This is a genomic window from Colwellia hornerae (assembly GCF_007954355.1).
GTDB classification, from domain to species: domain Bacteria; phylum Pseudomonadota; class Gammaproteobacteria; order Enterobacterales; family Alteromonadaceae; genus Colwellia_A; species Colwellia_A hornerae.
In genome coordinates, this window is sequence record NZ_VOLR01000012.1 from 57,672 (window position 1) to 152,661 (window position 94,990).

A 94,990-nucleotide genomic window follows, 5' to 3' on the forward strand; every position below is an offset into this window, starting at 1 on the left:
AAAACTGAATATATTGCCGCACAATTGATTGAAAACGAAAAGAACTATGTGTTCAGTTATACCATTAGTATTACCAATAATAGCAATAAGTCTGTTAAATTATTATCGCGTTATTGGTTGATTACCGATGGTGACAATAATACCTCTACCGTTGCTGGCGAAGGCGTTATTGGTAAACAACCGATCATCGCGCCAGAAAACACTTACACTTATACCAGCGGTTGTATCCTAAAAACGCCGGTTGGTACTATGCAGGGTCATTATCAAATGCTAAGCGACGATAGAGACTTGCAACAAGTTGAGATACCTGTTTTTGGCTTAGCCCAGCCGAATATTTTAAACTAAGCGCGAAAGTTAGCTTTATGGCGATTTATTTTGTTGGAGATATTCAAGGTTGTTACCATGAATTACGCGCTTTACTTGCCCAAGTTGCCTTTTCTCCTGAAACTGACCAGCTTTGGTTAGCGGGTGATCTGGTTGCCAGAGGTCCTGACTCCTTAAAAACGCTAAGATATATAAAAGCACTGGGTAATAGTGCTCGAGTGGTTTTAGGTAATCACGACCTGCACTTATTAGCGATTTACGGCGGATTAAAAAAAGCAAAAGCTAGTGATTTTTTTGATGAATTATTAGCGGCTGCAGACGTTGATGAGCTAATGGATTGGCTCGCAAAGCAACCCCTGATCCAAAAACTACCCAATGAAAATGTTTATATGAGTCATGCTGGTTTGCCACCCTTTTGGACACCGGCAGAAGCTATGGCACAAGCAAACGATGTGAATAGCAAGTTAGCTTCAGCGCTAAGAAATGATTGGTTAGCCATAATGTACGGTGAAGAGCCCAACCTGTGGTCTTTGGCCAAATCAGCCGATGAAAAGTTTCGAGTGACAGTTAACTCACTGACTAGAATGCGTTATTGCCAACTCGATTATGGCTTAGAGTTTTCATGCAAGCTTTCCGTTGAACAAGCACCTGCCCATATAAAGCCTTGGTTTGAGTTTGCAGAAAAGGAAAAAAATTATAGTTGGATATTTGGTCATTGGGCTTCATTAATGGGGCACTGTCCAGTTGAACATATTTATGCACTGGATACCGGTTGTGTCTGGGGCGGACATTTAACGCTGTTACGATGGTCTGACAAGCAGTTATTTACCGAACATTGCCACAGTGTAAAACAAAGATAAAAAAACTTATGATAAAGCAATAACTAAAGATGAAAAATAGCTTAAGCTTGTTATAATAAAATTAATGGTTAAGTGTTTACAATATTAACCGATAATCTAATCGACAATAATGATAAATAAACTATGATTATAGGCTTTGAAAATATAGGACCGCATTCAAGGAAGTCGCAATTAATATAGTTTACACTCTTACTCAATACTATCTATTTACACGGTGACATTTATGAATTTAACGGTAGCAATGAAAATAATGGGTGGTTTTACCATTATTGCAGTTTTACTAGTAATAACTAGTGCTATATCTTTATGGAATTTAAATATAATTAAAGGCTCTACAGTTCAACAAAGTGAGCTGGCGATCCCTACTTTAAAAGGCAGTAATAAGCTTGCTAATACCTTAACGCAAATAGGTAACCTTACGTTACGTGCTTACTATCAAACCGAATTAACGCCACTTAATAATAATCTTATGGCGTATAATCAAGATAAAGACGATTTCTCTACTGAGCTAAAAAAATTAAAGCAAGTGCTTCAAAATGAAAATTCATTATTGTCTAATCTTAGTGAAGTCGATGCAGTTTATGCAGAACTAGAACAACAGATAGGATTGGTTTTTAGCAATCGACAAACCAGCATTAATCAAGCGCTTACTTTAAGAGAAAAAATCGCTAACCTCGAAGACAAAGCCGATGATGCTGCAACGATGTTATTAGATCTTGCCGACCATGACTTAGCTGATACTTCACTTCAGCGAGCTGTGAGCTTAGGTGAGAGCATCGAAACGTTACTTAATGGGCTAGTAAGTTCAGCACTTGAATACCGAGGTTTAATCGATAAGTCATCAACGGATTTAGTGGGTAACCAAATATCGAACAGCTTTGTCGATGTAAATAAATCATTTACCGATATCATTTCCGAGTTATCTAATCGTGGTGGCGAAGATGTAGCCGATGATTTGACGTTTGCTTTAAATGAATTAACCGACTTAATTAACTCAAATAATGATATATTTTTTCATAAAAACAAACAATTACTTGCCCTTAAAACTGCAACTGAAAACCTAGATGCTGCAGAAAGTAACATTAAAAAAGCTAATGCTATTTTGGAAAAGCAAGTGAATCTGGCTAATGAAACTGCGTTAGCTGCTGGCAAACTTGTACAAGAAAAAGTGGCCGATGGTAATTCACAAACCATAGGTATTATGATTTTTTCAATTGTTGCCGCAATCGGTATTGCTTGGTTCACACTACTTAGCATCACCCGACCATTAAGTTTGGTTAATAAAATGCTTAACATCGTTGCTTCGGGTGATTTATCGCATAAGTTAGATGAAAGTGGTAAAGATGAATTTGCTGAACTTTCACGTAACTGTAATTTATTAATTGATAGTTTGCGTAATCTTATTCAGGGTATTGTTAGTCGTTCTACTCAACTAGCAACTGCTGCAGAAGAAACTTCAGCGGTAACTGCACAAGGGACTATTGCTATTGCAGAACAACGTTCACAAGTTGAACAAGCTGCTTCAGCAACAACGCAAATGAGCAGTACTTCTCAAAGTGTTTTATCAAGTGCTAACGATACATTAGGCGAAATAAAGCAAGCCGATGATGAAGCTAAACGTATTAAAATTATTTCTGAACGCAATCGCCAAACTATCGGCTTACTTGCTGACGAAGTTGAAGAAGCTGCACAGGTTATCAATAAACTACAGCAAGATAGTGCTTCTATTGGCGGTATTCTTGACGTTATTCGTGGCATTGCCGAGCAGACTAATTTACTGGCATTAAACGCCGCTATTGAAGCCGCTCGTGCCGGAGAACAAGGTCGTGGTTTTGCCGTTGTTGCTGATGAAGTAAGAACGCTTGCAAGTAGAACGCAAGTGTCTACGCAAGAAATACAAAACATGATTGAGGTACTGCAAACAGGTGCTCAACGAGCTGTTGGCGTTATGGACACCGGTAAAAAACAAGCAGCAAATTGTGTAGAGCAAAGCGAAGAAGCAGAGAAAGCGCTACAAACTATTACTCATTCAGTTCATGAAGCGTTTGACAAAAGTACACAAATTGCCGCTGCTGCTGAAGAGCAAAGTGTTGTCGCTCATGAGATTAGCGTCAATTTAGAGTCTATTGTTGCGATAGCCGAGCAAACAACGGCGGGTGCACAACAAACTGCGCAATCAAGTAATGAAGTCGCTAAATTAGCTGAAGAATTACAACAATCAGTGCAAGAGTTTAAGCTATAAGTGCTATTTACTCTGCTGATGATCGTTAGGCAATGAATTAACTTTTATTGACCATTAAAAAGCCCCCGCTGAGGATAACGTCAGCGGGGGCTTTTTGTTGATTGCAGCTAACGTGGAAATAATCTATTGAGAGCAGCGCTTGAGCTTATGGCGGATGTTACCAGCCAATAGACTTAAGCCAGCCATTTATCGACCTTAATAGCGCTTTTTCAGGGTAATAACCAATTTGATTGTTGTGTAGTTGAGTTTGTCGGTAATACACTTTCATTTCTTTAGTTGCTTGTGCTTTACGAATTAAGGCGGCAGACGTTGCTAATTGCTGTTCTTTTGACAGGTAAATATCTAAAACAGGAAACTCACTGCTCGCCAGTATTTTAGCAAATGAGAGACTCTCTGCTGCGGTATTCATATATCCACTGAGCATTACCATGGCACTAGGTGATTTGAGTTTGCCGGTACTGTATAAATTGGCCAGTAATATGGCATGACTGCCTTGCGATACCACAACAAATATTCCCGGATAATCTTTAGCTTTATTCATCACTGCCGTCATCATAGCCGTCAGATATTCTTGGTGTGCAAGTAAGGTTTTATCATCCTCTTCGAGTTGCATTGATAGTTTTAATGCTCTTGAAGGATAACCTAAGGGTCTACTTGGCGGTTGAATAGTGATTGTTGTCCAACCTTGGGTCGGTAGGATTGTTTGTAAATAATTTAAGGCGTTACTACTTATTGCGGTCATTCCCCAATCAGGCAGCAGTATCATCACCCCTTTTTGATTACTGGCGGTATTTTCATTAATAAGGGTAATAAAGTCTTGTGCGCCCGCTAACATCGGTGTTATTTCGTCAGCGGTTAAGTAATGTGTCAGGTCTTGTTCTTGTTGCTGTAGGGAGTTAATTGGGGCAAGAATTTCTGGACGCTTTTTAATGACTATCTTGGTGGTATCACCGGGTTTATCTTCTGCTTTTGTGGTGTCTTTCTGCTCTGGCTCTTGTTGCTTTTTGGTTGTATTTTCTTCTTGGTAGGGCAACGCATAACTATTAACAGTACTGCTGCTAAAAAGACAAAAAATGATGAGTGAAACTAAAACACGGAAAGACATAAGTTCCTTAGATAATTGCAGCGGCAAGCACTTACCGAAAATTGTTTTATAGACTAGTGATCAATTATCGGCAAATACTTTATTTTCTTAACAAAAAAAATTCATTAAAGAAACGGACAAGGAACTTTGAACGTGAGCGTCTTCTCGGTACAAGGATGCGCTAGCTCTAACATCTGCGCATGTAATAATAACCGTGAACTTGCAGTAACCGCTGACTCATGTGAATATAATCTATCACCCAAGATAGGATGGCCTAAAAATAACATATGGACACGCAGTTGATGAGAACGCCCGGTAATCGGGGTTAACTCCACTAGGGTACTGGGCACCGAGTTAGCATCAGTGTCTCGAGATAATACCTGGTAATGGGTCAGCGATTGTTTACCGCGTTCATGGTCAACCATTTGTCGTGGACGATTTGGCCAGTCACAGATAAGCGGCTGATCTACCGAACCCTTATCATCTTTCATATGGCCATAGACACGGGCAATATAGCTTTTTTTTGTTTCACGTTGTTGAAACATTCGGCTAATCGCAACATGTGCAGGTTTGTGCAACGCCATGATCAAGATACCTGATGTTGCCATATCAAGTCGGTGAACCACAGTTGCCGTTGGTAGCACTTTATTGACTCGACTTTGTAAACAGTCTTTATGAGCGGGTAAACGGCCTGAAACCGTTAGTAAACCACTTTGTTTATTAAGCACAACAATATCATTATCGCGATAAATTATCTCAAGATAAGGCGACATAGGTGGGCAATAAACAAATTCAGGGTTTGGTGCCATTGGCACCACCTCTTGTAATGGTTGTTGTTCATTTGGCTTTTCTTGCTGGCTTGACATAATTAGTTACTCACCACAATTAAACGTATCGCTTCAAATTTTAACTGTGCTTTGCCTATATAGTGACTTAATTCATTTTGCTGTACTTTGATAAAGTCGAGTTCTTGCTGGCGAACACTTGGGTTAATGGTTTTTAGTGCCGTTAAACGTTGAAACTCTGCATCTAAGGTTTTATGCATATTGGCTAGAGCTTTTTCTTGAATACTCATCACTTGGGGTTTTGCATGTGCTTCAGCTTTTGCGACTAACGGTGTTACTTGATCTTTTAAAGCTTTAACAAGTTGTAAAGCCACTTGTTTTTTAACTGGCGCAAGCTGTTGATCTAGAACGTTTTCACCGACCTTGTCGGCTAAGTCAGTACCATTTTTATCAACCAAGACACGTATTGGCGTAGTCGGTAAATAACGCCCCAGTTGTAAGTGACTCGGCGCTGTTGCTTCAATCGTAAAAATACATTCGATAAAAAATGTGCCGGCGGGCAAAGCTGGGTTTTTCAATAAACCTATGCTCGAGTTACCCGTTTGATCACTAAGCACTAAATCCATTGCGCCTCGCACCATAGGGTGGTCCCAAGTTAACAAGTGATAATCTTCACAAGCTAGCGCAGTATCTCGATCAAAGGTAATAGTGGTGCCATCATCAGGCAAGCAAGGAAAATTACCGCAAAGCATATGCTCACTAGGCTGTAAAGCTATGGCATTATCGGACTTGTCGTCTTGAGTAATACCAAAGACATCAAGTACTTGAAACATAAATTGTGGTAATTCAATTTGTTGATCCAGTGCTGAAATTTCTTTAACTAGCTGATGAGAACGACCTTGACCAGAAGAACGTAATTCTAATAACTTATCCCGTCCTGACTCTAATTCAGTTTTAAGCGCTAAGTGCTGATTATGGCTTTCATTAATTAATTTTTCAGCAGCGGTCGATTGCCACTGCGCTGTTAAGGCTAAATCAAACAGTTTTTCACCAAACTTATCAAAAATAGCTCGGCCAGTGATACAAGTATGTTCAAAAGCATTTAAACCCTTTTGATACCAGTCAAAGAGTAACCCTTGCGCGGAATCGGTAAAATAGGGCACATGTAAACGAATGGTTTGTGTCTGTCCGATACGGTCTAAACGACCAATACGCTGTTCTAAAAGATCGGGGTTGCTAGGTAAGTCAAATAACACTAGATGATGTGCAAATTGAAAATTTCGACCCTCACTGCCTATTTCAGAACAAAGCAAACATTGTGCACTGTCTTCGTCTTGGGCAAAATAAGCCGCGGCTTTATCGCGTTCAAATATACTCAAACCTTCATGGAAGACCGCCGCGCGAATACCTTCTTTTACGCGTAACGCCGCTTCTAAGTCAATCGCTGTTTGTGCGTGTGCACAAATGACCAATAACTTTTCTTTTTTCAGTGTTTGTAATAATTCGATTAAATAGTCAACTCGGGGGTCGATATCAGTCCAATTTTCATGGCTGTTTAATGAGAAGAGAATTTCAGGGGTAAAAATTTGTTTAGCTTGAGCCAAGGTTTTTAAATTGTCGCTAGTGTCCGACAATAAAAACTCATTGATTTGCTCTTGATAAGCCTCTGGTAACGCTAAAGGTGTTGAATGCAATTCACGTTCTGGGAAACCTTTGATGGTATTTCTGCTGTTTCTAAAAAGAATACGGCCAGTGCCATGACGATCGAGAAGTTGTGTCAGTACTTGTTCGCGTGATGCGTTTTGCGTAAGGATTTCGGTATCGTTAGGCGTTTTTATGTTGATATTGGTTAAGTGTTGACTGATATCAGTTTCTTTTAATAGCTTAGTCAATGTTGCTTGTTGTGCGGCAGATAAAGCATCTTTAGCAACCAAGGCATTGGCGGCATTAGCGACTTCAGTATAATGGCTTTCTTCTTCTGTAAACTTTTGATAATCAAAAAAACGGTCAGGGTCAAGTAAGCGTAAACGCGCAAAATGGCTTTCATGGCCGAGTTGATCAGGCGTTGCCGTTAATAATAAAACTCCTGGAATAGTTTGGGCTAATTGCTCAATACATAAATACTCAAGGCTAGGGGTGTCTTGATGCCAATTTAAGTGGTGAGCTTCATCAACCACCATTAAATCCCAGTCTTCTGCAATTAGCTCTTCATACCACTGTGGATTTTTGGTGACAAAGTCTAAATTAACCAGCACCAGTTGTTCGCTACTGAATGGATTTTCTTGTTCACCTGAGTTTTTTATTTCTTGGCAACGTTCACTATCAAAAATACTAAAATGTAAGTTAAAGCGGCGTAACATTTCTACCAACCACTGATGCATGAGTGATTCAGGAACAATAATTAAAATACGCTGGGCACGACCGGTGACAAGCTGTTGATGAATAATTAAACCCGCCTCAATGGTTTTACCTAAACCGACTTCATCGGCAAGTAATACGCGAGGTGCAAATCTACAGCCAACTTCTTCAGCAATATATAACTGATGAGGTATTAAACTGACTCTGCCGCCACTTAAGCCCATTAATGGCGATTGCTGCTGGGTATGCTGGTGCTTTAAGCTATCTTTGCGTAACCGGAACCAGTCGAGACGGTCAACTTGACCGTTGAGTAGTCGATCGTGCGGTTTATTAAATTTGATAAAGTGGTCGATCATCACTTCTTTTAGCGAGGTTTCTTCACCGGTATCTTGGCGGTTACCGTGATAAGTCAAAAGATTGTCAATATCTTCAACCCGTTCAACCTTTAGCATCCAGCCTTCATGGCTAGGAATACTGTCACCTTGGTTGAAAATAACACGTGTTAATGGTGCATTTGCTATGGCATATTGGCGCGATTCACCGGTAGCGGTAAATAAAATAGAAACAAAACGGTGTTCAACCGTTAATACCGTGCCTAATCCTTGATCCGACTCTCCGTCACTTATCCATCGTTGACCAGGGTAAAAAACCATATAAAAACTCCAAAAATTAAAACCTTGCACGATTTCTAAAAGCTTGTGCAACAGAACACGCCAATACGGCATTAAAAAAGGGCGCTATAGTAACGTTAATCATAGCTAGGATCACCAAAAAATGCCGAGAATTTACAAAAGGGGCTAATAAAGTTTGTCTAAGGACAAATAATCTTTCGATGTCACTTGCCAGTGATAAATTTAGCTGGCAAAGTAAATTATCATTCACGTAATAAGGTGATCGGTAAAGGTATAGTTACTGTTTTTGGTTTTTTAGTCGCAGTTGAAGACTAAGTGATTAAGCTTACTTAACGATTCTTCTGTGTCACGTTAACTTAGATAGGAGATCTTCGTATGAATGATGAAAAAATTATTTACGTATTAGACACAAATATTTTATTACACGAACCTTTCGCTTTCCTCTCTTTTAAAGAGCATGACGTGGTTGTTCCCATGACAGTGCTTGAAGAATTAGACTCCATTAAAGACCGCCGCAAAGATGTTAGTCGAGATGCCCGTGTTGCGATACGTGCACTTGAAGATACGCTTGTTGATGCCACACCTGAAGAAGTTCTTGCCGGTGTTAAATTACCTCAAAATGATGAAGAACATCCCAGTGGTCGTTTATCGATCTTTAATGATTATACTTTAGAGCAAAAAGCAGGCTGCTTATCTTTTAATGAAAATGACAACCGGATAATTAACGCCGCTTTACATCTGCAGAAAAAAAAGGCTCCCAACAAAGTTGTGCTGGTGACAAAAGATATTAATATGCGCTTAAAAGCTAAAGGAGCCGGTTTAGCTTATGTTGAGGATTACCGAACAGATCAGCTCATTGATGATATTAAATTTTTAACTAAAGGCTATCACAAGTTTGAAGGCGATTTTTGGCAACATGTTAATGAGTGTGAAAGTGAAACTGAAGGTCGAAATACCACCCACTACATTAAGCGCGATGTCCTTCCTAATACCTACATGAACGAATACCTTATTGATGATAGTGACAATTTTGCTGGTAAAGTTACCGGTTGGGATGATGAAAAATTGGCGATAATGGATTTAAGTCGAGACCGTTTAATGGCAAAACAAGCATGGGGAATTCATCCTAAAAATATTTATCAGGGTATGGCACTAGATGCTTTGCTTGACCCGAGTATAGATTTAGTGATTCTTACTGGGCCAGCAGGTTGTGGGAAAACGGGTGTCAATAGGCGAAAAACAGTAAAATACGTTAAGACCATGATCAGTAGTCGTAATGAGAGACATCAGTATGTTTACAACCCAAATATTATCTCTATCAAAAATTTACCTTTATCTATAACTTCGACAATCGATGAATTAAATATACATAGAGAATATTTAATTCATGAATCAATATTAGATTCTATTGAAAAAGTTAAAGAGTTTACTTATTTGGAGGCAGTGTAATGAAAAACCCCAATGAGAATCGTAACCCTCGCGTACTTGATACCTCAGCACTAGTTCACGATCCAAAAAGCCTATTAGCATATCGTGATGACGTATATATCTGTTTAACCGTGCTAGAAGAGTTAGACAATTTAAAAGAGCGGTTGGATAAAAGTGTTAGTCAAGATGCTCGTCTTGTTATTAGAATGCTTGAAGACATTATAAATGGTCATTCCAGCGAGGATATGGAAAAAGGTATTCAGTTGCCATCTACGGAAACAGCAAAGCGAGGTAAGCTATTTATTGGTATAGATACTCAGCTAGATTTTGCAAAAGAATTGAAATATGCAGTTGGTAGTGATGCGGATAATCGTATTATTAATTACGCGCTTCATATGCAAAATGAATTAGGCCAAGCTGTAACTATTGTCAGTCGTGATATAAATATGCGCCTAAAAGCAAGAACGATTGGCGTAGATGCGGAAGATGTTTTAGTTGATAATCAAATTTCGGATATTGATTTACTATACACAGGGGTACAGTCATTTACAGGTGATTTATTTGACCGTTGTGAAGAAGAAAAAGATTTCGCTATGTCAGGGAAATTATATCGGTTTAATCGTGATATTTTCAACGATGAAGCGCAACCTAACATGTATTGGTATGATGAAGTTGGTCATATAGGAAAAATTAAAGAAGTTAATGAAGAGCATGTATTTACGACATTACTTCAACGAAAGCAGGATAAAATTTGGGGAATACTTCCTAAAAACCCACGACAAGCGGTGGCTTTAGACCAACTTATCGATCCTGATTTGGACTTAAATATCCTTCTCGGCCCCGCCGGTTCAGGTAAAACATTTTTAGCAATTGCGGCAGGATTGCACCAAGTGATCGAAACAAAACAATATAAAAAAATAGTGGTTGTGAGAAGCCGTGATTTTATGGATGATGACCCAGGTTTTTTACCGGGAGATCTGAAAGAAAAATCTTTGCCGTTACTAGCAGGAGTTACGGATGCTTTGATTTCAATGCATTCAGGTGACGATGATGATGAAAAGAGCACTAGTGCGACAGTAGAACATATTATTGATAGAGCTAATATAGAATTCACGTCAATGGCGTACTTTAGAGGTAGATCTATTGATGATGCAGTTTTAATCATTGATGAAGCCCAGAATATGACTAGAGCGCAAATGAAAGGAATGCTCAGTCGAGGAGGGAAAAATTGCCGTACTATTGTGCTTGGTAACCTTGCTCAAATCGATGATCGGTTCGTGACTGCAACTAGCTCTGGTGCAAGTGCCGCTGTCAACATCTACCGTGACTATGAGAAGTGTAGTATTTTGATATTTGATGAAGTTGAACGAAGTTCTCTGGCTGAATTCACTGAAAAGAATTTTTAATCCCACCATAATAAAGGCTGCTTTTGCAGCCTTTAAATACCAATAACTTCTTTTGTTTGGGGCAATAGATCGGGTAAAAGCGGACGGTTATAATGCATAATCTTTACAGCCATATATCAAGATATTATCGTAGTGGCTTTTCTTTTCTTACATATGGATAATTACACCAGCTTCGCCACTCAATTACATCTTTTTTTGCAGTAAATAACATTTGTTTTACCAAACCAATAACCGTTAAATTGACCTCCGAGAAATCAATGGTAAATCATCACTATGATACGATAGATGACGTGTGACTGCCATAGTTACTGAGTGCAAAGAAACTGGTAAGCTATTACTTTCTTCACAACATAATTAATATGACAGATGGATAATGAAAATATTGTACGTTTAGGTCAAGAGCTGCAAAGGTTGCTGCCTTTTGGGATAGAGGGAATAACTTCTAAAAAACAATATGTGCAAGTAATTGAGCTTATTGATCAGCTTACTAATGATAGAAATTGGGAGTTGCTTGATATACTTGTACCTGCTATCACTACCTATGATGATGCACATTAAAGTTTAATACTTCATTTACATTGGATCTAAACAATTAGCGATCAATTGTCGTTAAGATCCTAGGGCATGTCAATTAATATACGATAGCTGCACCTTAAATTTTCAATGTAGGGCTTGCTCAGCGAAGGTTTGACGTAAGACATTGATATAGTTAAAGTCTATGTGAGGTGGCTGGAGACATTACCCCACTCGACCAAATTTGACTGACACCTGACCAACCTTCTGTGATGTATTCAGTCTATATAGCTATACTTGAATTATTTAAAACTTCACAATGGCTAAGGAATCATGATGAAAAATTTTAAAAATATCATCATAAAAGAAGTCTCGAAACTCACTTGTGACGGCTGTGGTGAGCAAGCAACTCCAAGTGATTATGCATTTCATGAATTTATTAGTATAAACCAGCGTTGCGGCTATGGCTCTATTCATGGGGATGGTAATCAGTTTAGCATTGATTTATGCCAGCAATGCTTTGCCAATATGTGTGGTGATAGCTTAAGAGTTACAGAGCCTAATAATGAAAAGCATAAAGACAAAGAACTATTAGAATATCACAATATTTTTGAGGGAATTACGCAATCAATAAAAGAAGCAAGTAGTTTGAAGCATGACAGTGATTTACGAATGGCAGCACAAGATATGTTATCAGCGAATAAAATATCCAATCAAGGTGAACTTACTGTTGCATTAAAACGTGTAGAACAGCTTTGGGATGCTCAATACCATAGCGTTGAAGGAAGTGAGCTTCACCAGCTTGCCAATTTAATATGTGATTATGAGGGTAAAGCTGGGACTCATATTTTAACGAAGTAGATGTTGCATCCGATGATTTTATGGCAGAGCGTGAAATCATAATTGAACAAAAAGGTGATCCAAAAGTGCTACTCAAAGATTCTGAAGCCAATAAGTTTTTCACTGAAGAAGGAGCACCTGAGTCTACTATGGATGAAGACATTGAACTGAAAAAATAGTCGGTCAACGTGAAATTGAAGTCGATATTGATGACTTGTGAGGCGTTTGGATCAATTGGAAAACCTCTACTATCAGTGCCACCTAATTGCATTTAGCTAAGCCACTCAATTACATTTAACTGTGCCACAAGATATTTTGATCTTATTGAGTATATTCAATACTGCTAAGTCAAACTTTGCCACATTCCTGACCAAAATTAGTCCTCAAAATAAGGCAGATTTATGTTCCCTTAGATACGAAACCAGACGTAAGCCCTGGCTTATCTAGCGATGAGTAATCTGACGCAAAACAGCCCTGCGTTAGATAATAAAATTGTTCTAAGTTTCATCAGAAATCTATAAAGTCAAAAATTCAAATTTGATTAAAAACACCAAAAGCGGACGTTCGATTAATATTATTTTAGCGATTAAAAATTTATGATTCTATGGCGCTACGGGGCACTTAGTGAGATAGAGTATATTTATTGAGCCATTGTAAATGTACCGAAATTTACAATGGCTCTATTGCTGAAGAACACATAGCTTGAATACTTTACTTATTAATAAAATTAATTGGTTTTTTCTAGCCATTGTTTAGGTGACAACCCTATTTTTTTTCTAAAAACCCGCGCTAGTGCTGAGCCATTCTCATAACCAACGGCATTAGCAACTAATGCCACAGGCTTATTTTTTTGCAATAAATCTTTCGCTACCGCAATACGCCAATCAATTAAATAATCGCCAGGACTTTGATTCACTATACGTTTGAAAAACTCTGCAAATTTAGACCTAGACATTAAGGCAAGCTCAGCCATTGACTCTAGCCCCCATTGGCTCTCTGGCGCGTTATGAATGGCGAGTAATACTTTAGACAATTGAGGATGCGCTAAGCCAGCGAGCAGACCATGTTGAATAATATTGTTATTAACGACATGACGAAGCACATGAATAAGAAATATGTTGGTCAGTAAATTAATCATGGGGAGTCGCCCGTATTGATCTTGAAATGCTTCATCAAATAAACAGAGAGCGTTTTGTTTGAGTTTTTGGCAATCACTAAGCTTAAAGCACAGCAGCGCTGGTAAAGCATTGGCAATAGGGTTAGATGTACTTTCCTTATAATTAATGTTGGCGCATACCAATACGGGAGGGTTTTCTTCATTGCCAATAAGACGATGCGCATGTGGTGTTGGAAAAAACAACACTGTAGGCTCATTAATCAATTGAGATTGACCTTTTTCATCAATAACCGTTAACTCACCACTGCGCAATAAGTGCAAATGTCCTTGATTAGGCTCTCGATTAAAATTACTGATCCCACAGAGATCACCGGTAAAGAATACTTCCGTATTCATCGAAAAGCGTTGCAAGATGACTGAAAGTTGATCCATTTTTCTCTCCTTTATGCTCATTTTGGACGATTGGGTTCAAAGTTAGGACTATGTCATTCCTTTTGGTTAATTGAAAGCCCTATATTATCAACCAAGGAAAACATCCTTATTCAATAACAAACTTTGAACATTTGAGATTAAGCATTTCAACTTGAACATAAATACTGGAGCAACAAAATGAAATTTTCAACACTCATAAAATCTACCTTAGTAACTTCTGCAATCTTGGTAAGCAGCCTGAGTTTTGCTGCAAACATTGAAGTGAATGGAAACGACAATGATTTAGCCATTAAAGGCTACGATTCTGTTTCTTACTTTACTAAAGGTGCACCAACTAAAGGTTCTAATAAATTTACTTCGGCTTATAACGGTGCCATTTATCAATTTTCAAGTGCTGATAACCGCGACTTATTTAAAGCTGATCCAAGTAGGTATGCACCACAATACGGTGGTTACTGTGCCTTTGGTGTAACGATGAATAAAAAATTCGATACTGATCCTATGGCTTGGCATATACGTGGCGACAAATTATACCTAAACCTCAATAAAAACGTACAAAAAAAATGGGTAACTGATATTCCGGGTTACATCGAAACTGCTCAAGAAAACTGGGGCGGCATAAAAGGCTTAACCGTTGAGCAAATAGAAAAAGTTTTCGATTAATTCTAAATTATCCATACAGCATGAGGTTTTAATAATGAAACAACTAACATCAGCTGACTCACTTGACAAGTTACTAGTGCAGCATGAATTTTCACTGTTATATTTTAGTGCCTCGTGGTGTGGGCCTTGTAAGTCAATGACACCGATTGTTGAAGGGGTGTCTGGCATGATGAAAGATCGATTTAATACCTTTCAAGTTGATGTCGACCAATTACCCACTTTCGCAGCAGATTATGGCATACGCAGTGTGCCTACACTGATGTTGGTGAAAAATGATGAAATTATCGATCAACGAGTTGGTGGATTACCACCACAACAATTAATGCAATGGTTAGAGCAACAAACATAGTTGCTCACTTTTAAAAGATAAGGATCAATGATGAACAATAAATTATTAGTAAGCGCAGCATTAGCCGCAGTAATTTCTACAGGGGGGATTGCCCCAGCAGAAGCAGCAGGTAAGAAAGAAAAATGCTATGGCGTAGCAAAAGCTGCTCAAAACGATTGTGCTAATTTAGCGGGAACGCATTCATGTGCTGGCCAGTCAAAAGTCGATAATGACAAAGGCGAATGGAAACTTGTTAAAAAGGGCACATGTTCGACTTTAGGCGGTTTATCAAAAGCAGAAGCGAAGAAACTTTATAAAGCAAAAAAAGGCGCTTAAGAATGACTATGTCGGTAACACATAACGATGTAATGGTAGGTGTTGGTTTAAGACATCCGAATTTTACCGACATATTAACCCAGACTAAGCAGGTTGATTTTGTAGAAGTGCATTCGGAAAATTTTTTCGGTAAAGGAGGCGCAGCATTATCGGTGCTCACTCAAGTGAGAGAAATGTATCCGGTGAGTTTGCATTCAACTTCAATGGGGCTTGGCTCAAAGCAAAATATCCCTATGCATTACTTAGCATGTTTAAAGGCGCTCACGGAAAAAATAAATCCGTTTTTGATGTCAGAACATGCCTGCTTTACTTGGGGACAACAGCAAGGGCAACTTATTCATAGTGGTGATTTATTACCCATTGCCCATACCCAGCAAACATTGGCAAAAATGTCTGAACAAGTGGATAAAGTGCAAAACTTTTTAGGGCGACAACTGATCATTGAAAATGTTTCAGCTTATATAAAATTTGATGAAAGTTACCTGAGCGAAGCGGATTTTTTAGCTCAGCTTTGTCAACGAACTGGGGCAAAAGTGCTGTTAGATATTAATAATATTGCCGTTAATAGCGTTAACTTTGAAGGCGGCAATATTCAACAATCAGTGGCTGATTATATCAATGAACTACCTATAGAAAGTGTCGCGCAAATACACTTAGCAGGTTGCACTGAGCCTTTAGCGGGAGAGATGACTATTGACGATCATGCCTGCCCTGTTTCTGATGATGTTTGGCAAGGTTACAAACAAGCCATAGCGCGTTTTGGCCCAGTGCCAACGTTAATTGAATGGGACAGTGATTTGCCCAAATGGTCTGTACTGGTTGATGAAGCGCAAAAAGCACGTGACATAGCACATGCTGTTTTAGCGAGGAAAAGTAAATGAATGACTTAAGTAATAATGAAATAGCTAAAAATGAACAACATTTGTTGTTAGAAGCTATTTGGAATGATGAGTCGTCAGCCTTAGCGCAGTGCGGTTTTAATACTCAAGGCATTAATATTTATCGACGAAATTTATTGGCTAATGCTCAGCGGGCATTAAACATTAGCTTTCCAACCGTGTTTGAATTACTTGATAGTGACATTAGCGAAAGCCTTGTTTATCAATTTTTACGATTATCGCCACCTAACCTTGGAGATTGGACGCAATGGGGGGGAAATTTTTCTCGCTTTTTAAGTACTACCGAAGTGGGAGCTGACTATCCGTATCTTGCTGACTGTGCAGCGCTAGATTGGCATATGCATTGCGCATTACATGGCATTGATCAAACTTTAGCATCATCGACATTACAACTGTTTAGTGAGAGCGAACCAGAGCAACTTTTTATCGCTTTTAATCAAAATGTCAAAGTATTTAAAACCGCCTATCCATTAACAGAAATTTTTCAGGCTCATCATCATAGTAACGAACTTAAAAGAGAAGCTGCGATGAATGATGCGAAAAAAGCACTATCAAGAGATTCATTCGAACAAATCGTGATGGTTTATCGTCCTGAGTTTCAGCCAAAAGTTACAACATTATCCGCCAGTGAAGGAAAGTTTATGCTTGCTTTATTGGCTGGAAAATCGCTATCGCAGTCACTTGATACAGTGAAATGTGACAACGAATTTTCATTTGAGCAATGGCTGTTTACCGCCATTGAACGTAATTTAATTAATATTATTAAAGAGAAATAAACATGCATACTCTAAACAATCTAGTGTTATCTACCAATAATTTATATCGTAACCTTGCCAGTAAAATTAGCCTGTTAGAGCCTGTCGGGTTATTAGCAGCGCGTTGCTATGTTGCTTGGGCATTTTTCGCTTCAGGGCTAACTAAATTAAGAGACTGGGACAGTACATTAATGCTTTTTGAATATGAATATCAAGTGCCAGTATTGCCGTTTGAATTAGCTGCTTATTTAGGCACTGCTGCGGAACTGGTTTTACCAGTGTTATTAATTGCCGGTTTAGCGAGTCGTTTTTCAGCGCTAGGATTATTTTTTGTCAATATTGTAGCGGTAATAAGCCTAGAAGAAATAGCCCCTGCAGCTTATATGGAACACGTATTATGGGGAACGCTTTTGTTACAAGTTGTTATATTTAGTGGCGGACGTTTCGCGTTAGACCGCATAGTAGAATCGCGGTTATTTGATAGAAAGGCTACGAATTCTGATACTTCAAATAAACATGTTGTGAATTAAAAGTTTGCTCAACTTAACTACTTTATTTTGGAGATATACAGATGTTTGATTCAATAATACTTACTATTTTACTATGGGCCGCTACCATTTTTATTGGCGCGATAGGCATTGGCGTACTTTACGTGCTCTTTTTATACATTGCGGATATCACGCAAACTAAACAAACAATAAGGAGAAACTTTCCTGTTATCGGTAGGTTTCGATACTCTTTTGAACATATGGGAGAATTTTTCCGTCAATACTTTTTTTCTATGGATAGAGAGGAAATGCCGTTTAATCGTGCTGAGCGATCTTGGGTATATCGTGCAGCAAAAAATGTAGATTCAACTATTGCCTTTGGTTCAACACGTTCACTTGCAAACGCTGGAGAGGTGATGTTTCTCAGTTGCCCGTTTCCAACATTAACGGAAGATGCCGCCTTACCAAAAACAATTACCATAGGTGACGGCTATGCTAAGAAACCGTACCAAACAAATTCTTTATTTAATGTCTCAGGTATGAGTTTTGGTGCAATATCGAAACAGGCAGTACTTGCATTATCAACAGGGGCAAAAGAATCTGGTGCATGGATGAACACGGGTGAAGGCGGTTTATCTCCTTACCATCTTGAAGGTGGAGCAGATATCGTTTTTCAGATTGGCACCGCTAAATATGGTGTAAGGGATAAAGATGGAAATTTATCTGATGACAAGCTGAGAGAAATTGCTGCTCATGAGCAAGTAAAAATGTTCGAAATAAAAATGAGTCAAGGCGCAAAACCTGGTAAGGGTGGAATTCTACCTGGCATAAAGGTCTCAGCTGAAATAGCACAAATACGGGGCATAAAAGTAGGCCAAGATTCTATTAGCCCAAATGGACATACAGATATATCTAGCAGTTATGAACTTTTAGATATGATAGCCAGAGTACGCCGTGTTACGGGTAAACCGGTAGGTTTCAAGGCTGTTGTTGGGCGACAAGATTTTTATGACTCATTGTTTAGTAAAATAAACGAAAGAGGTATCGCGTCAGCACCTGACTTTATCACCATTGACAGTGCTGATGGCGGCACTGGAGCAGCGCCACAAAGCTTGATGGATTATATGGGCTTACCTCTAAAAGAAAGTTTGCCATTTGTTGTCGACAAATTAATTGAGCATAAACTTAGAAATAGAATAAAAGTGATCAGTTCAGGCAAGTTGGTAACACCGTCTAACGTTGCATGGGCACTTGCGATGGGAGCTGACTTTGTTACGTCTGCCCGAGGATTCATGTTTTCATTAGGTTGTATACAAGCATTGCAATGTAATAAAAACACCTGCCCTACAGGCATAGCAACACAAGATGCTAAGTTTCAAAAAGGCTTGAACCCAGCTGATAAATCTGTGCGTGTCGCTTCGTATATTAAAAATATGGTTTATGAAGTCGGTACCATTGCCCATTCATGTGGTGTAAAAGAGCCTCGTGCGCTAAAGAGACACCATGCTAAGGTGGTTACAGAAAATGGGCGAAGTGTTTTACTGTCAGATATTTACCCAATCGCGGACCCGAAAGGCTCACCTCATGCTGACACTGACGCATTAAGGGTCTTATAAAATCATGAACATTCACACTATTGTTTCTATTGCTATGCTACTCCTTGGCTTAGGTGTATTGGCAATCGTTCTTGAACGTTTTATACGTATTCCCTATACCTTATTATTAGTTGTATTGGGGTTTATTCTATCCTTTTTTACGGTAGCGTTTGGTATAGAAACAGGTGTGCGTGCGAGCAATTTTCAAGACTTAATGTTATTTATACTGTTACCAGTATTAATATTTGAAGCGGCATTTGTTTTAGACAGCAAGCTTCTGTTCAAATATTTACCCAATGTACTAACGCTGGCAACTTTAGGTTTACTTATTTCAACCACGGTTATTGCTGTTTTTCTTTATTTTGGTATTAATCATCCAGGCTTTCCTTTTATCGCCGCATTATTAACAGGTGTTGTAATTTCGGCTACAGATCCCGTAGCCGTTGTCGCTCAGCTGAAGCAATTGAAAGCGCCTGCTGACTTAAATGTTTTGATTGAAGGTGAAAGCCTATTTAATGACGCAACTGCCATTGTTTTATTCGGCATTATTCTCAGTATTGCTTTAGGAGAAAGCGAGCCTGATCTTACGTCGGCAATGTTCACATTTATTAGCGTGTTTTTTGGCGGGATTATTGTCGGCAGTATGCTGGGGTATTTTGCCGCGATTTTTGTAAGATTAATTAATATCTCGGTACCACATATTGTGGCTATTACACTGCTGCTTGCTTATGGAACTTTTTACGTTGCTGAGCACTTACTGCACGTATCGGGAATTGTTGCCGTTATGTTTGCTGCTTTACTTTTTAAGAAATCAGCAAAGAGCCAACTAGCCAATGTTTATAGTGGTTTGCACAGTGTATGGGAGTCACTTAGCTTTGTCGCTAATATATTTGTTTTTGTATTACTTGGCTTGGTTGTTAGCCTGAATATGTTTACCGAAATGTGGCTGGCAATCATCTTGGCGATTGTGGGCGCGTTTATTGCGCGTGTCGTCGCAGTATATATATCCGTATGGTTAAATCGTTTTACATTAGGGAAAACTATTAACCCAAAATATCCGCCTATAATGATTTGGGGTGGATTACGTGGCGCGGTCACTATTGCCTTAGTATTGTCATTACCTACAGAATTACCTTATTGGTGGACAATTCAATCAATAGGCTTTGGCATTGTACTTTTCACACTTATCGTTCAAGCAACAACAAACTCTATGCTAGTTAGAAAATTAAAAATTTAGATAAATAAAGGGAACACTTCATATGACTATACCCATGCCACGTCGCCCAAGCGGATTTTTGCTCGGCGATGCTGCCGCTCAAATTACGATTGATGCGTTTATTGATATTCAATGTCCGCATTCTCGTACCATTTGGCCTACGTTACTGGAAGTTTCAGAATATTATAAAGGTAAACCTGTGAGCCTAAAGGTTCATTTGATAACCCTTAGTAATCATCGACAAGCTTGGGATATGAGTTTAGGCCTATTTGCATTAGCAGAAGGCGATGCAAATAAATTTTATGATTTTGCGACATTCGTCTATGAACGCCAATCAGAATTTTATAACGGTTGCTTTTTGCATAAAACTCACTATGACCTGATGCAGTTAGTAGCTGATTTTGCTAATGAACATTCGGGCTTAGAGCGTGATAGTTTCCTGCAGAGAATGAGTGATAGCGATATCTATATTCAAGCACGTACACCCATTCGTTATGCGGCAACAAAAGCTGTGTGGGCAACACCAACTTTGTTTATTAATAATGCGGGGAATGTGCCTGTTGATCACAATTCAAGTTTGGCGGATTGGCAAACGGTTATTGAGCCATTATTACTAGCTTAACGGCCTGTGATTTTAGGCAGAACAATAGATAAAGAACATTTTTATATTAAGCAATTAAACATTGAGCAAACTTGGTATACGAGGTGTTTATTACCAACAAAAGGTGAAAACAATGAGAACAAAAATAGAATTTTCTAGCCAAGGACAAAGCCTTGCTGGCTTACTTGAAACGCCTGACACAAAAATTAGAGCCTATGTTTTATTTGCCCACTGTTTTACCTGCGGTAAAGATGTTGCAGCGGCTTCGAGAATTAGTCGTTTTCTTGTACAACATGGCTTTGCCGTTTTTCGATTTGATTTCACCGGCTTAGGCAATAGTGACGGTGACTTTGCTAATACTAATTTTTCATCTAATACTGAAGATTTGCTTTCTGCGGCCAAATTTCTAGAGCAGCATTATCAAGCGCCGCAATTATTAATTGGGCATAGCCTTGGTGGAGCAGCAGTTTTAGCAATGGCGGCACAACTGCCAGAAGTTAAAGCGGTGGTAACTATAGGCGCTCCGTTTGAAGCAAGTCATGTTATACATAACTTTGATGCTCATCTCGACACAATAGAACAAACAGGACTAGCAAAAGTTAGTTTGGGTCCACGTGAATTCACTATTAAAAAACAATTTTTGGATGATTTACGTAACCAAACAACAGAACATATTAAGCATCTAAATAAAGCCTTATTAGTATTACATTCTCCTATCGACCTAACCGTAGATATTGCCGATGCAGAGCAAATTTACAAAGCCGCTAAGCATCCTAAAAGTTTTGTTAGCCTAGATACGGCAGATCATCTTTTATCAAAATCAGTAGATAGTGAATATGTAGCGCAAACGATTTCAGGCTGGGCAAGTCGATATATTCCAGTGCCAGAAACATCCCGCCCTAGTCTCACTAAAGGGCATGTTTTGGTAGCCGAAATTGACCATAAATTTCAACAAGATATTTTTAGTGATCATCATCACTGGAATGCAGATGAACCAGTACAGTTAGGCGGTAAAAATTCAGGCCCCGATCCTTACGAGCATCTACTCGCTGCTTTAGGCGCTTGTACAGCAATGACCATTCGTATGTACGCTACTCGAAAGGAAATTCCACTCGAGCATGTGGAAGTGTCATTGTCGCACGAGCGTAACTATTTAGAAGATGCGGGTAACGTTACAGAACAAAACAAAAGCATGGAGGTATTAATTCGGAAGGTTCAGTTATTAGGGCCGTTATCCGATTCAGAAAGGGCTCGGCTAATGGAAATTGCTGATCGCTGTCCGGTGCATAAAACGCTGCATAATAATCCACACGTGTTGACCACATTGGTTAAGTAGTAGATAAATTGGATATCATTAAGTGTTAGAAGCGTCAATTTGTATTAGCTAAGTTATTTCGTCAGTAAAGCAGGTTTAATTGAAGAATATGTATTATTCAGTACATATTAATTATTGAACGAATCATGATAATAATAAAGTTCATTGAGCATTGCTTAGTTGTTAATCGACTTTATAGTAATTTTATCAATAATAATCAGTTTGAGGATATTAAATGAAAAACAATCAGAACACTCACGTAGAAGTCGCCATTATTGGCACCGGCACTGCTGGTATGGGAGCCTATCGCGAAGTTCGTAAACATACCGACAGCATTGCATTAATTGAAGGTGGGCAGTACGGGACGACTTGTGCAAGAGTCGGTTGTATGCCTTCCAAACTATTAATTGCGCCTGGCGAGTTACGTCATAACACAGAAAAATTTGCAGATTTTGGTTTGCAAGGAAAAATACCAAGTGTTGATGGCAAGGCAGTGATGAAACGCGTTAAAGATGAACGCGACCGTTTTGTAGGTTTTGTAAATGAAGATATAGATAGTTTTGACGAAAAACATCGCATTCAGGCTTACGCTAGTTTTGTCGATGACCATACTTTGAGTCTATCAACAGGCGGCACTCTTACTGCAGACAAGATAATTATTGCTACGGGATCTCGCCCCAATATTCCAGGCTTCTTTGAACAAGCAAAAGATCGTCTTATTACCAATGACGATGTTTTCTATTGGGATGACTTACCCAAATCGATCGCGGTTTTTGGCGCAGGAGTAATTGGTTTAGAATTAGGCCAAGCACTGCATCGTTTAGGTGTTCATACCCATTTATTTGGTGTGGGCGACGCGGTTGGCCCCCTTTCTGACCCTGAGGTTATCGCCACTTCCCTTGAAATTTTTAAAGGTGAATTTCCGTTTCATAGCAATGGCCAAGTTAAATCTATAGAGCGCAACGACAAGGGCGTACAAATAACGTTTAAGCCGACACCTGATAGCGAAGAAGTTACAGAAACATTTGATTACCTACTAGCCGCAACGGGTCGTAAAACGAATATTGATAATATTGGAATAGAAAATACGTCCCTTGAATTAGATGGTCGCGGCGTGCCTATTTATAATCCTATGTCAATGCAATGTGGTAACAGCCATGTATTTATTGCTGGTGATGTTAATGGTGATATTCCACTATTGCACGAAGCGGCAGACGAAGGACGATTAGCAGGCGAGAATGCCTCAACCTTCCCCCAAGTATTTAAAAAAGCCCGTAAAACCAGTTTAGGCGTAGTCTTTTCCGATCCACAAATAGCCACCGTGGGCATGTCATTCAGAGCACTTACTAAAAAATTAGGCTGTCATTTTGCAAGTGGTAGCGTGAGCTTTACCGGACAAGGTCGCTCAAGAGTTATGCTGGTCAATAAAGGTTTATTGAAAGTATATGGTGACAAAGAGACTGGTGTATTACTTGGCGCAGAGATGATAGGCCCACACAATGAACACATTGCACATTTGTTAGCATGGGTTATTCAGCTTAGAATGACCGTAAGTGAGGTATTGCAAATGCCATTTTATCACCCGGTTATTGAAGAGGGTTTGCGTAGTGCTCTTCGTGACTTATTGTTTAACTTAGACATGGGCGCGCACCCACCGCTTCGTTGCATTGATTGTGGTCCAGGCGCGTAATTTTATTCGTTCGAGTTCACTTTCTTTCCTTTTTATCATTTACAGTACTGCAGGATTTTTTATAGCCTGCAGTTAGAAAGTTAACGAGAGAAAGTTAACGAGAGAAAGTTAACGAGGACAGTCGCTCGAAAGTTCTAAAGGGCATGTTTTGGTGGCCGAAATTGACCATAAATTTCAACAAGATGTTTTTAGTGATCATCATCACTGGAATGCAGATGAACCAGTACAGTTAGGCGGTAAAAATTCAGGCCCCGATCCTTACGAGCATCTACTCGCTGCTTTAGGCGCTTGTACAGCAATGACCATTCGTATGTACGCTACTCGAAAGGAAATTCCACTCGAGCATGTGGAAGTGTCATTGTCGCACGAGCGTAACTATTTAGAAGATGCGGGTAACGTTACAGAACAAAACAAAAGCATGGAGGTATTAATTCGGAAGGTTCAGTTATTAGGGCCGTTATCCGATTCAGAAAGGGCTCGGCTAATGGAAATTGCTGATCGCTGTCCGGTGCATAAAACGCTGCATAATAATCCACACGTGTTGACCACATTGGTTAAGTAGTAGATAAATTGGATATCATTAAGTGTTAGAAGCGTCAATTAACCTGATAAATATAAGTAGGCGATCATACAGTTCCAAGAGCTTTATGGTATAAAATAATGTTTAACTAAAGTAATTGAGGGGCACTTTAGTTAAACATTTAACTCTGTATCTTTTGTTTTTATTATCAAAAACGTTGTTATGAGGAGGATCGTTCAAAATATTATTTGCTAATTATTAGTTATCGTCGATTATTAATTTTTTAAGATCACACCCGAACTAGCCAATTTCTCACTATTAACAAATGGCTTGAAGCGAGTAAGCAAAAGACTCAATTTTGGATGAATATAAGTTTTACAAAAGGGTTTATTCGGTGAATTATATAAGTAATTGAGAAACTCCCCCTTATTTTCCTTAAATGACTCAAATGGCAGTACTTTCGTGATAATTGGTTTATCAAAATTACTCTGTAAAGAGTCTAAAATATTGCTAGCTTCTTGGTTTTGATCATCGTTATAGGTATATATTGCCGAGCGGTATTTTTGCCGCATGGAATGGTTAGATGTGGATGCATGAGTATGTAAATGAATTTCGATTAATGTCTGCAAACTAATCAGAGCTTGATCAAAATATACTTCAATGGCTTCAGAAAATTCATTATCAATGCCAATTGAAGAAATCCAGCCTTGCTTCACCGTTTTAATGCCAATTAGGGATTCGAAAACCCCTTCTGTACACCAATGGCAACCACCTCCTAAACCAACCTTGCTGAAGTTTTCATTATGCATTGTGCTCTCTCTAGTCACTATTGAAAATAGCACGTTCAATCGTTATTTTGATCTACTCTCTACTTGAGCTACGTATTCACCAAAGCCATTGTTTACCATCTCATCAATAGGGATAAAACGAAGAGAAGCGGAATTAATACAGTAACGTAATCCACCTTTATTTGTTGGACCATCATTAAATACATGTCCTAAATGACTGTCTCCGCTATCAGAACGTACTTCGGTACGAACCATACCATGGCTTTTATCCTTAATTTCTTGGACATTTTTTGACTCTATTGGTTTAGTAAAGCTTGGCCAGCCGCAGCCAGATTCATATTTATCCGATGAAGCAAATAGCGGTTCACCTGAAACGATATCCACATAAATACCAGGCGAAGTATTATTAAGATGCTCTCCACTACCCGCTCGCTCTGTGCCACTTTCTTGTGTTACACGATATTGTTCTTTGGTTAGTGCTGAAATTGCATCGGCGGATTTTTGATATGTTGTCATGACTTTCTGTCCTCGGCGTTTTGTCACCTTTAAGTGTGACACTATAATATTCATTGTATGTATTAACGGAACTCGCTAACTTATTTTATTTTTTGATGCATTATTGCCGCACCTATATGACCAATAAGCAATATTGGCAGTATGATATCTGACGCTATATCTCGATGATAATTGGCAAAAGGTTCTATAAAGGTGATCATTAACATATCAAAATTTTGTTGTAACAACTGTTCAATGAATTCAGACCTAAAAAAACCAGGCAAGCTAATAACACCTGCTATTGGAATATCAAAGCCAGTGCCAATTAAGGCGCTGACGGGTAGTGAAATAAGCATAAAGTACAAAGTGTAATGCATTATTTTTGCTGATAATTTTAGCCATACGTTGTTGGGCGATAAAGTCTTAGCCACTATTTTAGATGAACGGTAACGTGAAACGAACATAATGAGACTAAGTATCAATATTAATAGACCAAAGTTAAGATGAATAACGAGTAAGTACCAATTCGCTACTTCAGTTTGTGTGGTATACCAATATCGATAGTAAGCAGTTAAGTAGGCCACAACAATACTAAAGACAATACTCCAGTGTAATATCCTTACCATAGTGTGGTGTGCCCATATTAGTTGATAACTAGTTATTTAGAGCTACCGTTTAATACTTCTCTGTCTTTACCTCCAAGTGGGGTATGGCAGCCTAAGCACATTTGTGAACGACCTGATAAATCTACGCCTTGATAGTTAATGATTCTACCATCAGGATAATACTCAGCCCAAAACCAATCACTATTAGTTGAGTCGTAGCCTTTTTCACGTTGAAACATAATCGTAAGCGCTACATAATTATCGGCTTGATCATCGCTATAGACTTTATGCGGTGTAAGTTCTTCTTTAGCGCCATAGTTATGCTTAACGATCAGTTTTCCTTTTTGACCCTCTATTTCAGCGTTAGTTGAGATAACTTCTTGGATACTGCCATGTGGTCGGTTTCCTACAAAGGGGTAACTGCGTGTACGCCCATCACCTACCAGTTTATTTTTAACCATGTATTGCCACACTTTAGCTGCATATGCATTATCGACCGCTTTTCCTGATGATGTTTCGGCTTTTTCGGCCATGGTATGAAAAGGCAGTAGGAAGAGCATGATGACAGGAATTTTTAATCGAATTAAGGTGTTGGTTGAAAATGTAAGCATATTTGTCTCCGATAGGCGTTACTTATAAAGCTATAAAAATGAACCGATTTATCATTTGACCTTAATAGAAAATCAAATGATAAAACGGCGAGCTAACTTATGTTTTTCTTATTTAATTGGCTTAAGACTGTCTGAATAACCACCACCAGCTTTCATTTTCATTCCCTTACCCTGACTTAACACAGGATAATATTGAGTAAAAACAAAGTCATCAGCCGCAGCATTTGCATGACATGAGTTACAAGACGTTGATGGGAATGCTTTTGCTGTTTTGGACAACGTTTTATGATCCGCACTTGAAAAACTAAAATATGCCCAGTTACCCGGCTCATCTTTAAAGTGTTTCTTGCTTTTTATTGTGGCTTCAAGGCCAATGAAATCGCCCATAAAATAGCCTTTACCGCTAACGGCAGATTTTGAACCAACTGACACTAGTTCTTTAATAATAATAGTACCATCACGGAATTCACCTTTATTTTTCCAGTGTTCCCAGCTTTTAGGATCTATGTAAACATTATGAAGTTCAGGAAATGCGGCTTTGCCATCATTCATGTCATTGGGTGTAACGGGTGTTCCAACGTAGATCCACTCTCGATACCCAGTAGGACGTTCAAGCTCACCATTTTTCATTAAAAATGCTTCACTTGCATGAGTGGCCCCTGAAAAAATGACTTGCACAAACAGGAACGATATTGCTATTAATAGTTTATTCATTTTAATAATATACTCTTTTTTATTTCTTAAAATATCACTATAACAGTAACTACAATTAACCCTTGGTATCTGAAATGCTCAATAATGTCGCTCATCAACTCAAATGTCCAACATCAGAATTTAATGTACTTGATGATGTCATTGATACTCTTCGCTTTCGTGGCAGTATATTCTTTCATTCAAGCCTTGCTGCACCTTGGGGAATGTCGTTATCATCAATCGTAATGCCAAGATTTCATATTGCATTGGAAGGTGGCTTTTATGTGGGAGCAGAAGGTAGCAATATTAATGTAGAGCCAATGGACATCGTCATGATTCCAGGTGGAGATATGCATTGGATAGCGGATCAATTGGATCGTGAATTAGTACCTAGTGCGCAAGCAGGAGACGCTTGTGCTTTAGGTATGCCACTTTTTCAACAAGGTGAAATCACCAATAAGATTATGTGTGGAATAGTTGAATATGACGAGGCTATTGAACATCCTATTCTCAGTGCATTACCCTCAATAATTCAACTTTCCAATATTCAATCGAGTGATAATGTTTGGATGACAGTAAAATTAATTGACGCGGAAATAAACAGAACAAATAGTAAAAAAAACAGCATAATAGATCGTTTAACTGAAGTCTTATTTATTCAGCTACTCAATAACTTCATCAAGAAAAATGAGCATCTAACTGGCTTCTTATCTGCACTTAAAGAACCGCGTTTAAATAAAATATTACAGCTCATTCATCAGAATCCTGAAAGACAATGGACTCTAGATATTATTAGTGATGTCGTCGGCATGTCTCGTGCGACATTACAGCGTAAATTCAAAGCTGCCATCGGTGTTTCGCCAATGGTTTATATAAGCCGTTGGCGTATGGCAAAAGCTTATCAGTTATTAAAACATTCAAATTTATCACTTGAAGGAATTGCTGATGGTATTGGGTTTTCAGACGCGCGTACACTTTCGCATGCATTTAAAGAATATTATGGGGATACACCGAGTAAATTTCGTAAGAAATTAGAGAGGTCAATATAATTATTAATACAGAATTTCTTTAATAAAGGACAAAGGGACTGACCCTTTTAAGGAATGCAAAGCTATCATTTTCAAATCTTAATAATAGATCGTTTTTGGATATAATCATTGTTATCTCTATCTCGTTATGGGGGCGAAACCGCCTTAGATTTATTACTCTAAATTTATTTAAAACTTAAACAATTCCAATGTCCGCTTTGGAGATTTGAGATCTAATTCCGTGCAAAGGTTTTAGGCATAATTTTAGTTTTGAATAAATGTGATTTTTTATATAAAAACGACAACTTTAGGATCTCTGAACTGCCGTTAGTACTCAAAAGCTAATGTCAGGTAATGGCTAGAAGCCGAAGTATTAATTTAGTCACTTGAAGCTCCCGCTAGCGCACAAAGTGGTATTATTTCTTAGTGGCAAACCTAATATTTTCAGTGGTCACAGTAAATGTCATTAGGTGGCCGTTTTGGATGATAATGACTGGTAATTCTGATGTAATTGGGTGGCACAACTAAAGTAATTATCCAGTCTCTAATGTTCCATAGCTAATGTTAACAATATGTCTTAATTAATAGTAGCAAACCTAATGTAATTCAATGGTCAAAGTAAGTGACTTTTAATGGTAATGTGAGTCATGATAATGACTGACCGTTCTTATGTTATTTGGTGGCTAAACTGAGATGTAGTTGTCCTGAACTGAACACTTAATTTACTTGCTTAATAAAACATTCATAGATGGACAATAGTATTATGGAACAGAACTTTAAGTTAATTGACTAAAATAAAATGAGAGTATAGTTACCTCAATTCAGTTAACCCAAGCTCAATTGATTCTTGCTGAAATCGACCAAAAATATTAACCACTTTTTCATATGAGCTTGTCAAAAAGTGTTTGTCAGATGTTTCCTTAACTTGCTCAAAAGGTACCGCATCAACAAAGTGTTCAGTATCACCTAGCTTTATTTCTGATTGGATCAATTTAGTCTTTTTATTATCGAACTTTAGTGTGGTAGATATTTTATTATTAACCTTGTCTTCAATCTGAGGCTTTATCCTCATTTTTTCAAATTTAACGATATCGGCTTCAAAAGGAACATCTTGTTTAACTCGGTAAGCATACTCTAAAAGTTTAGGCTCAGCGGGCATGTACATAACCGCCTCTTGATTTTTTAAACCTGTAACCCTAAGTATACGTCCTAAAATCTGCCTAAAGTGCATTTCCGTTTTTATATTCGTTAGGTGGCAACATACCTGTAAACGAGGAATGTTTGTACCTTCACTGATCATACCTACGGATATTATCCATTTACTTTGAGCGTGCCTGAATTCCTGAATAATATTTGTAGGTTCATTTTCTCTATAGGTAACCACAACGCTATCCTCGTTGAGATAGGTTTTCATTAGAATTGAAATATTCCTTGCATGCTCGACAGATGACGCAACAATTAATCCTGCAGCATTAGGAGATTCTTTTCGAATTGACGTTAATCTTTGATGTGCAGATGAGATGACGTATTTAATAACAGCTGTATTTTCAATAACCTCCTTGTATGGAATGATTGACTGACACAATAAAGTTTTAAAACTATTGAAGGTTTTAGTCTCTTCATTATCAACAACAGAAATATTATTATTATCTACGGCAACTATCTGCGGTATACGACAAACATTATCTTTAATGGCTTCAGCAAGCCCATAAACAAAATCACAAGATATTTTGTTGCTCGGATGCATATAATTCGACAGAACAATGGGTGCAGTATCTGATCGCCAAGGAGTACCAGTCAACGCCAAAGTAAATTTAGCCTTATCTTGAATATTTAGTATTATTTGCTCTCCCCAGGCATTGGCATTCTCAATATTAGAACCGGCACAGTGATGAATTTCGTCGAAGATAACGAAAACCTTGTATCTCTCAAAAAGTTGCCAAAAGCTAACATCTAAAAATTGTAAATTTTGATAAGTTAACGATCGACCTTTTGATCCCATTAATCCATCAAAACGTTCTTGGGTTTTTCTCTGTAAACTTTCACTAAAATCTTGAGAAACAATAGAAGAAGGAGAAAAACAAATAATTAAATCGACAAGATTTCTTTTTAAAAGCCGGTTAGCTAACTCTGATGCCATAAATGTTTTACCGGCACCTGGCGTAGCTAATGTCAAAAAATGAGTTTCTCCATTTACATATTGTTCAAATGCTTTATCAACACACTCTGATTGCCATTTTCTTAGTTTCATACTGCTTTACTGTTACCATCGTTAATTAAATTTTCTACTGCTTTTATTTGCCCTAGTAATCTGGAGTTTTGTTCACGGGCATTATTATATTGAGGCTGTAGCAGTTCATATAAGTCAGGGAAGTCGTTACAAAGTTGCTTATATTCACTTGATTCACCATAACTCATCAGTAATTCATTTTTATACTGAGTTAAACGTTGTCGTAGAGAGTTTTGAATAGTGTTAGATGAGGGGGTAACTTTAAAATTTATATTACTTTCTTTTTTATCATTTTCTATGATTTTACTTACATTAAATGAACTTGTTTTAATATAAGTGGTAATCTCTCTTTTTTTTGAAACGTTTTTTCGTAGCCAACCATTTTTGACTAACTTTACTAGTTCTGCATAAACGAACCGTCGAGCATCACTGGGATCCAAAGCTTTATCTGAATGAATAGTTATATAGGCTGCTCTGAGCTCTACAGCCGAAAAATGGTCAAAATTAGGAGCTGAAATAATTTGAGCTAGCAACTTGTTCAATTTCATTTCTTTATCCTAGAAATAATAAACTTACTTATGTGGTATTATAATCCGTGGGAGCATAATCCGTGGGATTATACTCTGTGATATTATAATCCGCAATATGGAATAGTCGCTCATTTGATTAGGAAATTCATAATGAGTGAACTGTCTAAGCGGTTTGGAGAAAAAATTCGTTCAGTAAGAACCGCTAAAGGAATATCTCAAGATAAACTCGCTGTAAAAAGTCAAATCGATCGAAGTTATATTGGCCGTATTGATCGAGGTGAAGTCAATATAACCATGGATAAGTTATACATCTTAGCGGCCGCGTTAGAGTGTAAACCTCAAGATCTCTTACCTGAAATGGACTGAAACTCTTTTCATATTTTTATATATCTATTTAACTATTTTATCTTAGAATCAAGTTTAAAGAGCGACAAAAGTACACTGGTACTAATAGACAATCATTGAATAGCAGAACCACTTAAAGTATGTTTGATTTTGAAACATACTGTATTCACTCAATAAATTGATACGTGTATATAATGATTTTTGATGATCTAAATTACTCACAGAAACAACGACTTGCTTACATCGATTTTAAGCTGCTATTTGTTGGTAGAGTCACTCGTAATGAAGTGGTAACTAAATTTGAAAAAGGGATGTCTGGCGCTACAGCAGATCTCAACCTTTATAAACAATTTCGTCCACAAAACATGGTTTATGATACTAAACAACGAGTGTATGTTCAATGTGATACCTTCAAGCCATTGTTCACACATGATCTTCGTAAAGCGTTAGTAAAGCTTGCTAACCAAATAACCGATGGCTTCGATGCTATCGGTGATGTTACTTTTCCATTTAAGCTCCTAGTCAACTAAACATTTCAGATATCTTTATCCTTGCACGCTTAATTCAATCTATTATTAATAAAAAGCCTGTAAGTATAATTTATACCTCTTTAAGTAGTGGTAGTGCGGCTCGTGAATTAGTTGCACACAGTATTGTAGATAACGGTTTGAGATGGCACGTTAGAGCCTTTGACCGTAAATCAAATTCTTTCCGTGACTTTGTTCTTACACGCATTTCAAAAGTTACAATACTTACACAGAACGTGGAAAATCATGAAGATAAACTTGAAGATCATCAATGGATGCGAATGATGCCATTGCAGCTTATTCCACATCCAAATAATGTCCAGCATCGAACTAGACTACGACATGAAAAATAAGGTGCTAGAATTGAATGTTCGTGCGGCTTTAGCTGGCTATCTATTAAGGAGATAGAATGTAGATTGTACTAGAGAAGCTTCTTTAGACGGTGCAGAGTATCAGTTATGGCTACGTAACAGACAAACCCTGTATGGCGAAGAAAATCTAACAATAGCGCCCGGTTATAAAGCAAATGAAGAAGAATTATAAATGACAGCTCAACCAGGTTTAAAACTGATACCGTTAAAAATAAAGCGTATTTAGGTGATCTGATTGGTGGTAGTTTGATGATCCGTGAGAGTCAGGTGATCGCAGAACTATTAGTTAAAAAGCCATCAAAAGAAGCGTGGACAGATGCCATTGTTAATCAAAACGTTTTGATGCTTCAGCTAAACGTAATGCAGCGACGATTAAAAAGCGGTTAGCAGGTCTAAATGATGAATTTATTGAACAACTAGCCTTTGGCAGTACAGATCGTTCTACACAACTAATGTTTGCAGCGACGTTAATCAATTCAACAATACTCGCTGATTTCATGCGTAGTGTTTTTATAGTCGCTAAACGTATGTTTCGTGAAAATATCGACAGTACCGATTGGCAATCCTTTTGGGATGATAGGTCACGCTTAAGCTTCTACAGCGATCCGGTGGATGCGGTTTATAAAGCTTTGGGAGCTTTAGCGCCTTAGGGTATAAGCTCTAATGTCAGCTCCCCTTGTAAATGCCAGTCTAAAAAACCCACTATTTGCTACTATTTAGAATTGCTAAAACTTGACGTACTTTTTTAAGCTCCTGCTCAAGTTTGTCTGCCCGTTGTCGCTCATGTGTTGTCTTATTTCTGGCTTGATTGGCTAATTGCCGTTCATTCTCGGCAGTTTCTAATGCCATCTGTGTTTCTAAGGTTTGTTGTTCTCTGTCTGCTTCGAGCTCCTTAATGCGAGCATCCTGTATGTAATGCCTGGTTTTATGGCCATGGCGCATACGGTCTCGTAAGTAATGTTTGATTAACGTCTGCTTGTTTCGATGAGTCATGTCGTCAGCCACCTGCATTGCTACGGCGTTTTCTTCAGAAGAGAACCCCAGTTCGGCGTTAATATCGGCTTGAAGAGCCATTCTCCGATTAGCAAATCGATGACGTAAGCCGTAGATGCTCTTTCCTTGCGGCCAGCCAAGCTTGTTTGTTATTGCGCTGAATATTTTTGAAATATGCTGTGGAGTAATTGGTGTGCCGTTTTTAGGGTTAAGAAAGAGGTGGCCGTTATGCTGCTCAAAACCTGTCTCATCCAAGAAAGACTGCAGATCACTTTGGATAAACGAGATGATTCTAGTAATCAGCTTTAGCGAGAAGTTTATTGGCATTGTATTTCCGCCTTTTTGAGCGAGGGGAGTCACTTTTATTGAGTCTTTATCGGTGTTGAATAACTCCCGTTCAATGATCGTTTGCGTGAATTGCAGCCGCACATAGCCACTTAGCGCAATTGGGCGAGAACCATTCCCATCAGAAATCCGAACCATCAGCAGCATACTTGCGCGCTCATATCCATCGTAATTTGTTCGAATGTAATCGTTAAGCTGATCCAGTTCCCAATCTTCGACCACCTTATCGCTTAGAACATCACTCACACCACAGTCGGTAAATACCTTGGGGTACAGCTTTTTCTGACCCGGTCCATCTTTTTTAGATGCAGTTTTATCACGAAGTGGAAGTGCAGATGTGATCTGAAATTGGGCGCCGTCATTCGGTTGGACACCAAGTAGCATCGGATGGAGTTCCTGCCGCAGTGCCCAGAAGTAAAACTCATAAAGCGGAAATATGTAATCGTGATTAATGCTGTTCTTGGTGACGTTTATATTTCCCCGCCATCGCGGATCCTTGACCGAGCGCTCCAATTGCCAACTTCTGTAATCGACCAGTAAGTTATCGGTCATATTATCCCAAGTTTTCCCCTTCTTTGCGAGGAAGTCAAACAGGCTTCGGATTGCCTGGCGATACGTCGCTATAGTACTGGGTGAGCTCTTGGCTTTGATTATGTGGTTGATGAAATCGATTGCTGGCCAGATCACCTTGCTGTCAGCATCCTGATATACATAATACGTCTCACCGTATAGAACAACAGCTGTTTCTTGCGTTACTTTCATTTTGTCTCCTGAATCTTAATGGGAGATCCAATATAGCACCGGGCTGCATTCGACGGTGAGTTGATAGTATATTTGATAAATTCGAGATCGCCTACAAGGACAACCTTGTGGCGAGCTAGTGATACTGCCGTATAGAGCCACGAATTATCAATCAAATAATCGGCATCCAAAATAACAATAGCGTTGTCATATTGGCTACCTTGACTTTTGTGAATCGTGATGCAGTAGGCCAGATCCATGAAAAGGCATTCCTTCTCTGTCATATACTTAACCCCTTCTTTCTCAAACTCGATCTTGATGATGCACTGTCGACCATCTTTGAATCGTGTGTTTGAGTATATTTCACAGATTTTGCCAACAGACCCGTTTGAGATGGCAAGCTCTCGGCTGTTCTGTTCATAGATAACAGTGTCACCCTCAATGAACTTCCGTTCATAGATCTCTCTACTGGGCAATTTTTTTTTGAAATTCCGGATTTTCTGTTGCTCTTGATTTATCTGATCACAAATTTTGCGAGTAGAGGCTAATAGCTGTGGCTCTTTCCCTACTTTGTAGAGGTCATACCAGGTGTTTTGTGCTGACTTGACCATCGCTCGCACTGACGAACTTTCGGTCTGACGCCATGTGACGTCAGATTGGGTTCCTTTGGCGTAGGGATATAGCACTGCGCTTGCTGGCTTTAGATCTTGCCTGCCGATAGCATCACAAAATTTGTGCAAATCTGAAATTCCATCCTGTCTGTAGGACCGGTTGATCGTAACACATAGATTCGGGTCATTGGCCAATTGGTGAAACACGAGGCCAGGCCCCATAGGCTCCATTTTTTTCACATCACCCACCAAGCAAAGTCTCCAATTGTTAGGCAATAGCTTCAGTAGAGTGTATATCGATGGCGTATCTAGCATCGATGCTTCATCAATGATGATCAAAGTTTGCTGCAATTCACCGCTCCTGATCAGCTCGCCTATCTGCAATACAAAAGAAAATACCGTCTCGGTTTTGTGGTCAGTTTCTTCAGCAAGGCGGCGTGCGGCCTTGCTGGTTGGTGCCAGCAACCAGACGGGCTTTCCCCTAGCTTCATGTTGATGGAGGATAGCTGTAATGATAGTCGTTTTTCCGGTTCCGCCGCCGCCGGTTATCAGAGATAACCTTGAGCGCGTTACAAATTTGACTGCGTTTATCTGGTTGTCATCCAGTTTGAACTTTTTCACTTGCTTTTTGATGCGAGCCTGTTCTATAAACTCAAGCAAGAGGCTTTCCTGGTAAGTTAATGTGTAGGAATCAGGGCTGTATGCGATGTCGTTCAGACGTTTGGCTGTTATCTTTTCGAGCGCCAGATGTCCCAAACTCTGAACCAACTTAAGCTCTTGGTGGATAACCAGTGTAAATTGTCCGTGCTGCCGCGCAACCTCAGCAACAGTGTATTTTATGTTTTCGTCATCCAGCACTCTTTGCACGTTTTTAATCGGCAGAGCCATATGGCCGTTTGTATCATAAGCCTGATACAAACAGGCTTCGATGGCGGCCAATGCCCGGCGCGGATCGTCTTTTTGAATGCTAAATTGTGCGTGGGCAATCTTATCAATTGTTCGCCACTGGTCAATGGCATTTTTAGCAGGCATTAAGGGCAGCAGTCGATAAGGATCAGCTTCAAGGTTCTCTATGACCTGGCGGCCCCAGAGCCGGGTCAGCTTGCTAACCAGTGCTCGAGGGATTTGTTTCTTATTCAGGAATTTGAGCAGCTTCACTTCTGTCGAACATTGCCGCCAGCCCGAGAGTAGAGACTCTGCTAGGGTTTCTGGCATTTTCAGTCTGGGGTGCTTAATAAACGTGACAGTATCAGCTGTTTCTAACGTTTTGACCAATGAATCGGGGAATGCTTTATTCATCTTTTCAACCCAGTTTTTTCCGATACCGCTAAAGGATTTGCTCTGCTGGATGTAATCGCAGACTAGGGTCTGATCAGTATCAACGTCAATAGGTTTACGTTCACCGGCGGTTGCAATGAACTGTGGGCCGTAACGCTGATCATCCTCGTGTTCGCCTGTGACATGCCAGATATCGTCTACCGACGGTTGATCCTCAATGGTACCGAAACGGCAAAACACACGGTGTTTGTCTGTACCAATTTTGAGGTTGAAGATAGCGAAATGTAGCTTCCCATCAGTTTTAGCATCAATAACTCCTGTTACTATTCCCGTGAGTTTTACCGTAGGGGCTATTGTGCTAAATACATCAAGTTGCATAGTTAAGATCTCCCTTCAAAACCAGGTGTAGGATCCGATTCAGAGTTTTGCTTGAGGGTGTCATGCCGGATAAAACGTCCTGTCAGGATAAGTAATTCTTCCGCCGCCTTATCTTGCTCCATGTACTCGATTTTTGATTCGGCGCGAGCTAGTTCGCGGCGCAGCCAGTCAATGAGCAAATCTTTCTGCTTGAGGAGCTTACGTACCTCTTCTGGTTGCTCTGCAGAGACATTGACTGGCGTACCTGAATCACTAACTTGTTGATCCACCATTGTTTTCAATCGTTCCCAAAGTACCTCCAATCTTGGGTTTGAGCCCCATGTAGATTTTGTTATGCTGAATTTTCGTCCTATAGCTGCCTGGTTTGCGCGACCTTGGTAGAGCGGAATTTCAGGGGTCGATGCCAACCACTTCTCAATTGCATTGGCTCGTTCGTCTCCGATGGCCTTAGCAACATTGCGTTTCCCTTTTACTGTCTTGCTCATCAGTCATCCTGCTTTAATTGAATGATATTCGTTTGTGGGGTGGGCTCTTCCGGATAAATCCCAGTTTTCTCCATTAGCTCATTCAGTTGTTGGCGTAAGTGGTGACTCTGACCTTCCAGTTCCATCACTTGGTGTTGCTGTTGCTTTGCCAGTCTGTTCCGCCACTCTATTTCCGTTTTATGCTGCAGTTTCAATCCTATCATCTGCCGCTCTTTCACTTGAACATCCTCATTGAGAGTGTCGTTTTCCAGGCGTAGAGCAATCATTTCATGAGCAATGGCTTCATGGTTTTTCTTCACCAAAGCTAATTGGGAATTAAAGTTTTGAGTTTTGCTGAGGTGCCCGTTATCGTACTGTATCTTTTCTTTTTCTTTTAAGCGGGCAAACAGGCTAGGTAACTTACAGGTGCCTTCTATGCGCTCTCTGGTAGCTTGTGAAATGGCCTTGTATGTCGTATGAGCAGTAGTGTTCTTGGGAATGTCGTATTTGGCGACAGTGGCTGGATTGTTCTTACTGCCGTTCCAGCCACGAAGACCTGAAACAGACTTTGGGTACCACTCCAGTTGAAAGCCTCCCTTTCTAGAGTCCTCTAAACGGTTACCATCGTCTGACAGGCGATGAGGAATATCCGTTGCGAGCCACCCCTCTAATACTCTAACCTTTTGTTCCAGTTTCTTAATGCCTTCAATGCGTTGCTTGTCCATTTTAATCACTCCTATGATGCCGAGAATAAACTTGCGTTGCCTGCCATGGTGCGCTTATGTTGCGCCACCACACGTGCTAGGTTTTCAGCTGCCTCTTCGGCACGGATACGCTCTAACGGGTTGTAATCAAATTCATTGCCAGCAATTTCTCTCAGCTCAATCAGGTCTGCAGACATTATATCCATGTGGGTCTGTTTAACGTCCTGGAAGGCGCATCCTTTACATACCACTGGATCGCAAGGATCGTTGTGCGAACGTGGGGTACTGTGGGCTCGGTGGCATGTGTTATGTGGTTTTGGGTGATTACGGTGACCGCGCTTATAGACAAACTTGGCCATTTCTTCACTTTGTTGTTCAGGGAGCAGGTCGGCAAACTCAGCCTGATGACGCTTCTTGACCTGCTTATTGAACTTCACGCTTTTGGAGAGTACTTTGAATACTCGTTTCAGATACGCGGGGAAACGACCAGCCATACTGATTGAGCCCATCAGTAGTGCTAGGATGTCTTCAGACGTTTTTTCAACATCAACTTCCGCTATAAGCATCTCCAGAGCCTTACTCTCTTCTTTGATGAGCCTAGTGGACTCCGTTTTTTCATCGTTTGTGAGTTTAACCTTGTACTGTAGTTGCTCGTGCTGCTCACGCGCTGCCGGTTCAGTGACATAGATTTCGGTGACGTCAGGATCAACGTGGCCAAGCTGGTGACACAGTGCAAGCAACTCCCTATTTTCGTACTGATAGTGGTATATGAGAGCGTAAATCCGTCGAAATATGTGCGAGCCTTTGGCGGCGTCAGCATTATCACCAAACACGAGTTGCAAGAATTTATTACCTGAAACACGGCTGGATTTCCCTTTGTTGTAGGAAAACTTGTAGGCTTTGATGTTGTAGTCGTGGTCAAGCGTGAAGCTAGGGACGTTGAATAGGCCAGTAGTTTCTATCGTGTTCCAGGCGTCTTTGAGGTCGAATAGCACCTGCAGTGCTTTGGTACTCCCACGATTTAGTGTGTACCAGTAGCGCTCGCCGTGCTTAGCATTGAAGAAGTAGGCTTGATACCAGCCATGCTCTTTATCAACGCAACGAAAATGTTCCGGCTTCGTTATCCCTACTACCGGGTCTTGGATTTCGGCTTCTCGGCGGGCGTTGTATGTCTGTAGTACGACAAAACAGGCAGACATCAAAGCTGTGATGCAATCAATTAGGGTCCACACACCATCCTCGGCGTTTGTGCTTAGGTTTGGGCTACCGCGATAAACGTTGATGCCCGTGAGCTGCTCTAACTCGTCCAAAGCCGGTGAAGACTCCAACACTGGGCTATAAAGTGTTTCTCGAATTGTTCTTAGGGAAAATTTGGTATTAATAGTAGCCTTCAAATCCCGGATGACTTGGATGATTAAGGGAGAAGCCTTGTGTATCCACAAGTGTGCAGTTCCCAGTAATTGAACAACTTGAACGGTATGAAGGTTGCGGGTCCGTGCAGATGGCTTACCAAGATCAAGCGACAGCTTACGTACGTTGGGGAACGGTAATATGCTGAGGTGATCCCCTTCATCCAGTCGTGCCAATTCGTTCCACTGGGAAAATAGCGTACTCAGGGTTTTTTCTTTTGGCTGAGACGGAGCCCCAACCCCAGCACTGGCGAACCTGTCACGGACTTTGAATCCCGATTCTCTTAGTTTGTAGGCAATTTGTTGGTACAGGTACTTGGGCACCATCCCCTGAATGTTTGATGCGCCGATCAGCTTGGTAAGTCGGTTAGCGTTCAGCGCTTGTACAGCTTCATCAATGTGAACAATGTGCTGTATCGCTTCTACATCGTCCTTTATGGAGTGCCAGTATGCGTCCAGCCGTTGGGGGATCTGTAGCATTTGAGGTACGCCGCCATACTTTAGCTCCTGATGTAGTTTTTTGATATCTCGCTTAGAGATGCTCTCCAAGAGATAGTGATCGTTCAGCAGACCCCACTCGATGAATTTGATGGTGTTTGCAAACACCCCTGGGGCCCCATTTTTAGTGAATGAAGGCGTATGCTTAACACCCTGAGCGAAGAGGTCAATTCGGCGAATGACTGTCTGCGCATGGTGCGGATACAGCAAGAGCGGGACGGGATGTTCAAAGCCGCCTGAGCCTGGGACCCAAATCTCAGCCAGATCTTTTTCTGATTCATAATGATATTCTTCAACGATGCTTTTGAACTTCAGTTTGGTGCCCACAATTTCCAATTTATCGTCATCAACTTGAAGTGAACGAGCAGTTTCCTGCAGGCGATCTGATTGCGCCACCTCAAACTCACGGAGTTCGTCCTGGCTTAAGAATTTGGCAACGCTCATTCGTCACCCCCCTGAGTGGCATTTAGTAGTTGTTCTGCTTGTTGGTAAAACTCTGGTTCCGCAGCCTCAACGTAACGTGAGAGGCCGAATACGAAGCGCATTTCCGGAGCAATGTACTCATCGAAATATTCTCGGGTGTGCTTAAGCATTAGGGAGTCACAGCGTTCAATAAACCAGCGCTGTTTCCGTAGGGTATTCGCAAATTCTTCAGGCCCAATAATCACGGTGTTGTATGGGCAGCCATCGCCACTATGACACTTGCGACCACCACACAAGCGTTGAGACTTGCTGGCCTTATCTACCGCCGCCCAGATGTCTTTGCAGGTAGAGCCATCGGGCAGGATAAACCAGCTCGGGATGTCGGTAGGTTGGCTCGGATTTTCTAGCAGTTTCAGGTCTATGTTGCCCTTAGATAGACCAAACTCGGGCAGTGATTTCACACCGCCATACCTGACTTGAACCATTGTTTCCAGTCGGCGCTGAAACTCTGCATTGTTGGCGTCATGAAACGCACGGGACAGGGGGTGATCGACATACCCGGCGGTTGTCTTTACTCCTGTATGGTTCCGTTCTTCTTGGCTCCTGCGGATATCGCCATCAACGCCTTCACGCACTTTGATCATGTGCTTAGCCAGCTGCTCAATCGTAAACTTCGGCAGGTCGTAGCGCTCCCTAAACGCATCAAGCGTAGAAGCATTCAGGAATGACAGGGAATCAGAATGCGGAGTTTCCCAAATGGTTTGCGGTGTCATCCCTAACTTGACCATGTTTGCATGGTGCTTGCCGAGCAGCTCAATGGCCTCTTTCACGCTAGACTGGGCGGGTGTGACCTCGACATGCTTAGTGGATTTTCCCACCTTGTCTTTATAACCCTGGATGAAAAAGCGACCGGCAGGTAACGGATACGGTAGATTTTCGTGTGTGAGTGAGGCGATCACGTCTTTATTCCAGGTCGTATGGATCATTATACGGATAAAGCAGATCAGCAGGATCTGCCGGGGAAGCAAAAAAGGAGTCCAGAATAATGGTGCCATCGCTGTCGGCGATGCTTTGAACCAGCAATTGAATTCCGAGCCAATAAGTAGACTCTTACCGGGGCAATGAACAACCTGAACCATGGGGGTATCGGCGCGTAACTGCAAAAAAGCAGCGAGTACATTTTTACGTGAAAACTGCTCTATTATTTTTTTAGCGGCTTTGAAACTAGTTATCTCTCTAACCGCAGCCAGCCCGGCAAACTTTCGAACCGGTTCAGGGATCGGGTATGAGAACGAGCCGTCGTCACTGCGTTCAACAAGCGGGTTTATTTCGTCGAGCAATCTGTAGTAAAGCGCTAGTTCCCCCCTGCAAGCATCGGTAATGGCATCAATGGGCTTTTGGTAATACTCATTAATCTTTTCCTTTAGCTGCTTTGTCGACACATGCCTCTGGATTATAGGTGGCTTCAGTGGTTTTCCATTTTTTCCGACAGGGATAATTAACTCACTGTGGCCTTGTTCCTCATTAGCAGAGAAACGCGATTTAAACTTACATTGCGAAATGCTCAGGCCGTTCGATATGCTGTCGCCGTAAACACTCAGCAAGTAACGAAAACTCTCGGAGTGTCTGTTTTTCTTGGTTGGAATCTGCTCGAGGATATCCTCAAGCTGCTTCAGCCCTAAAATGACATCACGTTTCCTCAGATGACTAGCCGGTGAGGTTAAAAGGTTCCTCAGAGCCTGGTTAGATTTGTACTCTTCAATGGATACAACTGGATTATTTAGTGCATTGTATAGGATCTTTATTGTGTTTGAGATAGTGTTTATTCGTGATCTGAATAGCGGCGCAGTTAACGACTCTTTTGCTGCGCGTTGAATGGCCACAATTAGCATTCCGTTGGCGGGCACCCACCATTCTATGTCTGTAATATCAAAATCATAGATGCCAGTGCTATTTTTGCCATTGCGCTTGTCCTTGACGTTGAATTGTATCACCGTCATAGTCGGGGTCGGTGAAAACCGACAAGTGAATCGGATCTCCGACAGCAACCGCCCCTCAGATGTCTTTTCACCACTCAGGCTCAAGAGTGACAGTATGGCATGAAAGTCTGTATCGTGAATACCTGTATCTCGAAGTTCGATTAGGTTCTCTATTGCCTTAAGCCCTTTAACCAACTTCCGTCGGTCGGTTTCCGAGAGCTTGCTGCTTAATAAGCTGGTCATCCCTACGCCACACTCTATATTTTGTTTGTTGATGAAGTGCTCGACAAGCGCCGACCACTGCTGTACTTGCGCTATCGGTAGTGGCTTTGCTTTAGATAGTTTTCGGGCAGTTAATAATGATTTGGCGAGTAGCCCCTGTTTCTTGAAAAGATTCGGAGCTCGGTAAGTATCAAATTTTACAGTGGACTGCTGACCTGCACTGTCTATCCCTGACAGGGTAAACGGTGAAATGCACTTAACCTTGCCACTTGCATCGAACCGGGTTTGAAAAGGGATTTTATGTATACTGCTGGCCCCAGCGATGGGACCTGCCCATCTAGCCAAGAACACTCGAAACATGGTGCTATTTTGGTTAGGTCTAGCAAGGTTTTTCTGGTGCGATAGTAGCGTCTCAAATTCGATCAGTGCGTCAATCACCATCGCCTTGGTGATGTCGCCTCGCTTTGTATTAAGAAAAAATTTCAGTGATGTTGCGTTACTGTGAGAAATGTACTCCAGTATGTCGTATATGTTACAGGCGGAGGAATAATTCATTGGGGTGGATTCAGAGGCCAAAAGACACTCTGAAAGCAATGTACCGGGGCGCATGAGACCTGACAATATATCGTTGTCAAATGGGAGATATTCAAATTTGCTCATATTCACTTTTTGTAAGGTGAAGTGGGCTTTCGGAGTACACGGCAGCGTGCGGGACAGATCCTGAGTCACGAAGCGGGTTCGGTATGAGAAGCAATTCACCTGATGCCCACGGCTAATTTCACCAGCATTTCTTCTGATAAAACCCCGTAATGCTCTACTCAAATTCGCGCTTGTTGCATTAACAATGAGAACCGATTCAACCTCTTTGTAGGCTTGATAAAGATCTCTAGGCGTAATTTGACTTGGTGGTGACGTAAGCAGGACCTGGATATATGGGATATTGACCTGCTGTGTCAGGAATCGTAGAGCCTTTGAAACAGCGGTCCGTGAGTGGTAGGGCTCCGTGGATTGAGACTCCTTGTGAAATACGTCCCATTTTGTGTTTATAAAGCACATTTCAAGCAGTCCTCCAGTTTTTAGAAATACCTGTATTTCAGGGGCATGCGGATGGACAATCGCTCCCTCTTTTGTGGTAGCATGAGTGGCTGTATTTTCTCTCTCTTCTGCGGACAAACAGACTGCGGTTATGACCTTTTTCGCCACTCTTTCTCGTTTATCTAGATGCTTACGAAAAATCGTCTTTTTGTGAGCCGTGATAGCGCGTTCACCTAAGTCGCTATGCTGGGAAAGCATGGAAAAGATTGCATGTGCAAGGCTCGTGGGGGATTCTAGGCGGTCAATAATTTCGTGTGCCGCAGTAGCCTCCTGTGATAGCTTTTTGTCAGTTATTAATTTACCAGAATGGGCAAACAGAAATGAACAACGGTCCTTGATGTAGCTTTTACCGAAAAGTGCACTCAAAGCGTTACGAATGTTGAGAGGAGCTGGATATGGAAGGGGGTGCTTCTCTGAATGGAGGGATAGGTTTGTCAGCGCTGTGTTTAGGATCGCATCAGCATCAGTAGGGCGGCAGTTTCCTTCGATATAATGACAGATCTTATCTCCGCGACATTTTTTCGAGAACAAGGGAATAGCCCCCATAGGAAGCATTTGTTCATCACTCGAACGTATCTTGTCGCCAACTAGAAATCGGGTGGAGAATTCACAGGCACTAACCTTTATACCATCCAGGGTCTTGCCGCCGAGTTCTAATACAGAGCGAAGCTTAGCGCTCTTAGATCGCGCCAATTTTATGTTAGCTGATTGAAGTATATCTTCGAGTTGTGTGAACCCCTTGAGGACGTCAATGGCATTGAGAACGCCTGGCTGGCTATTCAGAACCTTTTTGATGTCTGTTGCGTTGGTAGATTTTGTAACAGTTTGCAATGCCAGTAACAAGTGTTGTGGGCCAGTCTTTTGGAGTGGTTCCTGTTGTGAGAATTTTGATGCTTGCTGCAGACTGAGATCCAGTAATCCACCAGACTGCATAAGGCCGGGCAATGCATCTGGATCGAAAATGACGTATGCTTTCGTTGTATTGTCGCCACGAATCCTAAGCGCCTGGATATCATTCGAGTAGCAAGGGGCAAGTGTTAGTGGCCCGACTTTCCGCCTAATGCTAGACACGAAGCCACACTGGCCGATTAGAGTACCGTCAGATAGCCTAAAATTGGTATCCGACAGCAAGGAGCGAAAGGCTGAACTGATCGAAGCTTTAGATTTGTCTATACATGACTCCAGTACAAGACGCCGTTCGAATACTTTGTAACCAGCGATCACATCGTTCACCGATACATTTTGCGAAGGTTCAAGTAGAAGGTTTTTCATATGGAGAGAGTCAAGGCCGGCTATAGCAAGGTGTAACGCATTCTTTAATTGATAGCATATGGTCTTATTGGTTGTACGTATCCTCAGTAAACTCAACATTGCTTCAAGTAAGCAGTCACCAGAAACAGTCAAATTACCAAGTGTCAGTTTGTTTGTACTTATTTTATACTCTTTTTCAGTGTACTTCGAGACCGTAAACATAGCCAATCCTTGATAGATACCTTAGAATATAAGTTGAAAAACCTAAAACCAAGTACTAATATAAAGTTAGAGTCGGTCAGTCGGTCTGTCAAGAATTAATACTAGCATACCCATCAGCACTGTTAGCGCTGGCATCAGCGCTTGAGCAAGTGATAGAACGTGGCTTATACGATAAAGTTATCGTTACGCGCAGTACTCCTGAAATAGCTGAGTCCATTGGCTTTTTACCCGGAACAGAAGAAGAAAAAATGGCGCCTTGGCTCGCGGCTATTACCGATTCATTAGAAGTATTACATAAGCAAGATGAAAATATGAATGGTAGCCTTGATTACATTATGGAAAAAGCGAATATTCAGTTTAAGTCAGTGAATTTTATGCGTGGCAGAAGCATTCAAAATTCTTTGGTCTTACTCGATGAATGTCAAAACTTAACGGCATCGCAATTAAAAACAATTATCACCCGTTGTGGCGAGGGGACCAAGCTGGTTTGTTCAGGTAATCTTGCCCAAATCGATAGTAATTATTTAACTGCGGTTACCTCAGGGTTGACCTATATTGTTGAACGCTTTAAAGACTTTTCAGGTAGCTCAACCATTAATTTAAATGGTGTGGTGAGAAGCCGGTTAGCTGCTTTTGCCGAGGAAAATTTATAGGATCAGTTGATTTTATTTTTGATATTTAAAAGGCTCATTTTTGAGCCTTTTGTTTTTGATAATTGACCGACTTAGCCGAGCGACTAGTTATCAAAGACTATTTTAAGTAAGATGTATTAATCGCCATCAATTAAATTTATCTGAATAAATATAAGGTTGCAACAGTGTTTGATAAGTCCTCTAAAGAACAGGTGTTTAGTCGTTACAATCGCTCTGTTTTGGCTGTATTTATCGTGATAACATTGATTGCTGTGTCGATAGCTTATTACCGATATTTTATCGAGTTAGATTCTTACCAAGCACGAGAGCTTCGTACCTTAAATACCCGTGCTAAGCAGTTAGAAAACACGCTGATCTTGGGCTTAAAAAGCATTACGGGTATCAAAAAATTTGCTAATTATCACCTTTCTTTCCCTGAAGAGTTACTCGCTACAACGCCTCCACTTGAACAAGATGGCAATGAATTCTATTTAAAGAAAAATAGTCGAGATTCATTTGCCCATCGCAAAAATTACCGAGGAAGTATTACGGGCATAGGTCAGGTTGCTGACTTTGATGAGTTACAAAAGCAAGAGTTGGCGATGGCCAACGCGTTAACACCGGCCTTTATTATTGCCAAAAACTCCATTAAAGAATCTAACTGGTTTTATTATGTCTCTTTAAATCAATTCGTCAGCCTTTATCCGTGGATAGGGCGGGATAGTTGGCGATTTTCAGAACATAATCTCAATAATGACAATATTAATAACATTAAAACACTGCTGCCCGGTGATAACAATTTTGTTTGGTCACCACCTTATTTAGATTCTGCAGGTAAAGGCTTAATCGTTTCATTGGGTACGGCAGTATACCGTAATAAATCACTTGCAGGCGCGGTGCTAATGGACTTTAGTTTATCAAGCTTGAGTGACGGCTTGCCTAATATTGATAAACCCAATCAAGCGTTAGTCCTGCTCGATGAACAAAACAATATTTTGATCCATAAAACCGCTGAGAATAAAGCCTTGTCAACTAAGCTGACTTGGCAAGACATTGCACCCAAGCAATTAGCAAATTACTCCTACCAGCGTATTAACCAATTACCCGATAGTCATCAAGAAGGTTCATGGCTTATTCAAAAATATCAATTACCAATTAATGGCTGGGTTTTACTTAAATACCAGCCTTATCAAGAATTTACGTCCTCTATTTTTAATCGGCTTATCGTGATGCTTATTTTATTGTTTTTAGGGCTATTCACCTTTATGAGCATCATTTATATCGTGACGCGCAAAACGTTTATGAAGCCAACGAAAGAATTTATTAATCATATCGAACATTGCTCAAATGGTGACCCAGGTAAAGTAAAGCCACCGGCAGACTGGTCGTATTGGTTTAAAATTGTTGAAGATATTTTTGGACAAAATCGCACCTTATTACAACAAATGAAAGATCAAAATGTGGTTCTCGATACGCGGGTTAACGAAAAAACTCAAGCGCTACGGTTAAAGAGTGAACAACACCAACGTGATTATGCTTTGTTGCGTTCGGTGATGGATGCTATTCCAGATTACATTATTTTTAACGATTTGGATGGCACCATGATGGGTTATAACAAAGCGTTTGAAAATTTCGTTCAAACGGGCTCATTAGATCTTATTGGTAAATGTAGTGATGAAGTGGTCAGCATGGAATTAGGTCAATCATTAGTTACCATGTCTGAAGCGTCACTAACCCGGTCAACAGAACAAGGGTTAGCGCAAGTTGTTGAAACACCGTCTAATACTTATGAAGTTTTTAGTAACCAGTTGTATAGTCAAACGGCTGAAATCGTTGGCACAATCAATTTAGTACGCGATGTTAGCGCGCAATATTCGGCGAATGTCGCTTTGGAACAAGCCAAAAATCAGGCCGAATATGCTAACCAAGCGAAAAGTCAGTTTTTAGCCAATATGAGTCATGAAATACGTACGCCGATTAATGCGATTAAAGGCATGTTATTTTTATTAGCCAGAACACGTTTGACCAATGAGCAGCAGCAGCATTTATTAAATGCTGAAGGCGCGTCAGTGTCTTTGTTACATTTGGTTGATGAAGTGCTTGATTTAGCTAAAATAGAATCTGGCAATATGTCGGTAGTAAAAATGCCGGCAAGTATTGATAAAATAGTCGATCAAGCCGTCAAACTTAATATCGGTATGATCAGTGATAAACAATTATCGTTAAAAATAAATATTGCTGTTGATGTGCCAGACATTGTCTTAACCGATGATATGAGATTGGTGCAAGTGCTGACAAACTTACTCAATAATGCGATGAAATTCACCCATCAAGGTGAAATTTCACTGACGGTGGAAAAGGTTAAGGCCAGTGACTATGCTTCAGCCATTATTTTTGATGATTCACAAGTTTTAGTACGCTTTATCGTTGCTGATACTGGCATTGGTATCGCCCAAGAAAAACAAGGCCACTTATTTGAAGCGTTTCGTCAAGCAGACGAGTCGATGACCCGTGAATATGGCGGTTCAGGTTTAGGTTTGTCTATTTGTCAGCAAATTGTCAACCTTTTATCAGGTGACATTTCACTAAAAAGTGATTTAGGTAAAGGCACAAGCTTTACCTTTATTTTACCTTTTAGCGTTGTAGAACATGATACATCAAGCAAAAAATCAGCGCTGACCTTGTGCAGTTATTCTCAAGTATTATCCGAATCATTAATCGGTCATCTAGCCGGACCTCTAATTAGCCATGTTCATATCACGGCGTTGTCTGAACTCGACAAATACAAAAACAATGAAAATGTTGCGCTGATCACTGACGAAGAAAGTATTGCTAAAGATCCAGAAAAAATATATCAAAGCTGTCTCGATAATCAAATTTTATTAGCAATAAGTCATCCCATGGCTAAAGGAATATCAAGTGCAATCATTGAACGTATTGAAGCATTAAAACTTTCTTATATCTTGCTCGAAAAACCGCTTTATCGAAGCTTTGTCAGTAAGCTATTGTCAGCAATAACAGCTAAAGAACTCGCGGCTGAAACAGCAAGTTCCCGCTTGATTGCTGGACAATTTTTGTCACAAGATGTTAATAATCTAAAGGGTATTAATGTTTTATTAGTTGAAGATAATTTAGTCAATCAGTTGGTCGCGAAAGAATTATTAAAAACGATGCAAGCCAATGTCATTATTGCAGGTCATGGTAAAGAAGCATTGGCAATATTGGCCGATAAGCGCCAAGATGTTGATGTAGTACTGATGGATATTCAAATGCCGATAATGGATGGGTTAACAGCGACTAGAAAAATACGTCAACAAAAAGCATTTGATCACATACCTATTATCGCGATGACTGCGCACGCCCGTGAAGAAGACAAGCAAAGAAGCTTGGCAGCTGGCATGAATAAGCATATGGCAAAACCTATCAGTGCGGAATTACTACTTTTAGGTATTTTAGACGTGCTTAATTAGTTTAAATCACTGGTTGGCATTGACATTAAATTAATGAAAGCTGCCGTTAGTGTTGTGGATCGAGCATAGTCGTTTTATTATTTTTTCAGGTCAGTTTTTAATAGCCGTTTTACTTTTGTATGGAACAGCTCTGCTGTGTAATGTCCGTTGCCTACGGCTAACTCTGATGCGGGTGCTATTTTTCCTAAAGGTAAAAGCCTAGGTCCCGTTGGCTCTGCCAGCACATATGATATGCCATCAACAACAACCGTTTGGTCATCCGCTTGCGCAGGCAGTTGAATGCCGAGTAAAGCGTGATTATCAATAAAAACTAAAGTCATTTTAATACGTGGCATTAGGCTACGTAAAATAGCCACTGTTAATGTTACTTTACTGTCACAATCGCCTTGATTTTCCCATAATAACTTTAATGGCGGGTTAAAACCGGCTCCAGAGGCGGTCACTCTTGACTCTAAAGTAGCGTAGGGAATACTTTGCACAAATCCCAAAACATAATCGGTTACTTTTCGAATGTTTTTTATTGAAAACTTTTTAAGAATCATAGGTTTTATCGACTTTAAATCAATACTGGCAATATTTGCAAATCGTCCATGGTCTGGTTTTACCGCGTTAATTTGATCATGAGTTATAAATTGATGATAGTAATTTTCTGCTAAATATTCATCACTTAAAGTTTGTTTTAACTGATGGATTTTAGCGTAAGCGGCATTTATTGCTTGGTTATTTCTACCTTTTATGACAATTTCATCTTCATTGGAATTTTTACTAAAATTAATCATTACCCCGCGAATAGGCTCTGCACGTAACTTCTTTTGTAGGGCATTATTAATTGAATATTTTGCCATCTCAGCTTTAAAAACTTTGAAGTTTCTAAAACGATCAAATATTGCTTGTTTAGCCAGTGAAAATTGTAGGCTCTGGGCTTCGCCTTGATAATCGAGCCATTGATAATTAAATTGGTAGTTATCGCCTTTTTCTATTTTTGAAAAAGCGAGTTGCTCGGCTAAGGCCAAAGAAGGCATTAAAAAGCACAGCGTCATGCATAAGAATTTAGTTAAAATAGGGGAAGTCATCGAAAATAATCAAACCACTAGCAAAGATATTACCTATGCTAACATTAACGCATTTTTACTTTTCATACCAATAGACAAGAGATGACTTAATATTTAGCGTTGACGCTTTACTTTTAAGCAGATTTTGCTATATTCAAACGCATGTTTGAAATGATTGTTTCAAAAGTTAAATTACAATGTTATTTGTCGTAACATTAAAAAATATTAGGGGAATACCGTGGCTGATTATCAAGCACCATTAAAAGATATGAATTTTTTGTTATATGATGTTTTTTCAATGGAAGCAATGTGGCAGTCAATGCCTACCTTATCAGAGCATGTCGATCGCGAGACCGCACAAGCCATTTTACAAGAATGTGCCAAAATAGCTGAACAAGAAATAGCGCCACTTTCACGCCAAGGTGATGAAATTGGCGTAAGTTTCAATGATGGCAAAGTAACAACTGCTCCAGGTTATAAAGAAGCCTTTAAAACTTATGCTGATGGTGGTTGGACAGGCTTAGGTGGTGAACCTGATTTTGGTGGTATGGGTATGCCTAAAGTGATCACAGCATTACACGAAGAAATGCTTTGTTCAGCAGATATCGCATTTTCATTATATCCAGGCCTAACGGCAGGTGCTGGCTTGTCGATTGCTAAGCATGCGACAGATGAATTAAAAGAGCGCTATTTAACACGTTTGTATGCAGGTGACTGGATGGCAACCATGTGTTTGACTGAACCTCATTCTGGCACGGATTTAGGATTAATTTATACCAAAGCCATTCCTGAAGACGATGGTAGCTTTGCTATTACCGGTACAAAAATATTTATTACTGCTGGCGAACACGACATCACTGATAATATCGTTCATTTAGTCTTGGCCAAATTACCAGGTGCACCAGCGGGTCCTCGTGGTATTTCTCTATTTTTAGTTCCTAAATATCAAGTTAACGAAGATGAATCATTAGGTGACTTTAATAATGTTACTTGTGGCTCGATTGAACATAAAATGGGTATTCACGCTTCAGCAACTTGTGTGATGAATTTTGATAGTTCAAAAGGTTACTTAGTCGGCGAAGAGAATAAAGGTTTAGCCTGTATGTTCACTATGATGAATTTCGAACGCATTGGCGTCGGCATTCAAGGTATTGGTGCGGCAGAACGTTCTTACCAGAACGCTTTAGAGTATGCTAAAGATCGCTTACAAGGTCGTTCATTATCGGGCGCTAAATATCCAGAGAAAGCAGCTGATCCTATTATTGTTCATGGTGACGTGCGTCGTATGTTACTGAACATGAAAGCATTAACTGAAGGTTCGCGAGCATTATCTACGTATATTTCAATGACACTTGATATGGCAACCTATGGTGAAGGCGAATTAAAAGCTAAGGGTGAGAGTTTATCCGCTTTAATGACTCCTTTAGCTAAAGCCTTTTTTACCGATTTAGGTCTTGATAATACCGTCGCAGGTCAACAAGTCTTAGGTGGTCATGGTTATATCCGTGAATGGGGACAAGAGCAGCTAGTTCGTGATGTTCGTATTGCACAAATATACGAAGGCACTAACGGCATTCAAGCGATGGATTTATTAGCAAGAAAAGTAGCCGCGAGTAAAGGCGAATTAATGCAGACTTTTATTAATGAAGTAAATACTTACATTGAGCAAACGTCGGCAGATAATATGCAAGAATTTATTCAACCTTTAAAAGATGCCAATATTGATTTAGCTGAGTTAACCCAGCACATCCTTAAAGCAGCGCAAGGCAATATTGAAGAGTTAGGAACATCAGCTAACGATTACCTACATGTATTTGGTTACACGGCAATGGCATTTGTTTGGGCTAAAATGGCTGAGTCAGCGTTGGCTAAGGCAAGTTCAAGTGATGAATTCTACGAAAGTAAAATAAAAACAGCGCGCTATTACTTTGCACGTTTGTTACCACGTCGTTTATCATTGGCTGCGTCTATTAAAGCCGGTTGTGATACCTTGTTTGATATTGATGAAAGCTTATTCTAATCAGCTAAAGTAACATCAAATAGCATGATAACAAAAGCGCTACCATTTTATGGTAGCGCTTTTTTATAGTGATTAAAAATTAAAAATTAAAAAGTATAGGTGGTGCCAAATACCGCCACTTGTTCTTTTTGTATATTATCAATAGGTAAATTATTTGTAGAATCTTCGTGAGCTGTTGATGTTAGCCCTCCGGTTACAAACCAGTTATTGTTGATAGAATATTGACCTAGAATGCCAAGCCTAGCATAGGATTTTGCGCCATTAATATCTCTGGACGATATTTCGCTGGAAACAAAGTCGTTACTGTAAAATTGGTAAATAGAATGTTCACTTAAAGACTCTACTTTTGCGGTAACAAGTAAGGCAAATTTTTCTTGTTGCAGCACTCGATAACTGCCTTGAATAAAAAAAGTCTGCTGATTAACATGATCAACTGTTTGGTGTGAAAAACCACTTTGGGCACTGAAAGCTTTATTTTCAAAGACGATCGCTATTTGGCGAGTTTGAGATTTGTTAATTAATGCTACGTCCGATGGGTTAATGGCTTTGCCTGCAAGAGGAAATCCTAATGCTTCAAGATCATAACCTTTTTCGAAGGCTTCAAAAATTACCGCCGAATTCGCCCAATCGCTAATTAATGATCCCTCTATAACGTTATGGGTGACTTTTTCCTCGTCGTAGGCTTGTGCATTAGACAATACACTTAGGGTAAATATTAGTGATAGCATCCATATTATCAATATTTTCATTAGAGAACCTATTCCAAAAAATTAATATTTTTATTATTTTAATTAACTTTTACTCGATATTAACTATAGGCAAGTATTGAAAGAAAGACGTTATATTTAGCTTAAATAGTAGTTTTTTTCGCTTAACATCTGATTTGTCGAAGAATTAACCTTGTCCGATATAGAAAGGGCATCAGGAGAAAATCCGCCTAATAAAATATTTAGGGGGCAGTAATGGGCTTTAACGACGCTATTTATCTGTGTTTTATTGCAGATAATATCGGCTGCTCTTTAGCAGCCTGATCAATAGTCAGTTATAATTATAGCCTAAAGATTTAATCATATTATGTCAAAGAGTAAGGGAAGTTGTGCGATTTTTAACTATATGTGCTGTGTTGTTGCTGACAGCATGTAGTGCTAATGACCAAGCCGAAGTAGAAGTAAACGTCGATACTTGTGATCTAGAGTACACGCGATATCAAGCAACGGTTACCGGATATTGCCAAGAAGCCCAAGCAATATTACCTTTAGAAATTCCCACGATAGAAAAAACGATAGTATTACGCTCAATCTCGTCAATTCCTGAGGTGTTTTGGTATAGCACTAAAATGAAATACTCACTGGTAAAACAAGCAGAGCAAGCGCCATTAGTTTTTATTATTGCCGGCACAGGAGCAAGCTATAACAGTGAAAAGATGATCAGCTTACAAAAAACATTGTTCCAACAAGGCTATCATGTCATTTCTCTTTCTTCGCCCACTTATTCTAATTTTATTATTAACTTAGACTCGTCTACTGATTTTCCTGGGGTGTTAGAGCAAGATGCTAAAAACCTTTATCGCATCATGCAAAAGGTTTATCAGCAAGTTATTACTGAAAATAATGTCGTCGCAACAACATTCTCATTAACGGGCTATAGTCTCGGTGGCGCTCACTCAGCTTATGTTGCTAAGCTCGATGAAAGTGAGCAGACTTTTAATTTTGAAAAAGTTGTGCTGATCAATCCGCCAGTCAGTTTATACAACTCAGTTAATATTCTTGATAGCTATTTAGATTTAAAAGAAAATGGCCCTGATGCGGCGGCAACCATGCTTGATGATATATTTAGAGGTTTTGCTAACAGTTATGCAGAGCAAGAGTCATCTTCGTTTTCTCAAAGTGCTATTTATGCTTTATTCGAAGATGCCCAATTATCAGAAGCGCAATTAAAACTGTTAATCGGTGCATCATTTAGGATGTCGTCAACGGACATGCTGTTTGCATTAGATGTTAGTTATAACGTTGGTGGTATTATTTATAAAAATCATGTTATTGATAAATTTGAAAGCATTACCCATTCGATGTATCGAGCCAGTGTTATCACTTTTAAGGACTACTTTGAAAAAGTGCTAGTGCCTTGGCAACAAGAAAGTGAGGTGAATTTGACGCGTGAGGAACTTATTGCACGACTGGGATTGAAAAATATAGAAAGCTATTTACGCAATACCACCAAAATAAGTTTAGTGACTAACGCCGATGACATTATTTTAGCTGAGGGTGAGGTTAAATATTTACAAGATGTTTTTGGCGCAAGGGCAAAAATATTCCCGCGTGGTGGACACTGTGGAAACATTGATAGAGTGAGTTTTGTTGCTTATATGCATAGCCAGTTTCAAGGTGTTGACGAATAATGGCGTTTTATAATTCATTGATAAAAAAGAGCGTAATTATATTGGTTAGCTTACTTAGCGGCTGTTCATCAGTACCTGAATTAGAAAATAATGTTGAAGCGCCTCGAGTGAAGTTGTCTTTAGCTTATGAAAAAATAGCGGTTACCAATCAATATGCAGATCCTTGGGAAGGGTTCAATCGGCGCATGTATTACTTTAATGCAAAAGCAGACCAATATTTACTCTTACCTGTTGTTGCTGGCTATAAAGCGATAACACCTGATTTGGTTGAAAAAGCTGTTAGCAATTTTTTTAAAAATTTAGGCGAATTTGCTGTTTTTATTAACGCTCTTTTACAAGGTAAAGCCAATGTTGCCGTTGAAACTTTTGGTCGCTTTGTGGTAAATACCACCCTTGGTGTTTTTGGGGTATTTGATGTGGCAACAACAATTGGCCTTGATGAACAAAATGAAGACTTTGGTCAAACACTGGGCGTATGGGGTGTTGCGTCTGGGCCTTATTTGGTCTTGCCCTTATTAGGCCCATCTTCGTTACGAGATGCGACCGGTGCAGGAATTGATATGTTTGCCTTGCAAACCGTCATTGATGAATTAGGTGTCAGTGGCGAGGAAGAGATATTACTTTCCTTTTTACGTAGTATTGATACGCGCGCTAATTTACCCTTTAGGTATTATGCTTCAGGCTCAGCTTTTGAGTACGAGCGTTTAAAAGTTCTTTATATGAAATATAGAGAAATTCAAATAGCCCGGTAATTTCCATTAGACAGAGCTCGCCGTTTAGCCCTTTTTAGTTAGCAAAAAGGTGTTTTGTAGTCGAACATCTATAAGGTATACTGCGCCGATATATAATAATTAGGATGTAAATTTGTTAGCAATAATTCGCTTTATTTTAATGACACTAGCTTTAGTCTTTATTTGTTGTGCTGCTTGTATTTATAGTGTTTTACGACCTTTTCATCGTAATAATGTTTTTCATACCTCGCATTATTTGAGTAAAGTTTCGACACTTTTAGGCTTAACTATTGAGGTGAGAATACCCGAAAGTATCAAAGATATTGGTCCAGCAGTTTATATATGTAACCACCAAAATAGCTACGATATGTTTACTGTTAGTGCGGCTGTTCAGCCTTCTACCGTTAGCGTTGGGAAAAAAAGTTTAAAGTGGATCCCTTTTTTCGGCCAAATGTATTGGTTAACAGGTAACATTTTAATTGATCGTTCAAATTCAAGTAAAGCTATTAATACCATAGCGTTAACTGCAAAAAAGATTACGGAAAAAGAGTTATCTGTGTGGTTGTTCCCAGAAGGGACTAGAAGTAATGGTAAAGGTTTACTGCCTTTTAAAACCGGCGCATTTCGAACAGCGCAACAAGCAAATGTACCTATTATTTCTGTTTGTGTTAGTAATTTACATGGCAAGATAAAATTAGGTCGTTGGAACAATGGTAAATTGATTATTGAGCTATTAGAACCTATATATTTTAATAGCCAAGCTAAAGAAAGTATTCGAGAAGTCGCTAACACCGCCCATAAAAACATGCTTGTGAAAATTGCTGAGCTCAGTAAAGAGTCGGGAAACGAGCTAATTCTAAAAAATAAAGTTTAAAAATTGAGATGATGATGATAGATGAAGATTTGCAACAATGGCAAGATCACACTAATAATTTAGTTAATGCTCTTATCGAAGATGGTACCAACGAAGAGGTCCATCACACTATTGAGCATCATTTTTCTAGTACAGATTTTGATGTCCTAGAAAAAGCAGCTATTACGGCTTTTAAAATGGGTTTAGAAATAGAAGATCCTGAAGAAGCTGAACTAGAAAATGGCGATAAAGTTTTCGCTTTTGATATTATTACTGAACAACCGCTCGATGAAGATATTATTTTCGAAGAAACTAAGAAAATGTTTGATCTAGCTAAGCTTTGTAACGTTGATTATGATGGTTGGGGTACCTATTTCGAAGAGTAATGATTAACACTAGCTTAATAACTTTAAAAGGACTTACCGATGAGATGGTTAGAAACGCTACTTAATCCAGCGACATTAGCATTATTAATACCTATTATTGCCATTGTTGGCGCTTTTTCTGTTAATGCATTGAAAGCACATCATAGGCATCAAGAGCGCATAGAAAAAATTAAGCAGGGTCTTGACCCTGATAGCTAAGATTAAAAATATGCGCGCGATCTTTATGCTTAGCAACTAATTAAACATACTATTACCACGAGTTAAATGGCATTTTAAACATATTTACCCATTTAACTCGCTGTTTCTTTCTTTATCCAAGCAAGTTTATAGCGCTTTTATTTTATTAATATGTCTGCGTTATCGCTGCTGCTTGCATTTAGTCAGCTATAATAAAAATAAGTGGCAATGATATTTTAATAGCCACAAGTTTTAAATGGCCGCTAGGTTTTGCTATTTAATTTACTCTCTACCAATAAAGAAGACCTTTTTAATGTATCAATCGAATATACTTGTTGACCATATTGCTAACTTTACTTCTCACCGAGATAAAGAGTTATTAGCATTTAGTCTGTTAAAAAGTGTTAACAGTATGATGGATTGCTCAAAAGTTAAAATAATCACCACTAATAAAAAAGGTGAGTTTATATCGGCTATTACTTTTGAGAACAGCACATGCACAGTCAACAATGCCTCTGTTGAAGTTGATGATATTTTGAAAAATGCCTTCAAAAGTATGAATGCCTCATCTATTAAAGAACAACTCTTAAAAACACCTAAAGGCTATTTATTAATTTTATTACTTCACCACGACAGAAAAGGTGAGCAATTTTTAGTGGTGAATTTAAAAGAACAAGCCGATAAAGTTCAGTCTTATATCCTCTCTGGAATTTTAAGTATTTATAATAATTTTTTTACCCTGTTGAACGAATCTCAAACAGATGAATTAACAGGTCTTGCCAATCGAAAAACTTTTGATTCAGCGATCTCAAAGGTTTTTGATAGTCTCCCCGCAAGCTTTGAAGATATTGATGAAAGGAGGCAATTAACCGATAAACCACCGCACCCCACAACACGATTTTGGTTAGCTATGGTCGATATTGACCACTTTAAGCTAGTTAATGATAGGTTTGGACATTTATACGGAGACGAAATTCTAATTCATCTCGCACAAATTATTCGTTCAAGCTTTCGGCAAGAAGATCTGCAATTTCGTTTTGGAGGAGAAGAGTTTATCATTTTATTAGCCGCAGAAAATGATGAAGACTGCGCTGAAATATTAGAAAGATTTAGACAAAGTGTTGCAGATTATAGTTTTCCTAGTGTCGATGATATTACCGTCAGTATTGGCGTAGCAGAGTTTAAACGAGGTACTTTTCATGTGACTTCTATTGATTATGCTGATCAGGCACTTTATTACAGTAAAGAAAATGGTAGAAATAAAATCACCTTCTTTGAAGAATTATTAAGTCGTGGTGAAGTTAAAACCGCGGCTATCGAAGAAGGGGAAATCGATTTATTTTAAGCCGATGCTTAAGTGAATTAAACCTTAAAAAAAGCAAAGTATAGTACTTTGCTTTTTTAGTAAAAGAGATCATGTTTTAGAAATGGTATTCAGCGCCAGTGTAAAATAAGCACCATTAAAGCCAAAAGGTGCCGAGCGACGTGAATAATTGCCCCCACTGGGCGGTTAACTACAACTCGGCCCTTATCATCAACAATAGTGCCTGAACGAGAATTACCTAGGGTATTCTTATCAGGGTAAACATCAAAGATATTATTGCCCCAGATATTAAATGAAAGCTCATCGTTAACTTGATAATTAAGACGATAATCTGTCAAGAGTTTAGCACTATAGGTTTGTCTTTCACCATCGAGTACCCTGTATTCACTATAACGATTAAAAGCGAGGTTAACATTCAACTGAGCAATTTTAGATAAGCCACTTAGACTAATATGGTCTTTAGGTTGCCATTCTTCAATAATTGAAATCGCTTGTTCAGAAAATACATCGTTTGGTGAAATGTCACCTAAGGCAGTATCTGCCGGGGTATACGTTTCAGTAACCTTTTTTTTAGTCTTGGTTTTAGGTAAAAAACCAGCAGGAATTATCGCATCGCCATCGGGCAGTAATGCGTTACCATTGCGGTTTGCATTATCTCGAAAAAAAGCTGCAGATTCATTATCACGGCTTGAATAGGTAATAAAATTATATGATTGAGCATCAGCTAAATCGTAGCCAGTATTTATGGTAAGTCCAATTTGATCTGAGTCTGTATCACCAATGCGAAAGGTGTTACGTACAGCCGTTGCTTCACGTGAGTCACTCAATAAATAATCACCGCTATCAAGTTGTGTACAACCAGCAAACTGACATGAGCCATGTAAACTTGAACGGTTGGTAAAACCTTTTTTTCGCAAGTTTAACGTGGTGTTAATAAAACCCTTTGATAGATCAATGTTAGTGGTTTTACCGTCGCCAGCCGTATTCTTACCATAAGAAACGGCGAGGTTACCGCCTTCACTTTGATCATTGAGAACAATATTTATTAGCCCCACAATCGCATCTGACCCATATTGTGCAGCTGCGCTATCACGCAATACTTCAATACGCTTTATCGATGCCGCAGGAATAGCATTCACACCTGTGCCGGCACTACCGCGACCAACGGAAGTATTAAACTTGCTTGATGACGACGTTTACCATTAATCAGCACTAACGTTTGAACTCGACCTAAACCGCGCAGTGTTGCGGGGCGTAAAGCGTCAGTTCCATCATTCATTGATGAACTGGAAAAGTTAAAGGAAAGTGCAATGGCCTGCAACATTCTCGCGACTTCTGTTTGGCCGGTATTTAGTAGCGCTTGGGCAGATAAAATATCTCCAGGAACGGATAAATTTTCAACTGAACGTCCTACAACACGGCTGCCTATCACCGAAATTATTTCAACTTGTTGTTCGTTTGCTTGAACACGTTCTTGAGTAAGTCCAGTTTGACTTGTTACACTCAGCGCTAGTAGCACTAAGGCAGCTTTACATGTTGTTCTTTTATACACTGCTGAGGAGTTTTTATTATTATGCTCAGTTGACTCGTGTTAACGATTAAAGCGCTTAAGTCGTTATGTTATTGAGTTGTTCAAGTTAAATTTAGGTGGCTTAGACACTAAATATATTGCGCAAAAATAACGACTCTAGTGATTTGCTTCGGTGTTTAAGCTTAAGCGAATGGTGTTATTATTTACTTTTTCGAATTGAATATTAAAGTTGTTTTCTAAAGACTCAAGTAGTCCGTTGATATCATTAGCCTTAAAGTAACCTGATACCTTTGTTTTGGTGAGTTTTTTATCAATAATTTCAAACTTTGTTGTGGTATAACGACTGACTTCAGCTAAAGCTTTATCTAAGGGTTGACCATTAAAAACCAGCATCCCTTGTTGCCATGCGAGCGCACGTTGAATTTGTTCAAAAGAGGATCTTTTATTGGCAGTGTAGACACTATTTTTTATGGTGGCAATTTCACCTGATGTAATCACTATACCCGGTAATTTTTCTGCTGTTAGCGTCGTTAGTGGTTTGGTTATTTTATCAATTGGCTGATGCGGCTCGGTAATTAAAACACGGCCCTCAGTAACAACAAGTTCCATATCTTTGTTTGATTTTTTTTCTATATTAAAAATAGTCCCTAACGCAGTAAATGATCTTTCACCGACCCTTACCGTAAAGGGTCTACTTTTATCTTTGGTAACATCAAAGCTAGCTTCGCCTTTTACAAGCGTTAATAAACGTTTATTTTTTGAAAAACTGACTTGGATTAGGCTATTAGTATTGAGTTTGACCCTTGAACCATCAGAGAGCGAGAATCGAGTTTGCTGACCGACGCCCGTTTGCAATGTGTTTACTTCAACAAATTGGTGTTTGTTATTCGTCTCAGTAAGAGGTGTTATGTTATTAACTAAGTTACCGGCAATGATCAGTATAAATGCAAGGCTTGCTACCATGGCGTATTTAACAAACCGCGTTGTAAACTTATTATAGCGAGCCATTGTTGTGCTTATTATTATATTTTGAAAACCAGTGTAGGTTAAAAAATAAACAATGACAACAATGTCAAATTGGTAAATAAAACTTCGCGATGGTAGTCACTCATTATATCGGCTGACCATAATAGCAAAAATGGCCAAATCACATTCAATAAGTCATTTAAAAATAAGCAATTAGTAGGTGGTCTCGATTTTTATGTAAGTAACCCCATTAGATTTTTACTGAGTTTACAGGCATTATAAAAGGCAATGTTAGGCAATTTTTAATTTAATGTGATGGCACAATCAGTGATTATTTTATCAAGTTTTTCACGATTTTTATGTAATAAGTGATAAAGGTTAAGTTGATTTTTAGCTCGCTCTAAATTGTGACTTTGATGTTTAACATGAAAGTAATGATCGCCATCTAAGTAGTCAGTTAAAAATCGAACGCCGATCATAAACGGCAATAACTGCGCGCCAACCGTCAAACTTTGTTGCTCAAGCGCAGATATTTTATCACCAAAAGCTTCGATGTAACCGTGAGCTAGTGCGCTATATATATCAAATCTTACCGCCATATTTGCTAAATCTTCACCATCTTCAGCTAAAGTTGAACAGCAAGTTCTTACCATGTCGCCAAAATCATGCATGAGGTATCCAGGCATACAAGTATCTAAATCAATAACAGCAAGGGGTTGGTTAGATTTAGCACAAAATAATAAATTATTAATTTTAGTATCGTTATGGGTAACCTGTAGTGGGAGTCGCAGAGTGAGGCTAGCGACTTCATCAATAAAGTCTTGTTGTGCAAAACAAAAATCAACCAAGGTTTGGCATGATGATAAACGTTGCTGAGCATTTGTATTAATTACCGCTCTTAAATCGTTCATTCGTTTAGATAAATCATGAAAGTCTGCAATCGTCTCAGTTAATGATGTTGTTGGGAAATCACTTAATGCCGCGGTAAATTGTGCAAAAGCGGAACCTACTTGTCGCGCTTGTTCAGGGGTTTCAACTTTATCAACAGTAAAGCAGTCAGGGATGTACTGAATCGCACGCCAATATTCTTTCTGGGCATCAATTACCATGGGTTGTTGATTTATCGTCGAGATTTGCCATATCGGCGACAGTGCATATAAGCTATGTTGTTGTTTCGCTAATAAATGTTTATTAATCAAGTCAGCATTATCAATAACGTCTTGTGGATTTTTGAAAACATGCTTGTTCACCCGTTGTAAAACAAAGTTAGTCTTAATGTTACTGACTAAATATGTACTGTTAATTAAGCCATTGCCTAAAGGGGATACGGTACATTGATCAATCGAACATCGATAGTGTGTTAGCACTTGTTTTAGGGTGTCGTTATCAACAACTCTGCTCATAATTATTTACTGCTAATGTTTAGTTTTGAAAGATAAAATAGTCTTTTATTTTAAAAGGATTTAGTTGATTTTATCAAGACGAAATCAACTGGCATACTAATAGAAAGTCATAAATATGGGAAGTTAAAGCAGTCGCTTTATTGATATTCACCCTAAGCTGGGGGCAACCATTAATTTAACAGGTAGTTAAGCAAAAATGCAGTTAACATTTGGTGATAATTTCTGTGAATTATCCCCTCGTTTACCAGTCCCGTCGGCGGTATCATGTTAGTGTTTATTTTTTTTCAATTTGGCTCTGTACTGGAAATAATAAAATAAATCGTGCTCCTGATAAATGAATACCAGCAACGACTTTAATGGTTCCTTGATGCCAATCCATCACTTTAGCACTGATCGCAAGTCCTAAACCAAAGTGACCTTGCTCTCGAGAACGTGAACTATCAAGTTTTATAAAAGGTGAGAAAATGACATCTCGTTTATCTTTTGGTATACCTTTGCCATCATCTTCTACCGCGATGGCAAAACCCTGATGAGTTGTTTCTACTGATAATATGACTTGTGAATGGGCATGCTGAATAGCATTACTCACTAAATTTAATGCGGCGCGATAGCACCAATGAAAGTCTAAAGAATAGAACTTTTCTGTATTCAATGACTGACAAGTTAATTTGATATTATGCTGTTCCGCTAATGACTGGCAGTCGCTAGTGACCAGTTCAATGAGGTTATTGACATCAATTAATTCGGTTTTTAAATGAAAACTCTGCCGCTCCATTCCTGCATAGTCAAGAAAAGCTGTCGTCATATCTTCCATGCGGGTCAATTCGTTTTCCATACGCGAAAGGTAGTTGTTTTTCTTGGTTAAATCATCGCAGTCTAATGCCGCTTCAACACCGAATCGCAGGCATGACATAGGTGTACGAATATCATGAGAAATACTGCGGGCAAGAATTTTATTGTCAGCGACTAATTTTTCTATCCGTGCCGCCATATTGTTAAAACTGCTTTCTAAGGTATTTATATAGGATAAGCGGTTATAAGGAACACGTATTGATAGATCACCAGCGCCAATTTTGGCAGCGGCAAATGTCAATAAATAAAGGCGACGAGTTAATGGCAACAGCCACAGCAGTAAAATACCACAAATACCTAGATAGAGGATCAAGGTGAAAAGTAGATTTTCTTGTTCATTTTCTGACACCATCGGTGGTAATTGTAAATGTATCAGCGTTTGTGGATATGAGGATATTTTTCTTAATAAATAGGCATCATCTTGAGAGGCGAGTAATAAACCGCCCGATTGTGAGAGCTGTGCCAATAAAGAGGGTGGTAGGGCAATATTATCGGTACTTTCAAGTGCAACATTGACTTGAAAGTTCTTTGCTAATTGATTGGTTTTTTCTAATAATCCATCAGCTTTTATGCCTGATAACTGTTGCTCAAAACCATCAATAAGTTTTTGGTAAACCACTAACGCTGTATTTTCATGTTCATTACCTTGTTTTGCGACCAGTTTATCTAGTCCCCAACTTATAATGAATAATGCCCCCAACACTGCAACTACCATACTAATATACAAGCGTTTCATTTTTTATTCAGCCCATGCATCGGCAACAAATAAATATCCTTTGCCCCAAACAGTTTTAAATTTTTGTGGTTTTTGTGGATCGTCTTTAAATATTTTCCGAAGTGTTGAAAGCATGACATCGAAACGGCGATCTTGTCCGTCGTATTCGCGGCTTTTTAATGCTTTAAATACGGTGTCTCTGTCAACCACTTCGCCAGCATGGCTGGCAAGAAAGGTTAAAAAAGCAAATAAGCTGGTCGACAATTCCACTTCTTCATTTTTATAGGTGACTCTTTTAGCCTCGCCATTAATAATGAGTGAACCGTGGGTAATTATCTGCGTAGAAGCCTCCGTTGGGGCACTATGCTTAAGCGCACCAGTTATTCTTGCTAGTAGGGCGCGTGGACGAACGGGTTTTATTACGTAGTCATTAGCGCCTGCTTCTAGGCCGATAACTTCATCAAACTCATCTGCTCTTGCGGTGAGCATTATTATTGGCAGTTGGCTTTTCTGGCGAATCAAGCGACACACTTCAATGCCATTTAAGCCAGGTAACATAATGTCGAGTAATACCAATTGTGGCTGAAATTTTTCCATGGCAGCCATAACTAAGTCACCACGAGCGACATGATCAACAATAAAATTTTGCTCGCGAAGGTATTCACACACCCAATCAGCTAAGGTTAAATCATCTTCTACTAATAAGATTCGACGGGTCATTTTTTCTTCCTTATTACATCTGACGTAGGCATTAAAATATACGCCAGCGACGTTTTCTTGGGGTTGCTTCATGCACCCAGCTTACTTCTACTGCCGTTTCTGCAATAACTTGCTTGTCTTTTGATGACATCAGCTGGAATTCAATTTTCTTATTTGACTCAAAATTAAAAATAATTTCGTTACCATTGCTGTTTTTCCAGCACTTTATGCTTTGCTGAAGTAACTTTGCTGTTTTCTCTTGTTTAATCAATAGGCAATAATCTTGCTTAATATCGCTAGACCAATTTATTTTTACGTCAGCGTAGCAGGTTCTGCCGTATCGCAAAGCAATGCAATTAGCCGGCTGTGCTGAAAAGCTAACGTGATTTTTTGGCGATTGAGCTACTTTATCGATCTGTTGAACTTGTTGTTTTTGTATTATCTCTGCGACCGCACTAGGCGTTGAGCCGGCAAATAAACAGCTTAACAATAACCACTTTTTAAGATGTCGCTTGCTAAGCTTAAAAGACATAGAGTACCCCTAACATCACTTGTGTTAAGTGCTGCTGGCCAATCAGAGGGCTATTGTTATAAGAGGCAGAATAGTAACTTTGTGTTATACCACCATTAAACGACCACTTTTGAGATATTGGGTAGCGAGCGAAAACCTCTAATTGGGCTTTATAACTGCTACCAGGTTTATAAAAAGAACGCATTTCAGAGACTTCATCTTTATTGACACCGACAAAATAATCAGTCACTTGTGCGGAATAATGAGTAAGCCCTACGCCGAGATAAATATCCCAATTTCTATAGGGAAGTAACTTACTATAAAAAATATCAGCAACCCAACCATCGGTGATTAGTGCGGCTACATCGACTGATAAAATAGCATCCTCATAAAAATGAGAATAACGAAAACCTAACCCTTCACCGGAATCTCTTTCTTGTAAACCTGCTAAAGTGGCGATAGCCAAGTCACTATTTTTTATTAATTCTCTCGGTTGATAACCCTGCACATAGGTTTTGGTAATAATATCGAGTTCCCAATTGTCTTTAACAATCAGTTCATAGCCTATTTCACCTCCAAGCGTGACAGCATCAGAGCGACGATGATTCGATTGGATGAAAAAACCTTTATAGTAAACATCTAGCAACAATGAAATATTAAGGTAATCTTCAAATTCTGACGGCTTAACCCCCTTTAACTGACTTTGTTGATAAATACCTGACATTCCACCCATAGCTTGCCAGCTGAATGTTTTATCAAAGACCGTGGTTTCATTCTCATGTTGAGGATCAGCAGCGAAAGCCGGTACTGCTATAAATGTTACTAATAAAAATAATAGTTGATATGTACCTGTCATTACGCTTTTACTGAACATTATTTGCACCCTATTTAATCGTTGGGTAATTGATAGATAGTTGTTCATGATTCTTTGATAGATTCTTATTATTTTTTATATAACTAAATGTTAACAAATGTAAGTAAAGTTTGTCAGATATATAGGCTGGAAAAATGTTTAAAAATTGTAAGCAAGTAAATATGTCTCACTCTCATAGCGAAGCAATATTCACCTTTAGTTTATTAGCAGCGAATCTAAAGTAACGGAGTAATAGCGGTAGACTAATAGAATTCTAAGGTGGTTTTTTTTAGCGTCCCCTACCGTAAAAGTTCTTTAATTCAGTTGCTTATTGTGCAGTCTTTACTTTTTGTAGCGTTTCAGGTTAACACTCAATGGCTGTCAGGTTTTATTGTTAGGCGCTAGTACTTTAGTAAAAGTACCAGATTAACACTACTTTTTATAAATTTGTCTAGGTGAATATAGTGTTAATCGCTTAAAATAAAAAATAATGTAACCACAGTACCAGCGAAGATATGATTTCTAGCCGTAAAAAAAATGAAGCAGAATTAGTTTTAGCATTCAAATCCTTATTAAAAGATCAATGCTACGGTTCACAAAGTCAGCTCGCTGAAGCTTTAGATAAGCAAGGTTTTAAAAACATGTCGCAAGCGAAAATATCTCGTTTGCTGTCAAAACTTGGCGCAGTTAAAATGCGCAACGCCAATACTGAAGTCGTTTATATTTTACCAGACGAGCTTGCGGTACCTAAATCAAAACAATCTATTCAGTCTGTTGTGGTTAGTGTTAAGCATAATAATATGCAAATAATTTTGAAAACTGGTATTGGCGGTGCGCCACTGATTTCCAGAATGCTAGACAGCCTGGGTGAACCGGCAGGGATCTTAGGCACCCTAGCTGGCGACGACACTATCTTTATTGCTCCGATAGATATTAATAGAATCGATGAAATTACCCAACAAATTAAAAATTTATTAGACGTATAGTTAATTAGGTTGAGTTCATATGAAAGAGGGCAACAATTATGTTGCCCTCTTTTATTTTGTGTTGTTTAATATTTTCAATGCTTTAGCTTATATGACACTGATGTTGTCATATGACATTTAGGGGTACTGTCACCCGATTGACGCAGACTATATTACCGAAAAAAGTTTTACTGGCCTCATACCAATAAGACTCACTAAGGGAACATCATGGAAAATAATGCAGAAAACACTGCTAACAAAAGCACAGAAAAAAACACACAATCCAATACGGCAACGGCTAAACAAGATTTAGAAGGTACGGTAAGTTTTCGCAAAGGTTTCAACTATAGCTTTATTGAAGGTGACCATATTATTTACTTAAATTGCTCAGCGGTTAATGGTAAAGAGCGGCTTTATGTTGATGATGTATTAGTCTCTGGGAAATGGTCGTTTAGACGTAAATCAATTCATCATTTTTCTCTTGGCGCAGACTCTTATGAAGTTGAATTACATGTCGTTAATATGTTTACCGGTGAAACTCACTGTACCTTGATAAAAAATGATGTCCATGTAAAAACGATAAAAAAAGCCTTAAAGAAAAGTCGTCAACTGAGTAAAGATAAACTTTGGTGGTACATTCCATCTTTTTTCTTAGCCGGAGGGCTTTTGGGCTTTTTATTGGCAAAAATCTTCTTTATGTTGTTTGGTAAATAATATGGACGTTAACGCTAAAAAAATAAAAGAGTTACGTACGGCCAAAGGTTGGACACAACAACATTTAGCCGATGCCTGTGCTATTAGTTTACGAACGGTGCAACGAGTAGAACGTTACGGCAATGCCTCCCAAGATACAGTACTTGGCCTATCGTCAGTTTTTGAAACAGCACAAAGCAATATCATTGTTGCTGGAACGCTTGAAGAAGATCTTGCCGGTGGAGGAGAAAAGGAGAGCGGTCAAAGTAAGCAAGTATTCTTAGCTGCAGTTTTTGGTGCTATGGCTGGCGCTTTGATTATGTTTTTTATTAAATAAGCTTACAGGCATAGAAAGGATTAAAGCGCCTTTTTATGGCTATCTTTTACCTTTAACATTAAAGACAAGAAAATACCCAACGGGTTTTACTGTAAAAGTCAGCTTCAGGGGTCAATAGCACATTATCGAGAGAGCAGCCTTGCTGTAAACTATTGGCTCGCTGGCTTTCTAAGCAAAGTGCAGCGTGTGGTTGGTAACAATAGTCTTCTTTACCTATTTGGCTACCGTCAATATAATTGGCGGTATATAAAATTAAGCTCGGTTGATCGGAATAAATACTGATACAACGGCCAGAAATTTTTTCAACGGCTTTTGCTGCCATAACTTCACCACTTAAACACTCTTCGTTTAATAGCCAATAATTATCATAACCTAAAGCAATCTTTATTTGTCGATCTTTACCATTGATTTCATCAGCTAACGTGCGTAAATCTGTTTTGTTAGTAAAGTCATGAGCCGTGCCTTTAACCTGCTTTTGTTCACCGGTTGGGTAAGCGTGTTCAGTCATAGGCAAAAAATGGTCAGCGTTAATATAAACCTGATGAGTTAAAATGTTGCCGCTGTTATGTCCTGCCAAATTAAAATAACTGTGCTGAGTTAAATTAACTAAGGTGGCTTTATCGGTATGGGCAAAATACTCAAGGGTGAATTGGTTATCGTCATCTAAGCGATAAATTATCTTGAAGTTTACGGTACCAGGAAAACCTTCTTCGCCATCAGGGCTAGTATAAGTTAGCTCAACGCTTGCTGAGCCGTCGTCTTGAAATGTCTTGGCTTGCCATAATTGCTTATTAAGAGCTTTTTTTCCGCCATGAAGTTGGCTGTTAGGAGCATTTAAGCTCAGCTGAAAGGTTTCATCTGCAATACTAAAAGTCCCCTGCTCAATTCTGCCGGCGTAGCGACCAATTATGGCACCTAAATAATAAGGGTCGTGTTCGTAACTTTGAATGTTATCGTAACCTAAAACAATATCAGCAAAAATACCGTTTTTATCTTCAGTGTTAATGGTGGTAATTATGCCGCCAAAGTTAGTAATACTGACTCGAGTGCCACTTTTGTTTTGCAGAGTAAAAAGTTGTGTCGACTCACCACTCGATAATTGACCAAAATCAGCGCTTGCTAGTCGCTTAACACTACTTTTACTGACTAAATGTGCTTTCACCAAACATCCCATACCAATACGGCTATTTTTCATCAGTACATCATAAGGAAGCTAAGTGCTTAAGCAAATAAAATTGTAAATTTTTTAGTTAATGGTTCAGTTATTTACTTAAACGTATACTTGTACTAAATAAATTCTTATTTATAATTTTCAATACTGTTTTACTTCTGAGCATAACTGGTTATTATTGTTGAGCTTAGTTAAATTTATTTTTTATCAAGCCATTGATTTATAATGTAATGATTTTTTTGATGTTACTTTGCGTTAATAGCTAACAATTACGGCAGATAAAGTGAATTCTTACTTTAAAGTGATAACCGCTACATGTTTATACCTGGTAATAATGCACACAACCCGTTGGATAACTAAGATATTTATGCGTAATTTCATTAGCCTTATTTTTTTATTGTCTACATTTAGTTGTTCATCTTATTGGGCGAGTGCCAATACTAACCTCAGTTCATTAAGCTTTAGTCATTTGACCAGTAATGAAGGTTTGTCACAAGATCTTGCTGCCGTTATTTTTAGAGACCACTTAGGTTATTTATGGGTTGGTACTTCTGATGGTTTAAATCGCTACGATGGTTATAACTTTAAAGTTTATCGCAATAAAATTAATGATAATCAGTCACTCTCTGAAAACTTTATTACCGGTATTAGTGAAGACCAACAAGGTGATTTATGGGTTGCGACCCGTAATGGCTTAAACAAGCTGATGCGCAAAACAGGTCATTTTAAACGCTTTTATCATAACAATAAGCAAAAAACGGGTTTAAGTAGCAACCACGTAACCCGTTTAATTAAAGATAATAATGGCGGTTTTTGGCTGGGTACCAAAGCTGGGGTTAATCACTTTGATCCCGTTAGTGAACATTTTACAATATTATTAAATGATGTTGAGATTACTGCCCTGCATCAAGACAGTGATGGCGGTTTATGGGTAGGCACTATTAATGATGGTTTAAAGCATTACTTGACCCCAGATAAACAAAGTAAGGTTGTTAGTTATCGTCATCTTGCCAATATTGACAGCAGTTTAAGTTCAAATCATATTACCGCTATTTTTCAAGATAGAGCGGGTAACGTCTGGGTCGGCACTAAAACGGCCGGATTAAATAAACTCAGTAATGGAAATTCTGGTTTTAGCCATTATGTTACTCCCCCCGACAACAACGAGGGTAGTAAAGAAAATAATGCGTTAAGTCACAATAATGTTACTGATATTTATCAAGACAAAAATGATAACCTTTGGGTGGCCACAAACGGTGGTGGGCTAAACATTTTTGATATCACCACTGAACAAATTCATGCCTTTCGTGCGGATTCAAATAACGTGACTTCTATCAGTGGCGATAAAGTATTGAATATTTATGGCGATAATAATGGCACTATTTGGCTTGGCACTTTTGGTGGCGGCATTAGTAAAGTCGACCCCTTGGCTGCTCAGTTTAACTCACTAATTTATAACAATAGTTCTTCAGGTTTAAGCAATGGTATTGTCACTTCATTTTACCAAAATAAACAAAATACTTTATGGGTAGCCACCTATGGTGGTGGGCTAAATGTTACAGGTGATAATGGCAAGAATTTTCAATTATTTAAAAATGACAAAGCTAATACTAATAGTTTAAGTAGCGATATCGTTTTATCTATTTACTCTGATGATAATAACCTGCTCTGGTTTGGTACTGATGGAGAAGGTTTAAATCAATATAACCCTGATAAAAATAGCTTTGAACACTATCGGCACGATCCTAAAGATCCTAATAGCATCAGCCATGGTAGTGTTTGGGCAATGGTTGCCGACGCAGATAATAATTTTTGGTTAGCGACTTGGGGCGGAGGCTTAAACCGCTTTGACCGTAACAAACAAACCTTTGAGCATTTTAAACACGATAGAAACAACAGTAACAGTTTAAGCGACGACAATGTTTGGGCCTTAATAAAAGGCACTTCAGGTGTGTTATGGCTAGGTACTGAACAAGGGCTTAATAAATTTGATCCAGTGACTAAACAAGTGACTCGATTTGAGCATGACCCAGACAATAACAACAGCTTAAGCCATGATTATATCTTAGCCATCTATCAAGAGTCTGACAGTGTGCTGTGGATTTCTACTTATGGTGGTGGTTTGAATAAATTTGATATAAATACCGAGCAGTTTACCCGCTTTGGTGTGCAAGAAGGCTTTAGCAGTAATAATATTTATGGTGCTCTACCCGATAATCAAGGTAACTTATGGTTAAGCTCGAATGCCGGCTTAATTAAATTTAACCCAACCACCAAAGTCGTGAAAAATTACGATGCCAGCGATGGCTTACAAGGCAATGAATTTAACTCAAATGCTTTCTATAAAAGTGCCAGTGGTGAATTGTTTTTTGGTGGTTCTAAGGGCTATAACCATTTTTATCCTCAAGATATTCGAGATAATTTAATACTGCCTAATATCGTCTTAACTGATTTTCGTGTGCATAATAAACATGTTGAGGTAGTGACAGAGCAAACGTCAAAAGCTATTACTGATAATCCTATCAGTAATAGCTTTACTATTGATGCGGATATTAATCAACTTGAACAATTAACCCTTACCTATTTAGAGCGACTAATTTCATTTGATTTTGCAGCATTACATTTTAGCGAACCGATGAATAATCAATACGCCTACATGCTGGCAGGTTTTGACGAAAGTTGGGTTTATACCGATGCTAAAAATCGCCGAGCTACCTACACTAACCTACCGGCCGGCGATTATGTATTTCGGGTAAAAGCCAGTAATGGCGACGGTTATTGGAATGAACAAGGAAAGTCGTTAAACGTTACGGTATTACCGCCACCTTGGCTTTCTTGGTGGGCGTTCAGCCTTTATTTTATTATCGGTGTTGGTCTATTAGTCGCCTCCATTTATCGTTTGAATTATCAACGCTTAAAAGAGCAGGCTATTAATATTCGTTTAACGCGTGTTGATAAATTAAAAGATGAATTTCTAGCCAATACTTCTCATGAATTACGCACTCCTTTAAACGGTATTATTGGTTTAGCCGAGTCACTTATTGATGGTGTTGCTGGCCAGTTGCCGGATAAAGCGAATCATGACCTGTCTATGGTCGTGGCAAGCGGTCGACGGTTATCAAACTTGGTCAACGATATTTTAGACTTTTCAAAATTAAAAAATCATGGTTTACAGATACATACCTCAGCAATTGATATTAATAGTATGGTTGATGTGGTATTTACTTTATCTCGAGCGACATTAAAAACAAAAGATATCGTGCTCATCAATAATATTGCTAGAGACTTTCCCGCGGTAAAAGCCGATGAGGACCGTTTACAGCAAATTCTTTTTAATTTAATCGGCAATGCTATTAAATTTACCCAATCAGGTACGGTCACTATTGCTGCGCAATTAGTCGGTAATAGCCATATCGATGAACAACAATTTGTCTGTATTGATATTACCGATACTGGCATGGGTATCGCAGCAGAAAATTTGGCGACTATTTTTAAATCATTTGAACAAGTTAGGGGTAACGAGACGCGTGCTGTAAGTGGCACAGGTTTAGGCTTAGCGGTTTCAAAACAGCTTGTTGAGTTACATGGCGGTACTATAACGGTAAGTTCGACACGGCATAAAGGCAGCACTTTTAGTTTTACGCTACCGATTTACGATATCGATGACAGTGAATTAAGTGAACTTATCGCTGTGGACGATGTAAATCACGAGCAAACTAAGCAGCAATTATCACGATTACAGGCCCTAGATAACACCATTGACTACTTTCCTGTTGGAAATTTATCCCCGCAAGATAAAACCGCCAATAAGGAAAGTAATAATTTTCGGGTGTTAATTGTTGATGACGACCCGATTAACCGTCAGGTAGTAAATAATTATTTACTACCACTGGATTATCAGCTTTTTCAGGCCAATGGTGGTGAGCAAGCTTTAGTGCTTATTAAGCAAGCTAGTGAAGGCTTGTTAGCTGGAGAACGTCCGTTCGATTTAATCTTACTTGATATTATGATGCCAAAAGTTTCAGGCTATGAAGTCTGTCGAAAAATTCGAGAAAAATATTCAGTTAATGAGTTACCGGTGATCTTTTTAACCGCTAAAAACCAAGTAGTTGACTTAGTTGAAAGCTTTTCTGCTGGCGGTAATGATTATTTAACTAAACCTATCGAAAAATACGAACTATTATCACGTGTTGAAACGCATTTAACCTTGCTCGATATTAACCGAAATTTAGAGAAAAAAGTCGCTGAACGCACGATTGAACTTGAATATGCGATGCAAGCAAAAGGTGAGTTTTTGGCAAAAATGAGTCATGAAATTCGCACCCCGATGAATGCCATTATTGGTTTAGGTTATTTAACCCTGAAAACTGATTTAGATCCCCATCAAAAAGACTTAATTGGCAAAACTCAAGACGCTTCTCAAGCGCTTTTAGGGTTAATTAACGATATTCTCGACTTCTCTAAAATTGAAGCGGGCAAAATGTCGGTAGAGTCGGTAACAATGAATATGGGCGGCTTGATTAAGAAAACCAATAATATCTGTGCGTTACGTGCTCATGCTAAAAATTTAGAGCTTATTGTCAAAGTACATAGTGATGTGCCAAAGCACATCAAGTCTGATCCGGTACGCCTACAACAAATTTTAGTGAACTTAGTCAGTAATGCCATTAAATTTACCGAGCAAGGACATATTCTTATCGAAGTCGGTCTGGCTGAACAGTCATTAGCCGCTGAGGACAGCAATCAGCTGACGCTTGAATTTAGTGTTAGTGATACCGGTATCGGTCTCGAACAATCAACAATGAATAATCTCTTTCAGTCGTTTACTCAAGCAGACAGTTCAATTACCCGAAAATTTGGTGGTACCGGCCTAGGCTTATCAATTTGCAAAGAATTAAGTGGTTTGATGGGCGGTGAGGTTTGGGTTGAGAGTAAGCTCGGTGAAGGCAGTAAATTTAGTTTTAATATTGTCTGTGAAAAAAGCGATTTACCGGGCAATGAGCTGATAAATATTGATGCTATTAAAGGGCTTAATATTTTGGTGGTCGATGATAATGAGCTTTGCTTGAATGTTATTACTGAGTTATTACAAGAATTTCATTGTGAAATTACCGCAGTTGCTAGCGCAGAAATAGCCTTAACATTGTTAGCAACGGCAAAAAGTAATAATAAGCCTTACGACTTGGTTATTACCGATTGGCGTATGCCTAAAATGGACGGTATTGCTTTTGCTAAAGCGATACAAGAGGATAAAAATCAATATAACGTTCGAGCGGTGTTAATGGTGACCGCATTTGATAAAAGTGATGCCATGCCGTTAGCGTATTCATCGGGTATTGATGGCTTCTTAGAAAAACCCGTTAATGCTAGTTTGCTGTTAGAGGCGATGATGGATGTATTAAGAATTAACCCTGATGAAGACTTTTACAGTATGAAAAATGTAAGTTTAATGGACTTTTCAACAACTGATATATTACTGGTTGAAGACAATGAGTTAAACCAACAGGTCGTCTTAGGATTTTTAGAAGATACCCAAGCGAATGTTGACGTTGCAGAAAATGGCCTTGTCGCCTTAAAGAAATTAGCCAATAAAAGTTATGACCTTGTTTTGATGGATATTCAAATGCCTGAAATGGATGGGGTAACGGCAACACAAGAAATTAGAAAACAAGCCCAATTTAACGAACTGCCGATTATTGCCATGACGGCCCACACGATGCCAGACGAGCTCAATAAATGTTTGGCAGCAGGCATGAATGAATACTTTACTAAACCGATTGACCCTAATGCGCTATTTAGTTTAATGGCAAAATACTTAAGTGATAAAATTAATACCGCAGTAAGTAAATCTGTCGAGATCAAAGACCACAACTCTAATAACACTGAGCTGATTTCCGCTCATCCTGCAAAACCGTTAATAGAGCGTATTGCACAATTGAGCTGTTTAAACAGTAAAAAAGCCTTACTGGCGATGGGCGGCAGACAACATATTTATCAGAAACTTGTTGTCGATTTTCATAAAAGTACTCTACAACTGCCGCAAAAAATAGAGCAGGCCTACCAAGATAAAGACGTTGAAACTTTATATCGAATGGTTCATTCGTTGAAGTCTAATTCAGCTTATATCGGTGCTTACCACTTAGCTGAATTATCAGCTGAGTTGGAAGGAAAAATAAAAGAGCAACCCGAGAGCTGTTTATCACTCATGAGGGAACTGATAATAGAGCATCAAAAAATATTATCTGCTCTAGCGACTTTAACCGATAGCGATAATGACTTGTTATTACGTGATGAGCCTAAAAAAACCATTAACAAAGAATTAGTGAAAGTATTGCTGAATTCTATCGTCGACTTACTTAACAAAGAAGATGCTGAAGTTGAAGACCTATTACCGCAGTTGCTTGAATTTACCCGAGGAACTGATCTTGTTAAGCTTGTTGATAATATTGTCGAATTAGTTGAAGATATTGAATATTCGAGTGCGTTAAACCGTATCGAAGTATTAAGAAATAAACTTGCTCTTTAATCGGCTCAAGGACAAGTGAGAGTTAGCGGGTCAAGTGTAGCTTGATTAATACTTGTTTTTATAAGAAAGAAAAGTTGATAGTGGAAAATGAAAACTGTAGAGCAAATCATTTTAATTGTTGATGACGACAAAGCAAACCGCAAAATGCTGAAGGAATTATTGCAGGAACAAGCAAAAATTATTTTTGCAAAAAATGGTAAACAAGCTAAAGAACTTGCTAAAAAGCATCTTCCAGATCTTATTTTATTAGATGTAGTTATGCCTGATATTTCTGGTTTTGAGGTCATTGATACGTTAAAAAACAATGATAAAACGATGAATATTTCGGTGATTTTTATTACCGGTTTAGCCAATGATGATGATGAAGAGCGTGGCTTTAATTTAGGTGGCTGTGATTATATCTATAAGCCCTTTAAACCCAACATTGTTATTGCTCGCGTGATGATGCATTTAGAATTAATTCGTCAGCGTAAAATGTTAGATGAAATTGCTCATATTGACGCCTTAACCGGAGTTAATAATCGTCGTAAAATGGACCTTGTTTTAAAAAATGAAGTCGCAGCGATTAAATATAAGCACAGTAATCTATTAGTCGCAATTCTCGATATTGATTACTTTAAACAATATAATGATGGCTATGGGCATGGTGCTGGCGACGTCGCTTTAAGGCAAGTAGGACAGGCGCTTCGTGAAATTTTTGTACGGCCACGAGACTTCGTCGCTCGTTATGGTGGTGAGGAGTTTGTCATTGTATTACCGGATTGTGATAAAGCTAGCGCTACAATTATGCTCAGTAATATCGTTCAAGCGATCCAAGATAAAAAAATTAAGCATCAGTATTCTAGTGTCTCGCCACAATTAACGGTCAGCGTTGGTGCTGTGGTCGTTCAATCATCTCCATCTGTTGCTGTCGCTGATATTATGAAAAAAGCGGATGATTTGCTATATCAGGCGAAAAATGATGGTCGTAATCAGTATTGTCTTGCTGAGCTGAACCAGCCAAGTCGTTTACCAACAGCGCCAGATGTTGCTTAACTTATGGCGCAAGAGATGAAACATACTCGCATTATAATTTAATCACGGACTAAACTTTTGGCTTTTCAGAAATAGTGACCGAGACTTCGACTAACTGTTTTTTTCTTATTAATTTAAAAGATAATATACTGCCAGGTTGTGTTTCAGCAACAATATCAAGTGCCTGTATAAATGAACTAATGGCAATATTATTGATCTGGTAAACGATATCACCCGGTTGTAAGCCAGCCCTAAAGGCCGGACTGTTCTTTTCAACGCCAGCAATAGTAAAGCCTTTAAAGTTGTTTGGTAGCGAGTTGATACTTACGCCCAAGTAGCCACGTATTACCCGACCATTGGCAATTATTTTTCTCATCACTTTATGGGCAAGTGAATAAGGAACGGCAAAAAATATTCCCTGAATATTCCTTTCTGTATCAATGAACTTTCTCGAATTAATGCCAACGAGCTCGCCATTGGTATTGATAAGCGCGCCGCCGGAGTTGCCATCATTGATTGCTGCGTCCATTTGCAATAATTCTAAGTAGTTAATAACACTTAAACCGCTACGACCTGTGGCACTAATAACGCCCTGAGTCACGGTTTGTCCTAAATTCAACGGGTTGCCTATCGCCAAAACTACATCACCAGCAAGCGATTGTAAGTTAGCTCTTTGTGGAATAACCGGCAGGTTGGCCGTGTCTACTTTAAGTACAGCTAAATCGGTATAAGTATCGTAACCAATAAGTTCTGCAGAAAAACGTTGGCCATTTTGCAGATCAACATTAATTAAATCAGCATTTTGTACTACGTGAAAGTTGGTTAATATATACCCGTTCGAATCCATGATAACCCCAGATCCTAACCGAGTAGACCTGCGGGCTTTTGCACCATAGACAGGGCTAGTACTTATATCTTCTGAATAAATGTTAACCACCGCAGGACTCGCAGTACTCACTGCTTTTGCATAAGATAACGGCTGTTGTTGTTGCTGATTATTTTGCAGTACTTGCAAAGTGTTGGTGCGTAATTCTGGCACCAACAGGAGTAAAGTCACGGCTATCATCACACCATAACTGGCTGGACGAACAATGTATTTTATTAGGTTTATTATGTTCAAAATTAATTTTTATGATCAATGTTTAATATCGCTAGCATAGCATAGGTCTGCTTTAATCTTATAGTTTGAAAAATAAAAAAGGCTCATAAAGAGCCTTAGATAAGTCTATTGTTAACCTAAGGGTATTAACGGATCATTAAAAATAATGTGCTATTACCTCTGACAATATTGAGCGCAAAAACCCCTTTGTTATCATTTAAGTAGCTGCGTAATTCACCGATAGACTTTATACGTGTACGGTTTATTCCACTGATCACGTCACCTCTTTGTAAACCAATAGCAGCGGCAGGACTCTCTTCTTCTACTGATTTAATATCAATACCTTGACCATTGGTACTATTTTGAAGTTCAGCGCCATCTAACATTCGGTGAATGCTTGCGGCCTCTACTTTTGGTGTTTCTTGTTTTTTAAGCGTAACGTCATAAGTCTTTTCTGAACCGTCTTTTTTTATTACCGTTAACTCAACAGACTTACCGGCGCCAATTGAACCAATTTTTCCTCGTATGGCAGCAAACGTTTTTACCACTTTTCCGTTCACTTTGGTGATAACATCACCGGCTTCAATACCAGCATCTGCAGCGGCTGAATCAGCAACAACTTGCTCAATAAAGCCACCTTGGCTTGACTCAAGTTCTAGTGCCTTGGCGATTTCACCATTAACACTTCTGCCTAACACGCCAAGAACACCGCGGCGTACTTCGCCAAATTCAATTAACTGTTTAACAATGTTGTCGACCATATTACTGGGTATGGCAAAGCCAATACCAACATTGCCACCATTAGGGCCTAATATTGCGGTATTAATACCGACAAGTTTACCGTGTAAGTTAATAAGTGCGCCACCTGAATTACCGCTGTTAATGGCAGCATCTGTTTGAATAAAGTCTTCGTAATTCTGCGCATTTAATCCGCTACGTCCTAACGCACTTATAATACCTGAAGTAACGGTTTGACCTAAACCAAAAGGGCTACCAATGGCAACAGCAAAATCTCCAACCCGTATATCATCTGAGTCGGCTAGCGCTACTTCAATTAAGTCTTCGGCGTCTATTTGTAGTAAAGCAATATCACTACTGGCATCAGAACCAATTTTTTTTGCGGTGATTTGACGACCATCTTTTAAGGTTATTTGAATTTCATCAGCTTCATTGATGACATGATTATTAGTGACTATGTAGCCTTGTGCAGCATCAATAATTACCCCTGAGCCTAAACCTCGAAATTCACGTTTTCTGGTTTGGTTTTGTTCAGGGTTTCCAAAGAAAAACTTAAATGCTTCTGGGACTTTAGATTTATCTTCGTGGGTACCGGTAACCGAAATTAACACCACACCCGGAGTGACCTTTTCTAGCATCGGCGCTAAACTTGGCAACTGTTGGCCACTAACGGAAAAAGGTAAATTTGCTTGGACGGGCAAACTTGCTACGGCAATAGAGCCGGAAAGAAGAATACTTGTTGCTAAAACAGACAGTTTTTTCATAAAAGAGACAACCTTCTTATAAACATAAATGATTAATGTAATTTTATACTTAACTAAAGACCTATGCTGTGTGCGTTAGTTCCAAAGAACGTTAGCCTACATTTGTAACACTTTGTTTCTTGTCAGCAAAAAGTCCACTCGCTTGCCCAGAATAGTCAAGTGGTGGTTCTGTACTTGTTGCTTCATTTTTACGTTCGGCTCGGCTATGACGTAATGATACCGTTTGTGCGAGTTGCTCTTGGGTTTCTTTTGAGAAAAATGGCATGCCATCAACGTCTAAAGGTGTTGCTTGCTTTAACAATTGCGTACTTTTTTCCATTTGCAACATAGCTGTTTGGCAAGTGCTATTCATCTTATCTAAAAGTATTGTTGAATCATCTAAATGTTCTGCAACATCGAGTTTATATTGCGCTAAAGCGGCTTCACTATTACTGACGCGTTCACTGAGTTTCTGATTGTCTTGGACTGATGCAGATAAAAAACGGCTAGCAACAAAACCTATTGCAGCACCAACTAATAAAAGAAAAATTGCTAAAACTATATCCATAGTGTCAAACCCTCGTTATATTCAATAAAATGAGTAAAAATATGTGAACTTATTTTGTATAATAGCGCTTCTGTTCGCGCTTACCTAATGAATATGATTGCGAATTTGTTAATTTCAAGAAAATATTCCATTAGTCCTGATAAGACTCTGTGAAACAAAATATAAGTGGCCAATAAATGATCAAGCTTTCACCCTTAGATAAGTACAATGAAGATTTAACCCGTGATGATTTTTTACATGACGATGCGCAGGAAAATGCGGTAAAAAACTTACAACGGCTCTATGAAGATTTTCAAAATAAACCCTTACCCGTTGAAGGATTTAAGAAAGTGCTTAATCGCTGGAAGCGAATTGTTGCTAAATCTGAAACTAAAACCATTCAGGGACTTTATTTCTGGGGCGGAGTTGGTCGAGGGAAAACTTATTTAGTTGATACATTTTATGATTGTCTGCCCTTTGAAAATAAAATGCGCGTTCACTTTCATCGTTTTATGCACCGTGTCCATCAAGAATTAAAAACATTAACAGGGCAAGCTGATCCGCTGAAAATAATCGCTAAACGTTTTGCCGATGAAACCTGTATTATTTGTTTTGATGAATTTTTTGTTTCAGACATTACCGATGCGATGATCCTTGGCGCTTTATTTGAAGAGTTATTTGCTCATAATGTTACTTTAGTGGCAACGTCAAATATTATACCCGATGGTCTGTACCGTAATGGTTTGCAAAGAGAACGTTTTTTACCGGCCATCAAACTCATTAATCAACATTGTGATGTGGTAAATGTTGATAGCGGTATTGATTACCGTTTACGAACCCTAAAGCAAGCCGAGATTTATCATGCACCACTTGATGCAGAGGCAAGTGAAAATCTAGCACAATATTTTATTCAGTTGTCGGTGAAGCCAGGCAAGAAAGACGTGGATGTTAAAATAAATAATCGCTCATTACTGGCGATTGAAGAATCTGACGGTATTGTGCACTTCGACTTTGCTGTGTTGTGTGAATCAGCACGCAGTCAAACTGACTATATGGAAATAAGTCGGTTGTATCACACGGTATTATTAGCCAATGTTAAACAAATGAGTGTCGATCGTGAAGATGCAGCTCGTCGATTTATTGCGCTGGTTGATGAATTTTATGAACGTAATGTAAAATTAATTATTTCTGCTGCAGTCGAAATGGAAAATTTATACAGCCACGGTGGTCTGGAATTTGAGTTCAAACGTTGTTTAAGTCGTTTACAAGAAATGCAGTCGCATGATTATCTAGCAAGTAAGCACTTACCTTAGCAAGATAGATCGTTTTACTCAAAGACCATAATAAAAAATGCCGATTTAGCTATCGGTATTTTTTTATGCCAATTTTAGCCTGTTCAAGTTAACTGGCTATATGTTGTGTTTTTTATTGATCTCGATCGCAATATGTAGTGCTTTGGCTTTTGTCCTTTTTTTTTATAGGTAAGATATCCCAAAAATAAAATGCCAAAAGGAACGCCGATGACAAACGTTTATTCACAAGATTTAGCGACAAGTATTAAACTACAACCTGCTTCAATTGATATTTGGGATAAAAAATACCGCTTAAAAGATAAGCATGGTCAGCCGCAAGAAAACACAATTTCTGAAACCTTTCAACGAGTAGCCTTAGCACTCGCAAACATCGAAGATAAAGATAAAAAAAAATGGTACGACAAATTCGTTTGGGCAATGGAATGTGGCGCTTATCCTGCGGGACGGATAATTTCAAATGCTGGCGCTGAACAATTCAAACCTGCCACATCGACAATTAATTGCACTGTTTCAGGCACTATTGATGACTCAATGACGGGTATTTTAACTGCGGTACACCAAGCAGGCTTAACGTTGAAGGCGGGTTGTGGTATTGGTTATGAATTCTCTACTTTAAGACCCAGTGGTGCTTTTGTCGCTGGCGCCGGTGCCACAACATCAGGCCCACTGTCGTTCATGGATATCTTTGATAAAATGTGCTTTACCATTAGTTCTGCCGGCGGGCGGCGCGGTGCGCAAATGGGCGTTTTCGATATCTCTCACCCGGATGTTAAACGTTTTATTGTTGCGAAGCGTGAGGATGGTCGTTTACGGCAATTTAATTTATCACTACTGATCAGTGATGAATTTATTGCTGCGGTAAAAAATCAACAAGACTGGTCACTCAATTTTCCTATCTCACACCAAGAATTACTTGCCGATGACATTGTTATCACCGACCGAGATAAAATACTCTTCAAAGAAAATCATTTTGATGACGCTTATATTAAAAAGCATAACTATGTGTTGAATAATAAAGGTGAAATTGCCTGTAAAATTTATAGCTCGATACCCGCTGTTAGACTGTGGGATATGATCATGAGCAATACATTTGATTATGCTGAGCCAGGATTTTTATTGATTGACCACGCCAACGAAATGAATAATAACTGGTTTTGCGAAAAACTACGCGCAAGTAATCCCTGCGGCGAACAAATATTACCGCCCAACGGCGCTTGCTTGTTGGGTTCAGTAAATTTAGTTAAATTTGTTGAGCAACCTTTCTCTTCTTGTGCGAAATTTAATTGGCATAAATATCGCGAAGTTGTCAAAATTTTTACTCGCATGCTCGACAACGTAGTAGAAATTAATGGCTTACCGCTAGCGGAACAACAGCAAGAAATTCAAAGCAAGCGTCGTCATGGCATGGGATACTTAGGATTAGGCTCAGCTCTGACATTATTAAAAATACCTTACAATAGTCCTGAAGCCTTAGCTTTTACCGAAAAAGTTTCAAAGGTTTTAGCGATTACGGGGTGGCAAGAAGCGTTAAATTTAGCAAAAGAAAAAGGCCCAGCGCCGATACTTACACAAACGTTTGTGGTGACTGAGCAAATGCTAGCAAAACGCCCTGAAATGCAAAGAGATGACATAAAAGTGGGTGATAAAATAAAAGGCTCAGTGTTACACGCAAAATACAGTCGTTATATGCAACGCATCGCAAAAGAAAATCCTGAACTTGTTGAGGCGTTAGCTAAAGTTGGTGCGCGTTTTACTCATCATACTTCGATAGCACCGACGGGCACTTTAGCCCTCAGTCTGGGTAATAATGTATCCAATGGTATTGAACCAAGCTTTGCACATGAATATCACCGCAATATTATTCGAGAAGGTAAAAAATCAAAAGAATCAGTCGCTGTTTCAAGTTATGAACTGCTGGCATATCGTCATTTTATCAATAAAGATGCTTTGGCATATAGCGAAGATGACAATAAAAAGCTGCCTAACTATTTTGTATCTGCCGATGCCATTGCTCCTAAAGAACATGTTGATATTCAGTCTGCGGCGCAATACTGGATAGACTCATCTATTTCAAAAACAATTAATGTCCCAACGGATATTGACTATGAAAACTTCAAAGATATTTATTTATATGCCTACGACCAAGGCTTAAAAGGCTGTACAACTTTTCGTTTTAACCCAGAAGTTCATCAAGGTGTTTTAGTAAAAGACGAAGAACTCGCCAATGTAACGTATCAGTTTACCTTAGCCGATGGTACTGAGATTTCAGTAAAAGGTAATGAAGAGGTGTTGTACGACGGCGAAACACACACGGCAGCAAATCTGCATGACGCTTTAAAAGAAGGTTATTACGGTAAGCTCTAATGCAGCCTAATAAGAAAAATAACAAGGAAATTAATGATGATAGAAATTAATCAAGCGATCACTGCGGTTAAGGTGTTGATTGCTGAACAGCTAGCTGTCAAAGAAGAAATAAAAACCATAGCAGATAAGCTGACTGAAAGTACAAAGCGTCCTGAAATGTTAATTGGTTCGACCTATAAAATAAAACCGCCGGTATCAGACCATGCCCTTTATATTACTATTAATGATATTTTGCTCAATCAAGAAAGTGACCAAGAAATTCGCCGTCCTTTCGAAATTTTTGTCAATTCGAAAAACATGGAATTTTATTCGTGGATAGTTGCTCTAACGCGTGTTATCTCAGCAGTATTTCGTAAGGGAGGTGATTGTACCTTTTTAGTCGAAGAGCTAAAAGCGGTGTTTGATCCCAAAGGGGGCTATTACCAGAGAGGCACAGGCATTTTTATGCCATCGGTGGTTGCTGATATTGGTCATGTTATTGAAACACACTTAAAAACATTAGATATGCTGCCAAAAAGTGAAATTGATAGCCACCAACAGGCCTATATTGAAGAAAAGCGCCAAGCACTAAAAGTCGAGGAGGGAAGTGACGCATTAGCTTTGTCAGCCACAGCAAGTCAATGCGTAAAATGTTATCAAAAGTCAGTAGTCTTATTAGACCATTGCGCCACTTGCTTAAATTGTGGCGATTCTAAATGCGGTTAGTTACCAGCTAGCGATTGTATTCGTGATAAAAGTGTAAAAAAAGTGCAATTGATTGCGATTTATAGGTGATCTTAGCGGATAACTTCTGTATAATCCTCGCTCCCTGCGTTACAAATGCCTACTGTTTTTGACTTTTGTGAAAAGTAGTGGCGATGGACTCGATACTCGAAGGGGTAGAGCGTGGTCTTTTTAACCGGTGATGTTAATTCTTAGCATTCATCATTTAAAGTAACATAATAAATATTGGGTTTTTTAATGAAAACTTTTGTAGCAAAACCAGAAAGCGTACAACGCGAATGGTTCTTAGTGGACGCCGAAAATAAGACTTTAGGTCGTATCGCTACTGAAATTGCAACCCGTTTACGCGGCAAGCATAAAGCAGAATATACTCCTCACGTAGATACTGGCGATTACATCGTTGTTATTAACGCTGAGAAAGTGAAAGTAACTGGTAATAAAGCGAAAGGTAAAATTTACTACTCGCATACAGAATTCCCAGGCGGTCTTAAGCAAATTAGCTTTGAAAAGTTAATTGAAAAAGCTCCAGAGCGTGTTTTAGAATTCGCAGTTAAAGGTATGTTACCTAAAGGTCCTTTGGGTCGTGAAATGTTCCGTAAGCTTAAAGTTTACGCGGGCACTGAGCATAAGCATACTGCACAACAACCACAACTTTTGGAGCTTTAAGCAATGGCTGATAATCAATATTACGGTACTGGTCGTCGCAAGAGCTCAACTGCTCGTGTGTTCATGAAAGCTGGTAACGGTGCAATTACAATTAACAAGCGTGACATTTCTGTATACTTTGGTCGTGAAACGGCTCGTATGGTTGTTCGTCAACCATTAGAATTAGTTGAAATGTTAGAAAAGTTTGACTTTAACATCACTGTTGTTGGTGGTGGTATTTCTGGTCAAGCTGGCGCAATCCGTCACGGTATTACTCGTGCATTAATGGAGTTCGATGAAACTTTACGTAGTTCTCTACGTGTAGCTGGTTTCGTAACTCGTGATGCTCGTAAAGTTGAACGTAAGAAAGTTGGTTTACACAAGGCTCGTAAAAAGCCACAATTTTCAAAACGTTAATATTTACCTTATACGTTTTCAAAAAACCGACTTTATGTCGGTTTTTTTATGTCTGTCATTTAGCAAAAATAAGTGTGTGTTGTAGTCTTAAATTAGAGAAGATTTTTATTATAAAAGTGACCTTAAGCGATAATAAATAATCCCGTGCGAATACCAATAAAATGATAAAATTATTATCGTTAAAGTTAGCGGTTATCAACAATAAAAATATCCATCAAAAGGATTTTTTTGTTGTACTCTTTACCAAGCACTTTTTTGATGGTTAGCAATAACACTCGGATATATGAGTATTAAAATAATTTATCGGATCGCGAAAGAGAAACTATTCTTTTATGCGCGTTTTTTAAATAATAATCTTTCGTATTTAGCTATGTGTTTAAAGTGATAAAGTCAGTGAAATAAAGATATATAACTGATGTTTCGCTTATTTTTACTTGTAAAAAAGTGCTTATTTCTTTATTATCAGAAAAATTTTTTGTCGCAAGTTTGGGCAAACAATTGGAAAGTATTTCCTCTCGCAACTCGCTGTAGCTGTGAGAATAATAATTCGAATTTGTTTGAAACAATGTTATTTGGAGATTTTGAATGAGCAATGCGCCCGTGAATAACGGCCGTCGACGCTTTTTAACTGCTGCTACTTCGGTAGTAGGTGGTGTTGGTGTTGTCGGTTTGGCTGTGCCTTTCATTGGTTCTTGGAACCCTAGTGCTAGAGCGAAAGCTGCTGGTGCTCCGGTTGAAGTCAATGTAAGTAAAATAGAACCAGGTCAATTAATCCGCGCTGAATGGCGAGGTAAACCTGTTTATGTGATCCGTAGAACTGAAGAAATATTATCAACTTTAGCGGCGCATGACGATCAATTGAAAGACCCAGGTTCAGAAGAGCCTCAACAACCAACTTATGCAACTAATGCATATCGTTCAATTAAGCCTGAGTTTATGGTTGCCTTAGGTGTTTGTACTCACTTAGGTTGTGCTCCTACTCATCATCAAGGCGATTTTGAAGAGTTTGTTGAAGGTGTAAAAGACGGTTTCTTTTGTCCTTGTCACGGTTCTAAATTCGATATGGCTGGTCGTGTTTTTCAAAGCGTTCCTGCACCAACAAACTTGGTGGTTCCTGAGCATTCATTCCCAACAGCAGACACCTTATTAATTGGTGTTAGCGCAGGAGAAGCATAATGTTAGCTAATTTAATGGCGTGGATTGACAAACGTTTACCGTTAACCGACGCGGTAAACAAGCATGCTGGTCAATATCCTGCACCTAAAAACTTTAATTTTTGGTATGTCTTTGGTGTTTTAGCCAGTGTCGTACTCGTTAATCAATTGTTAACGGGTGTTTGGTTAACAATGAGCTATGAGCCATCAGGAGAAGGTGCGTTCGCTTCTGTTGAATACATCATGCGTGATGTTGACTACGGCTGGTTACTTCGCTATATGCACTCTACGGGCGCGTCAGCGTTCTTTGTTGTTGTTTATATGCATATGTTCCGTGGCATGATGTACGGTTCATACCAAAAGCCTCGTGAGTTACTTTGGATCTTCGGTATGTTGATCTTTTTAGTACTTATGGCTGAAGCTTTCATGGGCTACTTATTACCTTGGGGTAATATGTCTTATTGGGGCGCACAGGTTATTATTTCTCTGTTTGGCGCTATTCCAATTATAGGTGATGACTTAACACTCTGGATACGTGGTGATTACGTTATATCAGGTGCTACCTTAAACCGTTTCTTTGCTTTACACGTTATTGCAATGCCACTGGTTTTAGTTGTATTAGTTTTCTTACATATTCTTGCACTTCATGAAGTGGGTTCAAACAACCCTGAAGGCACAGATATTAAAAAACCTAAAGGTAGTGTGCCATTAGAAGAGCACAGTAAATTTACTTTCCATGAGCAATATACTAAAAAATACGACATCGTTGATGCGATCCCGTTCCATCCTTATTACACGGTAAAAGATTTAGTGGCGATTGTTATCTTCTTAATCATTTTCTCTTGGGTAATGTTTTTCAACCCAGAAGGCGGTGGCTACTTTATGGAAGCGCCAAATTTTGAACCTGCAAACGGCTTGAAAACACCAGAGCATATTGCACCGGTTTGGTATTTTGGTCCTTTTTATACCATTTTACGTGTTATCCCTGATAAGTTATTAGGGGCAGTTGGGATGTTTTCTGCGATCATTGTCTTATTCTTATTACCTTGGTTTGACCGTGGTACCGTAAAATCTATCAAATTCCGTTGTACTGCTCATACGGTTAACTTAGCGCAATTTGTTATTTGTTTTATTGCTTTGGGTATTTTAGGTACGTTGCCATCAACACCGGTCTATAACTTAATTGGTACTATCGCTACGTTTGGTTATTTTGGTTTCTTCCTTGCCTTATGGGTATACAGTAAGAACGAGAAAACTAAGCCAGTTCCAGAGAGGGTTTCAGGATAATGAATAAATTTATTAGAGCTTTTACTTTCGGAATTTTTGCGCTTGTGCCTATGCTTACACTTGCTGCTAGCAGTGGTGTTCATTTAGACAAAGCCGGTAATGATTTAAGTGACAAAGAGTCACTTAAACGTGGCTTTGAGTCTTACATTAATTATTGTTTAGGTTGTCACCAGTTACAGTACCAAAGATACAATCGTACTTTTGAGGATTTAGGTATTAGTGAAGCCGATGGTATTGCTAATTATATGTATACCGGTGATAAAGTCGGTGATCATATTACTAATACTATGCCAGCAAAAGATGCGGCTAAATGGTTCGGTAATACACCACCTGATTTAACGTTAATGGCGCGTTTAAAGCCAGGGCCTGATTATATTTATACCTACTTACGCTCTTTCTACGTTGATCCAGAACGTCCTTTTGGCGTTAATAACACCGTATTAAAAAATGCCGGTATGCCGCATGTTTTACAGGGGTTACAAGGCGTTCGTACGATGGACGAAAATGGTAAACTCAGCGAAGCAACGGGTGGTTCTATGACTGTTGAAGAATACGATGCTTTTGCTCGTGATTTAGCCAACTTCTTAGAATACACTGGTGAGCCAAGCAAGCTTAAACGTGAAGCTATGGGGTATTGGGTAATAGGCTTCTTATTTATTTTCCTTATTTTTGCTTACTTACTTAAAGTTGAATATTGGAAGGATGTACACTAACAATTATTGTTAATGTACAGCGTTTTATTTATGGGGGGCTTTGGCCCCCTTTGTTAGTTTTTTATTACAGATTTTTGGAGGCATTATGGCCGTAGCAGCAAACAAGCGTTCAGTGATGAATTTATATTCTCATGCTGATGATATGTATAGTCATCAAACACGCATCGTACTCGCTGAAAAAGGTGTTGGCGTTGATATTCACTTAGTTGATTTGGCTAACTTACCAGAAGATTTACTCGATTTAAATCCATATGGCACAGTACCGACGTTAATCGATCGTGAATTAGCACTATATGAAGCATCAATTATTATTGAATACTTAGATGAGCGTTTCCCTCATCCGCCATTGATGCCAGTTTATCCGGTATCACGTGGTCGTAGCCGTTTGATGATGCATCGTGTCGAACAAGATTGGTACAGTCTAGCAAAAATAATTATGAGTGGCCCAGCAGACGCTGCAAGCAAAGCTCGTCAAGAACTTAAAGAAAGCTTGTTAAGTGTAGCGCCAATTTTAAATGAAGCGCCTTACTTTATGAGTGAAGAGTTCAGTTTAGTTGATTGTTATTTAGCACCACTATTATGGCGTTTACCTGCTTTAGGTATTGAGCTTGATGGTGAAGGCTCTAAAGAATTTAAAGGTTACATGCTAAAATTATTTGAACGTGAATCATTTCAAGCATCATTAACTGAAGATGAGCGTGAAATACGTTTAGGTATGTTTTAGTCTTGATATCTCCAGAGATGACCTCTAACAAACCCTATATAGTGAGAGCTTTTTATCAGTGGATTTCTGATAATGACCTTACGCCATATATTGCCGTAGATACAAGTGTTTATGGTGTGTTAGTGCCGACAGCTTATGTGACCGATGGGCAAATTGTGCTCAACGTTTCAATGTCAGCCGTTGGCTCTATTTCTCTTGCTGATCATGCCATTGAAGTAAGCGCACGTTTTGGCGGTAAGCTTGAACAGCTTGTTGTACCTTACGGTGCTATTAGTGCTATTTACGCAAAAGAAAATGGTGCGGGGACATCGCTTGCGATTGAACATCCTGAGCCTGAACTTGATAAAGAAATAAGTCCAGTAAAGCCAGTCGGTTTATCTAGTGTCTCTTCAGATAAGAGCAGTACTGTAAACACCAAGACTGAAACGGGCTCATCAAAATCGAAAGGTAAGCCTAGCTTAAAAGTGATCAAGTAATTACTACAGGCACTATAAGTGCTGATGGTATATTAGTTGTTATGCTGAAATCGTTTTAAATTTATTTCAGTTGTCATTATGACAAGCAGCAAACAATAAAAAAGCTTCACAAGTATTAACTTGTGAAGCTTTTTTTATGAGCGCTATGGTAAGTAACTTGTTGTTAAATGTATTCAAATATCTTGAATACACGATTGACACCGCTAACATTGCGCGCTATCTCTACGGCTTCATTAGCTTGCGCTTCTGTTATTAAGCCCATTAAAAAGACTTCGCCATTTTCAGTAACCACTTTAATATTAGTCGCATCGATGTTGTCGCTGCCAAAAAGAGCCGCTTTAACCTTTGACGTTAACCAAACATCGTTACTTCTGGTGGTAATAGAAGTGGTATTACTGATACGAATTTGATTATGTAGCTGAACAACTTGTTTAACTTCATTAATCGATTTTATCGCCAAATCACGTAAATAGGTATTAGGCGCTTGCCCGATAACTAAGACACTACCGTTAACACTGATCACTTGTAGGTTAGTGTTATCTGCGAGGGCTTCATGCTTAGCAAGCTTAGCATTCGCCTCAAATTCAATTTTTTGGTCATCCAACTGTGTACCAATACTACGCTCATCGGTAGCAGCAGATGCTCCACCGATAATAGTAACAACAGCAGCAGCGACACACCCTTGCAAAAGCAAAATACTTGCTAGGGTGATTAATAATTTTTTTTGTATCATATTAACTAGCATCTTGTGGAAATAAAGTGGTGTCAATAATATCGCATAAGCAATGTATTACCACTAAATGTACCTCTTGAATTCTGGCCGTACGTGATGAAGGTACACGTATTTCTACATCGTTCTCACCCAGCAAACCTGCAATATCACCACCATCACCACCGGTTAGTGCGATAATAGGAATATCGCGTGATACGGCCGCTTCAATCGCTTTTATGACATTACGAGAATTACCACTGGTTGAAATAGCGAGTAAAACGTCACCGTTATTGCCTAATGCTCGCACTTGTTTAGAAAATATCTCATCAAAGGAATAATCATTCCCGATAGAAGTAATCGTTGAAGTGTCGGTTGTTAAGGCTATTGCCGGCAAAGGTGGTCGCTCAGTTTCATAGCGATTTAATAACTCGGCTGAAAAGTGCTGTGCATCACCCGCTGAACCGCCGTTACCACAAGCAAGTATTTTATTACCAGCCAATAAGCTTTGCACCATTATCATACCTGCATGCTCAATAGGGCCTGCTAGTAATTCGCTGGCGGCAATTTTGGTTTGGATACTTTCGGTAAAGTTGCTTTTTATCCGTTCTAACATAAATGAAACTAGCTCCGTTTATTGACTCTAAAAGGCGTTTTTTAGCCAGGTAATATCGAGATTGTTTATATTACCTTGTAAAGCAATAACATCAAATCGACAAGAAGTATTATATTCGTTTAAACCACATTGTTGCAGATAAAATGCAGCTGTTTTCCTAATTTTTTGCTGTTTTTTCACTGATATTGCTGAAATAGCACCACCAAACGACATCGAAGCACGATATTTTACTTCAACGAAGACATAAGTGTCAGCATCTTTGACGATTATATCAATTTCACCTAACCGGCAGGTAAAGTTTTTTTCTGCAATAATTAAGCCTTGTGCCACCAAATAATCCCCCGCGTACCTTTCGGTAATATCGCCAGTTTTTTTGGTATTAATTGGCTTAGTCCATGGCAATTTCAGTGACCTCGCCATCTTTATAGATACCCCATAATAAGCTTCGCGTTAGGGTGTTATTACTGTTTAATTTTAATATACCGGTTTGACCGTAATGACGAACATAAGGTTTTTGTTTCATTAGGGGCAGTTTCTCAACTAAATATAGGCTGTCATAACCCATGGCAAAGATGCGTTGTAAAGAGTCACTGCGACTTGGCCAAAGCGCTTTACTCAAATCAGCTAATTGAGCATTTTGTTGTTGGCTGCTTAACAGCCAAGGCATTTCGGTAAAAATAAGGTTACGAAGATCGTTATGCTTACTTGAGTCTTGTTTACTGCTATGACTGCGAGAGCTAGCATAAACCGGAATAATAGTAGCAAAAGGACTGGTATTAACATCAATATACGGTTTTAGTAATTTTGTTTGTGCCGGTGAACCCACTAAGTAAAACATATCGATGTCACGGCGATTTCTTGGCTCTGAATCGATACTTTGCTTTACTCTTATTTTCAAATCCTTAATGCGTGCTTGGCTACTATCAACCTCTAAACTAGCCTTGAGTTGCTCTTGCATCATTTTACCTTTTTCGAAATAAACAACTTCAGGAGAATAGCCGTTAATCAGTTGCCATTGCTTAGTAAAGGCTCGGGCAATTCTTTTACTGGCGGTATCTCGATGGCTGAGTATGACGGGTGAGCTATAATTTTTACGACTCAATGTTGTTGCTGCTTGGTAAGCTTCGTCTTCTGGGCGCATCGACAGAATGAATTGCTCGGTGTTACGTTGCTCAACTTTTGGAGTGTTAAGTAATAAGCTGGGTAGCAAAATTTCATCTTGGGCAAGGAATTTATCGACATTATTTTTAAGTAAAGGGCCAATAATAAAATGACTATCTAAGGCGATTAGCTGTTCATTTAACAAGGTCCAGTCAAGTGTATCAGCATCGATAAAGGTTAAGTTTTTATTAGGAATATTACTATAAGCTGCTAGGATCCCTTGCTGGGCAGCTTTTCCTGCAGACGCTTGTTTACCGGAAAGGGGTAAAATAATAGCAATATTTTCAATAAGTTTTTGTGGGTTTTGTTCTGTTATTCTTAATGTTTCAATAATTGCTTGTGCTGGGTGGGCAGAAAAATCACCTTGCCACTGAGTTAAGTAAGCATCAAAGCGGTTAATATCACCGCCAAATTTATGCGCGTAAGTTAAGAGTTGTTGCCAACCTTTAATATAAGGCGGGTCTAGCGCTGCTAATTGACTGACTTGCCAAGTAGACAGTAAACTTAATGCTTGCCATAGCTGATAAATATCATCAACGTCTGTATTTAAACTGCTGGAAAACCAATGCAATTTAGCGTTAACCGCACTAATTTCTAATGCTCTGCGCTGCTGTATATCAGCGAGTAAGAAATAGTAATTCTCGCGGTGAATAACATTACTATCTGTTGAAAGTTCATTAGCAATTTCAAGCTGTTTAAAAGCTAATTCAATCTCATTTAATTTAAGTAAACTGTCTGCACTTACTAATGCTAAACGGTATTTGTCTTGCACATTGTCTGTCAGGTTTATCAGTTGCTGTGATAACCATAGCGCCTGATTATAACTCTCCTCACCAACCAGTAATTCACTGGCATCAATTAGAGTGGCGATTGCTGTTTTTAGCTCTTGTGTTTGTGCCGTCAACAGCAACTGTTGTGAGGTTATTTTATTATCGGCACTCGCTAATGATTGATTTCGAGAATCGATTGTACCTTTATTGGCGGCAATATTTTTGGAAGTACCGCAACTTGTCAGTAATGTCGTTGTTAGTAGAACGACAAAAAAGAGTGCAGTAATACGATAAAAAGTGCTTTTATTAGAAAACATAAAATTAGTTTGGCTCACCAGCGATAAATCCGTACTTTATTAGTTAGCTTTATAATAAACTTCATCTTCATCAGTCTCAACTTAAGTATTCATTATGTCGTCAGTATTTGTAGAATCAGGCACGCTTTACATTGTCGCCACACCTATCGGTAATTTAGCCGACATCAGTCAACGTGCACTTGATGTGTTAACTCAAGTCGATATTATTGCCTGTGAAGATACTCGTCATACTCAAAAATTATTATCAACCTACTCGATAAAAAATAAAACCTTATCATTACATGACCATAATGAACGTCAACGTCAAGACTACGTGGCGACACTTTTACAAGAAGGTAAAAGCATTGCACTTGTTTCTGATGCAGGCACACCATTAATAAGCGATCCAGGCTTTCATCTGGTTCGTCATTGTCGCCAACTGAATTTAAATGTTTCTCCTATTCCCGGTGCTTGTGCAGCAATTGCTGCGCTTTCAGTGGCAGGGTTGCCGACCGATCGCTTTTCTTTTGAAGGATTTCTCCCTTCAAAAACTGGCGCTAGGCAAGCAACATTAGCGAACTTGCTCGAAGAGCCGCGCACTATGGTGTTTTATGATGCACCACGTCGAGCCATCGATACCGTTGCAGATATTGTTAAAGTATTGGGGGGAGACCGTCATGTCGTTATTTCTCGAGAGTTAACAAAAACCTTTGAGACAATACACTCAGATACCGCTGAAAACTTATTAGCTTGGTTGAAAGAAGATCCAAATCAGTTAAAAGGTGAAATGGTTTTAATCATCGAAGGCAATAAAATTGATGCTAATGCTATTCCTGCAAAGGCCATTGCTACACTGAAATTATTATTAGCGGAAATGAAGCCCAAGACAGCCTGTGCTATCACTGCTGAAATATACGGAGTAAAAAAGAACGCTTTGTATGAAATAGCCCTTGAAATGAAGTGATTTACGCTTTATTTATGTGTAGTCAGTAACTAAATATATTATCAATTGGCTATCGGTAAAAATTAAGGTAAAATGCGCGCCGAGTTGACCAGACAATCGCTGCTTTATCCTTGTATCAGATGTGCAAACTGAAGATATAGGTATAAGGGGGAGGAAAGTCCGGGCTCCAATGAGCAGGGTGCCAGGTAACGCCTGGGCGGCGTGAGCCGACGACAAGTGCAGCAGAGAGAAGACCGCCGATGGTTATCTTTCGAGATTTCACAGGTAAGGCTGAAAGGGTGCGGTAAGAGCGCACCGGATTGCTGGTAACAGTAATTGCAGGGTAAACTCCACCCGGAGCAAGACCAAATAGGGTTTCATATGGCGTGGCTCGCGTTGAAACCGGGTAGGTTGCTTGAGCCTTAGAGCGATTTAAGGCCTAGACGAATGATTGTCACTCTTTTTTGAAAGAGATACAAAACCCGGCTTATGTGGTCAACTCAACTATTCTAATAACCGCTTGATTATTTGAACAATAATCAAGCGGTTTTCTACAATCCTTTCATATCAAGCTATGCAATTTCAAAAAATGCTACACGGTTAACTACAGGGTACTGATTTTTATCCCCATTATTACTTCTACATTTACACATTAAATTCATTTTTAAAATACAGCTAAACTCTGTTACTTATGACTTGCCAAACTTTTACAGACCTTAAATTTGAAGAGTTATCTTTACTGAATGAAGAGCACAAATTTAATCCGTTCGATACTATTAGGTACTCTCTCGGCAACATCTCTTCTTATTGAGCTATCTTCTTATTAGGCCACCCATAATAACTGATGCAGTTTTCGCTCAATAAACTAGACTTAAGGTACCTATATTCAGTCAGGTGACTATTATGCCTAAGCCTCGCTCACAACAAATCAGTTTATTGGACACCCCTTATTATCACATTTGCAGTCGTACGGTACGCAAGGCTTTTTTGTGTGGCGTAGATAAGGAGAC

The 94,990-nt window shown here is 39.1% G+C and carries 79 protein-coding genes, 1 other RNA gene and 5 pseudogenes (1 of these 85 running past the window's edge); 51 read left to right on the forward strand and 34 right to left on the reverse strand.

All coding sequences use genetic code 11. The features are described 5' to 3' along the window. From apaG to ESZ26_RS09990, 3 genes are all read left to right on the forward strand, one after another. Positions 1-345, forward strand: partial view of a Co2+/Mg2+ efflux protein ApaG gene (apaG, locus tag ESZ26_RS09980; protein WP_146799485.1) — the 3' portion only. Its footprint begins 69 nt before the window's first position; the window shows 345 of its 414 coding nt (coding positions 70-414); its start codon lies off the left edge, out of view; it ends in the stop codon at positions 343-345. A gap of 17 nt (positions 346-362) precedes the next feature. After that, positions 363-1,184: a symmetrical bis(5'-nucleosyl)-tetraphosphatase gene (locus tag ESZ26_RS09985; RefSeq protein WP_146799486.1), complete on the forward strand. Its 822-nt coding sequence runs from the start codon at positions 363-365 to the stop codon at positions 1,182-1,184. A 223-nt stretch (positions 1,185-1,407) separates the two neighbouring features. Then, positions 1,408-3,426 carry a methyl-accepting chemotaxis protein gene (locus ESZ26_RS09990; protein WP_146799487.1) on the forward strand — a complete coding sequence of 673 codons (2,019 nt, stop codon included), beginning with the start codon at positions 1,408-1,410 and terminating at the stop codon, positions 3,424-3,426. 157 nt (positions 3,427-3,583) lie between these two features. On the opposite strand, the gene ESZ26_RS09995 is transcribed toward ESZ26_RS09990, so the two are convergent. From ESZ26_RS09995 to rapA, 3 genes are all read right to left on the reverse strand, one after another. Further along, positions 3,584-4,531, reverse strand: a complete 948-nt coding sequence (locus ESZ26_RS09995) for a DUF3530 family protein (protein WP_146799488.1) — start codon at positions 4,529-4,531, stop codon at positions 3,584-3,586. A 104-nt stretch (positions 4,532-4,635) separates the two neighbouring features. Further along, positions 4,636-5,319 (reverse strand): pseudouridine synthase, encoded by a 684-nt coding sequence (locus tag ESZ26_RS10000; RefSeq protein WP_146799561.1) that lies wholly within the window; start codon positions 5,317-5,319, stop codon positions 4,636-4,638. Positions 5,320-5,378: 59 nt separating this feature from the next. Continuing rightward, positions 5,379-8,306: an RNA polymerase-associated protein RapA gene (gene rapA, locus ESZ26_RS10005; protein ID WP_146799489.1), complete on the reverse strand. Its 2,928-nt coding sequence runs from the start codon at positions 8,304-8,306 to the stop codon at positions 5,379-5,381. A 354-nt stretch (positions 8,307-8,660) separates the two neighbouring features. On the opposite strand from rapA, the pseudogene ESZ26_RS10010 reads away from it, so the two are divergent. The 5 genes and pseudogenes from ESZ26_RS10010 to ESZ26_RS19225 form a co-directional block, all read left to right on the forward strand. Continuing rightward, positions 8,661-9,506: pseudogene (locus ESZ26_RS10010) on the forward strand (PIN domain-containing protein); the annotation flags it as partial. A gap of 227 nt (positions 9,507-9,733) precedes the next feature. After that, positions 9,734-11,119, forward strand: coding sequence for a PhoH family protein (locus ESZ26_RS10015; protein WP_146799490.1), 1,386 nt, complete (start codon positions 9,734-9,736; stop codon positions 11,117-11,119). 366 nt (positions 11,120-11,485) lie between these two features. Next, entirely contained in the window at positions 11,486-11,677 is a 192-nt protein-coding gene (locus tag ESZ26_RS10020) for a hypothetical protein (protein ID WP_146799491.1), read from the forward strand. A gap of 291 nt (positions 11,678-11,968) precedes the next feature. Beyond that, complete coding sequence (locus tag ESZ26_RS10025; protein ID WP_146799492.1) at positions 11,969-12,493, forward strand: hypothetical protein; 525 nt, start codon at positions 11,969-11,971, stop codon at positions 12,491-12,493. A 20-nt stretch (positions 12,494-12,513) separates the two neighbouring features. Continuing rightward, positions 12,514-12,651: a hypothetical protein gene (locus ESZ26_RS19225; protein ID WP_170246351.1), complete on the forward strand. Its 138-nt coding sequence runs from the start codon at positions 12,514-12,516 to the stop codon at positions 12,649-12,651. Between the two features lie 548 nt (positions 12,652-13,199). On the opposite strand, the gene ESZ26_RS10030 is transcribed toward ESZ26_RS19225, so the two are convergent. After that, a complete protein-coding gene (locus tag ESZ26_RS10030; RefSeq protein WP_146799493.1) occupies positions 13,200-14,021 on the reverse strand; it encodes an AraC family transcriptional regulator in 822 nt (273 codons plus the stop codon). Positions 14,022-14,198: 177 nt separating this feature from the next. Here ESZ26_RS10030 and ESZ26_RS10035 point away from each other — a divergent pair, with 177 nt between their 5' ends. The 12 genes from ESZ26_RS10035 (at position 14,199) to ESZ26_RS10090 (ending at position 24,469) form a co-directional block, all read left to right on the forward strand. Further along, entirely contained in the window at positions 14,199-14,684 is a 486-nt protein-coding gene (locus tag ESZ26_RS10035; protein WP_146799494.1) for a YHS domain-containing (seleno)protein, read from the forward strand. Positions 14,685-14,718: 34 nt separating this feature from the next. Continuing rightward, complete coding sequence (locus tag ESZ26_RS10040) at positions 14,719-15,033, forward strand: thioredoxin family protein (RefSeq protein ID WP_146799495.1); 315 nt, start codon at positions 14,719-14,721, stop codon at positions 15,031-15,033. Between the two features lie 30 nt (positions 15,034-15,063). Beyond that, on the forward strand, positions 15,064-15,348 hold the full coding sequence (locus ESZ26_RS10045; protein ID WP_146799496.1) for a BufA1 family periplasmic bufferin-type metallophore: 285 nt from the start codon (positions 15,064-15,066) through the stop codon (positions 15,346-15,348). 8 nt (positions 15,349-15,356) lie between these two features. Beyond that, positions 15,357-16,229 carry an MNIO family bufferin maturase gene (bufB, locus tag ESZ26_RS10050; protein WP_146799497.1) on the forward strand — a complete coding sequence of 291 codons (873 nt, stop codon included), beginning with the start codon at positions 15,357-15,359 and terminating at the stop codon, positions 16,227-16,229. Further along, positions 16,226-17,023: an HvfC/BufC family peptide modification chaperone gene (locus tag ESZ26_RS10055; RefSeq protein WP_146799498.1), complete on the forward strand. Its 798-nt coding sequence runs from the start codon at positions 16,226-16,228 to the stop codon at positions 17,021-17,023. The genes bufB and ESZ26_RS10055 overlap by 4 nt, the downstream gene beginning before the upstream one ends. A gap of 2 nt (positions 17,024-17,025) precedes the next feature. Further along, positions 17,026-17,532 carry a DoxX family protein gene (locus ESZ26_RS10060; protein WP_146799499.1) on the forward strand — a complete coding sequence of 169 codons (507 nt, stop codon included), beginning with the start codon at positions 17,026-17,028 and terminating at the stop codon, positions 17,530-17,532. Between the two features lie 41 nt (positions 17,533-17,573). Beyond that, positions 17,574-19,106, forward strand: a complete 1,533-nt coding sequence (locus tag ESZ26_RS10065) for an FMN-binding glutamate synthase family protein (protein ID WP_146799500.1) — start codon at positions 17,574-17,576, stop codon at positions 19,104-19,106. Positions 19,107-19,110: 4 nt separating this feature from the next. Continuing rightward, entirely contained in the window at positions 19,111-20,322 is a 1,212-nt protein-coding gene (locus tag ESZ26_RS10070; protein WP_146799501.1) for a cation:proton antiporter, read from the forward strand. 22 nt (positions 20,323-20,344) lie between these two features. Beyond that, complete coding sequence (locus tag ESZ26_RS10075; RefSeq protein ID WP_146799502.1) at positions 20,345-20,923, forward strand: DsbA family protein; 579 nt, start codon at positions 20,345-20,347, stop codon at positions 20,921-20,923. Positions 20,924-21,035: 112 nt separating this feature from the next. Continuing rightward, positions 21,036-22,238, forward strand: coding sequence for a bifunctional alpha/beta hydrolase/OsmC family protein (locus tag ESZ26_RS10080; protein ID WP_146799503.1), 1,203 nt, complete (start codon positions 21,036-21,038; stop codon positions 22,236-22,238). A 214-nt stretch (positions 22,239-22,452) separates the two neighbouring features. Further along, the gene (locus ESZ26_RS10085; RefSeq protein ID WP_146799504.1) at positions 22,453-23,907 is read left to right on the forward strand and encodes a dihydrolipoyl dehydrogenase; all 1,455 of its coding nucleotides are present in this window, start codon (positions 22,453-22,455) and stop codon (positions 23,905-23,907) included. A 151-nt stretch (positions 23,908-24,058) separates the two neighbouring features. Then, on the forward strand, positions 24,059-24,469 hold the full coding sequence (locus ESZ26_RS10090) for an OsmC family protein (protein WP_223813310.1): 411 nt from the start codon (positions 24,059-24,061) through the stop codon (positions 24,467-24,469). 233 nt (positions 24,470-24,702) lie between these two features. Here the strand turns inward: ESZ26_RS10090 and ESZ26_RS10095 are convergent, their stop codons facing one another. From ESZ26_RS10095 to ESZ26_RS10115, 5 genes are all read right to left on the reverse strand, one after another. Then, positions 24,703-25,236, reverse strand: coding sequence for a peptide-methionine (S)-S-oxide reductase (locus tag ESZ26_RS10095; RefSeq protein WP_146799506.1), 534 nt, complete (start codon positions 25,234-25,236; stop codon positions 24,703-24,705). A 42-nt stretch (positions 25,237-25,278) separates the two neighbouring features. Further along, positions 25,279-25,731 (reverse strand): peptide-methionine (R)-S-oxide reductase MsrB, encoded by a 453-nt coding sequence (gene msrB / locus ESZ26_RS10100; protein ID WP_146799507.1) that lies wholly within the window; start codon positions 25,729-25,731, stop codon positions 25,279-25,281. 80 nt (positions 25,732-25,811) lie between these two features. Then, on the reverse strand, positions 25,812-26,336 hold the full coding sequence (locus tag ESZ26_RS10105; protein ID WP_146799508.1) for a cytochrome b/b6 domain-containing protein: 525 nt from the start codon (positions 26,334-26,336) through the stop codon (positions 25,812-25,814). Between the two features lie 32 nt (positions 26,337-26,368). Then, complete coding sequence (locus ESZ26_RS10110; protein ID WP_146799509.1) at positions 26,369-26,926, reverse strand: cytochrome P460 family protein; 558 nt, start codon at positions 26,924-26,926, stop codon at positions 26,369-26,371. 108 nt (positions 26,927-27,034) lie between these two features. After that, positions 27,035-27,640 (reverse strand): cytochrome P460 family protein, encoded by a 606-nt coding sequence (locus ESZ26_RS10115; RefSeq protein WP_170246352.1) that lies wholly within the window; start codon positions 27,638-27,640, stop codon positions 27,035-27,037. Positions 27,641-27,714: 74 nt separating this feature from the next. On the opposite strand from ESZ26_RS10115, the gene ESZ26_RS10120 reads away from it, so the two are divergent. Further along, entirely contained in the window at positions 27,715-28,668 is a 954-nt protein-coding gene (locus ESZ26_RS10120; protein ID WP_146799511.1) for an AraC family transcriptional regulator, read from the forward strand. 790 nt (positions 28,669-29,458) lie between these two features. On the opposite strand, the gene ESZ26_RS10125 is transcribed toward ESZ26_RS10120, so the two are convergent. Both ESZ26_RS10125 and ESZ26_RS10130 read right to left on the reverse strand, forming a co-directional pair. Next, a complete protein-coding gene (locus tag ESZ26_RS10125) occupies positions 29,459-30,898 on the reverse strand; it encodes a DEAD/DEAH box helicase (RefSeq protein WP_146799512.1) in 1,440 nt (479 codons plus the stop codon). Then, positions 30,895-31,425 carry a hypothetical protein gene (locus ESZ26_RS10130; RefSeq protein WP_146799513.1) on the reverse strand — a complete coding sequence of 177 codons (531 nt, stop codon included), beginning with the start codon at positions 31,423-31,425 and terminating at the stop codon, positions 30,895-30,897. The genes ESZ26_RS10125 and ESZ26_RS10130 overlap by 4 nt, the downstream gene beginning before the upstream one ends. Before the next feature lie 132 nt (positions 31,426-31,557). On the opposite strand from ESZ26_RS10130, the gene ESZ26_RS10135 reads away from it, so the two are divergent. The 3 genes and pseudogenes from ESZ26_RS10135 to ESZ26_RS10145 all read left to right on the forward strand — a co-directional run bounded on the left by ESZ26_RS10135 (position 31,558) and on the right by ESZ26_RS10145 (position 33,300). Then, entirely contained in the window at positions 31,558-31,773 is a 216-nt protein-coding gene (locus ESZ26_RS10135) for a helix-turn-helix domain-containing protein (protein ID WP_081150019.1), read from the forward strand. 176 nt (positions 31,774-31,949) lie between these two features. Continuing rightward, a pseudogene (locus ESZ26_RS10140) lies at positions 31,950-32,822 on the forward strand (WYL domain-containing protein). Positions 32,823-33,021: 199 nt separating this feature from the next. Then, entirely contained in the window at positions 33,022-33,300 is a 279-nt protein-coding gene (locus tag ESZ26_RS10145) for a BrxA family protein (protein ID WP_211361221.1), read from the forward strand. A 52-nt stretch (positions 33,301-33,352) separates the two neighbouring features. On the opposite strand, the gene ESZ26_RS10150 is transcribed toward ESZ26_RS10145, so the two are convergent. The 6 genes from ESZ26_RS10150 to ESZ26_RS10175 are packed head-to-tail and all read right to left on the reverse strand — an operon-like array spanning position 33,353 to position 45,263. Then, a complete protein-coding gene (locus ESZ26_RS10150; RefSeq protein ID WP_146799514.1) occupies positions 33,353-34,750 on the reverse strand; it encodes a site-specific integrase in 1,398 nt (465 codons plus the stop codon). Continuing rightward, the gene (locus ESZ26_RS10155; protein ID WP_146799515.1) at positions 34,747-36,996 is read right to left on the reverse strand and encodes an AAA family ATPase; all 2,250 of its coding nucleotides are present in this window, start codon (positions 36,994-36,996) and stop codon (positions 34,747-34,749) included. Before ESZ26_RS10155 ends, ESZ26_RS10150 begins: the two co-directional genes overlap by 4 nt. A gap of 2 nt (positions 36,997-36,998) precedes the next feature. Further along, positions 36,999-37,481: a hypothetical protein gene (locus ESZ26_RS10160; protein WP_146799516.1), complete on the reverse strand. Its 483-nt coding sequence runs from the start codon at positions 37,479-37,481 to the stop codon at positions 36,999-37,001. Then, a complete protein-coding gene (locus ESZ26_RS10165) occupies positions 37,481-38,185 on the reverse strand; it encodes a hypothetical protein (RefSeq protein WP_146799517.1) in 705 nt (234 codons plus the stop codon). The genes ESZ26_RS10160 and ESZ26_RS10165 overlap by 1 nt, the downstream gene beginning before the upstream one ends. Before the next feature lie 11 nt (positions 38,186-38,196). Beyond that, positions 38,197-40,515, reverse strand: a complete 2,319-nt coding sequence (locus tag ESZ26_RS10170; RefSeq protein ID WP_146799518.1) for a hypothetical protein — start codon at positions 40,513-40,515, stop codon at positions 38,197-38,199. Next, positions 40,512-45,263, reverse strand: coding sequence for a hypothetical protein (locus ESZ26_RS10175; RefSeq protein WP_146799519.1), 4,752 nt, complete (start codon positions 45,261-45,263; stop codon positions 40,512-40,514). The genes ESZ26_RS10170 and ESZ26_RS10175 overlap by 4 nt, the downstream gene beginning before the upstream one ends. A gap of 119 nt (positions 45,264-45,382) precedes the next feature. Between ESZ26_RS10175 and ESZ26_RS10180 the strand changes: the two are divergent. Continuing rightward, a pseudogene (locus ESZ26_RS10180) lies at positions 45,383-45,916 on the forward strand (PhoH family protein); the annotation flags it as partial. Between the two features lie 164 nt (positions 45,917-46,080). Further along, positions 46,081-49,365, forward strand: a complete 3,285-nt coding sequence (locus tag ESZ26_RS10185) for an ATP-binding protein (protein ID WP_146799520.1) — start codon at positions 46,081-46,083, stop codon at positions 49,363-49,365. A gap of 77 nt (positions 49,366-49,442) precedes the next feature. Here ESZ26_RS10185 and ESZ26_RS10190 read toward each other — a convergent pair whose 3' ends face one another. After that, positions 49,443-50,405: a hypothetical protein gene (locus ESZ26_RS10190; protein WP_244947082.1), complete on the reverse strand. Its 963-nt coding sequence runs from the start codon at positions 50,403-50,405 to the stop codon at positions 49,443-49,445. A gap of 250 nt (positions 50,406-50,655) precedes the next feature. On the opposite strand from ESZ26_RS10190, the gene ESZ26_RS10195 reads away from it, so the two are divergent. Further along, positions 50,656-52,437, forward strand: coding sequence for an acyl-CoA dehydrogenase C-terminal domain-containing protein (locus ESZ26_RS10195; RefSeq protein ID WP_146799522.1), 1,782 nt, complete (start codon positions 50,656-50,658; stop codon positions 52,435-52,437). Positions 52,438-52,523: 86 nt separating this feature from the next. Here ESZ26_RS10195 and ESZ26_RS10200 read toward each other — a convergent pair whose 3' ends face one another. After that, positions 52,524-53,186, reverse strand: a complete 663-nt coding sequence (locus tag ESZ26_RS10200) for a hypothetical protein (RefSeq protein ID WP_146799523.1) — start codon at positions 53,184-53,186, stop codon at positions 52,524-52,526. 347 nt (positions 53,187-53,533) lie between these two features. On the opposite strand from ESZ26_RS10200, the gene ESZ26_RS10205 reads away from it, so the two are divergent. The 6 genes from ESZ26_RS10205 (at position 53,534) to ESZ26_RS10225 (ending at position 58,327) form a co-directional block, all read left to right on the forward strand. Continuing rightward, positions 53,534-54,835 (forward strand): alpha/beta hydrolase, encoded by a 1,302-nt coding sequence (locus ESZ26_RS10205; protein ID WP_146799524.1) that lies wholly within the window; start codon positions 53,534-53,536, stop codon positions 54,833-54,835. Further along, complete coding sequence (locus ESZ26_RS10210; RefSeq protein WP_146799525.1) at positions 54,835-55,587, forward strand: MlaA family lipoprotein; 753 nt, start codon at positions 54,835-54,837, stop codon at positions 55,585-55,587. The genes ESZ26_RS10205 and ESZ26_RS10210 overlap by 1 nt, the downstream gene beginning before the upstream one ends. Positions 55,588-55,699: 112 nt before the next feature. Further along, positions 55,700-56,440, forward strand: a complete 741-nt coding sequence (locus ESZ26_RS10215; protein ID WP_146799526.1) for a 1-acylglycerol-3-phosphate O-acyltransferase — start codon at positions 55,700-55,702, stop codon at positions 56,438-56,440. A gap of 8 nt (positions 56,441-56,448) precedes the next feature. After that, positions 56,449-56,805: a ribonuclease E inhibitor RraB gene (gene rraB / locus ESZ26_RS10220; RefSeq protein WP_223271663.1), complete on the forward strand. Its 357-nt coding sequence runs from the start codon at positions 56,449-56,451 to the stop codon at positions 56,803-56,805. A gap of 39 nt (positions 56,806-56,844) precedes the next feature. Next, positions 56,845-57,003 carry a hypothetical protein gene (locus tag ESZ26_RS19230; RefSeq protein ID WP_170246353.1) on the forward strand — a complete coding sequence of 53 codons (159 nt, stop codon included), beginning with the start codon at positions 56,845-56,847 and terminating at the stop codon, positions 57,001-57,003. Positions 57,004-57,295: 292 nt separating this feature from the next. Continuing rightward, positions 57,296-58,327: a GGDEF domain-containing protein gene (locus tag ESZ26_RS10225; RefSeq protein ID WP_170246354.1), complete on the forward strand. Its 1,032-nt coding sequence runs from the start codon at positions 57,296-57,298 to the stop codon at positions 58,325-58,327. Between the two features lie 551 nt (positions 58,328-58,878). On the opposite strand, the pseudogene ESZ26_RS10230 reads toward ESZ26_RS10225, so the two are convergent. The 7 genes and pseudogenes from ESZ26_RS10230 to ESZ26_RS10260 all read right to left on the reverse strand — a co-directional run. Then, positions 58,879-59,858 (reverse strand): annotated as a pseudogene (locus ESZ26_RS10230) (TonB-dependent receptor plug domain-containing protein); the annotation flags it as partial. Positions 59,859-59,993: 135 nt separating this feature from the next. Beyond that, on the reverse strand, positions 59,994-60,845 hold the full coding sequence (locus tag ESZ26_RS10235; RefSeq protein WP_146799528.1) for a FecR family protein: 852 nt from the start codon (positions 60,843-60,845) through the stop codon (positions 59,994-59,996). 260 nt (positions 60,846-61,105) lie between these two features. After that, positions 61,106-62,206, reverse strand: coding sequence for a phosphotransferase enzyme family protein (locus ESZ26_RS10240; protein WP_146799529.1), 1,101 nt, complete (start codon positions 62,204-62,206; stop codon positions 61,106-61,108). Positions 62,207-62,480: 274 nt separating this feature from the next. Continuing rightward, on the reverse strand, positions 62,481-63,794 hold the full coding sequence (locus tag ESZ26_RS10245) for an ATP-binding protein (protein WP_146799530.1): 1,314 nt from the start codon (positions 63,792-63,794) through the stop codon (positions 62,481-62,483). A 3-nt stretch (positions 63,795-63,797) separates the two neighbouring features. Next, a complete protein-coding gene (locus ESZ26_RS10250) occupies positions 63,798-64,493 on the reverse strand; it encodes a response regulator (protein WP_146799531.1) in 696 nt (231 codons plus the stop codon). Positions 64,494-64,524: 31 nt separating this feature from the next. After that, on the reverse strand, positions 64,525-65,004 hold the full coding sequence (locus ESZ26_RS10255; RefSeq protein ID WP_146799532.1) for a DUF3019 domain-containing protein: 480 nt from the start codon (positions 65,002-65,004) through the stop codon (positions 64,525-64,527). Next, entirely contained in the window at positions 64,994-65,857 is an 864-nt protein-coding gene (locus ESZ26_RS10260) for a MipA/OmpV family protein (protein WP_170246355.1), read from the reverse strand. The genes ESZ26_RS10255 and ESZ26_RS10260 overlap by 11 nt, the downstream gene beginning before the upstream one ends. A gap of 497 nt (positions 65,858-66,354) precedes the next feature. Here ESZ26_RS10260 and argR point away from each other — a divergent pair, with 497 nt between their 5' ends. The 3 genes from argR to ESZ26_RS10275 all read left to right on the forward strand — a co-directional run bounded on the left by argR (position 66,355) and on the right by ESZ26_RS10275 (position 67,831). Continuing rightward, positions 66,355-66,822: a transcriptional regulator ArgR gene (gene argR / locus ESZ26_RS10265; RefSeq protein ID WP_146799563.1), complete on the forward strand. Its 468-nt coding sequence runs from the start codon at positions 66,355-66,357 to the stop codon at positions 66,820-66,822. A gap of 207 nt (positions 66,823-67,029) precedes the next feature. Further along, positions 67,030-67,515: a hypothetical protein gene (locus ESZ26_RS10270; RefSeq protein WP_146799534.1), complete on the forward strand. Its 486-nt coding sequence runs from the start codon at positions 67,030-67,032 to the stop codon at positions 67,513-67,515. 1 nt (position 67,516) lies between these two features. Further along, positions 67,517-67,831: a helix-turn-helix domain-containing protein gene (locus tag ESZ26_RS10275; RefSeq protein WP_146799535.1), complete on the forward strand. Its 315-nt coding sequence runs from the start codon at positions 67,517-67,519 to the stop codon at positions 67,829-67,831. A 58-nt stretch (positions 67,832-67,889) separates the two neighbouring features. On the opposite strand, the gene ESZ26_RS10280 is transcribed toward ESZ26_RS10275, so the two are convergent. Continuing rightward, positions 67,890-69,026 carry an aldose epimerase family protein gene (locus tag ESZ26_RS10280; RefSeq protein WP_146799536.1) on the reverse strand — a complete coding sequence of 379 codons (1,137 nt, stop codon included), beginning with the start codon at positions 69,024-69,026 and terminating at the stop codon, positions 67,890-67,892. Between the two features lie 343 nt (positions 69,027-69,369). On the opposite strand from ESZ26_RS10280, the gene ESZ26_RS10285 reads away from it, so the two are divergent. Together ESZ26_RS10285 and ESZ26_RS10290 are read left to right on the forward strand one after the other, a co-directional pair. Beyond that, complete coding sequence (locus tag ESZ26_RS10285; RefSeq protein WP_170246356.1) at positions 69,370-75,528, forward strand: response regulator; 6,159 nt, start codon at positions 69,370-69,372, stop codon at positions 75,526-75,528. A gap of 87 nt (positions 75,529-75,615) precedes the next feature. Beyond that, the gene (locus ESZ26_RS10290; protein WP_146799538.1) at positions 75,616-76,563 is read left to right on the forward strand and encodes a GGDEF domain-containing response regulator; all 948 of its coding nucleotides are present in this window, start codon (positions 75,616-75,618) and stop codon (positions 76,561-76,563) included. Positions 76,564-76,612: 49 nt separating this feature from the next. On the opposite strand, the gene ESZ26_RS10295 is transcribed toward ESZ26_RS10290, so the two are convergent. From ESZ26_RS10295 to ESZ26_RS10305, 3 genes are all read right to left on the reverse strand, one after another. Further along, positions 76,613-77,662, reverse strand: coding sequence for a trypsin-like peptidase domain-containing protein (locus tag ESZ26_RS10295; RefSeq protein WP_211361219.1), 1,050 nt, complete (start codon positions 77,660-77,662; stop codon positions 76,613-76,615). Positions 77,663-77,787: 125 nt separating this feature from the next. Next, positions 77,788-79,143 carry a Do family serine endopeptidase gene (locus tag ESZ26_RS10300; protein ID WP_146799539.1) on the reverse strand — a complete coding sequence of 452 codons (1,356 nt, stop codon included), beginning with the start codon at positions 79,141-79,143 and terminating at the stop codon, positions 77,788-77,790. 91 nt (positions 79,144-79,234) lie between these two features. Further along, positions 79,235-79,690 (reverse strand): Z-ring associated ZapG family protein, encoded by a 456-nt coding sequence (locus ESZ26_RS10305; protein WP_146799540.1) that lies wholly within the window; start codon positions 79,688-79,690, stop codon positions 79,235-79,237. Between the two features lie 176 nt (positions 79,691-79,866). Between ESZ26_RS10305 and zapE the strand changes: the two genes are divergently transcribed. The 10 genes from zapE (at position 79,867) to ESZ26_RS10355 (ending at position 89,485) form a co-directional block, all read left to right on the forward strand. Beyond that, the gene (gene zapE, locus ESZ26_RS10310) at positions 79,867-80,982 is read left to right on the forward strand and encodes a cell division protein ZapE (protein WP_146799541.1); all 1,116 of its coding nucleotides are present in this window, start codon (positions 79,867-79,869) and stop codon (positions 80,980-80,982) included. A gap of 207 nt (positions 80,983-81,189) precedes the next feature. Further along, the gene (locus ESZ26_RS10315) at positions 81,190-83,346 is read left to right on the forward strand and encodes an adenosylcobalamin-dependent ribonucleoside-diphosphate reductase (protein ID WP_146799542.1); all 2,157 of its coding nucleotides are present in this window, start codon (positions 81,190-81,192) and stop codon (positions 83,344-83,346) included. 33 nt (positions 83,347-83,379) lie between these two features. Beyond that, positions 83,380-84,051, forward strand: coding sequence for a TSCPD domain-containing protein (locus ESZ26_RS10320; protein ID WP_146799543.1), 672 nt, complete (start codon positions 83,380-83,382; stop codon positions 84,049-84,051). Positions 84,052-84,306: 255 nt separating this feature from the next. Then, positions 84,307-84,735 carry a 50S ribosomal protein L13 gene (gene rplM / locus ESZ26_RS10325; protein ID WP_146799544.1) on the forward strand — a complete coding sequence of 143 codons (429 nt, stop codon included), beginning with the start codon at positions 84,307-84,309 and terminating at the stop codon, positions 84,733-84,735. Between the two features lie 3 nt (positions 84,736-84,738). Continuing rightward, positions 84,739-85,131 (forward strand): 30S ribosomal protein S9, encoded by a 393-nt coding sequence (gene rpsI, locus ESZ26_RS10330; RefSeq protein ID WP_146799545.1) that lies wholly within the window; start codon positions 84,739-84,741, stop codon positions 85,129-85,131. A gap of 585 nt (positions 85,132-85,716) precedes the next feature. Then, positions 85,717-86,307, forward strand: coding sequence for a ubiquinol-cytochrome c reductase iron-sulfur subunit (petA, locus tag ESZ26_RS10335; RefSeq protein ID WP_146799546.1), 591 nt, complete (start codon positions 85,717-85,719; stop codon positions 86,305-86,307). Further along, positions 86,307-87,572, forward strand: coding sequence for a cytochrome b (locus ESZ26_RS10340; protein WP_146799547.1), 1,266 nt, complete (start codon positions 86,307-86,309; stop codon positions 87,570-87,572). Before petA ends, ESZ26_RS10340 begins: the two co-directional genes overlap by 1 nt. Beyond that, on the forward strand, positions 87,572-88,285 hold the full coding sequence (locus ESZ26_RS10345; protein ID WP_146799548.1) for a cytochrome c1: 714 nt from the start codon (positions 87,572-87,574) through the stop codon (positions 88,283-88,285). The genes ESZ26_RS10340 and ESZ26_RS10345 overlap by 1 nt, the downstream gene beginning before the upstream one ends. 85 nt (positions 88,286-88,370) lie before the next feature. Then, positions 88,371-89,009: a stringent starvation protein SspA gene (gene sspA / locus ESZ26_RS10350; RefSeq protein ID WP_146799549.1), complete on the forward strand. Its 639-nt coding sequence runs from the start codon at positions 88,371-88,373 to the stop codon at positions 89,007-89,009. Positions 89,010-89,011: 2 nt separating this feature from the next. Beyond that, positions 89,012-89,485, forward strand: coding sequence for a ClpXP protease specificity-enhancing factor (locus ESZ26_RS10355; protein WP_244947083.1), 474 nt, complete (start codon positions 89,012-89,014; stop codon positions 89,483-89,485). Between the two features lie 163 nt (positions 89,486-89,648). On the opposite strand, the gene dolP is transcribed toward ESZ26_RS10355, so the two are convergent. From dolP to ESZ26_RS10375, 4 genes are read right to left on the reverse strand one after another with little or no spacing between them, the layout of a single operon-like run. Next, the gene (dolP, locus tag ESZ26_RS10360; protein ID WP_146799551.1) at positions 89,649-90,218 is read right to left on the reverse strand and encodes a division/outer membrane stress-associated lipid-binding lipoprotein; all 570 of its coding nucleotides are present in this window, start codon (positions 90,216-90,218) and stop codon (positions 89,649-89,651) included. A gap of 1 nt (position 90,219) precedes the next feature. Next, positions 90,220-90,810 carry a phosphoheptose isomerase gene (locus ESZ26_RS10365; protein ID WP_146799552.1) on the reverse strand — a complete coding sequence of 197 codons (591 nt, stop codon included), beginning with the start codon at positions 90,808-90,810 and terminating at the stop codon, positions 90,220-90,222. Between the two features lie 27 nt (positions 90,811-90,837). Further along, positions 90,838-91,230: a YraN family protein gene (locus tag ESZ26_RS10370; RefSeq protein WP_146799553.1), complete on the reverse strand. Its 393-nt coding sequence runs from the start codon at positions 91,228-91,230 to the stop codon at positions 90,838-90,840. Beyond that, complete coding sequence (locus ESZ26_RS10375) at positions 91,199-93,058, reverse strand: penicillin-binding protein activator (protein WP_146799554.1); 1,860 nt, start codon at positions 93,056-93,058, stop codon at positions 91,199-91,201. The genes ESZ26_RS10370 and ESZ26_RS10375 overlap by 32 nt, the downstream gene beginning before the upstream one ends. Positions 93,059-93,152: 94 nt before the next feature. Here ESZ26_RS10375 and rsmI point away from each other — a divergent pair, with 94 nt between their 5' ends. The 3 genes and pseudogenes from rsmI to ESZ26_RS19450 all read left to right on the forward strand — a co-directional run. Further along, entirely contained in the window at positions 93,153-94,001 is an 849-nt protein-coding gene (gene rsmI, locus ESZ26_RS10380) for a 16S rRNA (cytidine(1402)-2'-O)-methyltransferase (protein WP_146799555.1), read from the forward strand. 80 nt (positions 94,002-94,081) lie between these two features. After that, positions 94,082-94,487: RNase P RNA component class A (rnpB, locus tag ESZ26_RS10385), an RNA gene on the forward strand. A gap of 396 nt (positions 94,488-94,883) precedes the next feature. Next, positions 94,884-94,990 (forward strand): annotated as a pseudogene (locus ESZ26_RS19450) (transposase); the annotation flags it as partial.

Coding starts and splice junctions, on each gene's coding strand:
- ESZ26_RS09985 (WP_146799486.1), top strand. CDS start 363: ATGGCGATTTATTTTGTTGGAGATATTCAAGGTTGTTACCATGAATTA.
- ESZ26_RS09990 (WP_146799487.1), top strand. CDS start 1,408: ATGAATTTAACGGTAGCAATGAAAATAATGGGTGGTTTTACCATTATT.
- ESZ26_RS09995 (WP_146799488.1), bottom strand. CDS start 4,531: ATGTCTTTCCGTGTTTTAGTTTCACTCATCATTTTTTGTCTTTTTAGC.
- ESZ26_RS10000 (WP_146799561.1), bottom strand. CDS start 5,319: ATGGCACCAAACCCTGAATTTGTTTATTGCCCACCTATGTCGCCTTAT.
- rapA (WP_146799489.1), bottom strand. CDS start 8,306: ATGGTTTTTTACCCTGGTCAACGATGGATAAGTGACGGAGAGTCGGAT.
- ESZ26_RS10015 (WP_146799490.1), top strand. CDS start 9,734: ATGAAAAACCCCAATGAGAATCGTAACCCTCGCGTACTTGATACCTCA.
- ESZ26_RS10020 (WP_146799491.1), top strand. CDS start 11,486: ATGGATAATGAAAATATTGTACGTTTAGGTCAAGAGCTGCAAAGGTTG.
- ESZ26_RS10025 (WP_146799492.1), top strand. CDS start 11,969: ATGAAAAATTTTAAAAATATCATCATAAAAGAAGTCTCGAAACTCACT.
- ESZ26_RS19225 (WP_170246351.1), top strand. CDS start 12,514: ATGGCAGAGCGTGAAATCATAATTGAACAAAAAGGTGATCCAAAAGTG.
- ESZ26_RS10030 (WP_146799493.1), bottom strand. CDS start 14,021: ATGGATCAACTTTCAGTCATCTTGCAACGCTTTTCGATGAATACGGAA.
- ESZ26_RS10035 (WP_146799494.1), top strand. CDS start 14,199: ATGAAATTTTCAACACTCATAAAATCTACCTTAGTAACTTCTGCAATC.
- ESZ26_RS10040 (WP_146799495.1), top strand. CDS start 14,719: ATGAAACAACTAACATCAGCTGACTCACTTGACAAGTTACTAGTGCAG.
- ESZ26_RS10045 (WP_146799496.1), top strand. CDS start 15,064: ATGAACAATAAATTATTAGTAAGCGCAGCATTAGCCGCAGTAATTTCT.
- bufB (WP_146799497.1), top strand. CDS start 15,357: ATGTCGGTAACACATAACGATGTAATGGTAGGTGTTGGTTTAAGACAT.
- ESZ26_RS10055 (WP_146799498.1), top strand. CDS start 16,226: ATGAATGACTTAAGTAATAATGAAATAGCTAAAAATGAACAACATTTG.
- ESZ26_RS10060 (WP_146799499.1), top strand. CDS start 17,026: ATGCATACTCTAAACAATCTAGTGTTATCTACCAATAATTTATATCGT.
- ESZ26_RS10065 (WP_146799500.1), top strand. CDS start 17,574: ATGTTTGATTCAATAATACTTACTATTTTACTATGGGCCGCTACCATT.
- ESZ26_RS10070 (WP_146799501.1), top strand. CDS start 19,111: ATGAACATTCACACTATTGTTTCTATTGCTATGCTACTCCTTGGCTTA.
- ESZ26_RS10075 (WP_146799502.1), top strand. CDS start 20,345: ATGACTATACCCATGCCACGTCGCCCAAGCGGATTTTTGCTCGGCGAT.
- ESZ26_RS10080 (WP_146799503.1), top strand. CDS start 21,036: ATGAGAACAAAAATAGAATTTTCTAGCCAAGGACAAAGCCTTGCTGGC.
- ESZ26_RS10085 (WP_146799504.1), top strand. CDS start 22,453: ATGAAAAACAATCAGAACACTCACGTAGAAGTCGCCATTATTGGCACC.
- ESZ26_RS10095 (WP_146799506.1), bottom strand. CDS start 25,236: ATGCATAATGAAAACTTCAGCAAGGTTGGTTTAGGAGGTGGTTGCCAT.
- msrB (WP_146799507.1), bottom strand. CDS start 25,731: ATGACAACATATCAAAAATCCGCCGATGCAATTTCAGCACTAACCAAA.
- ESZ26_RS10105 (WP_146799508.1), bottom strand. CDS start 26,336: ATGGTAAGGATATTACACTGGAGTATTGTCTTTAGTATTGTTGTGGCC.
- ESZ26_RS10110 (WP_146799509.1), bottom strand. CDS start 26,926: ATGCTTACATTTTCAACCAACACCTTAATTCGATTAAAAATTCCTGTC.
- ESZ26_RS10115 (WP_170246352.1), bottom strand. CDS start 27,640: ATGAATAAACTATTAATAGCAATATCGTTCCTGTTTGTGCAAGTCATT.
- ESZ26_RS10120 (WP_146799511.1), top strand. CDS start 27,715: ATGCTCAATAATGTCGCTCATCAACTCAAATGTCCAACATCAGAATTT.
- ESZ26_RS10125 (WP_146799512.1), bottom strand. CDS start 30,898: ATGAAACTAAGAAAATGGCAATCAGAGTGTGTTGATAAAGCATTTGAA.
- ESZ26_RS10130 (WP_146799513.1), bottom strand. CDS start 31,425: ATGAAATTGAACAAGTTGCTAGCTCAAATTATTTCAGCTCCTAATTTT.
- ESZ26_RS10135 (WP_081150019.1), top strand. CDS start 31,558: ATGAGTGAACTGTCTAAGCGGTTTGGAGAAAAAATTCGTTCAGTAAGA.
- ESZ26_RS10150 (WP_146799514.1), bottom strand. CDS start 34,750: ATGAAAGTAACGCAAGAAACAGCTGTTGTTCTATACGGTGAGACGTAT.
- ESZ26_RS10155 (WP_146799515.1), bottom strand. CDS start 36,996: ATGCAACTTGATGTATTTAGCACAATAGCCCCTACGGTAAAACTCACG.
- ESZ26_RS10160 (WP_146799516.1), bottom strand. CDS start 37,481: ATGAGCAAGACAGTAAAAGGGAAACGCAATGTTGCTAAGGCCATCGGA.
- ESZ26_RS10165 (WP_146799517.1), bottom strand. CDS start 38,185: ATGGACAAGCAACGCATTGAAGGCATTAAGAAACTGGAACAAAAGGTT.
- ESZ26_RS10170 (WP_146799518.1), bottom strand. CDS start 40,515: ATGAGCGTTGCCAAATTCTTAAGCCAGGACGAACTCCGTGAGTTTGAG.
- ESZ26_RS10175 (WP_146799519.1), bottom strand. CDS start 45,263: ATGTTTACGGTCTCGAAGTACACTGAAAAAGAGTATAAAATAAGTACA.
- ESZ26_RS10190 (WP_244947082.1), bottom strand. CDS start 50,405: ATGACGCTGTGCTTTTTAATGCCTTCTTTGGCCTTAGCCGAGCAACTC.
- ESZ26_RS10200 (WP_146799523.1), bottom strand. CDS start 53,186: ATGAAAATATTGATAATATGGATGCTATCACTAATATTTACCCTAAGT.
- ESZ26_RS10210 (WP_146799525.1), top strand. CDS start 54,835: ATGGCGTTTTATAATTCATTGATAAAAAAGAGCGTAATTATATTGGTT.
- rraB (WP_223271663.1), top strand. CDS start 56,449: ATGATGATGATAGATGAAGATTTGCAACAATGGCAAGATCACACTAAT.
- ESZ26_RS19230 (WP_170246353.1), top strand. CDS start 56,845: ATGAGATGGTTAGAAACGCTACTTAATCCAGCGACATTAGCATTATTA.
- ESZ26_RS10225 (WP_170246354.1), top strand. CDS start 57,296: ATGTATCAATCGAATATACTTGTTGACCATATTGCTAACTTTACTTCT.
- ESZ26_RS10235 (WP_146799528.1), bottom strand. CDS start 60,845: ATGGCTCGCTATAATAAGTTTACAACGCGGTTTGTTAAATACGCCATG.
- ESZ26_RS10240 (WP_146799529.1), bottom strand. CDS start 62,206: ATGAGCAGAGTTGTTGATAACGACACCCTAAAACAAGTGCTAACACAC.
- ESZ26_RS10245 (WP_146799530.1), bottom strand. CDS start 63,794: ATGAAACGCTTGTATATTAGTATGGTAGTTGCAGTGTTGGGGGCATTA.
- ESZ26_RS10250 (WP_146799531.1), bottom strand. CDS start 64,493: ATGACCCGTCGAATCTTATTAGTAGAAGATGATTTAACCTTAGCTGAT.
- ESZ26_RS10255 (WP_146799532.1), bottom strand. CDS start 65,004: ATGTCTTTTAAGCTTAGCAAGCGACATCTTAAAAAGTGGTTATTGTTA.
- ESZ26_RS10260 (WP_170246355.1), bottom strand. CDS start 65,857: ATGTTCAGTAAAAGCGTAATGACAGGTACATATCAACTATTATTTTTA.
- ESZ26_RS10270 (WP_146799534.1), top strand. CDS start 67,030: ATGGAAAATAATGCAGAAAACACTGCTAACAAAAGCACAGAAAAAAAC.
- ESZ26_RS10275 (WP_146799535.1), top strand. CDS start 67,517: ATGGACGTTAACGCTAAAAAAATAAAAGAGTTACGTACGGCCAAAGGT.
- ESZ26_RS10280 (WP_146799536.1), bottom strand. CDS start 69,026: ATGAAAAATAGCCGTATTGGTATGGGATGTTTGGTGAAAGCACATTTA.
- ESZ26_RS10285 (WP_170246356.1), top strand. CDS start 69,370: ATGCGTAATTTCATTAGCCTTATTTTTTTATTGTCTACATTTAGTTGT.
- ESZ26_RS10290 (WP_146799538.1), top strand. CDS start 75,616: ATGAAAACTGTAGAGCAAATCATTTTAATTGTTGATGACGACAAAGCA.
- ESZ26_RS10300 (WP_146799539.1), bottom strand. CDS start 79,143: ATGAAAAAACTGTCTGTTTTAGCAACAAGTATTCTTCTTTCCGGCTCT.
- ESZ26_RS10305 (WP_146799540.1), bottom strand. CDS start 79,690: ATGGATATAGTTTTAGCAATTTTTCTTTTATTAGTTGGTGCTGCAATA.
- zapE (WP_146799541.1), top strand. CDS start 79,867: ATGATCAAGCTTTCACCCTTAGATAAGTACAATGAAGATTTAACCCGT.
- ESZ26_RS10315 (WP_146799542.1), top strand. CDS start 81,190: ATGACAAACGTTTATTCACAAGATTTAGCGACAAGTATTAAACTACAA.
- ESZ26_RS10320 (WP_146799543.1), top strand. CDS start 83,380: ATGATGATAGAAATTAATCAAGCGATCACTGCGGTTAAGGTGTTGATT.
- rplM (WP_146799544.1), top strand. CDS start 84,307: ATGAAAACTTTTGTAGCAAAACCAGAAAGCGTACAACGCGAATGGTTC.
- rpsI (WP_146799545.1), top strand. CDS start 84,739: ATGGCTGATAATCAATATTACGGTACTGGTCGTCGCAAGAGCTCAACT.
- petA (WP_146799546.1), top strand. CDS start 85,717: ATGAGCAATGCGCCCGTGAATAACGGCCGTCGACGCTTTTTAACTGCT.
- ESZ26_RS10340 (WP_146799547.1), top strand. CDS start 86,307: ATGTTAGCTAATTTAATGGCGTGGATTGACAAACGTTTACCGTTAACC.
- ESZ26_RS10345 (WP_146799548.1), top strand. CDS start 87,572: ATGAATAAATTTATTAGAGCTTTTACTTTCGGAATTTTTGCGCTTGTG.
- sspA (WP_146799549.1), top strand. CDS start 88,371: ATGGCCGTAGCAGCAAACAAGCGTTCAGTGATGAATTTATATTCTCAT.
- dolP (WP_146799551.1), bottom strand. CDS start 90,218: ATGATACAAAAAAAATTATTAATCACCCTAGCAAGTATTTTGCTTTTG.
- ESZ26_RS10365 (WP_146799552.1), bottom strand. CDS start 90,810: ATGTTAGAACGGATAAAAAGCAACTTTACCGAAAGTATCCAAACCAAA.
- ESZ26_RS10370 (WP_146799553.1), bottom strand. CDS start 91,230: ATGGCGAGGTCACTGAAATTGCCATGGACTAAGCCAATTAATACCAAA.
- ESZ26_RS10375 (WP_146799554.1), bottom strand. CDS start 93,058: ATGTTTTCTAATAAAAGCACTTTTTATCGTATTACTGCACTCTTTTTT.
- rsmI (WP_146799555.1), top strand. CDS start 93,153: ATGTCGTCAGTATTTGTAGAATCAGGCACGCTTTACATTGTCGCCACA.